The 112,924-nt window shown below is 71.1% G+C and carries 105 protein-coding genes (2 of these 105 cut by a window edge); 62 read left to right on the forward strand and 43 right to left on the reverse strand.

From position 1 onward, the window contains the following. Positions 1-311 carry the 3' portion of a TetR/AcrR family transcriptional regulator gene (locus ACERZO_RS18140; protein ID WP_372665847.1) on the forward strand. The gene continues 250 nt to the left of window position 1, outside the view, so the window shows 311 of its 561 coding nt (coding positions 251-561); its start codon lies beyond the left edge, outside the window; it ends in the stop codon at positions 309-311. A 47-nt stretch (positions 312-358) separates the two neighbouring features. On the opposite strand, the gene ACERZO_RS18145 is transcribed toward ACERZO_RS18140, so the two are convergent. Next, positions 359-1,492, reverse strand: a complete 1,134-nt coding sequence (locus ACERZO_RS18145; protein ID WP_372665848.1) for a MalY/PatB family protein — start codon at positions 1,490-1,492, stop codon at positions 359-361. An 848-nt stretch (positions 1,493-2,340) separates the two neighbouring features. After that, a complete protein-coding gene (locus ACERZO_RS18150; protein WP_372665849.1) occupies positions 2,341-3,252 on the reverse strand; it encodes a LysR family transcriptional regulator in 912 nt (303 codons plus the stop codon). A gap of 214 nt (positions 3,253-3,466) precedes the next feature. On the opposite strand from ACERZO_RS18150, the gene ACERZO_RS18155 reads away from it, so the two are divergent. Next, positions 3,467-4,534, forward strand: a complete 1,068-nt coding sequence (locus ACERZO_RS18155) for an aldo/keto reductase (RefSeq protein ID WP_372666420.1) — start codon at positions 3,467-3,469, stop codon at positions 4,532-4,534. Positions 4,535-4,706: 172 nt separating this feature from the next. Here the strand turns inward: ACERZO_RS18155 and ACERZO_RS18160 are convergent, their stop codons facing one another. Next, the gene (locus ACERZO_RS18160) at positions 4,707-5,234 is read right to left on the reverse strand and encodes a TetR/AcrR family transcriptional regulator (RefSeq protein WP_372665850.1); all 528 of its coding nucleotides are present in this window, start codon (positions 5,232-5,234) and stop codon (positions 4,707-4,709) included. Positions 5,235-5,283: 49 nt separating this feature from the next. Continuing rightward, positions 5,284-5,880 (reverse strand): DedA family protein, encoded by a 597-nt coding sequence (locus ACERZO_RS18165; RefSeq protein ID WP_372665851.1) that lies wholly within the window; start codon positions 5,878-5,880, stop codon positions 5,284-5,286. 389 nt (positions 5,881-6,269) lie between these two features. Between ACERZO_RS18165 and ACERZO_RS18170 the strand changes: the two genes are divergently transcribed. The 3 genes from ACERZO_RS18170 (at position 6,270) to ACERZO_RS18180 (ending at position 9,064) form a co-directional block, all read left to right on the forward strand. Further along, on the forward strand, positions 6,270-7,292 hold the full coding sequence (locus tag ACERZO_RS18170; RefSeq protein ID WP_372665852.1) for an NAD-dependent epimerase/dehydratase family protein: 1,023 nt from the start codon (positions 6,270-6,272) through the stop codon (positions 7,290-7,292). After that, positions 7,289-8,296: an SDR family NAD(P)-dependent oxidoreductase gene (locus tag ACERZO_RS18175; protein ID WP_372665853.1), complete on the forward strand. Its 1,008-nt coding sequence runs from the start codon at positions 7,289-7,291 to the stop codon at positions 8,294-8,296. The genes ACERZO_RS18170 and ACERZO_RS18175 overlap by 4 nt, the downstream gene beginning before the upstream one ends. Positions 8,297-8,422: 126 nt before the next feature. Then, positions 8,423-9,064 carry an epimerase gene (locus ACERZO_RS18180; RefSeq protein ID WP_372665854.1) on the forward strand — a complete coding sequence of 214 codons (642 nt, stop codon included), beginning with the start codon at positions 8,423-8,425 and terminating at the stop codon, positions 9,062-9,064. Positions 9,065-9,262: 198 nt separating this feature from the next. Here the strand turns inward: ACERZO_RS18180 and ACERZO_RS18185 are convergent, their stop codons facing one another. Further along, positions 9,263-10,096, reverse strand: coding sequence for an SDR family NAD(P)-dependent oxidoreductase (locus tag ACERZO_RS18185; protein WP_372665855.1), 834 nt, complete (start codon positions 10,094-10,096; stop codon positions 9,263-9,265). 112 nt (positions 10,097-10,208) lie between these two features. Here ACERZO_RS18185 and ACERZO_RS18190 point away from each other — a divergent pair, with 112 nt between their 5' ends. From ACERZO_RS18190 to ACERZO_RS18200, 3 genes are all read left to right on the forward strand, one after another. Continuing rightward, positions 10,209-11,042 (forward strand): helix-turn-helix transcriptional regulator, encoded by an 834-nt coding sequence (locus ACERZO_RS18190; protein WP_372665856.1) that lies wholly within the window; start codon positions 10,209-10,211, stop codon positions 11,040-11,042. A gap of 412 nt (positions 11,043-11,454) precedes the next feature. After that, positions 11,455-11,727 (forward strand): hypothetical protein, encoded by a 273-nt coding sequence (locus ACERZO_RS18195; protein WP_372665857.1) that lies wholly within the window; start codon positions 11,455-11,457, stop codon positions 11,725-11,727. Next, positions 11,727-12,134 (forward strand): ABC transporter permease, encoded by a 408-nt coding sequence (locus ACERZO_RS18200; RefSeq protein ID WP_372665858.1) that lies wholly within the window; start codon positions 11,727-11,729, stop codon positions 12,132-12,134. Before ACERZO_RS18195 ends, ACERZO_RS18200 begins: the two co-directional genes overlap by 1 nt. A 40-nt stretch (positions 12,135-12,174) precedes the next feature. Here ACERZO_RS18200 and ACERZO_RS18205 read toward each other — a convergent pair whose 3' ends face one another. The 3 genes from ACERZO_RS18205 to ACERZO_RS18215 form a co-directional block, all read right to left on the reverse strand. Beyond that, a complete protein-coding gene (locus ACERZO_RS18205; RefSeq protein WP_372665859.1) occupies positions 12,175-13,182 on the reverse strand; it encodes a right-handed parallel beta-helix repeat-containing protein in 1,008 nt (335 codons plus the stop codon). 12 nt (positions 13,183-13,194) lie between these two features. Further along, positions 13,195-15,114: a hypothetical protein gene (locus ACERZO_RS18210; RefSeq protein WP_372665860.1), complete on the reverse strand. Its 1,920-nt coding sequence runs from the start codon at positions 15,112-15,114 to the stop codon at positions 13,195-13,197. A 787-nt stretch (positions 15,115-15,901) separates the two neighbouring features. Further along, positions 15,902-16,252: an Lrp/AsnC ligand binding domain-containing protein gene (locus tag ACERZO_RS18215; RefSeq protein ID WP_372665861.1), complete on the reverse strand. Its 351-nt coding sequence runs from the start codon at positions 16,250-16,252 to the stop codon at positions 15,902-15,904. Positions 16,253-16,293: 41 nt separating this feature from the next. Between ACERZO_RS18215 and ACERZO_RS18220 the strand changes: the two genes are divergently transcribed. Next, the gene (locus ACERZO_RS18220) at positions 16,294-16,698 is read left to right on the forward strand and encodes a hypothetical protein (protein ID WP_372665862.1); all 405 of its coding nucleotides are present in this window, start codon (positions 16,294-16,296) and stop codon (positions 16,696-16,698) included. Continuing rightward, positions 16,634-16,954, forward strand: coding sequence for an alpha/beta fold hydrolase (locus tag ACERZO_RS18225; RefSeq protein WP_372665863.1), 321 nt, complete (start codon positions 16,634-16,636; stop codon positions 16,952-16,954). The genes ACERZO_RS18220 and ACERZO_RS18225 overlap by 65 nt, the downstream gene beginning before the upstream one ends. 85 nt (positions 16,955-17,039) lie before the next feature. On the opposite strand, the gene ACERZO_RS18230 is transcribed toward ACERZO_RS18225, so the two are convergent. Beyond that, positions 17,040-18,476, reverse strand: a complete 1,437-nt coding sequence (locus ACERZO_RS18230; RefSeq protein WP_372665864.1) for an alpha/beta hydrolase — start codon at positions 18,474-18,476, stop codon at positions 17,040-17,042. A gap of 94 nt (positions 18,477-18,570) precedes the next feature. On the opposite strand from ACERZO_RS18230, the gene ACERZO_RS18235 reads away from it, so the two are divergent. The 3 genes from ACERZO_RS18235 (at position 18,571) to ACERZO_RS18245 (ending at position 20,905) form a co-directional block, all read left to right on the forward strand. Next, a complete protein-coding gene (locus tag ACERZO_RS18235; protein WP_372665865.1) occupies positions 18,571-19,713 on the forward strand; it encodes a sensor histidine kinase in 1,143 nt (380 codons plus the stop codon). Then, entirely contained in the window at positions 19,710-20,315 is a 606-nt protein-coding gene (locus tag ACERZO_RS18240) for a response regulator transcription factor (protein ID WP_372665866.1), read from the forward strand. The genes ACERZO_RS18235 and ACERZO_RS18240 overlap by 4 nt, the downstream gene beginning before the upstream one ends. Positions 20,316-20,659: 344 nt before the next feature. Beyond that, positions 20,660-20,905 carry a zinc-binding dehydrogenase gene (locus ACERZO_RS18245; protein WP_372666421.1) on the forward strand — a complete coding sequence of 82 codons (246 nt, stop codon included), beginning with the start codon at positions 20,660-20,662 and terminating at the stop codon, positions 20,903-20,905. On the opposite strand, the gene ACERZO_RS18250 is transcribed toward ACERZO_RS18245, so the two are convergent. From ACERZO_RS18250 to ACERZO_RS18260, 3 genes are all read right to left on the reverse strand, one after another. Next, a complete protein-coding gene (locus ACERZO_RS18250) occupies positions 20,892-22,175 on the reverse strand; it encodes a DUF2254 domain-containing protein (RefSeq protein WP_372665867.1) in 1,284 nt (427 codons plus the stop codon). The two genes, ACERZO_RS18245 and ACERZO_RS18250, sit on opposite strands and share 14 nt — an antisense overlap. Before the next feature lie 389 nt (positions 22,176-22,564). After that, on the reverse strand, positions 22,565-23,560 hold the full coding sequence (locus ACERZO_RS18255; protein ID WP_372665868.1) for an aldo/keto reductase: 996 nt from the start codon (positions 23,558-23,560) through the stop codon (positions 22,565-22,567). A 244-nt stretch (positions 23,561-23,804) separates the two neighbouring features. Continuing rightward, positions 23,805-24,485: a TetR family transcriptional regulator gene (locus ACERZO_RS18260; RefSeq protein WP_372665869.1), complete on the reverse strand. Its 681-nt coding sequence runs from the start codon at positions 24,483-24,485 to the stop codon at positions 23,805-23,807. Between the two features lie 76 nt (positions 24,486-24,561). Between ACERZO_RS18260 and ACERZO_RS18265 the strand changes: the two genes are divergently transcribed. From ACERZO_RS18265 to ACERZO_RS18275, 3 genes are all read left to right on the forward strand, one after another. Next, the gene (locus ACERZO_RS18265) at positions 24,562-25,047 is read left to right on the forward strand and encodes an SRPBCC family protein (protein WP_372665870.1); all 486 of its coding nucleotides are present in this window, start codon (positions 24,562-24,564) and stop codon (positions 25,045-25,047) included. After that, a complete protein-coding gene (locus ACERZO_RS18270) occupies positions 25,044-25,424 on the forward strand; it encodes a DUF1304 domain-containing protein (RefSeq protein ID WP_372665871.1) in 381 nt (126 codons plus the stop codon). Before ACERZO_RS18265 ends, ACERZO_RS18270 begins: the two co-directional genes overlap by 4 nt. Before the next feature lie 122 nt (positions 25,425-25,546). Next, positions 25,547-26,140 (forward strand): TetR family transcriptional regulator, encoded by a 594-nt coding sequence (locus tag ACERZO_RS18275; protein WP_372665872.1) that lies wholly within the window; start codon positions 25,547-25,549, stop codon positions 26,138-26,140. Between the two features lie 34 nt (positions 26,141-26,174). Here the strand turns inward: ACERZO_RS18275 and ACERZO_RS18280 are convergent, their stop codons facing one another. Further along, positions 26,175-27,161, reverse strand: a complete 987-nt coding sequence (locus tag ACERZO_RS18280) for a LysR family transcriptional regulator (RefSeq protein ID WP_372665873.1) — start codon at positions 27,159-27,161, stop codon at positions 26,175-26,177. Between the two features lie 305 nt (positions 27,162-27,466). On the opposite strand from ACERZO_RS18280, the gene ACERZO_RS18285 reads away from it, so the two are divergent. From ACERZO_RS18285 to ACERZO_RS18315, 7 genes are all read left to right on the forward strand, one after another. Then, positions 27,467-28,717, forward strand: a complete 1,251-nt coding sequence (locus ACERZO_RS18285) for an MFS transporter (protein ID WP_372665874.1) — start codon at positions 27,467-27,469, stop codon at positions 28,715-28,717. After that, positions 28,704-29,600 carry an MBL fold metallo-hydrolase gene (locus ACERZO_RS18290; protein ID WP_372665875.1) on the forward strand — a complete coding sequence of 299 codons (897 nt, stop codon included), beginning with the start codon at positions 28,704-28,706 and terminating at the stop codon, positions 29,598-29,600. Before ACERZO_RS18285 ends, ACERZO_RS18290 begins: the two co-directional genes overlap by 14 nt. Continuing rightward, positions 29,594-30,619, forward strand: coding sequence for an amidohydrolase family protein (locus tag ACERZO_RS18295; RefSeq protein WP_372665876.1), 1,026 nt, complete (start codon positions 29,594-29,596; stop codon positions 30,617-30,619). Before ACERZO_RS18290 ends, ACERZO_RS18295 begins: the two co-directional genes overlap by 7 nt. Then, positions 30,616-31,572 carry a fumarylacetoacetate hydrolase family protein gene (locus tag ACERZO_RS18300; protein WP_372665877.1) on the forward strand — a complete coding sequence of 319 codons (957 nt, stop codon included), beginning with the start codon at positions 30,616-30,618 and terminating at the stop codon, positions 31,570-31,572. Before ACERZO_RS18295 ends, ACERZO_RS18300 begins: the two co-directional genes overlap by 4 nt. Positions 31,573-31,670: 98 nt before the next feature. Continuing rightward, positions 31,671-33,146, forward strand: a complete 1,476-nt coding sequence (locus ACERZO_RS18305; RefSeq protein ID WP_372665878.1) for an aldehyde dehydrogenase family protein — start codon at positions 31,671-31,673, stop codon at positions 33,144-33,146. A gap of 146 nt (positions 33,147-33,292) precedes the next feature. After that, positions 33,293-34,258 carry a GlxA family transcriptional regulator gene (locus ACERZO_RS18310; RefSeq protein ID WP_372665879.1) on the forward strand — a complete coding sequence of 322 codons (966 nt, stop codon included), beginning with the start codon at positions 33,293-33,295 and terminating at the stop codon, positions 34,256-34,258. A gap of 78 nt (positions 34,259-34,336) precedes the next feature. Beyond that, positions 34,337-34,486 (forward strand): hypothetical protein, encoded by a 150-nt coding sequence (locus ACERZO_RS18315; RefSeq protein ID WP_372665880.1) that lies wholly within the window; start codon positions 34,337-34,339, stop codon positions 34,484-34,486. A 15-nt stretch (positions 34,487-34,501) separates the two neighbouring features. On the opposite strand, the gene ACERZO_RS18320 is transcribed toward ACERZO_RS18315, so the two are convergent. The 13 genes from ACERZO_RS18320 to ACERZO_RS18380 form a co-directional block, all read right to left on the reverse strand. Continuing rightward, entirely contained in the window at positions 34,502-34,894 is a 393-nt protein-coding gene (locus ACERZO_RS18320; RefSeq protein WP_372665881.1) for an STAS domain-containing protein, read from the reverse strand. A 71-nt stretch (positions 34,895-34,965) separates the two neighbouring features. After that, entirely contained in the window at positions 34,966-35,889 is a 924-nt protein-coding gene (locus ACERZO_RS18325) for a PrsW family intramembrane metalloprotease (RefSeq protein ID WP_372665882.1), read from the reverse strand. Continuing rightward, the gene (locus ACERZO_RS18330; protein ID WP_372665883.1) at positions 35,886-36,416 is read right to left on the reverse strand and encodes an STAS domain-containing protein; all 531 of its coding nucleotides are present in this window, start codon (positions 36,414-36,416) and stop codon (positions 35,886-35,888) included. Before ACERZO_RS18330 ends, ACERZO_RS18325 begins: the two co-directional genes overlap by 4 nt. Next, positions 36,413-38,083, reverse strand: a complete 1,671-nt coding sequence (locus ACERZO_RS18335; protein WP_372665884.1) for an FAD-dependent oxidoreductase — start codon at positions 38,081-38,083, stop codon at positions 36,413-36,415. The genes ACERZO_RS18330 and ACERZO_RS18335 overlap by 4 nt, the downstream gene beginning before the upstream one ends. Beyond that, the gene (locus ACERZO_RS18340; RefSeq protein ID WP_372665885.1) at positions 38,080-38,343 is read right to left on the reverse strand and encodes a ubiquitin carboxyl-terminal hydrolase 14; all 264 of its coding nucleotides are present in this window, start codon (positions 38,341-38,343) and stop codon (positions 38,080-38,082) included. The genes ACERZO_RS18335 and ACERZO_RS18340 overlap by 4 nt, the downstream gene beginning before the upstream one ends. Then, on the reverse strand, positions 38,340-38,786 hold the full coding sequence (trxA, locus tag ACERZO_RS18345; protein ID WP_372665886.1) for a thioredoxin: 447 nt from the start codon (positions 38,784-38,786) through the stop codon (positions 38,340-38,342). The genes ACERZO_RS18340 and trxA overlap by 4 nt, the downstream gene beginning before the upstream one ends. Beyond that, a complete protein-coding gene (gene clpB / locus ACERZO_RS18350) occupies positions 38,783-41,413 on the reverse strand; it encodes an ATP-dependent chaperone ClpB (RefSeq protein ID WP_372665887.1) in 2,631 nt (876 codons plus the stop codon). Before clpB ends, trxA begins: the two co-directional genes overlap by 4 nt. After that, a complete protein-coding gene (locus tag ACERZO_RS18355; protein ID WP_372665888.1) occupies positions 41,404-41,700 on the reverse strand; it encodes a chaperone modulator CbpM in 297 nt (98 codons plus the stop codon). The genes clpB and ACERZO_RS18355 overlap by 10 nt, the downstream gene beginning before the upstream one ends. Continuing rightward, the gene (locus tag ACERZO_RS18360; RefSeq protein ID WP_372665889.1) at positions 41,700-42,620 is read right to left on the reverse strand and encodes a DnaJ C-terminal domain-containing protein; all 921 of its coding nucleotides are present in this window, start codon (positions 42,618-42,620) and stop codon (positions 41,700-41,702) included. Before ACERZO_RS18360 ends, ACERZO_RS18355 begins: the two co-directional genes overlap by 1 nt. Before the next feature lie 6 nt (positions 42,621-42,626). Beyond that, on the reverse strand, positions 42,627-43,142 hold the full coding sequence (locus ACERZO_RS18365; RefSeq protein WP_444843223.1) for a nucleotide exchange factor GrpE: 516 nt from the start codon (positions 43,140-43,142) through the stop codon (positions 42,627-42,629). 49 nt (positions 43,143-43,191) lie between these two features. After that, a complete protein-coding gene (gene dnaK, locus ACERZO_RS18370) occupies positions 43,192-45,057 on the reverse strand; it encodes a molecular chaperone DnaK (RefSeq protein ID WP_372665891.1) in 1,866 nt (621 codons plus the stop codon). Continuing rightward, a complete protein-coding gene (locus ACERZO_RS18375; protein ID WP_372665892.1) occupies positions 45,057-45,566 on the reverse strand; it encodes a general stress protein in 510 nt (169 codons plus the stop codon). Before ACERZO_RS18375 ends, dnaK begins: the two co-directional genes overlap by 1 nt. 10 nt (positions 45,567-45,576) lie before the next feature. After that, entirely contained in the window at positions 45,577-45,879 is a 303-nt protein-coding gene (locus ACERZO_RS18380) for an Hsp20/alpha crystallin family protein (RefSeq protein ID WP_372665893.1), read from the reverse strand. Positions 45,880-46,148: 269 nt separating this feature from the next. Here ACERZO_RS18380 and ACERZO_RS18385 point away from each other — a divergent pair, with 269 nt between their 5' ends. The 3 genes from ACERZO_RS18385 (at position 46,149) to ACERZO_RS18395 (ending at position 50,504) form a co-directional block, all read left to right on the forward strand. Then, positions 46,149-47,840: a PucR family transcriptional regulator gene (locus tag ACERZO_RS18385; RefSeq protein ID WP_372665894.1), complete on the forward strand. Its 1,692-nt coding sequence runs from the start codon at positions 46,149-46,151 to the stop codon at positions 47,838-47,840. Positions 47,841-48,130: 290 nt separating this feature from the next. Continuing rightward, on the forward strand, positions 48,131-48,850 hold the full coding sequence (locus ACERZO_RS18390) for a 4a-hydroxytetrahydrobiopterin dehydratase (protein ID WP_372665895.1): 720 nt from the start codon (positions 48,131-48,133) through the stop codon (positions 48,848-48,850). A 28-nt stretch (positions 48,851-48,878) separates the two neighbouring features. Then, entirely contained in the window at positions 48,879-50,504 is a 1,626-nt protein-coding gene (locus ACERZO_RS18395; protein ID WP_372665896.1) for a glycoside hydrolase family 13 protein, read from the forward strand. Here the strand turns inward: ACERZO_RS18395 and ACERZO_RS18400 are convergent. Together ACERZO_RS18400 and ACERZO_RS18405 are read right to left on the reverse strand one after the other, a co-directional pair. Further along, on the reverse strand, positions 50,494-52,107 hold the full coding sequence (locus tag ACERZO_RS18400) for an alpha-amylase family protein (protein WP_372665897.1): 1,614 nt from the start codon (positions 52,105-52,107) through the stop codon (positions 50,494-50,496). The two genes, ACERZO_RS18395 and ACERZO_RS18400, sit on opposite strands and share 11 nt — an antisense overlap. Positions 52,108-52,143: 36 nt before the next feature. After that, the gene (locus tag ACERZO_RS18405) at positions 52,144-52,431 is read right to left on the reverse strand and encodes a hypothetical protein (RefSeq protein ID WP_372665898.1); all 288 of its coding nucleotides are present in this window, start codon (positions 52,429-52,431) and stop codon (positions 52,144-52,146) included. A gap of 109 nt (positions 52,432-52,540) precedes the next feature. On the opposite strand from ACERZO_RS18405, the gene ACERZO_RS18410 reads away from it, so the two are divergent. Continuing rightward, complete coding sequence (locus ACERZO_RS18410) at positions 52,541-53,659, forward strand: hypothetical protein (RefSeq protein WP_372665899.1); 1,119 nt, start codon at positions 52,541-52,543, stop codon at positions 53,657-53,659. A 53-nt stretch (positions 53,660-53,712) separates the two neighbouring features. On the opposite strand, the gene ACERZO_RS18415 is transcribed toward ACERZO_RS18410, so the two are convergent. Further along, positions 53,713-54,888 carry a zinc-dependent alcohol dehydrogenase gene (locus tag ACERZO_RS18415; RefSeq protein WP_372665900.1) on the reverse strand — a complete coding sequence of 392 codons (1,176 nt, stop codon included), beginning with the start codon at positions 54,886-54,888 and terminating at the stop codon, positions 53,713-53,715. Next, positions 54,885-55,835, reverse strand: a complete 951-nt coding sequence (locus ACERZO_RS18420) for an SRPBCC family protein (RefSeq protein WP_372665901.1) — start codon at positions 55,833-55,835, stop codon at positions 54,885-54,887. The genes ACERZO_RS18415 and ACERZO_RS18420 overlap by 4 nt, the downstream gene beginning before the upstream one ends. A 366-nt stretch (positions 55,836-56,201) precedes the next feature. Between ACERZO_RS18420 and ACERZO_RS18425 the strand changes: the two genes are divergently transcribed. Then, positions 56,202-56,429, forward strand: a complete 228-nt coding sequence (locus ACERZO_RS18425) for a hypothetical protein (RefSeq protein WP_372665902.1) — start codon at positions 56,202-56,204, stop codon at positions 56,427-56,429. A 116-nt stretch (positions 56,430-56,545) separates the two neighbouring features. Here ACERZO_RS18425 and dmpG read toward each other — a convergent pair whose 3' ends face one another. The 3 genes from dmpG to ACERZO_RS18440 are packed head-to-tail and all read right to left on the reverse strand — an operon-like array spanning position 56,546 to position 59,252. Further along, a complete protein-coding gene (gene dmpG / locus ACERZO_RS18430) occupies positions 56,546-57,547 on the reverse strand; it encodes a 4-hydroxy-2-oxovalerate aldolase (RefSeq protein ID WP_372665903.1) in 1,002 nt (333 codons plus the stop codon). Continuing rightward, positions 57,544-58,470: an acetaldehyde dehydrogenase (acetylating) gene (locus tag ACERZO_RS18435; RefSeq protein ID WP_372665904.1), complete on the reverse strand. Its 927-nt coding sequence runs from the start codon at positions 58,468-58,470 to the stop codon at positions 57,544-57,546. Before ACERZO_RS18435 ends, dmpG begins: the two co-directional genes overlap by 4 nt. Next, positions 58,467-59,252 carry a 2-keto-4-pentenoate hydratase gene (locus ACERZO_RS18440; RefSeq protein WP_372665905.1) on the reverse strand — a complete coding sequence of 262 codons (786 nt, stop codon included), beginning with the start codon at positions 59,250-59,252 and terminating at the stop codon, positions 58,467-58,469. The genes ACERZO_RS18435 and ACERZO_RS18440 overlap by 4 nt, the downstream gene beginning before the upstream one ends. 73 nt (positions 59,253-59,325) lie before the next feature. On the opposite strand from ACERZO_RS18440, the gene ACERZO_RS18445 reads away from it, so the two are divergent. From ACERZO_RS18445 to ACERZO_RS18520, 16 genes are all read left to right on the forward strand, one after another. Further along, entirely contained in the window at positions 59,326-60,084 is a 759-nt protein-coding gene (locus tag ACERZO_RS18445; RefSeq protein WP_372665906.1) for an IclR family transcriptional regulator, read from the forward strand. A 97-nt stretch (positions 60,085-60,181) separates the two neighbouring features. Beyond that, on the forward strand, positions 60,182-60,874 hold the full coding sequence (locus ACERZO_RS18450) for a response regulator transcription factor (protein WP_372665907.1): 693 nt from the start codon (positions 60,182-60,184) through the stop codon (positions 60,872-60,874). After that, positions 60,871-62,310, forward strand: a complete 1,440-nt coding sequence (locus ACERZO_RS18455; protein WP_372665908.1) for a HAMP domain-containing sensor histidine kinase — start codon at positions 60,871-60,873, stop codon at positions 62,308-62,310. The genes ACERZO_RS18450 and ACERZO_RS18455 overlap by 4 nt, the downstream gene beginning before the upstream one ends. Before the next feature lie 345 nt (positions 62,311-62,655). Next, complete coding sequence (locus ACERZO_RS18460) at positions 62,656-63,975, forward strand: MSMEG_0569 family flavin-dependent oxidoreductase (RefSeq protein WP_372665909.1); 1,320 nt, start codon at positions 62,656-62,658, stop codon at positions 63,973-63,975. Then, positions 63,975-64,811, forward strand: coding sequence for an amidohydrolase family protein (locus tag ACERZO_RS18465; protein ID WP_372665910.1), 837 nt, complete (start codon positions 63,975-63,977; stop codon positions 64,809-64,811). Before ACERZO_RS18460 ends, ACERZO_RS18465 begins: the two co-directional genes overlap by 1 nt. Positions 64,812-64,815: 4 nt before the next feature. Further along, positions 64,816-65,328: an MSMEG_0572/Sll0783 family nitrogen starvation response protein gene (locus tag ACERZO_RS18470; protein ID WP_003073383.1), complete on the forward strand. Its 513-nt coding sequence runs from the start codon at positions 64,816-64,818 to the stop codon at positions 65,326-65,328. 10 nt (positions 65,329-65,338) lie between these two features. Next, entirely contained in the window at positions 65,339-66,409 is a 1,071-nt protein-coding gene (locus ACERZO_RS18475) for an MSMEG_0568 family radical SAM protein (RefSeq protein WP_372665911.1), read from the forward strand. Position 66,410: 1 nt separating this feature from the next. Further along, on the forward strand, positions 66,411-67,781 hold the full coding sequence (locus ACERZO_RS18480; RefSeq protein WP_372665912.1) for an MSMEG_0567/sll0787 family protein: 1,371 nt from the start codon (positions 66,411-66,413) through the stop codon (positions 67,779-67,781). Continuing rightward, a complete protein-coding gene (locus ACERZO_RS18485; protein WP_372665913.1) occupies positions 67,778-68,608 on the forward strand; it encodes a carbon-nitrogen hydrolase family protein in 831 nt (276 codons plus the stop codon). The genes ACERZO_RS18480 and ACERZO_RS18485 overlap by 4 nt, the downstream gene beginning before the upstream one ends. Beyond that, complete coding sequence (locus ACERZO_RS18490; protein WP_372665914.1) at positions 68,609-69,439, forward strand: carbon-nitrogen hydrolase family protein; 831 nt, start codon at positions 68,609-68,611, stop codon at positions 69,437-69,439. Beyond that, positions 69,439-70,521, forward strand: a complete 1,083-nt coding sequence (locus ACERZO_RS18495; protein WP_372665915.1) for an MSMEG_0565 family glycosyltransferase — start codon at positions 69,439-69,441, stop codon at positions 70,519-70,521. Before ACERZO_RS18490 ends, ACERZO_RS18495 begins: the two co-directional genes overlap by 1 nt. A gap of 408 nt (positions 70,522-70,929) precedes the next feature. After that, on the forward strand, positions 70,930-71,703 hold the full coding sequence (locus tag ACERZO_RS18500) for a thioesterase II family protein (protein WP_372665916.1): 774 nt from the start codon (positions 70,930-70,932) through the stop codon (positions 71,701-71,703). Beyond that, on the forward strand, positions 71,696-73,438 hold the full coding sequence (locus tag ACERZO_RS18505; protein ID WP_372665917.1) for an amino acid adenylation domain-containing protein: 1,743 nt from the start codon (positions 71,696-71,698) through the stop codon (positions 73,436-73,438). The genes ACERZO_RS18500 and ACERZO_RS18505 overlap by 8 nt, the downstream gene beginning before the upstream one ends. Next, positions 73,438-74,790, forward strand: coding sequence for a tryptophan 7-halogenase (locus ACERZO_RS18510; protein WP_372665918.1), 1,353 nt, complete (start codon positions 73,438-73,440; stop codon positions 74,788-74,790). The genes ACERZO_RS18505 and ACERZO_RS18510 overlap by 1 nt, the downstream gene beginning before the upstream one ends. Positions 74,791-74,879: 89 nt before the next feature. Continuing rightward, positions 74,880-76,031 carry a cation:proton antiporter gene (locus ACERZO_RS18515; protein ID WP_372665919.1) on the forward strand — a complete coding sequence of 384 codons (1,152 nt, stop codon included), beginning with the start codon at positions 74,880-74,882 and terminating at the stop codon, positions 76,029-76,031. 1 nt (position 76,032) lies between these two features. Further along, the gene (locus ACERZO_RS18520; RefSeq protein ID WP_372665920.1) at positions 76,033-77,457 is read left to right on the forward strand and encodes a tryptophanase; all 1,425 of its coding nucleotides are present in this window, start codon (positions 76,033-76,035) and stop codon (positions 77,455-77,457) included. Between the two features lie 411 nt (positions 77,458-77,868). Here the strand turns inward: ACERZO_RS18520 and ACERZO_RS18525 are convergent, their stop codons facing one another. After that, complete coding sequence (locus ACERZO_RS18525; RefSeq protein ID WP_372665921.1) at positions 77,869-78,105, reverse strand: hypothetical protein; 237 nt, start codon at positions 78,103-78,105, stop codon at positions 77,869-77,871. Between ACERZO_RS18525 and ACERZO_RS18530 the strand changes: the two genes are divergently transcribed. Next, positions 78,073-79,926 carry an esterase/lipase family protein gene (locus tag ACERZO_RS18530; RefSeq protein WP_372665922.1) on the forward strand — a complete coding sequence of 618 codons (1,854 nt, stop codon included), beginning with the start codon at positions 78,073-78,075 and terminating at the stop codon, positions 79,924-79,926. The two genes, ACERZO_RS18525 and ACERZO_RS18530, sit on opposite strands and share 33 nt — an antisense overlap. Before the next feature lie 143 nt (positions 79,927-80,069). Here ACERZO_RS18530 and ACERZO_RS18535 read toward each other — a convergent pair whose 3' ends face one another. Further along, entirely contained in the window at positions 80,070-80,288 is a 219-nt protein-coding gene (locus ACERZO_RS18535; RefSeq protein ID WP_372665923.1) for a substrate-binding domain-containing protein, read from the reverse strand. A 53-nt stretch (positions 80,289-80,341) separates the two neighbouring features. Here ACERZO_RS18535 and ACERZO_RS18540 point away from each other — a divergent pair, with 53 nt between their 5' ends. Continuing rightward, a complete protein-coding gene (locus ACERZO_RS18540; protein ID WP_372665924.1) occupies positions 80,342-81,058 on the forward strand; it encodes a hypothetical protein in 717 nt (238 codons plus the stop codon). A 46-nt stretch (positions 81,059-81,104) separates the two neighbouring features. Here ACERZO_RS18540 and ACERZO_RS18545 read toward each other — a convergent pair whose 3' ends face one another. Further along, positions 81,105-82,034 (reverse strand): NaeI family type II restriction endonuclease, encoded by a 930-nt coding sequence (locus ACERZO_RS18545; protein WP_372665925.1) that lies wholly within the window; start codon positions 82,032-82,034, stop codon positions 81,105-81,107. Between the two features lie 432 nt (positions 82,035-82,466). Here ACERZO_RS18545 and ACERZO_RS18550 point away from each other — a divergent pair, with 432 nt between their 5' ends. The 11 genes from ACERZO_RS18550 to ACERZO_RS18600 are packed head-to-tail and all read left to right on the forward strand — an operon-like array spanning position 82,467 to position 98,493. Continuing rightward, positions 82,467-86,924 (forward strand): N-acetylmuramoyl-L-alanine amidase, encoded by a 4,458-nt coding sequence (locus ACERZO_RS18550; protein ID WP_372665926.1) that lies wholly within the window; start codon positions 82,467-82,469, stop codon positions 86,922-86,924. 17 nt (positions 86,925-86,941) lie between these two features. After that, the gene (locus tag ACERZO_RS18555; protein WP_372665927.1) at positions 86,942-87,991 is read left to right on the forward strand and encodes a hypothetical protein; all 1,050 of its coding nucleotides are present in this window, start codon (positions 86,942-86,944) and stop codon (positions 87,989-87,991) included. Next, positions 87,988-88,266 carry a hypothetical protein gene (locus ACERZO_RS18560; protein WP_372665928.1) on the forward strand — a complete coding sequence of 93 codons (279 nt, stop codon included), beginning with the start codon at positions 87,988-87,990 and terminating at the stop codon, positions 88,264-88,266. The genes ACERZO_RS18555 and ACERZO_RS18560 overlap by 4 nt, the downstream gene beginning before the upstream one ends. Next, complete coding sequence (locus ACERZO_RS18565) at positions 88,256-89,077, forward strand: hypothetical protein (protein ID WP_372665929.1); 822 nt, start codon at positions 88,256-88,258, stop codon at positions 89,075-89,077. Before ACERZO_RS18560 ends, ACERZO_RS18565 begins: the two co-directional genes overlap by 11 nt. Then, complete coding sequence (locus tag ACERZO_RS18570; protein WP_372665930.1) at positions 89,074-90,522, forward strand: S8 family peptidase; 1,449 nt, start codon at positions 89,074-89,076, stop codon at positions 90,520-90,522. The genes ACERZO_RS18565 and ACERZO_RS18570 overlap by 4 nt, the downstream gene beginning before the upstream one ends. 55 nt (positions 90,523-90,577) lie before the next feature. Continuing rightward, positions 90,578-92,419, forward strand: coding sequence for a hypothetical protein (locus ACERZO_RS18575; protein ID WP_372665931.1), 1,842 nt, complete (start codon positions 90,578-90,580; stop codon positions 92,417-92,419). A gap of 40 nt (positions 92,420-92,459) precedes the next feature. Next, entirely contained in the window at positions 92,460-93,500 is a 1,041-nt protein-coding gene (locus tag ACERZO_RS18580) for a hypothetical protein (protein ID WP_372665932.1), read from the forward strand. Between the two features lie 33 nt (positions 93,501-93,533). Then, a complete protein-coding gene (locus ACERZO_RS18585) occupies positions 93,534-94,862 on the forward strand; it encodes a hypothetical protein (RefSeq protein WP_372665933.1) in 1,329 nt (442 codons plus the stop codon). Positions 94,863-94,874: 12 nt separating this feature from the next. Then, positions 94,875-96,134 carry a hypothetical protein gene (locus ACERZO_RS18590; protein WP_372665934.1) on the forward strand — a complete coding sequence of 420 codons (1,260 nt, stop codon included), beginning with the start codon at positions 94,875-94,877 and terminating at the stop codon, positions 96,132-96,134. 3 nt (positions 96,135-96,137) lie between these two features. Beyond that, complete coding sequence (locus ACERZO_RS18595) at positions 96,138-97,079, forward strand: hypothetical protein (RefSeq protein WP_372665935.1); 942 nt, start codon at positions 96,138-96,140, stop codon at positions 97,077-97,079. 1 nt (position 97,080) lies between these two features. After that, positions 97,081-98,493 carry a hypothetical protein gene (locus ACERZO_RS18600; RefSeq protein WP_372665936.1) on the forward strand — a complete coding sequence of 471 codons (1,413 nt, stop codon included), beginning with the start codon at positions 97,081-97,083 and terminating at the stop codon, positions 98,491-98,493. A 274-nt stretch (positions 98,494-98,767) separates the two neighbouring features. Here the strand turns inward: ACERZO_RS18600 and ACERZO_RS18605 are convergent, their stop codons facing one another. Beyond that, entirely contained in the window at positions 98,768-99,571 is an 804-nt protein-coding gene (locus ACERZO_RS18605; protein WP_372665937.1) for an AfsR/SARP family transcriptional regulator, read from the reverse strand. Between the two features lie 966 nt (positions 99,572-100,537). Beyond that, positions 100,538-101,137 (reverse strand): TetR/AcrR family transcriptional regulator, encoded by a 600-nt coding sequence (locus ACERZO_RS18610; protein ID WP_372665938.1) that lies wholly within the window; start codon positions 101,135-101,137, stop codon positions 100,538-100,540. Positions 101,138-101,188: 51 nt separating this feature from the next. Between ACERZO_RS18610 and ACERZO_RS18615 the strand changes: the two genes are divergently transcribed. Then, a complete protein-coding gene (locus ACERZO_RS18615) occupies positions 101,189-101,578 on the forward strand; it encodes a DUF1330 domain-containing protein (protein ID WP_372665939.1) in 390 nt (129 codons plus the stop codon). After that, positions 101,578-102,321, forward strand: a complete 744-nt coding sequence (locus ACERZO_RS18620; RefSeq protein WP_372665940.1) for an alpha/beta fold hydrolase — start codon at positions 101,578-101,580, stop codon at positions 102,319-102,321. The genes ACERZO_RS18615 and ACERZO_RS18620 overlap by 1 nt, the downstream gene beginning before the upstream one ends. A gap of 3 nt (positions 102,322-102,324) precedes the next feature. Here the strand turns inward: ACERZO_RS18620 and ACERZO_RS18625 are convergent, their stop codons facing one another. Continuing rightward, entirely contained in the window at positions 102,325-103,692 is a 1,368-nt protein-coding gene (locus tag ACERZO_RS18625; protein ID WP_372665941.1) for a carboxylesterase/lipase family protein, read from the reverse strand. Positions 103,693-103,703: 11 nt separating this feature from the next. Then, positions 103,704-104,450, reverse strand: a complete 747-nt coding sequence (locus tag ACERZO_RS18630) for an MBL fold metallo-hydrolase (protein WP_372665942.1) — start codon at positions 104,448-104,450, stop codon at positions 103,704-103,706. Here ACERZO_RS18630 and ACERZO_RS18635 point away from each other — a divergent pair. Next, a complete protein-coding gene (locus ACERZO_RS18635; protein WP_372665943.1) occupies positions 104,449-104,997 on the forward strand; it encodes an MmyB family transcriptional regulator in 549 nt (182 codons plus the stop codon). The two genes, ACERZO_RS18630 and ACERZO_RS18635, sit on opposite strands and share 2 nt — an antisense overlap. Here the strand turns inward: ACERZO_RS18635 and ACERZO_RS18640 are convergent. Next, the gene (locus ACERZO_RS18640) at positions 104,879-108,013 is read right to left on the reverse strand and encodes a PA14 domain-containing protein (protein WP_372665944.1); all 3,135 of its coding nucleotides are present in this window, start codon (positions 108,011-108,013) and stop codon (positions 104,879-104,881) included. The genes ACERZO_RS18635 and ACERZO_RS18640 overlap by 119 nt on opposite strands. A 247-nt stretch (positions 108,014-108,260) precedes the next feature. Here ACERZO_RS18640 and ACERZO_RS18645 point away from each other — a divergent pair, with 247 nt between their 5' ends. Further along, complete coding sequence (locus ACERZO_RS18645; RefSeq protein ID WP_372665945.1) at positions 108,261-109,610, forward strand: caspase, EACC1-associated type; 1,350 nt, start codon at positions 108,261-108,263, stop codon at positions 109,608-109,610. A gap of 27 nt (positions 109,611-109,637) precedes the next feature. Here the strand turns inward: ACERZO_RS18645 and ACERZO_RS18650 are convergent, their stop codons facing one another. Continuing rightward, the gene (locus ACERZO_RS18650) at positions 109,638-110,390 is read right to left on the reverse strand and encodes an SDR family oxidoreductase (RefSeq protein WP_372665946.1); all 753 of its coding nucleotides are present in this window, start codon (positions 110,388-110,390) and stop codon (positions 109,638-109,640) included. A 116-nt stretch (positions 110,391-110,506) separates the two neighbouring features. Here ACERZO_RS18650 and ACERZO_RS18655 point away from each other — a divergent pair, with 116 nt between their 5' ends. Next, a complete protein-coding gene (locus ACERZO_RS18655) occupies positions 110,507-111,955 on the forward strand; it encodes an amino acid adenylation domain-containing protein (RefSeq protein ID WP_372665947.1) in 1,449 nt (482 codons plus the stop codon). Between the two features lie 16 nt (positions 111,956-111,971). On the opposite strand, the gene ACERZO_RS18660 is transcribed toward ACERZO_RS18655, so the two are convergent. After that, a protein-coding gene (locus ACERZO_RS18660) for a ricin-type beta-trefoil lectin domain protein (RefSeq protein ID WP_372665948.1) crosses the window boundary here: on the reverse strand, positions 111,972-112,924 show its 3' portion. The gene runs 130 nt beyond the window's last position; only the last 953 of its 1,083 coding nucleotides appear in the window; its start codon lies off the right edge, out of view — the gene reads right to left on this strand; it ends in the stop codon at positions 111,972-111,974.

A 112,924-nucleotide genomic window follows, 5' to 3' on the forward strand; every position in this document is an offset into this window, starting at 1 on the left:
ATGCGCTTGCGGCGTTTCGACTCTGGTTCGCCGACCTGGCCCGCTACGTCCGGGTCAAGCACGGCTTGGGGGAAGCGCTGCACACCGCCGCCGTGCAGGATGTCATCAATGAGACGTACGCGCCGGTGACCGCCGCGGTCGGCAAGCTGCTGGCGGCATGCGAGGAAGCCGGAGAGGTCCGGCCGGGCCTGGATCCAGCGGACGTTCTGCTGCTGATGGGTTTCCTGTGGCGGGTGGGCCCCGGCGACGACGGCGAGCGGCAGGCCGACCGGCTGGTCGACCTCGTCATCGAGGGCATGCGTCCCCGCTGAACTCCCGCTTGCCGGCGCAATTCTGCTGCTGCCCCCAGTGCCCTCCGTCATCCCAGAGAATCCAGTCCCGTTCGGATGCCTTGCACGATCCGGTCGAGCAGGAGACGGCTGGTGGCGAAGTTGACGCGGATGTGCCCGGCTCCGCCGGCTCCGAAGTTTTCGCCCGCCTCGACGGCGACCCGGCCGTGCGTGAGGACGGCATCGGCGAGTTCGGTGCCGGTGGCGGCCGGCCCGCTGGACAGCCAGCCCAAATAGGTCGCGGCGGGTGGTACGAAGGTGAGTTCGGGCAGCCGTTCACGCACAAGCCCGGTCACGTAATCGCGACGGTCGTCGAGGGTGTGCAACAGCCGGCTCCGCCACGGCTCGCCGTGGCGGAAGGCCGCAGTGGCGGCGACGACGCCGAGCCAGCCGACTCGCCATCGGCTGTCTGGTGGGAGCCGTCGCAGCAGCGGTGCCGTCGCCGGTCCACCGCTGACGATCAGCGCGCATTTGAGGCCGGCCAGGTTCCAGGCTTTGCTGGCCGACGCCAGTACGACCGCGACATCCTCCGCGCCGGGAACGGCCAGCAAGGGCGTGTACCGCGCTCCGGGCAGTGCCAGGGGAGCGTGGATCTCGTCGGAGATGATCACGACGCCGTGGCGCTGCGCGGCGGCAACCACCGCGGCCAGCTCCGTGGCGGTGTGAACCGTCCCGGTCGGGTTCTGGGGGTTGCACAGCAGGTAGGCTCCTCCGCCGCGGAAGGCTCGTTCGAGAGCTTCGGGATCGAGGCGGCCCTCGCGCAGCGGAACGTCGATGAGGCGCGCACCTGCCTCCGGCACCCAGTCCAGAAACGGGGGATACACCGGCGTGCTGATGACGGCCCGGCGTGCGCCGACCGCGCGAAGCAGCTCGACAGCGCCTACGCCGACGTCAGTGACCGGCGCCACCAAAGCGGGATCCGGGCGCCAGTGCCACGCCCCCTCGGCGAAGTCGGCGTAAGCGATGGCCAGGTCGGCGAAACCATCGGCATAGCCGAGGTCGCCTCGCTCGACTGCGGCGTGCAGTGCCTGTCGTACCGGTTCGGCGAGATCGAAGTCCATCTCGGCGATCGAGGACGGCAGGACATCCGCCGGGTGCATGCGCCATTTCGCGCTGCCCCGCCGACGGAGGACTTCGATCGGTGCTACGGCTAACTGATCCACAGTGGTCCTTGGTCGCGACGATAGGAGTTCGAGGTGCCGTCGGGCTCGTCGGCTCGGCGAGCTCGTTCAGTCATGCGTTCGCGCGCACTGGAAGACCCGATGTTTCAGCGTTCCCGGCATGAGCCCTCCTTGGTCGGACGAGACGTCACCAGGGACATACCCGGAGAGCTCTCGGTTTTAACGGAGATCTCTCCGAATGTGAGGGTGCTGGCTGGCCATTGCCTGCCGGATAGTTCTCCGGCTCGCTGGGGAGGTGGTGGGGATCGACCGCGGACTCATAAACATCGGCTCGCGCGCGGACCTTCCGACGGCTCGCCGCACGATCGACATCACCACCATCGGTGCGCGTATTGGCCGGCCAGGCGGATCGAGATCTACTTCTGGCAGGTCGACGGTCGTCTTTACCTCAGCAGCGAGCCCGGGCCACGGTCATGGTGGACTTGGCAGCCCGGGCCGAGGTGATCACCGGCTCCGGAATCCGGCGGCGAGTGCTCCCGGAGATCATGCGCCAGTCACGCTCTTACGCCGACGCCGACCCGGAGCCGTGGATCGCCCGAAGCCCGCTTGTCGAGTTTCGCCTGTGGTCCGCGCACAGCTGACGATTCGCTCCCTGAGGCTAACCGGCGATGCGAGTCACCGTCCTTAAGGGACGGAGGCCGGTTATCGTCCGTCGGAGGCCGAAGCGAGGTGCGAAGACCACGACGACATCGCCGTTACCTCGGCATCCTCGGCGCCCGGGTCCTCGGCCACACCCTCGTCGTATGTGGCTGGTTCAGGACATGTCTGTTCGGGTCGCGACGATCCGCCTCTCCGTCCCCTCAGGACGGTCCGGCGGGCTCGAAAGGTGTTCACCACGCAGCGCCGGGAATGAGGGCCGCGAAACTCTCCACCGCGGCTGGTGTCGCGGGCGCCGGCCCGCGTACGACGGCGGCGAGCCAGGCGGGGGTGTCGTCATCGGTGATCGACAGGCGCACGAGCCCCTCCGCTTCCGGTTTGCGCGCTACGGACGCGGGTAGCACGGTCACGGCGAGGTTGCGTTGCACCAGGCCGAGTAAGGCGTGCACGTCGTTGACCGAGAACACGCTGTGCCGGCGGAGCCCTCGGTCGCCGAACACCTCGTCGAGAATTCGTCGGATCGCCCAGGTCCCGTGCAGGTCGGCGAAGGCGTCCTTCGCCAGATCCGTCCACTCGACCTCGGTCCGGTGGGCCAGCCGGTGCTCGGGGTGGCACACGGCGACCAGTTGCTCTCGGCCGATCTCGGCGTGGGCGAGCCGCCCGGGCCGCAGCGCAGTGGCCGATCCTGGACGGGAGCCGCCTGCCACCAGCCCGACGTCGAGCTGTCCGGCATGCAGCCGTTCCCACAGCAGGTCGGAACCGTGCTGCTCGAACTGGACTTCCACACCGGGATGCCGGCGGTGGAACGCGGCGAGCAAGTCCGGGAGGTCCAGCAGGTCCCCGAGGCACTGCTCGCTGCCCACCCGCAGCGTTCCGGTGAGGACGGTCGCAGTGTGGGCAACGGCGGATCGGCCCGCTCCCGCCGAGGCCAGCATGGCTTGGGCGTGGGGCAGGAACGCGGCCCCGGCGTCGGTCAGGCCGACCGACCGAGTGGTGCGGGAGAAGAGCTTCGCGTGCAGTTCGCTCTCGAGCCGGCGGATCGAAGCGGACAACCCGGACTGTGTCACGTGGGCCAGTTCGGCGGCTCGGGTGAAGCTTCCCTCTCCGGCCACCGTGACGAAGTGCTCGAGCTGTCTCAGGTCCATCTTCCCGGTTCCTTTCCCTTGGCTGCCCGGCCCCGCCGTTGATTTTCGCTCGGTCCGTTCTCTCCCGCATCCCGTGGAGCCGCAGGTGGCAGCACATTGCCCACGAGCAGTTGTCGGTCCCAGTAGCAAAGGTTGTTGGACCTCACCTCGTCTTCCGGTGCATCGTCGAAGACAGGACGCCGGATACGGCACGACACCACGGAAGGGAATCTCGATGAAGTACCGTCAGCTCGGCAATTCCGGCCTTCGCGTGTCCGAGCTCGTTCTGGGCACGTTGAACGTCGGGCACCACGAGGACTTCGCCCCGCTGGGCGGGCTGGGCGAGGACACCGTGCGACGGCTGGTCGACATCGCGCTCGACGCCGGTGTCAACATGATCGACACGGCGGACCTGTACTCCCACGGCGAGGCGGAGGAGATTGTCGGCGCCGCTTTGAAGGGCCGCCGCGACGACGTGCTCGTCGCGACGAAAGCCCGTTTCGCCACCGGTGACGGACCGAACGACGCCGGCTCTTCCCGGTTCCACCTTCTCCGAGCGGTCGAGAACTCGTTGCGCCGCCTGGGCACAGACCACGTCGACCTGCTGTACTTGCACCAGTGGGACGGCCAGACGCCGGTCGAAGAGACACTGCAGGCACTCGACCAGCTCGTCCGGGACGGCAAGGTCCGCTACACCGGCTTGTCGAACTTTTCCGGCTGGCAAGTGACCAAAACGCTCGCGGTTGCCCGCGAGCACCGCTTCGTCCCGCCCATCGCACAGCAGATCTACTACACCCCCGAGGCGAGGGGGGCCGAGTACGAGATTCTCCCCGCGGCCGCGAACGCCGGCCTGGGCACCCTCATCTGGAGCCCGCTCGGGCAGAGCCTGCTCACCGGTAAGGTCCGGCGCGGCCGCCCGGTCCCATCGGACACGCGACAGGGAACGGACTGGCCGGAGCCGTTCGTCACCGACCGGGAGCGCGCGTACGACGTCATCGAGGTCCTCGTCGAAATCGCCGAAGGTCGCGGGATTTCGGTCGCTCAGGTGGTCTTGGCTTGGCTGCTGGCAAGGCCCGGCATTGCCGGCGCGGTGTTCGGGGCCCGCGACGAGATCCAGCTGCGCGACGACCTCGCGGCGGTCGACGTCGAACTGACGACCGAGGAAACCGCCCGCATCGAGCAGGTCGGGCGACCTGCCGCGCAGTACCCGTTCTGGCACCGGGCGTCGCTGGCAACCGACCGGCCCGACCCCGGTGAGGCCCCTTATCTGCCCGGATACGAGGCCGCATTGCTGTCCGACTGATCTTCGGCGTTCACCAGGTTCGGCAGGGTAGGACCGCGACGTGCTGCCGGGTGTGGGGGTCGGGCTCTTTGCGGGCCGCGGTGTTGATCGTCGTGCTGATCGACGGAGGAGGCGCCGCGGCCCGCTGAGCTGGCGGAGAGCGTCGTACCCGACGCCGCGACGCCGTCGAAGATCACCTCGGCCGGGGCGCCAGATCAGCGACGACCCGGCGGCACAGTCGGACGAGTGTGGCGCGGAGGTCGTCGTCGGAGAGGTGGGTCAGGCGACGGTTCACCACTCCGAGGTCGCTGATCAGCCAGTACGCCGCCTGCTCGTCGAGCGTGGGCTCCGGTCCGAACATCAGGCGCAGACCGCGTTCGCTCAGTTCGGTGAGGTCGCGGCTGATCTGCTCGTGGCGGCGCACGATCGGGTCAGCCCGGCTCATCGGCGCGAGGGTGCGGTACGCGATCACGACCTGCTCGACCCAAGTGGTGATCAGGTAATCGACGCGTTCGGCGTGGTCGGTGATGCGCTCGGCCGCGTCGAGCCGCTGGGTGAGCGCTTCGACCGTCGGGGCCAGGAGGGCTTCGAGAATCGCGATCTTGGTCTTGAAATAGTAGTAGACGTTGGCTTTCGTGACGCCCATGGTATCGGCGATGTGCTGCAGCGAGGTGGCGTCGAAGCCGTGTTCCAGGAACAGCTTCCGCGCGGTGTCGAGCACTGCTTGCCTGGTCCGCTCGGCTTGCGCCGCCCTGGTCACTGCCATGCCGTCATCGTAGACACGAACGCCTCCGGAACCACGACGGCAGCGACGCGAGGGCCAGCACGGCCACCATCGCGAGCCCGGCCCAGGAGAGGCCTTCGATCCACGCCTCAGCGGCCTGGCCGAGGTAGTAGATCCCGAGCGTGGTCCCGATCGACCAGAGCAGTGCGCTTGCCGTCATGGCTGTGGCGAACCGCCGGGTCGGGACCGCCAGGGTTCCCGACAGCGGCGCGGCGATCATTCGCAGGACCGCCGAGAAGCAGCTGACCACGAGCACCCACGTCCCCCGGCGTTCGAAGAGCTGTTCCGTTGCGGCGACGCGGTTCTCCGACAATGCCCGGGGAAACCGGCCGGTGATCCGTTCCAGTAAGGGGCGACCGCCGCGGCGGCCCAGCCGATACCCGGCGGCGCTGCCCGCCAGCACCCCGGCGGTCGCAGCGGCGCAAACCGCCCACGGCTCGGCCGAACCCTGGACCGCGAGGAGGCCCGCGGCGGTCACTACGACGCCGCCGGGCAGGGGCAGGCACATGAACTGCCCGCCGACGACGAGGAACACGACCAGGTACACGATTGCCGCCGGTACCGCGGACAGCCAAGGCTGCATTCGCTTCCTCCTTCTCGGATGGTGGCCAGATGCAAGCGCCACCGGGTCAGGACGGCCTGGAGTTCGTCGCCGGGCGGGCCGGTGAGCCGCCGGGTGACCGTGCCGAGGTCGGGCAGGAGCCCGTGTGCCGCCCGCTGATCGGCTGTCGGCTGAGGCCCGAAGAGCAAGTGCAGGCTGCGCTCGGCGAGGTGATCGGAGGTTCGGCGGCACTCTGGGTGGCGTCGGAGCCTGCCTCGTGACCGTCATCGGACCAAGCTACATGTTCATTAGCCGAATGGCTAATGAACATGAACTGCCGCACAGTGTGGTGACGCTGCTCGTTCGCGACCGGGCATGGTGCTAGCCTGAATTTCGTTAGCCGTACGGCTAACGAAACGGAGGAGGCGATCATGTCCGAGACGGTGCTGGTGACCGGCGGAACCGGCTATGTGGCCGGCTGGTGTATCGCGGAGCTGCTCGGACGTGGCTACGACGTTCGCGCGACCGTGCGCGAACGAAGCCGCGGCGAGCGGGTCCGGCGTGCGGTCGCGACGGTGACGGACCGAGCGGACCACCTGGAATTCGCGGTCGCCGACCTGACCACCGACGACGGCTGGAAGGCTGCCATGGACGGCTGCGACTACGTCCTGCACGTGGCGTCGCCGCTGGGTGCTGACCCGGACGTCGAGGACGAAGGGCAGGCGCTGATGGTCCCTGCCCGCGACGGCACCTTGCGCGTGCTGCGCGCCGCCGCGGACGCGGGCGTTCGCCGGGTGGTGATGACCTCGGCCGCCAACGCCGCCAGCCCGACGTCCTATGAAACCGATGGCGTCACCGACGAGACACTGTGGACGGACCTCTCCGCCCCGGAGCTGATCCCGTACCGGCGGTCCAAGACCGCGGCCGAGCTGGCAGCGTGGGACTTCATGGACTCCTACGAAGGTCCGATGACGCTGGCCACTGTCCTGCCCGGCGCGGTGTTCGGGCCGCTGCTTTCCCCGGACACGCTCGGCTCGGTGCAGATCATCGGGCGCATGCTCACCGGCGCGATGCCCGGCGTGCCTCGCATCGGCCTGGAGGTCGTCGACGTGCGTGACCTCGCCGATGTCCACATCCGAGCCCTGACCGCGCCGGAAGCCGCCGGGCAGCGGTTCCTCGCGACCGGGGAGTTCCTCTGGATGCGCGACATCGCCGTTATCCTTCACGAGGCTTACGGCGAGAAGGTCTCGACGCAGGAGATCCCGGACGACGTCGTGCGCGCCGCGGCCGAAACCGACGAGTCCTTGCGCGGAATACTGCCCGGCCTGGGTCGCCGCAGCGCGCACAGCACGGCGAAGGCGGAACGGCTCCTCGGCTGGTCGCGCCGCCCGGCCAAGGCCAGCGTCCTCGACTGCGCGAGCAGCCTCGTCGACCACGGTGTCGTGACCGCATGAGCCCGCAGAAACCTCTGCCGGACAACGAATTCGACGCTGCCTCGACCGCCGACCAAGTCGCCGAAGGGGTCGACCTCACCGGCAAGGTCGCGATCGTCACCGGCGGGCACTCGGGCATCGGGTGGGAGACCACGCGGGTGCTGCGCGCCCACGGTGCCCAGGTCGTCGTCCCGGTTCGCGACCCCGCGAAGGCCGAAGGCATGCTCGCGGGCATCGACGGCGTCGAGATCGACCGGCTCGACCTCATCGACCCGGCGTCGGTGGACGCGTTCGCGCAGCGGTTCCTCGCGAGCGGGCGGCCGCTGGACATCCTGGTCGCGAGCGCAGGCATCATGGGCATCCCGCTGACGCGTGACACGCGCGGTCACGAAGCCCACTTCGCGACCAACCACCTCGGGCACTTCCAGTTGACTGCCCGGCTGTGGCCGGCTTTGGCGAAGGCCGGTGCGGCCCGGGTCGTCTCGGTGTCCGCGGCGGCGCATCGGCTCTCGCCGGTCGTGTTCGACGATCCGGACTTCGAGCGCCGCGAGTACCAGCCGATGCTCGGCTACGGTCAGTCCAAGACCGCGAACATCCTGTTCGCCCTTGAACTCGACCGCCGCGCGGCGGAGCACGGCGTGCGCGCGTTCTCCCTTCACCCGGGCGCCATCGTCGGCACCAACCTCAGTGGCTGGGCGACTCCGGAAGCGTTGCGTGCGATGAAACTCGTCGACGACGACGGCCGCCCGATCATCGACCCCTACGCCGGGAAGAAGACGGTTGAGCAGGGAGCGTCCACCAGCGTGTGGTGCGCCGTCAGCCCGCGGCTCGAGGGTCTGGGCGGCGTGTACTGCGTGGACACCGACATCGCGGCGGTGGCCGAGGACGCCGAGTACGACGCGAGCGCTCACGGCACGGCCGAGATCCCGCCGGCGGGCGTGTCTCCGCACGCGATCGACCCCGTCGCGGCCGCCCGCCTGTGGGACCTGAGTGAACAGCTCACCGGCGTGGCTTTCCTTTCCTAGCAAGCTCTCGAGGATGGCAGCTGTCGTCAGCCGGACGCGCCCGATCGGCTCATGGCCGTCCTGTGGGGGCGGGCTGACCGGCACCTTCGGCCACGAGCCGTTCTTGATCCCGATGGGAGAATACCGATGAAGATCGTCCTGTTCGGCGCGACCGGCACGGTCGGCCAAGGCGTGCTGGCCCACTGTCTCGCCCAGCCCGACGTCGAGGAGGTCCTCGTCGTCACCCGGCGCGGCATCGGCGTGGAGCACCCGAAGCTGCGGGAGCTTCGCCACGAGAACTTCGCCGACTACTCGGCGATCGCGGGCGAATTCGCCGGCTACGACGCGTGTTTCTGGTGCCTCGGCCGCACCGCGAGCACGCTGTCCGGGCCGGAGTACCTTCGTGTCACCCGCGATTTCACGCTCGCGGCAGCGCGCATGCTGGCCGAGGTGAACCCGAAGCTGTGCTTCTGCTTCATCTCCGCCGTCGGCGCCTCTCCGAGGGCCCGGCTGAAGGCCGCGCGGGTGAAGGGAGAGACGGAGCAGGAGCTGTGGCGGATTTTCCCGGACACGGCGTACACCGTGCGTCCTGCGCATGTCCAGCCGATGCGGCTGGAGGGGCTCGAGCGCTACAGCCTGGGCTATCGCGTAGCGACACGCCTGTTCCCGGTGCTGGACCGATTGCTGCCGAAGTACATGACCACTGCGGAACGTCTCGGCCGTGTCATGGTTGACGTGGCCCGGCACGGTGCGCCCACACAGGTACTGGAAGGGTTCGACTTGCACTGACGGCTACGCGTGCGGTGCTCTCTTGCGGTCGAGTTGCCAGGCATGCTCGCCGTCCAGCGTGCGAGGTCGCCGCGGCGGCGTCGTACCTGGCGCTGTCGGGCGGCTCGCGGGTAACGGGGGTTCGACGGGGTCACGCCCGCGGCCAGTTGAATCCGGACGCGATGGACCACCGGGCCCGCCGCCCCGGCGGCATGGCGGTCATTTCCCGGCCGGGGTGCCCTGGGCGAGGCGGGAGAGGTGATCCCACTCCTGCAGCCCGGCGAGCCGGCCGGCGAACTCCGCGCGCAACGCGTCGAGGCCGCCGGTGCCGAACAGCACCCGCAGCGGCGGGTTCGGGGCCTCGGCCAGCGCCAGCAACGCTGCCGACGTCGCGGCCGGATCACCCGGGACGAACCCGCCTGCCCCGGCGAAAAGGGCTTCCCGGGCGTGGGTATAGGCGGGATCCGGGCGCGACTGCGGGGATGCCTGGGCCAGGCCGGTGGGGAACATGATCGGCTCGATCAGCGTGACGTGGATGCCGTAAGCCTGGACCTCGGCGGCCAGGGACTGGCTCATCGCTTCCAGGGCCCACTTGGAGGCCTGGTAGATGCCCAGCGCGGGATAGGCGACGAGCCCGCCGATCGAGGAGACCTGCAGGATGCGGCCGGAGCGGCGCTCGCGCATCCCGGGCAGTACGGCCCGGGTGGTCCACAGCGCTCCGAAGTAGTTGACGTCCATCTGTGCCCTGGCCTGTTCGGCGGTGACCTCTTCGACCGCGCCGGTGAGCATGTGCCCGGCGTTGTTGACCAGGACGTCGATGCCACCGAACTGCTGCTCGGCGGTCTTGACCGCGGTGTCGACGGCGGCTTGGTCGGTGACGTCGAGGGGCAGGGGCAGCAGCCGGTCGCCGTAGCGGCCGGCGAGCGGCTCGAGTGCCGCGGTGTCGCGGGCGGTGGCGGCGACCCGGTCGCCGTGCTCGAGGATCGCTTCGGTCCAGAGCGCCCCGAGCCCTCGGGAAGCGCCGGTGATGAACCACGTGCGGGCACCAGACATGTGTTTTCTCCGTAGCTGAGTCGTGTGAACCTCAGCGTCGGCGTATGCGTTCGCGGTAGGCAGAGTGAAGTTGTCCCTGCCTGTCGCGATACCGGCGGCGCAGACTGTCGGTGTGGACGCCCAGCAGCTCGCCCAGTTCCTCCGCCTCCGGCGCGAGGCGCTCAACCCTGCCGACGTCGGACTGGCTGCGGCGGGTCGGCGGCGCACCCCGGGGCTGCGCCGGGAGGAGGTCGCCGGGCTCGCCGGGATCTCGACCGACTATTACACCCGCCTCGAACAGGACCGGGCCACCGCGACACCGTCGGAGTCGGTGCTGCGGGCCCTGACCCGCGCGCTGCGGCTGAGCCGGGACGAACGCGACCACCTCTACCGGCTGGCCGGCCTGGCCGCGCCGGACCGCAGGCGGGGCGACCCGCATGTCACCCCGGCCCTGCTGGCTGTCCTCGATCGCCTCTACGACGTCCCCGCCCAGGTGATGACCGACCTCGGGGACACGCTGGCCCAGAACCACCTCGCGCGTGCCGTGTTCGGTGACCTCACCGGTCGCACCGGCCCGGAGGCGAGCGTCATCCACCGCTGGTTCACCGACCCCGGCGAGCGCCGCGGATATCCGGTCGAGGACCACACCAGGGAGTCCCGGGCCTTGGTCGCCGACCTGCGGGCCGCCGTCGCCCGCCGGGACGACGTCGCCGCCCGCACCCTGGTCGAGCGGCTGCACCAGGACAGTCCCGAGTTCGCCGCGCTGTGGGACCTGCACGAAGTCGCTGTGCTGCGGAGCCGCCGCAAACGGATCCTGCACCCCGAGGTCGGTCTGCTCGAACTGAACTGCCAATCCTTGGTCGACGACGACAGCGCCCAGGTCTTGGCCCTGTTCACCCCGGTCGCCGGCACCCCCGCCGGCGAGCGCCTCACCTTGCTGGGCCTCGCTGGCCAGCCGCACCGCTGAACGCGTGCTTTCCGAGAATCACCACCTCCGGCGTGGTCGGCCTGTCCGACGACCTTGAGGGTGCGTTGGTGTTCGGCCCTGAGTGAACAGGTCTTGTTCGGTGACGTCGGTGGCGATGCCGGTGACGTCGATAACGGCGATCCCGCTGATGATCATCATCGGAGCCGGCCAATGACCACGTTGCGGATCGACCAGAAGAAGCCGTTCACCGACCCGCGGGCCCGATCGGCGGTGGTGCACGCGATCAACATGGCGGAGATCGTGAAGACCTTCTTCGGCGACACAGGTGAGCTCGCGTCGAACCCGATGCCTCGACGGTGCCGCACTTCGCGACGGACATCAGGCCGTTCGAGTACGACCCGCAACGGCCACGAGCCTGCTCCAGCGGGCCGGGCCGGGCGGCGGGATCCAGGTGAACCTCTGGTACTTCCCGATTCCCCGGCCGTACCTGCCGAACGGCAAGGAGGTGGCCCAGGCGATGGCGAAGGACCTGGCCAAGCGAGTTCATGGACATCCCGCTGAACAGCGCGTCCGCCACCCCCGCCAGCTCACCCACCAGGCCGTCTTCGGCCGGGACTACCCGGTGATCCAGGCGGTGGTGCGCTACGGCGCGGCGCTGACGGTGGCCGTCAACCTCGTCGTGGACCTGCTGTACGCCGTACACGACCCCGGGGTGAGGTACTGATGACGATCCGGACGCGCGGTGGCGCACGGGACTTCGTGCGCGCGTTCACCCGCAACCGGCTCGCGACCGCCGGCGTGGTGGTGCTGGTCCTGTTCGTTCTGGTCGCACTGCTCGCGCCGGTGATCGCGCCCGCCGACCCGTACGCCCAGGAACTGCCGGCGAGGTTCGCCGGGCCGAACGCGGCGCACCTGCTGGGGCAGGACGAACTCGGCCGCGACGTCCTCTCGCGGATCATCCACGGCGCCCGCGTCTCCCTGTCCGCGGGACTCGCCGCCGTACTCTTCGCCACCGTGGCGGGCACGCTTGTCGGCTTGGCCGCCGGCTACTTCGGCCGATGGGTGGACTCGCTGCTGATGCGCCTGATGGACATCCTGCCCGCGTTCCGCAGCGACGACGTCGTCTCCTGAACGACCTCGCCGCCCTCCTCGGAGGGCGGCGAGGCGTTGGTCAGCTGCCCGGGGTCACCGGCGTTTTCGACACTCCCTTGCCGCCGGTGGCGGTGTTGGACGCGCCGATCACGTTCGGGGTCTTCTGGGAGACGCAGCTGCTCTGGTTCGTGGAGTTGATGCCGTAGCCCTGGGAGTTGGTCAGGGTGAAGGTGTTGCCGGTGAAGGTGTTGCCGCAGCCGGTGCTACCCCAGACGTTGTGTGTTTGGAAGCCGTCGAGGTACGGGTGGGTCACCTTGTTGCCGGTGATCCGGTAGCCGTCACCCTTGACGTCGATGGTGGAATCGCCGGAGTTCTGGTTCTTCTCGCCTGTGCCGTCGAGGGTGTTGCCCGAGATGACGCCGTCGTGGGTGCCTTCCTTGATGTCGATGCCCTCGGCCGCGACGCCGGGGCCGATCTTGTTGTCCAGCACCTGGACGTAGTTGCTCGCGTCGGGCCCGGTGCCGCCGCCGGTGCCGTAGCATTCCCAGTTGCTGTTGGCCGAGCCGAGGTAGACGCCTTCGCCGTAGCCGGGCTGCTCTTTGCCGGTGTCGGAGACCGTCGAGTTCTTGATGACGCCGTAGGCGCTGCTTTTGCGGAAGTGCACGCCTTCGTAGCCGATGTCGTGCACGGTGACGCTGTCGATGGTGACGTGCGAGGCGCCGTCCAGGACGATGCCCTTCTTGGAGTCCTGGACGGTGAAGCCCTTGAGGTTCCAGTAGCTCGCGCCCTGCAGCCAGAGACCGTAGCCGGTCTGCCCGGAGGGGCAGTCGGTGTCACCGGGGTTGAACAGCGGGTCGTGCAGCACGGCCTTCGCGCTGCCGGTGAGGGTGATCGGCGCCGAGGCCGTGCCGGGCTTGCTCGCCACGAAGACGCCGCTGTAGTCGCCGTCGGCCAGCACGATCGTGTCGCCCGCCTTCGCCGCGGACAGCGCCGAGGTCAGCTGCGCCGCCGTCGAGACGGTGATCGTGGTGGCCGCGGGGTGCACGAGCGGCCCGGCCAGGGCCAGCGCCGTGAGAAGCTTGATCATCGGTGGGTCCTTTCAGCCGATGTTCTTCAGGAACAGGGACTTCGCCGTGCTGGTCTTCGTGTCGTCGACGCCGTGGCCGTGGGTGTAGTCGCGTTGTTCGTTGTGGGCCCAGTCCGTGATCGGCTTGCCACCGGCGTCGAGGTGGTGGAACGCGGCGCCGTCCCAGCCGAACTGGTAGATCTTCGTGTGGTCGGCGTAGTACGGCGTGTAGGCGGCGCCCGCGGTGATCTGCTTGGTCATGGTGTTGTTGAAGAAGACGTTGCGGGGCCCGGAAGAGCCGGACCACTTGACCGCCTTCTGCCCGGTCGACCAGTAGATCGGGAACCAGCTCGAGTCGTCCGGGGCGTCGCCGCCTTCGTCGCCGCAGTGGGACGTGCAGTTGCCCGAGCGGTGGGCGTAGGACACCTTGTTCGTGTTGTTCTCGAACAGGTTGTTGCGTTCGTAGCCGCCGTGGATGTTGAAGTCGGAGTCGATGTCGTTGCCGATCACGACGTTGCCCGACGCCGACCACTGGAACGTGAAGTGCCGCAGGTCGCGGGTGGTGTTGCCGGCGTACAGCGAATCCCAGACGCGGGAGCCGCGGAAGTAGCCGTTGCCGCCCTTGCCCTTGTTCCACGAGCCGTCCAGCTCGTTGTTCACGATCTGGAGGTTCTTGGCTTCCTCGGTGACGATCGGGTGTGAGCCGGTCATGCTTGCGTGCGTGCCGCGGACCCAGGAGTTCGCCGCCCACTTGAACACGATGCCCTGCATGGCCTGCGACGGCGCCAGGTTTCCGTAGTTGTCTTTGGCCTGCGCCTCGGTGATGCCCGGCGGGGCCACCTGGCCGAACGTGAAGTCCTCGAAGCCGACCCCGACGACCGGATCGACGATCGGCGACGCCTTCGACGCGTAGACGCTGCCGTCGATGGCGGGCGAACCGTCCGAAGTGGAATCGACCGGGACGTCGTACTCGAGCGGCTTATCGATCGACACCGTGTGGTTCGTGGTGTCGAGCGCGGTGATGGTGAACCATTGCTGGCGCATGTGCAGGTTCTCCAGCGGCCACGTCGTCGGGTAGGCGCTCATCGACTTGTAGAAGTTGATCGAGTTCGCCGCCCGGATGTTGATGAAGCCGCCGACCTTCATGTTCGTTGTTTTCGCGCTGGTGGCCAGGTAGACGGTCTTGTCACCGGTCCGCGCCGCGAAGCCCTTGTCACCGGGCTTCTCGCGCAGCTTCGCGCCGGCCTTCCAGTGCACGTTGATCGTGCCCTCGAAGATGTCCTTCCGGTTGGCCGGGGCGGACTTGTAGTCACTGGCGTAGCTCGGGTCGACGCCGCGCGACTGCACGCGGAAGAGGCCACGGCCCGGCCACAGCCAGCCGCCGGACGCGTCCCCGTAGTTCATGTTCTTCTGGTCCCACTGGTCGCCGTCCGGCGTGAGCACGTCGTACTCGGTGTTCTTGTCCGGGGCGTAGACGAACTTCGTCTTGTCCATGCCCGCGCCGCGCAGGATCAGGTAGTTCGCGTCGACGTGGATTTCGCGGCTGACGTTCAGCGTGCCGGCCGGAAAGGTGATCAGGCTCAGCTTGGTGTAGCTCGCCGAGGGCGAGCACGACGAGTGGATCTTGTCGATGGCGGCCTGGATGCCGGCCGTGTCGTCGACGCCGTCGTCCGGTTTGACCTGGTAGGAGGTGGCCAGCTGGGCGGCGGTGATCCGGCAGCTCGCGCTCGGGTTCACCGCGTCGGCACCGGGCAGGTCCTGCCCGCCGCGGAAACCGGCTTTGCTCCAGTCGTAGAGCCCCGGCACCGGCGCCGCGCGGTTGCTCGCCGAGGTGTCGAGGGTGGTCAGCGCCCCCGGACCGGGCGTGGCGGCGGCGGACCACGACGGCCCGGTGACGCCGATGGTGGCGCACAGGAGAACCGCGACGGATGCGGCTGTTTTTCGGCGTGACAAAGAGACCTCCGGAAGAGTGGGGGAACGCGGGCCACCGCACGGGTGGCCAGTGCTGCCCGGGTCGTGGGCGACGAGCGGGCTTGACGTCAGCGGCTGAGGGATTTCCCGACCGCGGCGAGTGCGAGGGCGAAGGCCGGTCTGCTCAAGGCTCCTCCATGGCTTGCTGGTTTTCACCAGGACTGCGTGAAGGCGGCGGTGAGGGAAACGCTACAGGCTGTCTCTGCGTTAGTAAAGTTACTTTCCAAACTAAGGGGGTAAGAGGGTCGTGGCCGTGCCGCCGGGATCGCGGTGCTCCGCGAGGAGCTGATGGACAGCCACCGGCAGCCGTTCGTGCTTCGCGCGCCGGAAGGGCGCCCGCGGCGGGGTCGCTGCCGGCGGCCTCACCGGTGTCGACGCCGGCCGGTGCTGTCCGGGCTGGTGGCCGCGGGGGGCTCGGGCTGGGCGTGGTCTTTCGGCCGCGGGCGTCGCACCGGCGCGCTCGGGCGTCGCGCCGGCCACGGTGAACACCGCTCAGCAGGTCGGCGGATCCGTGGGGATCGCCGTGCTGTCCGGCCTGTCGCTGTCGGCCACAAAGGACAGTGGCGAGTTCGCGGGCTACTACGCGGCTTTCGGCGGCGCTTCCTCGTCACGATCAGCGACGCACTGGATACAACCGTCCGCCGTCGCACTTGATCACGCGACTCCGGCTCGTCTCACGCGAGCGATGAGCGGAATCAGCCGGGCCAACGGAGTCGGGTGCGTGGGGTCAGCGTGGCGTTCGGGTGGGACACGAAGGCCTGCGGAGGCGTCACAGCTGGTCCAGCACCAAGCGGCCGTTGCGCATGAGGGTGCCGGACTGCTTGAGCTGGTGCAGCACGGGCACGATCTCGACTTGGTGCACGGCCGGCAGCGCGCCGATCTTGCCGGTGACGTACGAGTACAGGTCCTCGGTGGTGCGGCAGGTGACGGTGACCAGGAGGTTGGCCGCGCCGGTGACGGCGGCGGAGAACGTGGTCTCCGGGTGCAGGGACAGGGCCTGGCCGGTGGACGGCGATGTGCAGGGCGCCGGAGGAGAGCAGCTCGTCGAGGCGGGTGGACACGCGGGACTGGGGCCGGCCGGTGGCTTTGGCCAGCGCGACGACGCCGAGCCGGCCGTCACGGTTGAGTTCGGCGAGCAGCGGCGCGTCATCGGGGCGCGGGGTGGGGTCGGTCGTCGGGCCCGGTGCCGGCTGGGGCGATCCGCTGATCCTGGGCACGCTCGCGGCCGGCGTGATGGTGCTGACCATGGCGTCGTTCTTCGGCGTCATCTACCTGGCCGCGCTGTTCCTCCAGGACTGCCTCGGCGTCAGTCCGCTGGTCAGCGGCCTGTCCACGTTCCCGGAAGCGCTGGGAATCATGGTCGGCTCGACCTTCGCCGGCCGGTTCGTCCACCCGCGGCTCGGGCCGCGCTGGACGAGCGTGTGCGCGCTGGTGCTGGCGGAAGTTTCCGGGCAGTCTGCTGTCTCCGGAAAATCTGGTCGTCCGCGAATACCCCGGTGGCGTGGAGGTCTACCTGCGACCGGACAAGTTCGGCGAGGTCTATGCCGGCGACGCGAGTGCGCGTGACCAGAAGGTTCTCGCCGCGGCGCAGAAGCCGTTCGATCCGGTGACCCTGGAGGGCGGATTCGCGGACGCAGCCACCTGGCACACCGTGCCGTCGTGGGCGGTGGTGTCCACACGGGACAACTCCATTCCCGCCGAGGCTCAGCGGTGGATGGCCGAGCGAGCCGGCTCCACCGTCGTCGAGGTCGATTCTTCGCACGCGGTACCGCTGGTGCACCCCGAGGTGGTGGCCGGGACCATCGTCAGCGCGGCGGGCTGAAGCGCGGAGCCGGCGAGACGAGCGAAAGGGCGGGCCGTCCCTCGGTGCGCCGAAGTCGGCCCGCTCCTCGTCGCGCGCGGCTCGCTCAGGCCCGGCAGAAAACGTCGTGGGCCGGCCGGCTTCCCGTCGCGAGGTAGTCGCTCACCGCGTCGTTGCCGCACTGGTTCGTCCCGTTGAGGTAGGCCACGTGACCGCCCTGATCGGCCGTCACCATCCGGGCGCGGTCGCCGAATGCCGCGCGCAGGCGGAGTGCTCCCGGCATCGGTGTGGCCGGGTCGCGGAGGTTCTGCAGCATCAGCACGTTCTCCGGGCCGGCACCGGTGATGCGCACCCGCGGCTCGGCCGGAGCCGGCCAGAACGCGCACGGCCGGATGTTCGCCGCGTACGGGCCGTACATCGGGTAGCGGACGCGGTCGACCGCGACGTTGCGCCGATAGGTGTCCACCGCTTCGGGCCACCGGGAATCGCCGCAGACCACGGCGAGGTAGCTCGCCGCGAAATTGTCGGAGCCCGGCCCGGCACCGGTGGGCAGGGACACCGGCTCGTTCACGTCGAGCTCGTGCCACAGCTTCGCCAGCAGCGGCAGGGCGGCGTCCGCGCGGAGCAGGGCCGCGGTGGTCGTGCGGAACGTCGTGCCGTCGTAGCCCTGTGCCGGTTCCCGGTCCAGGCGCTCGGCCAGTTCGAAGTACTTCGCGCGCACTGCCGCGGGAGTGGCGCCCAGGCCGTACTGCGCCGGGTCGGCCGCGGCGAGCTTCGCGAAGTCGGGGAACCGGGTTTCGAAGCCCAGGCCCTGGCTTCGCAGCGCTTCGGCGTCGTAGCCCTCCGGGCCGAGGCTGCTGTCGAGGACGATGCGGTCGCTGCGGTCCGGGTACAGCGTCGTGTACACCGCGCCGAGGTAGGTCCCGTAGGAATCGCCGTAGTACGACAGCTTCGGCTCGCCCAGCGCGGCCCGGATGCCGTCCATGTCCCGCGCGGTGTTCGCCGTGGTGATGAACGGCAGCGTCGACGCCGTCCTCGACGTCAGGCACTGGTGCGCGACGGTCTTCGCGGCCCCGGCCGCCTTCGTCACGTCCGCCGCGCGGTACGGGAAGGGCGGGCTCACGCTCTCCGCGGTCTGCTCCGGCGTCATGTCGCAGGTCACCGGGCTGCTGCGGCCGACCCCGCGCGGGTCGAACCCGATCACGTCGTAGGTGTCGCGCACCCGCCTCGGCAGTCCCGCGTCCACCAGCGACATCGGGAAGTCCAGGCCGGTCAGGCCGGGACCGCCCTGGTTGACCAGCAGGACGCCACGGCGGTGCGCCGGGTTCGTGCTCGGCAGCCGGGACAGCGCGACCGTGATCTTCCGCCCGTCCGGGTGGCGGTAGTCCAGCGGCACGTCGAGGGTCGAACACTGCAGGCCGGGCCTGGCTACGTCGGCCGGGCACGGACCCCAGGCCACCGGCGCCCCGCCGGCCGCGCCCGCCCCCGACACCCCCGACACCACCGCGGCCGCGGCGAGCGCCGCCGGCAAGAGCTTCTTCATCGGTTCCATGACTCCACCGGACCACCGCCCGGCGGGAGCGTCCTGTGCCATCTGTCATGGGGCGGCCCGCGTACCCGGTGCTTAGGCTGGGCGGGTGAGCGAGCGTGATCCCGGCCGGTTCTCGGTCCGGCAGTGGCCGGACTGGAGCTTCTGGACCGACCGGCGGCGCCGGGTGGCGCCCGTGATCGTCAACGGGCTCGCGGTGCTGGTCCTGCTGCCCCGGGTCGCCGTGATCGCCCACGGCGGGCGCGGTCCGGCGCGCACAGCCCTCGCACTCGCCGCCATCGGCCTCTACGCCGCCGCTTACCTCTTCGCGTTGTGGTTCGCGCCGTCGGCGCCTCGGCGGCAGCGGGCGGTCGTCGTGGCGGCGTTGTTCGCCCTCGGCGCCACACCCGCCCTGCTCTTCGGCTCGCCGGACTACCTGACCGACCTGACCTTCGCCATCGCGATCGGCTTGATGCTGCTGCCGCTGCGGTACTCCCTGCCCCTCGGGTTCGCCACGGCGGCCGCTCAGCTCGCGTGGATGCTCACGACGTCCGGGCGGGTGAGCTGGGCGCAGGTGGTCACGCTCGGCGGGGTCACCGCGGCGGTGGGGACCGTTTTCGCGCTGACGTTCACGACCGGGCACCTGAAGGCCGCCCGCGAGCAGATCCGGCGGATGGCCGTGGCGTCCGAACGCGAACGGGTCGCCCGCGAGCTGCACGACATCCTCGGCCACAACCTGTCCACGATGGCCGTCAAGCTCGGGCTCGCCCGGCGCGTCCTCGAGTCGGCCGCGGACACCGGCCTCGCGCTCGCCGAGGTTCGCGACCTCGAAACCCTGTGCCACCAATCCCTCGCCGACGTCCGCGCCACCGTGTCGGGGTACCGGGAGGTGTCGCTGGTCACCGAGCTTTCGGGGGCCCGGCTGGCGTTGCGCGCCGCGGGGGTGCAGGCCGAGCTGCCGGCTTCGGTGGACGAGGTCGAGCCGGAGCTTCGCGGAGTCTTCGGTTACGTCGTAAGGGAAGCGGTGACCAACGTGCTCCGGCACTCCGACGCGGGACAGTGCCGGATCCGCGTCGGTCCCGGCTGGGTCGAGGTGACCGACGACGGGACGGTCGCCTCCGACCCGGCGGCCGGGCACGGGCTCACCGGCCTGGCCGAACGCCTCGCCGAGGTCCGCGGCCGGCTCGAGCACGGGCGCGGCCCGCGCGGCGGCTACCGCGTGTTCGCGCGCGCCGAGGCGGTGCCGGCGTGATCCGCGTCCTGCTGGCCGACGACCAGGCTCTCGTGCGCGGGGCGCTGGCGTCGATGCTGCGCCTGGAACCCGACATCGACGTCGTGGCCGAGGTCGGTTCGGGCCTCGACGTCGGTCCGGCGGCCCGGCGGACGACTCCCGACGTCGCGCTCCTCGACGTGCAGATGCCCGGCCGCGACGGCCTCGCGGTCACCGCCGAGCTGCGGCACGCGATGCCGACCTGCCGCGTGCTGATCTGCACGACGTTCAGCCGCCCCGGCTACCTCGCCCGCGCGATGTCCGCGGGCGCGGCCGGGTTCGTGGTCAAGGACTCCCGGCCCGAGCAGCTGCTCAACGCGATCCGCCGGGTCCACGCGGGCCTGCGGTTCATCGACCCGGCCCTGGCGGCCGAGTCCCTCGCCACCGGCACCAGCCCGCTGACCGACCGCGAAGCCGACGTACTCCGCGCGACCGCCGAAGGCGGCACGGTCGCCGACATCGCGCGGGCGCTCGACCTCACCCCGGGAACGGTCCGCAACCACTTGTCTTCGGCCATCGGCAAGACCGAAGCCCGCACGCGCGCCGAAGCCGCCCGCCTCGCCGAAACCAACGGGTGGCTCTGAGCCTTCACCGCGGCTTCTTCGGTGCGGACCGCCGGTACTCCTGGTTCAGCCGGGCGAACCGCAGCACGTCGACCGCGGCCGGGCCGGTCGGCCACCGCCGCGCCACCGGAAGTCCGGCGGACATCGGCGCCCAGCCCCAACGTTGAGTCTGCGCCCGGCGCGCGTACGGCTTCGGTGACTCTGCGCTACTATTCGGACACACACGTCACCCGCACGGGGAGAGGCAGTCACAGTGACTGCCTCTTTTTTGTTGTCGTAGACCACCTCTAGGCCCAGGTCGCGGTAGACCTGCGTGAGCCGGAACGATTTCCCAATCGATCACCGCCCTCGCCCAAGGCGGCCGGATCTCGCTCGTCGGCAACCTCGCAACCGGCGACGGCATGGACCTGACGCAGTTCCTCGACCGCGGCGCGTCGCTGCGCACCGTCACCGTCGGCAGCCGCAGTGATTTCGAGCGGATGAACCGGGTCGTCAGCCAACACCGGCTCCGGCCGGTCATCGACCGCATCTTTCCGTTCGACGAAGCACCTGACGCCTTCACCTACTTCGCGCAGGGCGCGCACTTCGGCAAGGTCGTCATCCGGCACTGACCGGTGGCTGGATCCCGCTGTCGAGGTCGGCTCCGGATCCGACCCCCTGCAGGTCGGGCACGAGTACGGCGTGTCGATCGGGCCCGTCGTCGTACTGACGCTCGACCGCGGCGGTGAGGAGGGCCAGTTGCCGGTCCAGCGGGGGATGCCGTTCCGGTGGCGCGACCGTCTTGAGGTCGTGCAGCGCGGCGAGGATCCGGCGTGGAACCTGCGGCGAGGCGGCGCCGGCGAGCCGGAGCTCGTCGAAGGCGAGCCGCACGTAGCCGTCCCAGCCGAGAACGCGCTCGGTGAGCCGCACGTCGCCGTTGCCGTCGTGGTGCCGGCCGGTCGGGAAGCGCCGGGTGGCGAGCTGGCGGAGGCCGTCGTGCAGGCGGTGGATGACCATGACGGCCGTGGTGGGGTCGGTGAAAGGCTGGGCGATCCCGCGTTCGGCGATGTCGACGAGCTTGCGGAAGCCGTAGGCGGGGTCGTCGCCGTGAGTGCGTTCGGCGGCCAGGACGACATACCCGGCGAGCCGTGCGCGGTCCACCTGGGCAGCGTTCCCGTGGATCCGGAACAGGGGCGCACCGGCGGGCACGAAGTCACCCATCATGGGAACCAGTTCGAGCACACAGCCGGCGTCGTGAGCGGCGGCGACCAGGGCCGGGCGGTCCAGGTCGACCACGATCCCGGATTCGGGGCAGGCGACGACATCGCGTGGGGTGGGTGCGGGGTCGTCGTCGGTGTAGAGCCGGTCGATCTGTTCGTGGAGGTGGTCGCCGACCAGGTCGATCAACCCGGCGGCGCGCAACGAGTTCCCGGAGTGGTGCATGTAGACGAACAAGGTGACGATGCTGGCCAGCATGAGCAGGTAGGCCACCAGGACCGTCAGCCCGGGCACGGTGCCGCCGCCCCCGACGTCCAGCTCGCGCAGCGCCAGGATGGCGAAGGTGAAGGTCGAGGCGAACAGCCCGTAGGCGAATTGGCTGGCCCGGTCCTGCAGGAGGGCTCGCACGATCCGTGGCGAGAACTGGCCCATGGCGAGCTGCACGGCCACCGTGGTGATGGTCAGCACGAGCGTGGTCAGGGTGACCATGGCCGACGCGATCGTGCTGAGGATGGTCGACACCGCGTCCGGTTTCCCGTTGATGCCGGTCGGGATGAGGTTGTCGCCGAACGCCCGATCGATCGCCACGGTGATCAGGGACAGCGCGATCGCGGCGAGCACGCAGAGCAGCGGCACGATCCAGAGTTCGCCTCGCAGGCGGTGACGGGCGCGCAGCGACAGCATGGTCGGCTTCCTTTCAGTAAGCGGACTGGATGTCCTGGTCACCAGGCGCAGGCCGGCATCTCTTGCGACCGACTCGAACCGTGATCCCTCCTTCGGTCGGAACGCGCTTCAACCGGATGACCTACCCGTGCCCGGGCGAGATAAACGACGACCGGGTCGGCACCGTGCGAGCCGGAGGGCAGAAAGTCGCCTCCGCACATCGACCCGTTACGCGGACGCCGGCGGGCGCAGGCCTCCTGCGGCGAGCTCCCGGGTCTCTGGCAGCGCGATCCTGGCCATGGAGGAGTACGGGGCACCGCCGGCCCGACTCGGGTTGGTCGTGACCGGCGAGGTCGCCGGTGGCGCGAGGTCGACGGCGGCCTGGATATTGTCGACGTCGCGCGTACCGGTCAGCTCCGGGCGACCTCGGCGGTGTGCGCGGGGAGGTAGCGCTCGCCCGTCACCTCGTCGCTCAGCGGGTCCAGCGCGGCCAGCGCCTCGGCGTCCAAGACGACCTCCAGCGCGGCCGCGTTCTGCTCCAGCCGAGCCGGGTTGCGGGTCCCCGGAATCGCCGCCACCGCCACCCCGAGCCGTTCGGCCTGGGCGTACACCCAGGCCAGTGCCACCTGGGCCGGAGTGGCGCCCAGCCGGCCGGCCACCGCGCGCACGGTCCGCGCGATCTTCTCGTTGGCCTCGCCCGCCTCGCCGGCGAAACGGGGGTTGGTGCGCCGGAAGTCCTTCTCTCCCAGCGTGGAGCGGTCCAGGGTGCCGGTCAGGAACCCCCGTCCCAGCGGCGAGTACGGCACCAGCCCGACCCCCAGTTCGGCCAGCACCGGGGTGACCGCCTCGACGTCGCGGGTCCACAGCGAGTACTCGCTCTGCACCGCGGCGATCGGGTGCACCGCGTGCGCCCGGCGGAGCAGTTCTCCGTCCACTTCGGACAGTCCCAGGTGACGGACCTTGCCCGCCTCGACCAGCTCGGCCATCGCCCCGACGGTCTCCTCGATCGCCACGTCCTGGGGCGGGCGGTGGGCGTAGTACAGGTCGATCACGTCGACGCCCAGCCGCAGCAACGAGGCGTCGCAGGAGCGCAGCACGAAATCCCGCGCGCCGCGGATGCGGCGGGCCCGGTCGCCGGCGCTGCGGTCGATGCCGAACTTGGTGGCCAGCTGCACCTGGTCGGGGAGACTGGAGCGGATGGCGCGGCCCACCAGGACCGCGTTGTGCCCGGTGCCGTAGGCGTCGGCGGTGTCCAGGAACGTGACGCCCAGTTCCAGGGCCCGGTCGATGGTGGCCAGGCCGCCGTCCCAGTCGGCGGCGCCGTAGCTTTCGCTCATCCCCATGCACCCCAGGCCCATCGCGCTGACGGTGAGACCGGGCGAGCCGAGCGTCGTTCGGGTGATCATGCGCGGACACTCCTCCTGCCCGGTGCGACCGGGCGGTACTTCGAAAGCCGGCGAACGCCGCCGACGCTAGGACCTGGAGCGCGCTCCACGTCAAGCCGGCGGATCTGCCCCCGCCGGCCGGGGCGGGCGCGGCAGGTGAGGGTGAAACGGTCTGCCGGTAATGGGCCGCAAAGTGCCCGTGACAGGCCTGGCGCGCAGCGAGGGAACACCGGCGCAAGGCGCGGTCCTCGAGGCCGTTGGCAGGTCAGTCGTGGTTCGTGGGTGCCGGGAAGGTGGCCAGTCCTGCTTCGGCCAGGCGGGCGGCGCGGCGGACCTCCCGGCTCACGGCCTCGATCGCGTCCGGCAGGGGGTGGCCGGGGCGCACGTGGGTCCGGAGGGCGCGGAACTGGACCCGCCACAGGCCGAGCAGCGTCGCCGCGGCGATCTGGGGTTCGGGGTCGCCGGGGTGCAGTCCGGTCCGGGTGGCGAGTGCTTCGGCGGCGATGTCGACGAACCGGTCGGCGACGTCGCTCTGGTAGGCCCGCAGGGACGGGGTGTCGCGGATCAGATCGCCGAACTTCCGGTACTGCGCCAGCCCGCGGTCGGTGTCGGCGGCGAGAGCCGTGGCGAGGCCGTCCCGTTCGTCGTCGAGGATGGTCAGCATCGCCTCGACCGGGGTCCGCGCCGGGTCCGGCAGGTGGGTGCGCAACGCGTCGGCCGTGGTCTCGAGCCGGTCCAGGAGCAGCGCTTCCTTGCTCGGGAAGTAGTTGAAGACGGTCTTCTCCGACACTCCGCACGCTTCGCCGACGTCGGCGACCCGGACGGCGTCGAAGCCGCGTTCGAGGAACATCCGCGCGGCGGTGTCGGACAGCTGCCGGCGCATCGCCCGTTTCTTGCGTTCCCGCAACCCTTCGACGGCCGGGCGGCCGGTCCCCGTTGTCGTCACGCCGTCATCCTACTTCAGCCACCAGAAAAGTTCTGCTACAGTAATTTTATAGCCACTGAAGTTAAGGAGTCCGCTCATGTCCCAGATCCACATCGTCCGCGACTACCCGCACTCGCCCCGGAAGGTCTGGCGGGCCATGACCGACCCGGAGCTGATCCCGTACTGGACCTCGACCGGGCAAGGCGCCCGCGCCGAGGGGTTCGAGCCGGTGGCCGGGAACAAGTTCCGGTTCGTCGCCAAACCGATGCCCGGCTGGCGGGGCATCGTCGACTGCGAGGTGCTGGAGGTCCGCGAGCGGGAACTGCTGCACTACACCTGGGTCGGCGCGGAGGGGGAGGCACCCAGCCACGTCCGCTACCTGCTCGAGCCCACCGCCGAGGGAACCCGTTTCACCTACCACCACACCGGGTTCACCGGGATCGGCGGGTTCGCGATGGCCAAGCTGCTCGGCGCCGTCCGGACCAAGATGCTCACCGTCGGCGTGCCCGCTCTGCTGGCCGAACTGGACGAGACCGGCGCGCTGCTCCCGGATGCGCCCCTGCGGCTGGCTCGGCCCCGGTGAACGTCCCCGCGCAACTGCTCGCCCTGGCCGCGGCGCTGATGCACCTGTGGATCTTCACGATGGAAAGCGTCCGCTTCAGCCGTCCCGAGGTGCACGCCATGTTCGAGGTGCGCGCGGCGGACCTCGCCGCGGTCCGCCCCTGGGCGTTCCACCAGGGCTGCTACAACGCACTCCTGGCCCTGCAGGTGCTGGCCGGGCTGGCCGCGGTCCGCTCGGGCTCGGTCGTGGCCGGCCACGCCCTCGTGCTGGCCGCCAGTGTGTCCATGCTCGCGGCGAGCGTGGCGCTGATCGCCTTCGACCCCCGCCGGGGACGGATCAAGGGCCTGATCGGCCAAGGTGGACCCGCCCTGGCCACCCTCATCGCCCTGATCGCGTGAGTCGCCTCCCGGGGGACGCATTCGTCGCTCTGGCAAGCTTCCGCTGATGTGGTGCGGAGCAGGCGCAGCCAGGAAGTGCGGATGCCGAATTGGCAACACTCGTGTTGGAGTATGGTTGCGCCATGGCCTGGGACGTCGAAGGTACGAAGCGCAGGATCCAGGAAGCTGCGCTCGCCGAGTTTTCGGAGTTCGGCGCGGCCGGGACGACCATCGACAGGATCGCCAAGCGTGCCGGGGTGAACCGTGAACGGGTCTACAAGTACTACGGCGACAAGCCGGCGCTGTTCTCGAACGTCGTCCGGTTCGAGCTGGACAAGCTCGCCGCGGACGTGCCCCTCCGCCAGGTTGCCGGCCCGGACGACTTGGCGGACTTCGCCGGGCTCTCGTTCGACTACCTGCGGGAACACCCGGATGTCGCCCGGCTCGTCCTGTGGGAGGGCCTCGCCGATGCGGGCGCCGTCCAGGACGAGGCCGAACGAACCGGGCTGTACGCGGGCAAGGCCCGTGCGGTGGCCGAGGCCCAGCGGGCGGGGCTGATCGACTCGTCGATCGCCCCCGCTCATCTCGTCTTCCTGCTCATCGCCCTGGCCGTCCAGTGGTGGGCGACACCGCAGATGGCTCGCATGCTCGCGGCCGGGCAAGACGACGACTCGCCGGCGCGGCGCCGGGAGGCCGTCGTGCGGGCGGCCCGGCGGATCGCGGCCGTCGGCGGTTGATGTGCGGTAGCGCGACCACCACGGCCCGGTCGGCCTAATCTCCGTCCGCGGGCGCTTCCTCCGTGGCCGGCGCGAGTTCGAAGCCCGAGGCGTCGGCGGCGACCAGCCCGGCGGCTGACCTCGTCAACGACCTGAACCACCGGTGGGCGTGGTCGTCGGTGTGCCGCGGGTGCCACCAGAACGCCAGCGTGAGTGCGTCGAACGCCATCGGAAGCGGCAGCGAGCGCAGGCCCAGGGTCAGTTCCGCGCGCAGTGCGAGGGACTTGTGGACGACCGCGACCCGATCGGTGCCCCGGACGAAGGACGGCACGGCGGAAAACGTCCCGGCCGTGACCTCGACGCGGGGGTCGAGCCCGGCCAGTACCAGCTGGCGCATGATCGTGGAGGTGACGAGCGCCGCGGTCGCCGTGGACCGGTCGGCGTAGAGCACCCACGGGAGTGCTGCGAGCGTGTCCCGGTCGAGGACCGCTCCGACCCGGTCGTTGCGGGCGTCGACCAGCGCCCGCCATTCGGTGGTCAGCAGATCCACGTGCGGTGCCTCCGGGATGGCTCCGTGCGGCAGCAGGATCCCGTCGAGGGTGCGCAAGCTCTCCAGGGCATCGTCGAGGTCGGCGATGCGCAGCAGGTCGAACCGGACGGATGACGCCGGTGCGGCCTCGCTGAGGAGCCGGCTGACGGACGGGCCGACGGCCTCGAGCCAGAAATCACTCGTCAGGATGACGAACTGGCGACGGGTGCGCGCCGGGTCGAACCCCGCGCGGCCGAGGAAGACCCGCTCGCTGCTGGTGACCGCGTCGGTGACGAGGGGTTGCAGGGCCGCGGCCAGCGGGGTGAGCACGTATCTGCTTCCCTGGCGCGCCAGCAGCTCGTCCTCGAAGTGCCGGCGGAGCCTGGCCAGCGCGGACGACACCGTCGGCTGGCTCAACCCGAGCTGCTGGGCCGCGCCGGAGACGCTGCGCTGGGCGAGGAGCGCGTCCAGGTGCACGAGCAGGTTCAGGTTGAGGTTCTTCAGCTCCTTCACGGGTGGCGTGCGGTCGTCGGTTCGTTCACAGCGCCATGACTACACACCCGGCCCGGCGACAGCAAGCGGGAACCGGGGATAGAGCGGGTCGATACCACCCATCGGCAGATCGGGCTTCCGCGGTCCGCGCCGTGCGGCGCATGGTGTTCCCGGTCCCGATCGCGACTGTCCACATCCGACCCGGTTTCCCTCGACGAAGCGAGAAACAGATGTCGTCTCCTCCTGCCGATCACGGTATCGCCAGACCCGTCCCGGCTCCGCCGGCGAGCGCGCCGACCCGTCGCCGCGCCGTTCGGGCCTCTCTGGTGGGCACGGTCGTCGAGTACTACGAGTTCACCGTCTACGGTTTCCTGGCCGTGGTCTTCGGGCCGCTGTTCTTCCCCGTCTCTTCGCCGGTGGCCGCGACGCTGTCGGCCCTCACGGTGTACGGCGCCGGGTACCTCGCCCGGCCGTTGGGCGGCGTGGTGTTCGGCGCGCTGGGCGATCGTCTCGGGCGCCGTCCGGTCCTCATGGCCACCCTTCTGATGATGGGGGTGTCGTCCGCCCTCATCGGGATGCTGCCCACCTACGCGTCCATCGGGCCGGCGGCGCCGGTCCTGTTGCTGGTTCTGCGGCTGCTCCAGGGGTTTTCCGCGGGCGGTGAATGGGCGGGAGCGTTGACCTACGTCTCCGAGATGGCACCGCCGCGCAAGCGCGCGCTGTACGGATCGATCCCGGCGATGGGTGTCGGCATCGGGTTCACTGCCGCCGCGCTGGTGGTGGCGCTCGTCGCGAGTACGGGTGTCGGCATGAGCACGTGGGGCTGGCGGATTCCCTTCCTGGTCTGCGTTCCGCTCACCGCGGTCTGCGTGGCGCTGCGCTTCCGCCTCGAAGATTCCCCGGAGTTCAAGGCCATCGCCCGCACCGCGGGCGGGGTCAGCCGGACGCCGGTCCGGGAAACGCTGCGCCGGCACCCGTGGGAGGTGCTGCGCGTGGCGGCGCTGACGATCGGAGTCCTCGGCCCGTCGATCCTCGGCAAGCTCTACCTCTCCGTCCACTTGGTGCAGGTGAAGAAGTTTCCCCCGGTGGAAGTCTATTTCCTGCTCGGCTTGGCGTTCGTGGCGACGGTCTGGATCTTCCCCGTGATGGGGGTGAAGTCGGATGCCCGGGGCCGCCGCCCGATCGCCTGGATCGGCTTGAGCGCCGCCGCGGTGCTGCCGGTACCCCTGTTCCTCTACGTCGATGCGGCGAGCAGCGCGCCGGCCGTGGTGCCGGCTTTGCTGATCTACCTGGTCGTCGAGCCGTTCGTCTCGGCGGCCGTTTTCACCGGCTTCCCGGAGCTTTTCCCGACCCGCACCCGCTTCACGGGTGTGTCCATCGGTCTCAACCTCGGCACCATCGTCGCCGGGGGCTTCGGTCCCGCCATCGCCGCCTCGCTCGGCGCTTCGACGGGATGGGCCGGAGCGCCGGGCCTGTGGGGCTCCGCCTGTGCGCTCGTCGGCCTGAGCGCGCTGGCCGTGACCCGCGAGAAGAACTCGTTCGAGAACAGGGAGGTTCTCCACGATGGAAAACGGTGAAGGGCGGCCCCGGCCCCTCGGGCAGCTCACCCCGAACGTGTACGTGGAAACCGGCACCCGCGGGTGCGATCCCGGCTTCGTCGTGACGTCGGACGGGGTGGTCGTCATCGACACCCCCCAGCTGCCGACGCACGCACTCGCCATGCGGCAGCAGGCGGAAAGCCACGGCCCCATTCGGTACGTCGTCAACACCGAGCACCACGTCGACCACATCTTCGGCAACTACTTCTTCGCCGGCGCCGGTCTGGTGGTCCACCACCAAGGCGTGTTCGACAACTTCATGACCGTCCACGACCTGGACCCGTTCGCCTTCGCGGTCAAAGCCGCCGAGGACGACGATCCCGAGGGAGCGAAGCTGATTCCCGGACGCGGCGAGTACTACGACGACCCCAACAAGGGCGACATCGTGTTCACCGGCGACGTGACGCTCAGGCTGGGGGAGCACACCTTCGAGCTGATCCACACCCCCGGGCACACGCCGGGCCAGATCGCCGTGCACGTTCCCGAGGAACGGACGGTCTTCACCGGTGACACCATCTTCTCCGGGTGCCAGACCTGGCTGATGACGTCCGACGTCGACCAGTGGCTGCGCTCGCTCGACCGGATCGCCCAGCTCGACGTCGACCACGTCGTGCCCGGCCACGGTGCGATCACCACCCTCGACGCCGTCCGGGAGCAGCGGGCCGTGCTGCTGGGCTGGCAGAGCGCCGTCGCCGACGCCGTGGCCAAGGGGTGGTCCCGCGAAGAGACGATCCAGCGCGTCGACTTCGCCGAAGCGTGCCGGACCGACGTCGGCCTGGACCACCTGATGGACTACATCCAGGCGGCGAACGCGGGGGCGCTGTACGACAGCGCCATCGGTTCGGGGCGCGGGGCATGCTGACGGTCCCGCTGGTGGTGGACATCCACGCCCACGCCCACGCGCCGGTCGACGAACTGGTGGCCGGCCGGGAACACCACGTCCAGGAGCAGCGCGCCCAGCTCTCGGTCTTCGGGCCGGAATCCGTTGCGATCAACCGAACCCTGTTCCGGGACGAGTGGTACCCGGCACTCACCGAGCCGGCCACCCGCCTGCACGCGATGGACCGAGCGGGCGTGGACGTGCAGGCCGTCAGCGTCGCGCCCACGCAGTACCACTCGTGGGCGGACGAAGTGCTCGCCGACGAACTGACGTACCTGGTGAACGAGCACCTGGCCGACCTGGCGGCGAAGTCGCCCGACCGGCTGACCGCCATGGCGCACGTCGCTTTCCAGCACCCCGGCCGGGCGGCCGGTCACCTCCGTGACGCGGTGGAGCGGTACGGGATGAAATCCGTGCAGATCCCGACCCGCTCCGGTGAACGCGAGTTCGACGACCCCGCGCTGGACGTTTTCTGGGCCACCGCGGAGGAGCTCGGGGTGCTCGTCTTCGTCCACCCGTGGGGGTGCACTGTGGAGCGCCGGTTGTCGTCGTACTACCTGGGCAACATCATCGGTCAGCCGCTGGAGACCACGATCGCCTTGTGCCGGCTGGTCTTCGCCGGGGTGCTCGACCGGTTTCCCCGGTTGCGGATCTGCGGCGCGCACGGCGGTGGCTTTCTGCCGGTCCACCTCGGCCGGGCCGACCACGCCTACGAGGTGCGCCCGGAGAGCCGCTCGATGGCCAAGCGGCCCAGTGAGTACCTGTCCCAGCTCTATTTCGACAGTCTCGTCTACCGGGCGCCGGAGCTGGCGGCGCTGACGCGGGCGGTGGGAGCCGACCGGGTTCTGCTGGGGACCGACTACCCGTTCGACATGGGGGTGAGCGACCCGCTCGCCCGGCTCGAGCAGACCGGTCTGCCGACGGCCGAGTTGCGGCGCATCGCCGGGCTCAATGCCGCTGGACTGCTCGGTCTCACGCAACGAAAGGAGAAACGAACATGAAGTGGGCCACTTACCGCTCACCGGCGGACGGCAACGAGCACGCAGCCCTGTTCGACGGCGAAACCCTTCACGGCCTGCGCGGCGATCGGCAGCTGGTCGACCTCATCGGGTCTCCCGCGGCCCTGGCGGAGGCCGCCCGCGAAGCCGGAGACGACCCTTTCGAGGTCGTCCCCGCCGGTGACGTGCAGCTGCTGGCACCGATACCGCGCCCGCCGTCGGTCCGGGACTTCATGGCGTTCGAGAACCACTACGTCACTTCGATGACCGCGATGGGGCTTTCCACGAACCCGGTTTATTACCAGCAGCCGGTTTTCTACTTCCAGAACCCGGCCGCGCTCCGCGGGCCGCACGAGACGGTGCCGATCGCCCCCGGGAGCCGGCAGTTCGACTACGAGCTCGAGGTGGCGGCGATCGTCGGTGCCCCGGCCACCAACGTCAGCCCGGCCGAAGCCCCCGCCCACATCGCCGGATACACGATCTTCTGCGACTGGAGCGCCCGGGACCTCCAGGCGGCGGAGATGACCATGGCGATCGGCCCCGGCAAAGCCAAGGACACGGCCACCAGCCTCGGGCCCTTCCTGGTCACCCCCGACGAGATCGAGGGGAAGCGCAGCGGCGAGGGCTTCGACCTGGAGATGACCGCGTCGGTGAACGGCGTCGTCTACAGCGAAGGGAACTGGGCCGACCAGTTCTGGTCCTTCGCCGACCTGCTCTCCTACGCCTCCCGGGGGACGACTCTGCAGACCGGGGACGTCATCGGCTCCGGCACCGTCGGTACCGGTTGCATCCTGGAACTCGCCAAAGTCCACAGTGAAGCGGAATATCCCTGGCTGGTCGCGGGCGACGAGGTCACCTTGAGCGTCGAGAACCTCGGTGAGATCCGCGCTGCGATCACGCGAGGGGCTCCGCTGCATCCCCTTGCGCGGCGGCGCAGCTCGTCCGCCCGGCAGTGATCGCGGTCAACTCCAACACCTGTGTTGCAGTTCGCGGGTGACAGGCGTAGGTTCGAAGCAGAAGCCAACACTACTGTTGGAATTTTTGAAGGAGCATGATGGATCTCGAAACCGTCGTCAAAGGCCGTTGGTCCTCGCAACGCGAGGAAGACCGATTCGTCGTCGACGACCCCGCCACCGGACACCGCCTGGCCACGGTCCAGGGCGGGGGTGTGGCGGAGGTCGACGCGGCGGTCCGCGCCGCCCACCAAGGGTTTCTCGCCTGGAGCCGCCGGCCCCCGGTGGAGCGCGGCCGGTTGCTGCTGGAGGTCGCCCGCCGGATCCGTCTGCACGCCGACGAACTGGCCGAACTGGAATCCCGGGAGAACGGCAAGCCCCGGAGCCAGGCGCGGGCGTTCGACCTCGAATCCTGCATCGCCGTGTTCGAGCTTTTCGGCAGTCTCACGCACGAGATGCCCGGGGCGGTCCGGGACACCGGCTATTCGCTGGACGTCACGACCCTTCAGCCCTTCGGCGTGATCGGCGCCATCATCCCGTTCAACTGGCCGCCGATCCACACCGCCGGGAAGACCGCGCCCGCGCTCGCGGCGGGGAACGCCGTCGTGCTGAAGCCCCCGGAGCAGGCGCCGCTCACCATCTTGCGGCTGGCCGAGATCATCCAGTCGGTGCTGCCCGACGACGTCGTCCACGTCGTCGCGGGCGGCGGATCCGCGGGAGCGGCGCTCGCGGGGCACCCGCTGGTCCGGAAGCTGTCGTTCACCGGCGCTCCCACGACGGGGGTCGCGGTCTCGAAGACGGCCGCGGACAACCTCACCCCCACCTTGATGGAACTCGGCGGCAAGAACCCGCTCGTCGTCTTCGAAGACGCCGTCCTCGACGACGCCGTGGCCGCTGCCCTCGAAGGCGGGTACTTCAACCAGGGCGAAGCTTGCACCGCGGCCTCCCGGTTGCTGGTGCACCGCTCGGTGCACGACGAGGTGGTCGAACGGCTGGGCCGTGCCGTGGCCGGGCTGCGGGTCGGGCGTGGCCTCGACGACACCACGCACGTCGGCCCGCTCGTCACGGCGGCCCAGCAGCGGCGGGTGCTCGACTACATCGACATCGGCGTCCAGGAAGGCGCCGTCATCGCCGCGCAGGCGAAGTTGCCGGAGGATCCCGAGCTGGCCAAGGGGTTCTACGTCGCGCCGACGCTGTTCACGGCAGTGACCCCGGACATGCGCGTGGCCAGGGAGGAGATCTTCGGCCCCGTCGTGTGCGTGCTCCCCTTCGACGACGAAGCCGAGGCCGTGGCCATTGCCAACAACACCGATTTCGGTTTGGTGGCCGGGGTGTACACCGCGGACCACGCTCGCGCGCTGCGGGTCGGTCGCGGGATCGAAGCGGGCATCGTGTTCGTGAACAACTACAACCGCGCGGTCATCGGCACACCGTTCGGCGGAACCAAGCACAGTGGCTACGGTCGCGAACACGCCGCCGAGACGCTGCGCGAATTCGGCTACAGCAAGACGATGCGGCTTCCGTCCGGGATGAACCCGGTACCGCGCTGGGCGGTCGTCGGCGAACTGCTCGGCTGACGGACCACCACGGCAGGCGCGGCGGGCACGGCCGGCTTGTCCAGCACCACGGCGGGGCCTGGCGGTCCCGCAGGCGAACATCCCGGTCGGCGGAAAGGTCCACGACGAGCCGTCCTGATCGGGCCGGTGGTGGGATACTCGGACCCATGAGTTCGTCACCGCCCGACCCGCACCGCGTCGTCGCGCTGGTGCTGCCCGGGGTGATCGCCTTCGACCTCGCCATCGCCGCGCAGGCCTTCGGGCACCAGGAGCAGTCGGATCTCTACCGCTTCGATGTCTGCACCCCGCACCCGGGACGTGTGGCGACGCAGTCGCCGTTCGCGATCGATGTCGCAAGTGGACTGGAGGCGCTGGAGCGGGCGGACACGATCGTCGTGCCGGGGTTCCGGCCGCTGGTGGATCCGTCGCCGGAGGTGCTGGAGGCGCTGCGGGCCGCGTACGCGCGCGGCGCGCGGATCGCCTCGGTGTGCATCGGGGCGTTCGCCTTGGCCGCCACGGGGTTGCTCGACGGCCACGTGGCGACGACGCACTGGCGGGAGGCCGCGGAGTTCCGGCGCCGGTTCCCCGCGGTCCGGCTCAACCCCGGTGTGCTTTACGTCGACAACGGCCGGCTGCTGACGAGCGCCGGCCTGTCGGCGGGGATCGACCTGTGCCTGCACATGATCCGGCAGGACCACGGTGCGGCGGCCGCTTCCCGGGTGGCCCGGTACATGGTGGTCGCGGCGCACCGGCCGGGCGGGCAGGCGCAGTTCGCGAGTCAGGTCAGCGAGGATGACGGCCTGTCGGCGACGTTCGGGTGGATGGTCGGCGAGATGCACCGGCCGTTGACCGTCGCCCAGATGGCCCGGCACGCGGGGATGCCGGAGCGCAGTTTCGCGCGCAAGTTCCGGGCCCGGACGGACATGACCCCGATGCGCTGGCTGGCCACGCAGCGGCTGCTGGAAGCGCAGCGGTTGCTGGAGTCGACGCCGTTGCCGGTGGAGGACATCGCGGAACGCACCGGACTGGGCACGGCGGCCAACTTGCGCTTGCACATGGCGCGCGAGCTGGGCACGACACCGACCGCTTATCGGAAGTCGCGCGCGGCGGGGGAGCCGCTGCGCGCGTCGTAGTGGCCGAAGCCTTTCGCGAAGTGGCTGGAACTGCTGGACAACAACGCCCGTTTCGCCGAAACCGCCGCCAAGGACAAGGTGCCGGCCATCCCGTTCATCCCGAACAAGCAGGTTTACGTCCTGACCTGCATCGACCCCCGGGTGGACCCGGCGGCCACGATGGGCCTCGAGCTGGGGGACGCCATCGTCGCCCGCACGATCGGCGCTTCCCTCCGGCCCGAGTGGTAACAGGGGCGTTTCTGCTCAACGGTCCGGCGTCGGTTTGCCGGAGAGCCAGGTGCGGGCGCCGGCGACGGTGGGCTTGATCGTCAAGTTGCGGTCCAGTCCCGTCAGCTGTAGGTGTCGGAGCACCGTGCGTTGGGCACTGACGAGGCAGAACGCGACGCCGGCGGAGTTCGCTGCGTGGGCGAAGATCTGTAGTGCCGCGAGCCCGGAGGACGAGAGGAAGGTGACTTCGTCGAGATCGGCGATCACCGCGCTCGGCGCGCCGGCGAGGGTCGATTCGAGGTGCCGGGCGAAAGCGTGTGCCGTGGCGAGGTCGATCTCACCGGACACAGTCGCCAGTACCACGCCGGCCTTGCTGGTGGTGGACAGACCGAGTCTGTCTCGTCCGTCGTTCCCGCCGAAACGGCGCACCGCACCATCGTGGCAGCAATCCTGCATTTCCGTGCTCCTTCCCCTTTTCCGAGCGGCCCCTGGGCCACCGGTCAGTACTGTCCGGCCGCCGGCGTGCGCGTGGCCGGGATCCGGTACGTCCAGCGGGGTTCCCGACGTGACCGGCGGACCAGTACCAGCAGCCACAGCACTCCGATCGACGCGATCACGCCCAGCCCCACCCACGTCGTCACGGTGTACACCGTCGTCACGTCCTCGGGCGGTACGACCAGGCCGCGCGGGTCGAACTGCGCCACCTGCCCGGTCAGCACCAGGGTGATCACCAGGGCGATGGCCGACATCGAGTCCCACAGCGCGTGCAGCAGCGCGACGCCGAGGAACGCCAGCGCCAGGCGAAGGCTCAGCACGAAGTGTTCGCGCGTGCTCCACGCGAACAGCAGCCCGCCCAGGATGGCGGTCCACAGCCCGTGCCCGACCGGCGCGAGCAGCCCGCGCAGCAGCTCGGTCGTGACCAGGTCGGTCAGTGACAGACCCCGGGCGGTGAACAACGACGTGAGCGCGTAGCCCGCGGATTCGAAGGCGGAGAAGCCAAAACCCACCGTCGCACCGAGAATGATCCCGTCCCGCATGGACTTCACGGCCAGGCCGCGCGTCAGCAGGGCGAGCGCGACCAGCTTGACCGCCTCCTCGATGAGCCCGACCCACAGGTACAGCCACGTCGACGGGTACAGCAGGTAGGTCTCCAGCACCGAAGCGCCGAGAACGCCGAGCACCCCGCCGACGAGGAAGGTCCGGAACACCAGTTCGGCGGTGATTTCCCCGGAGTCGCGGCGTTCGAATGCCCACGCCACGAACGTCACCGGCACCAGGAAGCTGCCGAGCAGCACGAGCGTCGGCAGCAGGTTCGGATTGCCGGTCGCGTACGTCACGACGACCGACAGCACCCACAGGAGCAGGCCGATCGCGAAGATCTGCAACCACGCCCGCCGGTGGGGGCGGCGGCTCACGGTGGTCATCGGCGCCTCCCGAACCGCTCGCCGCGGCCGGTGGCCGCGGTGTCGACGAACGCGCGGAACCGGGCGGGGGAGCCGGGTTCGGCGACGCCGTCGAACCCCTGCGGGCAGCGCAGCGCCGCCCACCGCGGCCGTCCGCCTTCGGCGTCGACGCGGTACAGCGCGAAGATCTCGGCGAGTGGCTCGTCGTCCAGCTCGTACAGCACGGGTGGGGTCAGCCCGATCAGCTCCAGCTCGCCGCCCGCCGCCGCCAGCCGCTCGCCGAAGCGGCGCAGCAGGCCGAGCAGGTCGTCGCCGGGCTGCTCGACCCCGGACAGGTCGACGACGAAGTTCCAGGAGCCCGCGTGGACCAGCCCGGCCAGGTACCCGGCGAGGGTCCGCAACGCCGGTGCGTCCGCCCGCCCGGCGATCGCGACGACGGTGTAGCTCCCGGGGTGCAGGGTGGAGCTGATGGTGAGTTCGTGCGGTGGCGTCACGTGGCTGATCAGCGCGTCCAGTTCCGTGAGCGCGAGGGAAAGCCTGGTGGTCATGGGAGTCCTCCCGGTTCGGCGAGTTCTTGTGCGAGGCGCTCGTGCACCAGCCGGACGGCCATCGCCCCTTCGCCCGCCGCCGAGGCCACGCGCTTCACCGAGCCGTGCCGGACGTCGCCGACGGCGAACACGCCGGGGCTGCTCGTTTCGAGCGGCAACGGCGTGTGGGAGCCTCCCGCGTCCGCGCCCGTGAGCACGAACCCGTCCTCGTCGAGCGCGACGTGGCCGGACAGCCAGCGCGTGTGGGGCGCCGCGCCGATGAAGACGAACAACGCGCGGGCGGCGAGCCGGCGCCGCTCGCCGGTGCGGTTGTCCTCGACCTCGACGCCCGACATCGTCTTGCCGTCCTCGTCGACGTCGCGGACTTCGGTGTGCAGGTGGACCTGGATCCGCGGGTGCCGCTCGACCTGGTCGACCAGGTACCGCGACATGTCCGCGCCGAGGTCGCCGCCGCGCACCAGCAGGTGCACCACGGGCGAGGTCTGCGCCAGGAACACCGCGGCCTGCCCCGCGGAGTTGCCGCCGCCGACCACCGCGACCGGGTCGGCCTGGCACTGCCGGGCCTCCTGCGGGGTCGCGGCGTAGTACAGGCAGGTGCCTTCCAGGTGTTCGAGCCGGGGGAGGGGCAGCCGCCGGTACCGGGCGCCGGTCGCGATGATCACCGTCCGCGTGACGATCTCGGTGCCGTCGTCGAAGCCCACCGCGTACAGCCCGCCCTGCGGGGTGAGCGTGCGGGCCTCACCCGGAACCACGACCCGGACGCCGAACTTGTCCGCCTGGATCACCGACCGCTCGGCCAGTTCCGCCCCCGAAATCCCGGACGGGAAGCCGAGGTAGTTCTCGATCCGGGACGTCGTGCCCGCCTGCCCGCCCGCAGCGACGGCGTCGAACGCCGACGTGGCCAATCCTTCGGAGGCCGCGTAGACGACGGCCGCGAGCCCGCCGGGCCCGGCGCCGACCACGAGCACGTCGCGCACGCCGACCGGGAGCTCCTCGTGCCGCAGCCCCATCGCGGACGCCAGTTCGGTGTTGCCGGGGTTGCGCAGCACCCCGGCGCCGGGCAGCACCACCACCGGGGTCTCGTCGACCGTGACGCCGAGCCGGCGCAGCAGCTCCTCGGCTCCGCGGTCCTTGTCGAGGTCGTCCAGCCGGTACGGGAGGCGGTTGCGGGCCACGAACTCCAGCAGCCGCCGGGTGTCCGGCGAGTAGCACGAGCCGACGATCCGCAGCCCGTCGCCGGAGCCGATGATGACCGCGCGGCGGGCGAAGTAGGCGTGCAGGATCAGATCGCCGAGGACCGGGTCGCCGAGGACCAGCTGCCTCAGCTTGCCGGCTCCGATGGCGAGTACCTCGCCGGGTTCCGCGGCGACGGCGGAGAAGAACGACGGCTGCCCTTCGAGCAGGCCCAGCTCGCCGAGGAACCGTCCCGGCCCGTGCACCCGCACGGTTCTGGTTTCGTCGCCTTCGCGGTGCTGGATGGCGACCTTGCCGCTCAGGACGACGTAGAAGTCCGTGTCCCGTTCCCCTTGGGCGTAGAGCACGTCCCCCGGCCGCACCGGACGGCGCTCGCCCGCGGCGGAGAGCGTCTCGAGCTGCTCGCCGGTCAGCCGGGGGAACGCGCCGTGCGGGTCCGGCGTCTCGACGAGGTCCTGCGCCGCGAGCGTCATACGAACGCCTCGTGCACGTAGCACCAGCGCCAGTTTTCCCCGGGCTCGAACGAGCGCACGATGGGGTGGCCGATGGCGTGGGCGTGCCGGCGCGCGTGCTTCATCGGCGAAGAGTCGCAACAGCCGACGTGCCCGCAGGTCAGGCACAGCCGCAGGTGCACCCACGAGGTTCCGGTGGACAGACACTCCTGGCAGCCTTGGGGTGTCCGGGGCACCACGTCTCGGACGAGTGCCAGGTGCGGGTCGGTGACGGTGGTCATGCCTTCGCCTCCTCCGGCGAGTTCAGTGCTTGGTCGAGCCAGTCGCGCAGGACGTTCTCCGGTGCCGCGCCGGCCTGCCGCCGGACGACCTCGCCGCCGCGGAGCACCAGGAGGGTCGGCACGGCCATGACGTCGAACCGGCGCGCCACTCCCGGCGCCAGGTCGATGTCGACCTTGACGAGCTTCACCTTCCCGGCCCGGGCGCGGGCGAGCCGGTCGAGCGCCGGGCTCACCGATCGGCAGGGGCCGCACCACTCGGCCCAGAGGTCGACGAGCACCGGGAGGCCGGCCCGCTCGGCGATCGGCGCGAAGTCGGCGTCGCCCGCGTCGACCACCCACGGCAGCGGCCGGTGGCAGTTCCCGCACTTCGGCGTTCCGTCGGCGGCGACGGGAATCCGGTTGCTCTTCCCGCAGTGCTCGCAGGCGACGGTGACGGTCCTCATGCTGCTGCCTCCTGCCCGGCGGCGCGGAAGTCGACGGTCAGGTCACCGTCGGCCGCGTCGACCACGATCACCAGCCCCTCGGTCAGCTCGCCGCGCAGCAGCGCGCGCCCGATCCGGGTCTCGACCTCGTGGGAGATGTAGCGGCGCAACGGCCGGGCGCCGTACACCGGGTCGAACCCGCGCTCGGCGATGAACCGCCGCGCGTTTCCGGTCAGCTCGACCGTGACGCCCTGCTCGGCCAGCCGGCGGCGCAGCTGGTCGAACTGCAGGTCCACGATCCGCTCGATCTGCTGCAGCCCCAACGGGGTGAACAGCACGATGTCGTCGAGGCGGTTGAGGAACTCGGGCCGGAAGTGGTGGCGCAGTTCGGCCAGCACCGCGTCCCGGGCTTCCGGCTTGATCTCGCCGGAGGAGGTGACGCCGTCGAGCAGGTGCTGCGAGCCGATGTTGGACGTCATGATGATCACCGTGTTGCGGAAGTCGACGAGCCTGCCCTGCGCGTCGGTGATCCGCCCGTCGTCGAGCACCTGCAGCAGGGTGTTGAACACGTCCGGGTGCGCCTTCTCGATCTCGTCGAACAGCACCACCGAGTACGGCTTGCGCCGCACCGCTTCGGTGAGCTGGCCGCCCTCGTCGTAGCCGACGTAGCCGGGAGGCGCACCGAGCAGCCGCGAGACCGTGTGCCGCTCCTGGTACTCGCTCATGTCGAGCCGGACCATGTTGTCCTCGCTGTCGAACAGTGCCGCCGCAAGGGTTTTCGCCAGCTCCGTCTTCCCGACCCCGGTCGGGCCGAGGAAGAGGAACGACCCGATCGGCTTGCGCGGGTCGCGGATCCCCGACCGGGCGCGGATGATCGCGTCGGCGACCAGCCGGACCGCCTCGTCCTGCCCGATGACCCGCTCGTGCAGGATCTCGTCGAGCCGCAGCAGCTTCTCGCGCTCGCCCTCCTGCAGCCTCGAAACCGGGATGCCGGTCCACTGCGAGACGATCTCGGCGATCTCGTCCTCGGTGACGACCTCGCGCAGCAGCCGCTTCTCGCCCTGCTTCCGCGCCAGCCGTTCCTCCTCGCCTTCGAGCTGGCGCTCCAGCTCGCGGATCTCGCCGTAGCGCAGCTCGGCGGCGCGGTTGAGGTCGTAGTTCCGTTCCGCCTCTTCGGCTTCGTGACGCACCCGCTCCAGTTCGGACCGCAGCTCCTGCACGCGCCGGATCGCCTGGCGCTCGGCGTCCCACTGCGCCTTCTTGGCGTCGGTTTCGGCCCGCAGGTCCGCCAGTTCCTTGCGAAGCTCCTCCAGCCGCACCTTGCTCGCTTTGTCGGTTTCCTTGGCCAGCGCGGCTTCCTCGATCTCCAGCCGCGTCAGCCGCCGGGTGAGTTCGTCGAGCTCGGCCGGCATCGAGTCGATTTCCGTGCGCAACCGCGCGCACGCCTCGTCGACGAGGTCGATCGCCTTGTCCGGCAGGAACCGGTCGCTGATGTAGCGGTGCGACAGCACGGCGGCGGCGACGAGCGAGCTGTCCTGGATCTTGACGCCGTGGAACACCTCGAGCCGTTCGCGCAGCCCGCGCAGGATGGAGATGGTGTCTTCGACGGCCGGTTCGGGCACGACGACCGGCTGGAACCGCCGTTCCAGGGCGGCGTCCTTCTCGATGTGCTTGCGGTACTCGTCCAGGGTGGTCGCGCCGATCATGTGCAGCTCACCGCGGGCCAGCATCGGCTTGAGCATGTTCCCGGCGTCCATGGCACCTTCGGTGGCGCCCGCGCCGACGATCGTGTGCAGCTCGTCGACGAACAGGATGATCCGGCCTTCGGCGGCCTTGACCTCACCGAGCACGGCCTTGAGCCGCTCTTCGAACTCACCGCGGTATTTGGCTCCCGCCACCAGCGCGCTCATGTCGAGTGAGAAGATCGTCCGGTCCCGCAGGCCCTCCGGCACGTCGCCGCGCACGATCCGCTGCGCCAGTCCTTCCACGATCGCGGTCTTCCCGACCCCGGGATCGCCGACCAGCACGGGGTTGTTCTTCGTCTTGCGCGAGAGGATCTGGACGACGCGGCGGATCTCGGTGTCGCGCCCGATCACCGGGTCGAGCTTGCCGGCGCGCCCGTCGGCGACCAGGTCGCGGCCGTACTTCTCCAGCGCCTCGTAGGCACCCTCGGGCGTCGCCGACGTGACGCGCTGGTTGCCGCGGACCTTCGTCAGCGCGGTCAGGAAGGAATCGCGGGTCACGCCGTGGTCGCGCAGGATCCGCCCGGCCGCCGACGCCGTCCCCTCCTCGGCCAGGGCCAGGACCAGGTGCTCGACGGAGACGTACTCGTCCTTGAGCCGCCGGGCTTCCCGCTCCGCCGCGTCGAGCAGCCCGGCCAGCCGCCGGGTGACGTAGACCTGCCCCGGCGTGGCGCCGGGCCCGGTCACCTTCGGCCGGCGGGCGAGCTCCGCCTCGACCGCGGTGCGCACCGCGTCGACGTCCGCGCCGGTTTGCGCGAGCAGCCGCGGCACGAGGCCCTCGGGCTGGTCGATCAGCGCGAGCAGCAGGTGCTCGCCGTCGGTTTCGGTCTGGCCGAGGCTCCCGGCGACGCTCTGGGCCTCCTGCAGCGCTTCCTGTGACTTCTGGGTCAGCTTGTTCATGTCCATCGCCGACGGCTCCTGACTTGTCCTTCGAGGACGTCGATGCGGTCGAGCAGGTCGAGCACCAGCCCGAGTGCCGCGTAGTTGAGGGACAACGTGGCGCGCAACCGCTGGATCCGGGCCAGTCTGGCCACTGTGGACGGTGGGAAGCACGGGCGCCCGTTCGCGTCCGGGGTCGACTCCACCAGGCCGAGGGCCGCGAACCGGCGGACCAGCTCGGGGTGCAGCCCGGTGCGCGCGGCCACGGTCTCGAGGTCGAGCCGGGCCGGGCGGACGAGCACGTACCGCGCCATCAGGTCCTCCTGGGATCGAAGTCGGACACCGCGGCGAGCTCTTCGAACAGCTCCCGTTCGCGTTTGCTCGGGCGCTTCGGCACCATGATCCGGACCTCGGCGTAGAGATCACCGGGCTTGCCCTTCGGGTTCGGCATGCCCTCGCCGCGCAGCCGCAGCCGCCGCCCGCTGGACGACCCGGCCACGACGCGCGCCTTCACCTCGCCGCCGGGGGTGGTGATCGGGACCGTGGCCCCGAGCGCGGCCTCCGACGGCGTCACCGGGAGCGTCACGTGGATGTCGCGCCCCTCCAGCCGGTACCGGCGGTCCGGGCGGATGCGGACGACGAGGTACAGGTCCCCGGCGGCGGCGTTGCCCGTGCCACGCCCGCCCTGCCCGGCCAGCCGGATGCGCTGCCCGTCGAGCACGCCCGGCGGGATCTTCACGTCGTATTCCCGGTCGCCGCCGATGTTCAGGTGCCGCTGCCCGCCGCGGTAGGCCTCCTCGACGGTCAGTTCGAGCTCGGCTTCCTGGTCCGCGCCCGCGACCGGGCCACCGCGCCCCCGGCCGGCGAAGAAGCCGCCGAGGAGATCCTCGATGTCGACGCCCTCGAACCCCTCGAACCCACTCCCGTCGAATCCACTGCCGGAGGTGCTGTAGCGGACCCGGCCGCCGCGAGGTCCGGTACCGGACCCGACGCGCTGCTCCCAGTCGTCGGGGACCTGCCGGAAGTCCTCGCCGAACCGGTCGTACTTGCGCCGCTGCTCCGGGTCGGACAGCACCTGGTAAGCCTCGCTGACCTCCTTGAACCGTTCTTCGGCCGTCGGGTCCTTGTTGACGTCCGGGTGGTTCTCGCGGGCGAGTTTCCGGTACGCCCGCTGGATTTCGTCGGTGCCGGCGTCCCGGCCGACCCCGAGCGCGGAGTAGAAGTCGCGTGCCACGCGTGCTCACCCCCGCGGCTTGGCCACGGCGACCGCGGTCGGCCGCAGCTGCCCGCCACCGGTCCCGTACCCCGGCCGGACCACCCGGGTCACCGTGTTCGGTTCGGTGCCCGGTTCGTCGACGACGGCGACCACCTCGTGCCGGGCCGGGTCGAACGGGACATCGCTCTCGTCGTCACGCTCGTACCCGAGCCCGGCCAGCAGCTGCACGGCCTGGTCGCGGATCGCCAGCACCCCCTGCACGACGGCGGTGGGATCGGCTCCGGCGTGCGCGAGCGCCAGCTCCAGGTTGTCGATGACCGGGAGGAAGGCCGCGGCGACCCGGGCCCGTTCGGCCGCGCGCTCGGCGCGCAGTTCCGCCGCGTGCCGCTTGCGGAGGTTGTCGGCGTCGGCCATCGCGCGGCGCCAGCGGTCGTCGCATTCGGCCGCTTTCGCCTCGAGCTCGGAGATCCGGTCCGGCCCCACCGCCGGGACGGGCGCGTCCTGGGGGCCGGACTCGGCGCCCGTCCCGGCGGCGTCCACGGAGGGTGTCCCCGGCTCCGTGGATTTCCCTGTGGTGGCCATGGTTTCCTCACGCCCGATCGAAGTCGGCGTCGATCACGTCGTCGTCCTCGGCCGGTTCTCGCTGCGGCGGCGGACCGCCGTCCCCACCCGGCCGGGCCGCGGTGAGCCCGGCCAGCACCTGCTGCAGTTCCGAGGTCAGCTCACGCACCCGGTCCAGCGGCGCGTTCGACTGGACGGCTTCGCGTGCGTCGGCGACCAGCATCTCCGCACGCGCCTTCTCGTGCGCCGGCGTCTGCTCGGTGATCGCCTTCTCGGCCTGGTAGGCGACGGTGTCCAGCAGGTTGCGCGCCTCGACCTCCTCGCGCAGGCGTTCGTCGTCGGCGCGGTTGCGCTCGGCCTCGCTGACCATCCGCTCGATCTCGGACTGGTCGAGGTTCGAGCTCTCGGTGATCGTGATGCCCTGCTCGGCGCCGGTGTCCTTGTCGCGCGCGGTGACGTTGACGATGCCGTTCGCGTCGACGTCGAACGTCACTTCGATCTGCGGCTCACCGCGGGGTGCCGGCCGGATGTCCTTGAGCTGGAACCGCCCGAGCACCCGGTTGTCGGCCGCGCGCTCGCGCTCGCCCTGCAGCACCACGACGTCGACCGCGGGCTGGTTGTCCTCCGCGGTGGAGAACACCTCCGTGCGTCGCGCCGGAATCGTCGTGTTCCGCTCGATGATCTTGGTCATCACGCCGCCGCGGGTTTCCACGCCCAGGGACAGCGGGGTGACGTCGAGCAGCAGGACGTCCTTGACCTCGCCCTTGAGCACCCCGGCCTGCACGGCGGCGCCGAGCGCGACGACCTCGTCCGGGTTGACGCTCATGTTCGGGTCCTTGCCGCCGGTGAGCCGGCGGACCAGGCTCTGCACGGCGGGGATCCGGGTCGAGCCGCCGACGAGGATGACCTCGTCGATGTCGTTCGCGCTCACCTTGGCGTCGGACATCGCCTGCTGCACCGGGCCGAGGCAGCGCTCGACCAGGTCGGCGGTGATCTGCTCGAACTCCGACCGCCGGACGGTGGCGGTGAGGTGCTTCGGCCCGCTCGCGTCGGCGGTGATGAACGGGAGGTTGACACTCGTCTGGGCGACCGAGGACAGCTCGACCTTGGCCTTCTCCGCCGCCTCGAACAGCCGCTGCAGCGCCTGCGCGTCCTGCCGCAGGTCGATGCCGTTGTCCGCGGCGAACTTGTCGGCGAGGAAGTCCACGAGCCGGCGGTCGAAGTCGTCGCCGCCGAGGTGGCTGTCGCCCGCGGTGGCCCGCACTTCGACGACGCCGTCGCCGACGTCGAGCAGGCTCACGTCGAAGGTGCCGCCGCCGAGGTCGAAGACCAGCACCGTCTCGTGGCCCTTCGAGTCGAGCCCGTAGGCCAGCGCGGCCGCGGTCGGCTCGTTGATGATCCGCAGGACGGTCAGCCCGGCGATCTTCCCGGCGTCCTTGGTCGCCTGCCGCTGCGCGTCGTTGAAGTACGCGGGCACGGTGATCACGGCTTCGGTCACCCGCTCGCCGAGGTGCTTGCCCGCGTCGTCGGCCAGCTTGCGCAGCACCTGCGCGCTGATCTCCTCCGGCGAGTGGAGCTTGCCGTGGATGTCGAAGCGGACGACGCCGCCCTCGCCCTCGACGACGTCGAACCCGACCGCCTTGGCCTCGTCGGACACCTCGTCGAACTTGCGGCCGATGAACCGCTTCGCCGAGTAGATGGTGCCCTTCGGGTTGAGGATCGCCTGGCGGCGGGCGAGCTGCCCGACCAGCCGTTCACCGCTTTCGGTGAACCCGACGACCGACGGGGTCGTCCGGGCACCCTCGGTGTTGGGGATGACCCGCGGTTCACCCCCTTCCCAGACGGCGATCACCGAGTTGGTCGTGCCGAGGTCGATCCCGACCGCTTTCGCCATCACGCACCCCCGGATTCGGCGGGCAGCTTCGCCAGCAGCGCCCGGGCTTCATCGGCGACTTCGGCGTCGGCGACGACCTCGTAGCGGGTGGGCGCCATCGCGCGGACCGACGCGAAGTCCCGGCGGCCGCCCTGCAGCGCGTGCGCGACCAGCCCGAAGATCGCCCCGGCGACCGCGCCGAAGACGAGCCCGTAGAGCGCGAGCGTCAGCGTGGCCAGGACGGGGGTGAACCAGTTGAACAAGGCGAACAACCAGCCGATCAGGAGCCCGGTCAGCGCACCGGAGCCGGCGCCGCGCAGGGCGGCGCCGCCGAGGCCGAGCCGGCCGATGACCTGCTCGACCAGCTGCACGTCACGGCCGATGATGGCGGTCCGCTGCACCGGAAACCCTTGGTCGGACAGGTGGTCGACGGCACGCTCCGCATCGCGGTAGTCGTCGTACGAAGCGATCGGGACGCGTTCGGGGGCGTGGCGGGGAGAAGGCGCGGTCGCGCCCGGCTGTGCGGTCATGGTTCGCCTCCTAGGCGGTCGTGTGTGCGTCGGCTCGAGCTCGTGCTGGGGCGTCAGCGACCTGTCGCCGTTCGTCTCGGCTCCCGATTTCGACGCGGCGAGGTTTGCTCGATTCGGCGACGGGGATCCGGAGCGTGAGAACGCCGCGCTCGAAGTCGGCCGAAAGCCGGGAGGTGTCCAGGTTGTCCCCGAGGAACAACTGGCGGCCGCGGGCCGGCCGGCGGGTCGCCCGCACCGTGACGACATTGCGTTCGACGGACACGTCGCTCACCCGTTCCCGGTCACGGAACGGATCGAAGCGCAGCAAAGTCATGATCTTGTCCCAATCCGGGACGGATCGTCCTACCGGGAGTGTCCGATCCGAACCGATCTCGCGTTGGTTTGTCCGGCGAACAGGCTCTCCCTCGCGCCACGCCCGGCGTGCGGCGACGGGGGAACTGTGCGATGCGTTCCACGGTGGCAAAGGCGCTTGCCCACCGCGTGCGCCCGGCAGGCCGAATTTCCGGGGCCGTTGTCGGCCCGGCAGAACAGATGCCGACGGCGTAGGGTGCGAAACACCAGGTCGGCGTCGGGGAGGCCGGAATGACGCCCGAGGACAATGAGGTCTCACGAGGCCAGGAAGCCAAAACCGACAGTTGGTGGCGGACCCAGCTGTCGAATCTCTACGGTCTCTTCGCGATTTCGATGATGATGTTCGACGGCCGCGAAGCGGCGGACATAATGCGGCTCGCCGTAACCTCGGTTCCGTCGCTGAGCGGTTGCACGACCGATGCGGTGTACCTCGTCGACGAGGACGGCACGCTCACCCCGCAGCACGGTGCGGAGGAGGCTCATCCCGATCTCGGCACGGAGGTCGGCAAGCTCGACGGGCAGAGCGGGCGGATCGAGCTCGCCGACGGCCTCTGGCGCTGGTGCTACGCACTGAGGGGACTCGGCGGCCTGACGGGCCACCTCGTGGTCCGGGCCGAGCGGCCCCCCTCACGTGACGAATTCTTCCTGCTCAACTCGCTCGGCCAGCAGACCGCCGCGGCGCTGTCCAACTCCGCGCTGCTCAAGCGGGAGCGACGGCAGTCGGTGGCGCTGCGGGAGCTCAACGACCGGCTGTCCACGTCGGTGGAGCGGCTCAAGCAACAGACGCAGGTGCACGACGTGCTGTCCACCATCTCGGCCTCCGGGGCCGGCGAGCCGGGCATCGCGCACGCGCTGCACCAGCTGACCGCGCTGCCGGTAGCGATCGAGGATCGGTTCGGCAACCTGCGCGCCTGGGGCGGCCCCGGCCGGCCGGACCCGTACCCGAAGGTCGGCGCGCAGCGGCGCGAGGAGCTGCTCCGGCACGCCGCGACGCTGTCCGAGCCGGTCCGCGTGAAGGACCGGCTCATCTCCCTGGTGCGGCCTCGGCACGAGGTGCTCGGCGTGCTCGCCCTGATCGATCCCGCGCGGACCGCCGGCGCGGACGAGGTGTTCGCGCTCGAGTACGGCTCGACCGTGCTGGCACTGGAACTCTCGCACCAGCGCAGCTTGGCCGAGGTCGAGCTGCGCCTGCGCCGCGACCTCGTCGACGACCTCATCACCGGAACCGGTGACGGGAGCGCGTACGCCCGCGCCGAGGCGATCGGGCACGATCTGCGCCGCCCGCACCACGTGGTCGTGCTGCGGTGGTCCGGCGATCTCGCCGATGACGTGGTCGCCGAGGCCACGGGACGCGCTGTGACGACGCTCGGGCTCGCCTCGCTCGTGTCGCGCCACTCGGGCGCGGTGGTGCTGCTGGTCGCCGGGCGGCTGGACGGTGCGGCGCTGTACGCCTCGCTGTCGGAAAGCCTGGGTGCCGAGGGGGCGATCGGCATCGGCGGCCGCTGCGACACCTTGGAGCGGTTGCCCAAGTCGTACGCGGAGGCGATGCGGGCGGTCCAGATCCGGCGCGGCTCGCAGAGCGCGAACGGGGTCACCACGTTCGAGCAACTGGGGATCTACCGCCTCCTCGACACCGGGCAGAACCACGGTGACGTCGTCGAGTTCGTCCGCGACTGGCTCGGGAAACTGCTCGACTACGACACCCGGCGCAACGCCGAGCTGGTCGCGACGCTCGCGCAGTACCTCGAGTGCGGCGGCAGCTACGGCGACACCGCCGCCGCGCTGATGATCCACCGGAGCACGCTGCGCTACCGGCTCGGCCGGATCCGGGAGATCACGGAGCTCGACCTCAACGACGTGGACAGCAGGCTGAACCTGCACCTCGCCACCCGGATGTGGCAAGTGCTGCGCGGATCGCCGTGACCGGAGGTGACGATGGACCGGACCGGTCGCCGGCACCCCCGGCGTCGTCATCGAGCCGGGCCGGCACATCTGCGCGGTGCACGTGGGCGAGGAAGAGAGGACGAGGTCGCCGCTTTTCTCGACCGGCTCGGCGCGGAGGCGCGCTGGTGGCACCCGCAGTGCGGAGTGCTGGAGAACCCCTGCTACTCGCCGCCGTCGACCCTCGTGTAGTCCGCCCTCCGTTCTTCCTGGTGTGAAAGGCGAATCGGCGGGTACGCGGCTCCGAGAGCACACGTGGGAAGGAGCCTGCCGTGGTACAGCACGAAAAGTGGCTGACCGCCGTCGAAGACGTCGCCGAGCTGGCCGGCCCGGCCGAAGCGAGGGCCGTGCTCGGCGCGGTCGTCGCCGCCCTCGCCCGGTGCCTGCCGGACGCCGGCCGCGAGTGGCTGGCCGACCGGCTGCCCAGCCCCGAGGCCGGGCCGGCGCGCGATCCCGGGCCGGCGAACCTGAAGTCGGGCACCGACGTCGAAGCCGCGGTGGCCCGGCGGCTGCGGACCACCCCCGAGCGGGGCCGCTACCTGACCCAGGCGGTCCTGACCGCGCTCACCCGGACCGATCCCGGACTCGCCGGGGAGCTGCGCGGGCGGCTTCCCCGAGCCGTCGTCGAGACACTCGCCCCCGCGGGCGAGCCGCCCCGCGACGCGGCGAGCCATCGGCCGGAGGTCCCGACGCGGCTGTCGGACGAAGAGGTGGCCCGCGGCCTGCGTCACCTGACCGGGTGGTCCGGGGATCGCCATGGGATCGAGCGCACGGTGCAGCTGCCGGCCGAGCGGATCACGCCGCTGGTCGAGCGCGTCCAGCGGGAGGCGCGGGCGATGAACGACCACGCCCACGTCGAGCGGGTCGACGGCGGGGTGACGTTCCGGCTGCACACGGGCCGCGAGGGGGTCGTCACCGAACCGGATCTTCGGCTGGCCGAGCGGATCGACGAAGCCGTCGCGGCCGTGGGGTCCGGGGGACGGCCCGGTTGAGCGTGGCCGCAGCGGTTACCCGGGTGCCATGGACGACTCCGAGAACTGGTGGCGGAACGCCGTCGTTTACGAGGTCTACCCGCGCAGCTTCGCCGACGCGAACGGGGACGGCACCGGAGATCTGGCGGGTCTACGCGCGCGGCTCGGCTACCTGGCCGACCTGGGCGTGGACGCCGTGTGGACCACGCCGTTCTACCGCTCGCCGATGGTCGACGGGGGTTACGACATCGAAGACCACCGGGCCGTCGACCCGCTGTTCGGGACCGACGCGGACGCGGTCGAGCTGATCGCCGAGGTGCACCGGGCCGGGCTGCGGCTGCTGATCGACGTCGTGCCGAACCACACCTCCGATCGCCACCGGTGGTTCCGGGCCGCGCTGGCCGCCGGGCCCGGTTCGCCCGAACGGGCGCGGTACCACTTCCGGCCGGGGCGTGGCGACAGCGGCGAGCTGCCGCCCACCGACTGGCGCAGCGTCTTCGGCGGTCCCGCGTGGCGGCGGGTGCCGGACGGCGAGTGGTACCTGCACCTCTTCGCTCCCGAACAACCGGACCTGAACTGGGACCACCCGGAAGTGCGCGCCGAATTCGAGGACCTGCTGCGGTTCTGGTTCTCCCGTGGCGTCGACGGCGTCCGCATCGACGTCGCCCACGGCCTGGTGAAGGATCCGGCGTTCCCCGACCTCGGGTCCGGCCACGAAGAGCTGGTGCAGCCGCCGGACCGCAGCCGGCACCCGCACTGGGACCTCGAGGGCGTGCACGAGATCTACCGGTCATGGCGCAAGGTCGCCGACGAGTTCGGCCCGGACCGGGTGTTCGTCGCCGAAGCCTGGGTCGCGAAGCCGGAACGGCTGGCGTGCTACGTCCGCCCGGACGAGCTGCACACCGCGTTCAACTTCGACTTCCTGCGCTGCTCGTGGGACGCCGGGGCGCTGCGTTCGGTGATCGACTGCACGGTGCGGGCCCTGCACGCGGTGGGGGCGCCCGCGACGTGGGTGCTGTCCAACCACGACGTCGTCCGGCACGTGACGCGGTTCGGCCGCGCGAACACCCGGGTCGAGGACCACCCCGGCCCGCCGGAGCCGGCCGATCTGCCGCTGGGCAGGCGGCGGGCCCGGGCGGCGCTGCTGCTGATGCTGGCGTTGCCCGGCGGCGCCTACCTTTACCAAGGCGAGGAACTGGGGCTGGAAGAGGTCGAGGACCTGCCCGAAGACGTGCTCACCGACCCGACGTGGGAACGCTCCGGCCACACCCAGCGGGGCCGGGACGGCTGCCGGGTCCCGCTGCCGTGGTCGGGAACCGCACCACCGTTCGGTTTCACCGGCACCGACATGCCGACGTGGCTGCCGCAGCCGGCCCGGTGGCGGGAGCTGACCGCGCAGGCGCAGCGCGACGACCCGCGGTCGATGCTCTGCCTGTACCGCGCCGCCCTCGCCGCGCGGCGCGAGCACCCGGCGCTGGGGGACGGGACGATGACGTGGCTGCCCGCGCCGGAGGGAGTGCTGTCCTTCGCGCGTGAGCCGGGGTTCGAGTGCGTCGTGAACCTGTCCGCCGAGCCGTTCGAGCTGCCGGAGGGCGGACGGCTGCTGCTGGCCAGCGTGCCGCCGGACGGAGGCCGGGTGCCGCCGGACGGCGCCGCGTGGCTGGTCAGGACGTGACGAGCCGGATCCAGCGGTAGCCGTGGCCGGCGACGGCCACGTCCGCGGGGTCGATCCGGTCGTCGTAGCCACTGTCCTCGAACACCGCCAGCGCGAGGTCGTCCGGCTCGGCCGGGATGCGGACGCGGCAGGCGGACGGGCCCAGGTTGTGCACGAACACCATCCGGCCCTTGGCCGTTTCGGCCCGGTGCACCAGGACCTCCGGCGGGCCGCCGTCGACGGGCTCGTGCGCGCCGACGGCGATCTCCGGACACTCCTTACGGGTGTGCAACACCCGCTCGAACCAGGTGAGCAGGCTGTTCGCGTCCCGGCGCTGGGCGAGGACGTTGACCCGTTCGAAGCCGAACGGTCCGTCCTGGACGAGCGGGGCGACCAGCTGCTCGGCCGAAGCGCGGGAGAACCCGCCGTTGGGCCCGTCGGACCACTGCATCGGGGTGCGGATCGCCGTGCGCTCGGGCAGGGCCAGGTCCTCGCCCATGCCGATCTCGTCGCCGTACCGCAGTACGGGGCTGCCCGGCATGGTCAGCAGCAGGCTGTAGGCCAGTTCCAGGCGCCGCCGGTCGCCGTCCAGCATGCAGGCCAGCCGGCGCCGGATGCCGCGATCGTAGAGCTGCATGTGGGGCTCGGGCCCGAACCGGTCGAGCACGTCGCCGCGTTCTTCCGGGGACAGGCCGCCGAGGTCGACCTCGTCGTGGTTGCGCAAGAAAGTGGCCCACTGGGCCTGGCCCGGCAGCCGGGGCGAGCACCGCAGCCGCACCCGGACGGGCTCGGCGTCGTCGCGGGCCAGCGCGAGCATCAAGGCCTGGTTGAGCCGGAAGTCGAAGAGCATTGTCGCGCGGCTGGCCTCGTCGTCCGCGGTGCCGAAGTACTCCAGCAGCTCGTCCTCGGGCACGTTCGCCTCGGCGAGCAGCGCGGCGTCCCCGCGTTGCCACGAAGCGGTTTCCCGCAGCCGCCGCAGGAGCCCGAAGTCCTGCCGGCCGCGGGACTCGATCAGGAACGGGGCCGCGTCGATCCGGAACCCCGCGACGCCGAGCCGCAGCCAGAAGGTGACGATCTTGGCCAGCTCGGCCCGCACCGCCGGGTGTTCGACGTCGAGCTCGGGTTGAAAGCGGTAGAACCGGTGCCGGTACCAGCGGCCGACGGCCTCGGCGTAGGTCCACGTCTCCTCTTCGGCCCCGGGGAACACGCCGCCGTCCCACCGGTCGGCCGGTTCGTGGTCGGCCCACACGTACCAGTCGTGGTGCGGCGCCTCCCGGCCGGAGAGGGCCGACCGGAACCACGGGTGCTCGTCGCTGGTGTGGTTGACGACCAGGTCCAGCACGATCCGGATGCCGACCTCGTCGGCCTGGCTCAGGAGTTCGGCGAAGTCGCCGAGCGTGCCGAAGCGCGGGTCGATGCCGTAGTAGTCGGTGATGTCGTAGCCGCCGTCGCGACGCGGCGAGGGGTGGCACGGGTTGAGCCAGATCGTGTCCACCCCGAGCCGGGCGAGGTAGTCCAGCCGGCCGGTGAGGCCGCACAGGTCACCGACCCCGTCGTCATCCGAGTCCTGAAAGGTCTCGATGTCGAGGGAATAGATGACCCCGTTGCGATACCACCGATCCACGATGCGGCGGCTACCCGCGGGCCCCTGGGACAAACTTCAGTCATGAGCTCGCGCCAAGTGCTGGCCGCGAAGGATGGCGTAGAGGTGGTCCGGGTCGTGGGGGAAGGGGAATCCCATGGCGCAGGCCCGTTCGGCGTCCTGCCGGATGCCGCGCAACGCACCGGGTGACAGCTCCGGGACGCCCGGGCCTTCGGTGCGCAGCCAGTCGAGCAGGTCGTCCCACCCCGCCCAGCCGCCTGCTGCCAGCACCGTTCCCACCGCGGCGCGGTCGAACTCTTCGGCGCGAAGATCTTCGTCGGTCGTCGTTGCGTCCTTTTCGGTCATGTCACGGGCGGTACCCGGTGACCCGGCCGGCAAACGCCCGGCCGTTTGCCGGTGCCCGGGCCGGGAACCCGGAGATCTTCACTTCGGAGATCCGAGGAAAGGCAGGAGCATGACCGCCCAGAGTGCGCCGGAGGCCCTGGTGGTGGGCCTGCTGACCGATGACGGGTTGCCCGGGCAGCTCGCCGGGAGAATCGCGGACGGCCTGCCCGCCCGGCTGGCCCGTGACCTCGGCGAAGAGACGACTTGGCGCGTCGAGCACGAGTCGCAATCTCTTCCGCTGAACGAGGACGGCGATATCCCCATGCTGACCCTGGCGCAGGAGCGCCAGGCCGAACGTGGGTGGGACCTGCTGGTGCTGATCACCGACCTCCCGCGGCGGGCCGGCACGGTTCCGATCGCGTCGGACTACAACGCCGACCACGGTGTCGCGATGGTGTCCTTGCCCGCCCTCGGGGCCCTGCGGTTGCGCGGGCGGGTGTCCCGGCTGGTCGTCCACCTGGTCCGGCACCTGGTGGCGCGCCGTTCGGCGAAGGAGGCCGATCCGCCGCGGGGGATCGGCGACCGGCTGCGGGAGCTGGTGGCGCCGACGCGGCACATCCGCGGCCGCGGCGCCGCCGACGAGCATCTCGCTTTGGTGGGTGTGCGGGGCCGGCTGCGGTTGCTCGCGGGGATGATCCGGGACAACCGCCCGTGGCGGCTGGTGCCCAACCTGGCCGGAGCCACCGCGGCCGCGGCGGCCACCGCCGCCTACGGCATCATCACGACCTCGTTCTGGAAGCTCGCGGAAGCGCTGCCCGCGCTGCGGCTGGCGGGGATCACGGTGCTGGCGATCGTGGTCATGGCGGGCTGGCTGATGGTGCACAACCATTTGTGGGATTCGCCGTCCGGGCACCTCGATCGGCGGAAAGCCCTGCTGTACAACGCCTCGACCGCGCTGACGCTGTCGATCGGTGTCGCCTGCATGTACGCCATCCTGTTCGTGCTGGCGCTGGTGGCGTCGATCGTCCTCGTCGAAGGCACTTACTTCGGGCAGGTCCTCGGCCATCCGGCGGGGCCGGCTTCGTACCTCAAGCTCGTGTGGCTCGCGACCTCGGTGGGGATCGTCGCGGGGGCGATGGGGTCGAGCCTCGAAGACGAGGAACGCGTGCGCCGGGCGACCTACAGCAGGCGGGAGCGTGAGCGGCAGGAGCGCAACCGGGAGCGCGCCGGGGAATCCGACAGCGACTGAGCGAGGGCCTCGCCGGGTCCGGCCACCGCGCGGTGGCCGGACCCGGCTGCCGGTCAGGCCTTGAGGACGACCTTTTCGCAGTTGTCCTGCTTGTTCTTGAACAGCTCGAAGCCGCGTTCGGCCTCCTCCAGCGGCAGCGTGTGGGTGATGATCCGGGTCGGGTCGAGCTCCCCGCGTTCGATGCGCCGCAGCAGTGGCTCCATGTAGCGCTGCACGTGGCACTGCCCGGTCCGCAGGGTCAGCGACCGGTTCATCCACGCACCGGCGGGAAACTTGTCGAGCAGGCCGCCGTACACGCCGATCACCGAAACCACGCCGCCGCTGCGGCAGGAAAGGATCGCCTGGCGCAGGGCGTGCGGCCGGTCGGTCTCCGAGCGCACGGCCTGCTTGACCCGGTCGTAGGCGGCGATGTGCGCGCTGCCGTGGGTGGCTTCCAGCCCGACGGCGTCGATGCACTTGTCGGGTCCGCGGCCACCGGTCAGCTCCAGCAGCCGGGACCGGACGTCGACCTCCTCGAAGTTCACCGGGACGTGGCCCGCCCGTTCCGCCAGCTCCAGCCGGTACGGCTCCTTGTCGATGGCGATGACCTTCGCCGCGCCCAGAAGCCGGGCGCTGTCCATGGCGAACTGGCCGACCGGGCCGGCGCCCCAGACCGCGACCACGTCGCTGGACCGGATGTCGCACATCTCGGCACCCATGTAGCCGGTCGGCAGGATGTCGGAGAGGAACAGCACCTGTTCGTCGGTCAGGTCCGACTCGATCTTGATCGGGCCGACGTCGGCGAACGGCACGCGCGCGTACTGCGCCTGGCCACCCGCGAAACCGCCGGTCAGGTGCGAGTAGCCGAAGATCCCGGCGACCGGGTGACCGAACATCTTCTCCGCGATCCCCGCGTTGGGATTGGAGTTCTCGCAGCAGGAGTACAGGTCCGCGGCGCAGGCGGCACACGCGCCGCAGGCGATCGGGAACGGGACGACGACCCGATCCCCGACGCGCAGCCGGCCCGCGTCGACGCCCGACCCGACCTCGACCACTTCGCCCATGAACTCGTGGCCCAGGACGTCGCCGTCCTGCATGGTCGGGACGTACCCGTCGACCAGGTGCAGGTCCGAGCCGCAGATCGCGGTGGACGTGATCCGGACGATCGCGTCCCGGTGGTTGAGGATCTTCGGGTCCGGGACATCACGGACCTCGACCTTGTTGCGGCCCGCCCAGGTGTTCGCCCTCATGCGTCCGGTCCCTTCTCGAGTTCGGCGTCCGACAGCGGTTGTGCCGGACGCTGCGGGAATTCCTTGCGGGCCCGTTTGCCCCACGGGGCGCCGTCGGACCGGACGACTTCGCCGGTTTCCAGGACCTGCTTGAGCCGGCGCAGGTCGTCGTCGAGCTGCTGGTGCGGTTCCTCGCCGAAGTACTTGGCAACGGCCTTGCCGACCGCACCGCCGGGGATTTCGTAGGCCAGGACGACGTTGACCTCGGTGCTCTCTCCGTCGGGGGCGGGGGTGAACCAGACGGTGCCGGCGTTGGGCACGGTGGCTTTCCCGGTCGAGCGCCACGCGATCCGCTCGCCCGGCGTTTCCTCGGTGATTTCGGCGTCCCACTCGACGTCCTTGCCGAACGGGGCACTGGCGGACCAGTGGCTCGTCCGGTCACCGGTGGTGCGGACCTGCTCGAGGTGCGCCATGAACGCCGGCAGGTTCTCGAGGTCGCGCCAGAACGCGAAAACGTCCGGCGCGGGTTTGCGAATGGTGGTCGCTGCTGTCAAATCCACGGAATCTCCTTTGCCTGCGCTCCGCGCCACCCGCGCGGAGCTGGGGTGGTCCGCGCGAGTGGCCCGCACGGCGGTCAGCAGGTCCAGCGCGGTGATCCCGGCGATGGCGCCGGTGACCCCGGCGAGCCGTCGCCGGCGGGGCCCGCCGCGGTGGGCGAGGGCGATGCCGAGCGCGGTCAGGTCCATCGCGTCGCCCGCGACCCGGGTCCACGCCCAGACGCCTTTCCGCCGGCCGCCGAGGAGCCCGGCCGCGTGGACCAGCTCCCGCACGCCGACGAACGGCACCACCGCGCGCGACGTCGCCGAGTCGTCGACGCCGCTGATCCGGCGCACGGCGTGCGGGGCGGCCAGCTGTGCCACGCCCAAGCCCAAGCTCAACCAGCCCAGCCGCCGGCCTTGCCGTCGCACCTCCTCCTGCTTTGTTCGTTCTGTTGTCGGGCTCACCGAGCGCGTCATGGTCAGCCTCCGTATCCGATTGCGCCCTGTCGGCCGGCCCGGCGTGCCGAAGCCCGGGGCGGGTCCGATCGGGTCGGCTACCCCTCGGCGATCCGGCTAACCCATCGACCCGCTCGAATGGTGGTGATTTATCGGTGGGATCACGCTGGACGGATGCCGGCGCGCTCCGGGCCGTTCATCCGTCGGACGCGGATCGCGGGTTTGATGCCGGCTGCACAGCGCGGCGCTGTCGTACCGAAGGACGATCGCGATGGCGACAGCGGGCCTCTCGATCGACCGGCAAGGACAATCGGATGCCCCCTCGACGACGAGTGCGTGGTGCTGCCGCCGCAGGTGGCCGCGAGGCGGCAGGTGGCGGCCGGCGGGTCCGTGCCGATCACCGTGCCGGCGTTCTGCCGCGTCACGGACTCCCTGCCGCTCGACGCCCGGGAACTGGAGCCGGTGTGCCTGAGCATCGCCGCCAACGGCGGAGCGGCGTTCCTCGCATCGGCGGGGGTGCAGGTGCGCGTGCCCGACCGGCTGCCGCGGCCGCGTCCGGATTTGTAAGTTCTTTGTGGACGACGAAACCGCCGAGCTGTTCGCCCGGCGGTTCCGCTTGTACGGCACGGCCGGCGAAAATCGCGGCGCGGCTGACCGAGCCGGGTCCTACTTTTGCCGCGGTGCTAACCGGCCAGGTCGAGCGCGATGTCGGTGATCATGTCCTCCTGGCCACCCACCATGCCGCGCCGGCCGACCTCGACGAGGATCGCGCGGGTGTCCAGGCCGTAGCGCACCGCGGCCGCTTCGGCGTGGCGCAGGAAGCTCGAGTAGACGCCCGCGTAGCCGAGGCTCAGCGTCTCGCGGTCGACCCGGACTTCCCGATCCTGCAACGGGCGCACCAGATCATCCGCCGCGTCCATCAGCGGGAACAGCTCGCACCCGTGGTCCCAGCCCATCAGGTCGGCCACCGCGACGAACGCTTCGAGCGGGCAGTTGCCCGCCCCGGCGCCCTGCCCGGCGAGGGAGGCGTCGACCCGGACCACGCCGTTTTCGACCGCGACGACGCTGTTGGCGACGCCGAGGGCAAGGTTGTGGTGGGCGTGGATGCCGATCTGCGTCGCCGGTTCGAGGACGTCCCGGTACGCGCGCACCCGGTCGCGGACGCCGTCCATGGTGAGCCGGCCGCCGGAGTCGGTGACGTAGACGCAGGCGGCGCCGTAGGACTCCATGAGCTTGGCCTGATTCGCCAGCTCGGCGGGCTCGGCCATGTGGGACATCATCAGGAACCCGGCGACGTCCATCCCGAGTTCGCGGGCGGCGCCGATGTGCTGGGCGGAGATGTCGGCTTCGGTGCAGTGGGTGGCGACGCGGACCGAACGGACGCCGAGCCGGTGGGCCTCCCGCAGGTCGTGCAGCGTGCCGATGCCGGGCAAGAGCAGCGTGGTGGGGATGGCGTTTCGGGTGACGTCGCAGACCGCTTCGATCCACTCCCAGTCGGTGTGCGCGCCGACGCCGTAGTTGATGCTGGAGCCGGAAAGCCCGTCGCCGTGGGCGATTTCGATGGCGGCGACGCCGGCGGCGTCGAGGGCGCCGGCGATCGCGCGGGCCTGTTCCACGGTGTAGCGGTGCCGGATGGCGTGCATCCCGTCCCGCAGGGTGACGTCCTGGATGTACAGGTCGCTCATCGGGCTGCCTCCTGGTGGGTGGCCATGCGTTCGGCGGTCCGCAGCGCGGCCGAGGTCATGATGTCGAGGTTCCCGGCGTAGGCGGGCAGGTAGTGCGCGGCGCCCTCGACTTCGAGGAACACCGAAACCTTGACGGCGTCGCCCGCCGGGACCAGGCGGTGCAGGGGGTCGTCGGTGGTGACGGTTTCGAACTGGACCTTCTGCTTGAGCCGGTAGCCCGGCACGTACGCCTGCACCCGGCCCACCATCTCTTCGACCGACGCCGTGATGGCCTCCGTGTCCACTTCGGACACCAAGCAGTGGACGGTGTCGCGCATGATCAGCGGCGGTTCGGCCGGGTTGAGCACGATGATGGCCTTGCCGCGGGCAGCACCGCCGACCTTTTCGATGGCGGCCGCCGTGGTTTCGGTGAATTCGTCGATGTTGGCCCGCGTGCCCGGGCCCGCCGAGCGCGAGGAGATGGACGCGATGATCTCGCCGTAGTGCACCGGCGTCACCGCGCCGACCGCGGCGACGATCGGGATGGTGGCCTGGCCCCCGCAGGTCACCATGTTGACGTTCGGCGCGTCGAGGTGTTCGCCGAGGTTGACCGGCGGGACGACGTAGGGCCCGAGCGCGGCGGGGGTGAGGTCGATGACCGTGCGTCCTTCGCCGCGCAGCACCTCGTCGTGGCGCCGGTGCGCCCCCGCGGACGTGGCGTCGAAGACGTACTGGACGTCGGCGAACTCGTCGAGCCGGACGAGCCCGTCGACGCCCTCGTGCGTGGTGGCGACCTTGAGCCGGCGGGCGCGGGCGAGCCCGTCGGAGTCCGGATCGATGCCCGCCATGGCCGCGATTTCGAGGTGCTCGGACAGGCGCAGGACCTTGATCATGAGGTCGGTGCCGATGTTGCCCGACCCGATGATGGCGACTTTCGCACTCATGCCGCGGCCCCTTCGAAGCCGATGGTGACCTCACCGAGGCCGGAGATCCGCGCGGTGAAGACGTCGCCGGGGGCGGCGGGGACCATCGGGCCCAGTGCGCCGGTGAGGACGACGTCGCCGGCGCGCAGGGGGTCACCGCGCCGGGCGAGGGTGGTGGCGAGCCAGGCGGCCGCGTTGAGCGGGTCGCCCAGGCAGTCCCGGCCGGTGCCCTGCGAGACGAGTTCGCCGCCGCGGCGCAGCTGCATCTCCACGTCGGCGGGCTCGACGTCATCGATCGCCTCGCGGGTGTCGCCGAGGACGAACAGGCCGGAGGAAGCGTTGTCGGCGACGGTGTCGACGATCGTGATGTCCCAGCCGGCGATCCGGCTGTCCACGATCTCCAGCGCGGGGGCGAGGAACGCGGTGGCCGCGCGGACGTCGGCGACCGAGCACTCCGGGCCGGGCAGGTCGGCGCCCAGGATCAGCGCGATCTCCGCTTCCACCTTGGGCTGCAGCAACCGGCCGGCCGGGACGGTCCCGCCGTGGTCGAGGGCCATGTCGGAGAACAGCGCGCCGAAGTCGGGCCGGTCGACGCCCAGCTGGCGTTGCACCGCCGGCGAGGTCAGGCCGATCTTGCGCCCGACCAGGCGGTGCCCGGCCGCGAGCGCCCGCTCGGTGTTGATTCTTTGCACCGCGTAGGCCAGGTCGAGGTCGCCGTCGGCGAAGAGGTCGCGGATCGGCGGACACGGCGTGGCGGTGGCGGCCGCGGCGGCGAGCACTTCCGCGGCCTGGGTGACGTTCATCGGGACCTCCGGAGCAGGGATCGTGACCCGCCAGGTATAGGCGGCGAGCCGGCGGTGTGCCAAAGTTCGTTCCGTGACACGGAACGGCGAGAGCGGCAACATGCTCGACAAGGCGGCCGCTGTCCTCGATGTCTACCGCCCGAGTGGCGGCTCGTTCCGTCTGACGGAACTCGCCGCCCGGGCAGGACTGACCAAGACCACGACGTTCCGCCTGGCCGGCGACCTCGTCCGGCTCGGGTTCCTGGAGCGCGTGGGGGAGAAGTACCGGCTGGGCGGCACCCTCTTCGAGCTGGGCTCGCTGGTGCCTCGCCGTCAGGACCTCCGTGAAGCCGCTTTGCCGTTCCTGCAGGACCTGTTCGAGAGCACCCGCCAGACCGTCCACTTCGGCGTCCGCGAGGATCGCGAGGTCGTCTACGTCGAACGCATCCACGGCCACGACGCGGTGCCGCTGCCGTCTCGGATCGGCGGTCGCCTCCCGCTCACCTGCACGGCGATCGGCAAAGCACTGCTCGCGTTTTCCGAGCCCGGGCTGACGGACGCGATCCTGGCGGACCCGCTGCCGCAGCTGACGTCCTTTTCGATCGTCGACCCGCTGCGGCTGCGTACCGCGCTGGAGCAGACCCAGGTGTCCGGCCTCGCTTACGAGGAACAGGAGGCGGCTTCGGGGGTGAGCTGCATCGCGGCCCCGGTGTTCAGCGGCGCGACGGTCGTGGCGGCGCTGTCGGTGGCGGTCCCGCGCGAACAGTTCCGGCCGGCGAACCTGGCCCCAGCGGTCCGGACGGCGGCACTGGGCTTGTCACGGACACTGCGCCTGTCCGCCGGGCCGAATTGACCGAGCACGGGCACCACCGCGGCGACGCTCTAATCCTGGCTTCAGGTTGACCGGCGAGGATGAGCGGCAAAGCATCGACGGGAAGGGGCGGGCCGGCGTGCGGATCATGATCGCGGACGACGAGGCGGCCATCCGTGAGTCGCTGGAGCGGGTGCTCCAGGTCGAGGGGTACGACACCAGCACCGTCGCCAACGGTCTCGCCGTGCTCAGCGCGGTCGGCGGGGTCGGTGGTGACGCGCCGGATCTGCTGATCCTCGACGTGATGATGCCCCGCCTCAGCGGGTTGGAGACCTGCCGGCGGTTGCGAGCGGCGGGCCGGGATCTGCCGGTGCTGATGCTGACCGCCCGGGACCAGGTCGTCGACCGGGTCGCGGGGTTGGACGCCGGCGCCGACGACTACCTGCCCAAGCCGTTCGCCACCGAGGAGCTGCTGGCCCGGGTGCGGGCCCTGCTGCGCCGGTGCGCGCCGGGCGATGACGAGTCGCAGATCCTGTCGTTCGCCGACGTCCGGGTCGATCCCGACCGGTTCGAGGCGTGGCGGGGCGGGCGGCCGCTCCGCCTGACCCGGACCGAGTTCTCCCTGCTGCAGGTCCTCGTGCGCAACGCGACCCGGGTGTTGACCCGCGCCGCGCTGTTCGAGGCGATCTGGGGCTTCGACATGAGCGCCACCGCCAACAACCTCCAGGTGTACGTGAGCTACCTGCGCCGCAAGATGGAGGCCGAGGGCGAGCCGCGCTTGATCTACACGCTGCGCGGCTTGGGGTACACGTTGCGGGAGACTCCTCCGTGAGCAGGCGCTCGCGCCGGCTGAGCCGGTGGTGGCGCCGGCGGTCCCTGCGGACCCGGATGACGGTGATCGCGGCGACGGCCATCGCGGTCAGTGTGTTCGTGGCCTTCCAGGTGGCCATCGAGCTGATGGCCGGGGAGCTGCAGGGCGCCGCGAAGGATCAGCTGCGCGCCGACTCCCGCGTCCTGGCGGCGAACGCGGAGCGCGCCGGTCTGGCGCAGGTCCAGCTACCGCCGGATCCCGGCTCCGGCCGGCTGGTGCGGGTCATCCTGCCCGACGGCTCGACCCGGACGCCGGCCGGCCAACCCGCGCTGCCCCCGGTCAGCGAGGACGCCGGGCGCGTGGCGCGGGGCGCGTCGGCCGACCTGATGGAGTCCGGCGACAGCGACGACGACGGCTACCTCGTCTACACGCTGCGGGCGGGCGACGGCGCGGTCCAGGTGGCCCGCGTCGCCGATGACAGCCCGATCAACGAGTTCGGGTTGGGCATGCTGCTGATCGGGCTGCTCTGCGTGGCCGGCGGCGCCCTGGTCGGCCGGGCCGTGGCGCGGACCGGGCTGGCCCCGATCGACCGGCTGACCGCCGCCGCGGTCCGGGTCGCGCACACCCGGGACCTCGACGCCGACATCCCGGACGAGGGTGGTGGGGAGATCCGGCGGCTGATCCGGTCGATCAACGACATGCTCGCCGCGCTCCGGGAATCCCGCCGGGCCCAGCGGCTGCTCGCCGAGGACGCCGCCCACGAGCTCAAGACCCCGCTCACCAGCCTGCGCCTCAACGTCGAGCTGCTGATCCGGCTGAATCGGCGCGGCACCCTGGACAGCGCACTGCCGCCGGAGAGCCGGACCCGGCTGCTCGACGACGTCGGCGCTCAGGTGGCCGAGTTGAGCACCCTGGCCGCCGAGCTGACCGACCTGGCGCGCGGTGACGTCAGCGACGAGAGCACCGAGGTGCTCGACCTCGCCGACGTGGTGGTGGCCGCCGTGACCCGGGCGCGGTCCCGGGTGCCCGACGTCGAGGTCGCGCTCGACGTGACCTCCGTGTGGGTGAGCGGGCGTCCCGCCGGTCTCCAACGGGCGGTGCTCAACCTCGTCGACAACGCCGGCAAGTGGTCTCCCGCGGGCCAGCCGGTCCAGGTCCGGCTCCGGGCCGAGGGCGCGTCGGCGGTGCTCGAGGTCGACGACGCCGGGCCGGGCATCGACGCCGCCGACGTGCCGCGGGTGTTCGACCGGTTCTACCGTGCCGACAGCGCCCGGGCGTTGCCGGGATCCGGTCTGGGGCTGTCGATCGTGCAGCGGGTCGTCGACGCCCACGGCGGCCGGGTCACCGTCGCCCGGTCCACCCGCGGCGGCGCGCTGCTCCGGGTCGGCCTTCCGGCCGCGGCCCCGCCCGCCCCGGTCGCGCGGCGCACCGCCGGGGAGGACACGGCGGTGCGTTGACCCGCACAGCTCGGCGTCGGGCAGGACACCTCGGCGTGCGGGCCCCGGCCGCACGGCCAGGACCAAAGGGCGGCGGCGGCCGGGCCGACGGCGCTGTCCGAGCAGTTCGCCCGGTCCGGCGCCGACACCGTCGTGGCCGCCAGTTCCGCCGCGTCCTGGACACAACCTCACCGGCGCGCTGCTCGGCATCCGCGCCACGGCCCCGTCGATGTACAAGGCGGGCGGCCCGGTTCGCCACCGTTGTTAAGCCGCGGCCGGGGAAGTTGTCACACGGCGCGCGGCTGGTAACGCGCCGGTGTTCCGGGCGAAACCGTCCGGAAATGGTTCGCCGGTGCACTGATCGGCATGAACTTCGAGCTCGACGGCCTGCACCGGCCGGTGATCGTGGTCGGCGGCGGCCAGGCGGGACTGTCGATGTCCCACTGCCTGACCGCTGCCGGGGTCGGGCACCTGGTGCTCGAACGCGAGCGCGCGGGGCACGAATGGCGGACCCGCCGCTGGGACAGTTTCTGCCTGGTCACGCCGAACTGGCAATGCCGGCTGCCCGGGTTCCCCTACGCGGGCGACGATCCGGACGGGTTCATGGTCCGCGACGAGATCGTCGCCTACCTCGAGAACTACGCCAAGGCGTTCGACGTCCCGCTGCACGAAGGCGTCGAAGCGACCCGGCTGCGGCAGCTGCCCGGGGGCGGCTTCCGGCTGACGACGTCGGCCGGTGAACTGACCGCCGACCACGTCGTGCTGGCCACCGGCCCCTACCAGGTGCCGCTGAAGCCGCGGCTGGCCGAGCGGCTGCCCGAACACCTCCTCCAGCTGCACTCCGCCGAGTACCGCAACCCCGCTCAGCTGCCCGACGGGGACGTCCTCGTCGTCGGCACCGGGCAGTCCGGCTGCCAGATCGCCGAGGACCTGCACCTGGCCGGGCGCCGCGTGCACCTCGCCGTCGGGTCGGCGCCGCGGGTGGCGCGGCGCTACCGGGGCCGGGACGTCGTCGCCTGGCTCGACGACATGGGTTACTACGGAAGGGGAATCGACGAGTTCGCCGACGCGGACGCGGTGCGGTTCCGCGCGAACCACTACGTCACCGGCCGGGACGGCGGGCACGACATCGACCTGCGCGCGTTCGCCGGCCAGGGCATGCAGCTCTACGGCCGGCTCGAGAACGTCCGAAGTGGACAGCTGCGGTTCGCCGGTGACCTGCGCCGCAACCTCGACGCCGCGGACGCGGTGTCCGAGGGCATCAAGGACTCGATCGACGCCTTCATCGCCCAGCGCGGGATCGCGGCACCCCGGGAGGAGCGGTACAAGCCGGTCTGGGAGCCGGCGGACGGGCCGCGCACCCTCGACGTGGAAGCGCTTTCGGCCGTTGTCTGGAGCACCGGGTTCGGCCGGGACCACCGGTGGATCGACGTCCCGGTGTTCGACGGCAAGGGCTACCCGACGCACCACCGCGGCGTCACCAGCTGTCCCGGTCTGTACTTCCTCGGCCTGCCGTGGCAGCACACCTGGGGCTCCGGCCGGTTCTGCGGCGTCGCGGCGGACGCGGAGTACCTGGCCCGGCGGATCACCGGCGGCGGCCGCGGGGACGTCCGGTGGCTCTCCGGCACGCCGGTGAGCACCTACCCGGCCGACGACGACTGGGTCGCCCCACGGACGGTGGCCTGATGAAGTGGACCAACGACGCCCACCGGCACCTGGGCGTGCTACCGGCGTACCCGTTCTACGGCGGACCGCCGGTCGCGCCCGCGATCGGCAGCCGCGCGACGATCGGCGAACTGCTGTCCGATCTGGACCGTGAAGGCACCGAACGCGCACTGGTGATCCCGAACTACGGCGTCCCGGATCCGGCGATCGCCTTCTCCTTCAACGAACTCTGCGTCGAAGCGGCGGGCAAGGACGACCGGATCAGCGCCGCGCTCTGGGTGTCCCCGCGCCCCGGCGACGCCGACCGGACCGAGCAAGCGCTGAAGCTGGCCGGTGAAACGGGCGTCCGCGCCTTGAAGCTCAGCTTCCTGCTGGGCGGCAAGGCTTCCGACCCCGCTTGCCGGCCGCAGCTGGACCGGATCTTCGCCACCGCGCAGGAGCACGACCTCGTCGTGCACGTCCACACCTCGCCGGGCGCGGCTTCGGACATCGACGAGGTCGGCAAGCTCGTCGACACCTACGCCGACGACGTCAAGCTGCACCTCGTCCACTTCGGCGGCGGGATGAGCGGGCACATCAAGCTCGTCGGCGGCCGCTTCTTCGACTGGATCGCCGCCGGCAAACAGGTCTACACCGACCTGTCCTGGGCGATCGGCTTCACCCCGCGCTGGCTCGTCGAAGAGATCTCGCGCCGGGGCCTCGGCCACGACCGCGTGCTGTTCGCCTCCGACCAGCCGTGGGGCGATCACGAGGGCGAACTCGCGAAACTGGCCGCCGCGGCCGGCGACGGCGAGCTCGCCGACCTGGTTTTCCGCGGCACGTTCGACGTGCTGTACGGACCGAAGAAAGGGAAATAGACCGATGGCAGAGCTGACCGAGACCGAGAAGACCAGCCTCGACGAGATCCCGCACCCGTCGCTGCCGCAGGGCTCCAACCTGTACGGCGGAACCAAGGTCTTCCCGGACTACCAGGCCGAACCCGGCCAGAGCTACTTCACGCTCGTGCACGGCATCGCGCACGAGTCGTCGGTGAGCTTCGTGGCGATCCTGCAGGCCACCCGCGCGCTGCGGAAGGGGTTCGAGGCCGCGATCTACTTCTACGGCCCGGGTTCGCTGAACTGCCTGGCCACCCGCGGCTTCCCGACCACCGGCAACGCCGCGTTCCCGGGCGAGCTGAACATCAACGACCAGCTCAAGACGTTCATCAGCGAAGGCGGCAAAGCCTACTGCTGCCGGTTCGGCCTGTCGCTGCACGGCGCCCGCGAAGAAGACCTCATCGAGGGCGTCATCCCGACACACCCCCTGGACGTGCAGGATGCGCTGATCCACTACGCGCGCAAGGGCGCGATCATCAACTCCACCTACATGTTCTAGGGAGCGGTCCGTGCGCGTTGGCATCGAAGAGGATTTGGACACCCGCGCCGACATCGCCGTCCGCGGGGTGCGGATGGACGCACCCGTGCAGCGCAGCAAAGGCGCCGGGCCGAGCGACGACGGCCACCTGGTCGTCGACGGTGCCAACGCCACGCTGCCGCTGAACCCCGACAGCCCCTACGAGGTCCGCGACGGCCGGATCCACCGGGGAACGGTCGATCTGGGCCTGAGCGTGACGCCGGTGGCGCGGCCCCGGTTCTACGATCTGTCCACTTCGGACGGGATCCCGTACCGGAAGATCGCGCTGCTGCACGGCAAGGACGTCCTCGCGACGACCGCCGTGCAGACCTGCATCCGGTACGCCGAGGACCAGCGGTGCCGGTTCTGCACCATCGAGGAGTCGCTGCGCGCCGGGTCCACTGTGGCCGCCAAGACACCGGCGCAGCTCGCCGAGGTCGCCGAAGCGGCCGTACGCCTCGACGGTGTCCGGCAGCTGGTCATGACCACCGGCACCACGGCCGGACCCGACCGCGGGGCCCGGCACCTCGTCCGGTGCGTCCGGGCGGTGCTCGACGCCGTGCCGGGCCTGCCCATCCAGGTGCAGATCGAGCCGCCGGGCGACCTGGCCGTGCTCACCGAGCTGCGCGACGCCGGAGCGACGTCGATCGGCATCCACGTCGAGTCCCTCGACGACGACGTCCGGCGGCGCTGGATGCCCGGCAAGTCGACGGTGCCCCTGGCGGAGTACGAGGCCGCGTGGGCGGAAGCGGTCCGGGTGTTCGGCCGGAACCGCGTCTCGACGTACCTGCTGATCGGCCTCGGCGAGGACCCGGACGACCTCGTCGAGGGCGCCGGGCGGCTGATCGACATGGGCGTCTACCCGTTCGCCGTGCCGATGCGGCCGATGGCCGGCACGCTGGCCCGGCGCGACGGGGCCACGGCGCCTTCGCCGTCGCTCGTCGCCGACGTCACGAACCGGATCGCGGCGTTGCTGCGGGCGGCCGGGATGGCCGGGGCGGACCAGGGCGCGGGCTGTGCCGCGTGCGGTGCCTGCGGCCTGCTCAGCGCGGCGGGGGGCTGACGTGGACCACGACATCCTCGCGCTGCTCGGTGACGTCCGCAGTGTCGCGGCCCGCCCCGCGTTCCACATCGAGCCCGCCGACCACAGTGGACTGACGGCCTACCGCGCGTTGCGGCACGAGGCTTTCGTGGCGCGGCAAGGCCTGTTCGCCGGGCACGACCTCGACGACCACGACACCGATCTGCGCACGCTCGTGCTCGTCGCGCGGAACACCGCGGGCGACGTGCTCGGCGGGGTCCGGCTCGGCCCGGCCACGGACGGCCCGGACCTCGGCTGGTGGCGGGGTGGCCGGTTGGTCGTCGCGCCGGGTTCGCCGGCCGGGATCGGCTCGGCGCTGGTCCGGGCGGCGTGCGCGCGGGCCGAAGCCGAAGGTGCGCTGCGGTTCGAAGCGACCGTGCAGGTCCGCACGGAAAAGCTGTTCACCCGGCTCGGGTGGCAGCGGGTGCGGCCGGTCACCGTCGCCGGGCACGACCACGTGCTGATGCGGTGGCCGATCGGCCGGATCGCGGCGCTGGCCCGGTCGACGAAGGCCGCGCTCGGCCCGCTGCTGCGCGGGCTGACCGGCGTACCGGGCTTCGTCGGCGACGACGGCGTGCCGCTGCCCGGTACCGACGTCGTCGCCGCCTGCGACGCGATCATCCCGGCCATGGTCGAACGCGACCCGGAATGGGCGGGCTGGTGCTCGGTGCTGGTCAACCTCAACGACCTGGCCGCGATGGGGGCCATGCCGACCGGGTTGCTCGACGCGCTGGGCGCCCGGGACGCGTCCTTCGCCGCCCGTGTCCTGAGTGGACTGCGAAAGGCGAGCGAAGCGTACGGCGTGCCGGTGCTCGGCGGGCACACGCAGTTCGGCGTGCCGGCCTCGCTGTCGGTCACGGCGCTGGGCCGCACCGCCGACCCGGTGCCCGGTGGTGGCGGAACGCCGGGCCGGCGCGTCTGGCTCACCGCCGACCTCGGCGGCGGCTGGAGGCCCGGCTACACCGGCCGCCAGTGGGACTCGACGAGCTTCCGGCGCACGCCCGAGCTGCGCGAGCTGCTCGGCTCGGTGGCGAAGGCGAGACCGGCCGCGGCCAAGGACGTCTCGATGGCCGGGATCGCGGGCACCCTCGGCATGCTCGCCGAGGCGTCCGGCTGCGGCGCGGTCCTGGACGTCGAGCGCGTCCCGCGGCCCCGCGAAGCGTCCACAGGGGACTGGCTGACCTGCTTTCCCGGCTTCGCGATGCTCACCGCCGGCGCGCCGGCGCCGGCCGGCCCGGCGGTCACCGCGGAGTGCGGCGAGCTGGTCGCGGGCACCGGCGTCACGCTGCGCTGGCCCGACGGCGAAACGACGCCCGCCATCGACGGCGGCGTCACCGGATTGGGGAACTCATGACCACACTCAGGATGGCCGCCGTGGCGGCGCCGTTCGACCGCGACCTCGAAGGCGACTTCGCTCGCATCGAGAAGCTGATCGGGCAGGCGAAGGCCGAGGGGGTGCGGCTGCTGGCGCTGCCGGAGGCGGCCCTCGGCGGTTACCTCGCCAACCTCGACGGCGGCGCCGAAGGACCGCCCGCGCTGGCCGTCGACGGCCCCGAGATCCGGCGGCTGGTCGCGCTGGCCGGCGACCTCGTCGTCACGGCCGGGTACTGCGAGATCACCGGCGGCCGCCGCTACAACTCCGCGGTGTGCGTTTCCGGCGACGGCGTCCTCGGCCACCACCGCAAGGTCCACCAGCCCCTCTCGGAAAACGCCAGCTACGGTGCCGGCCGCGGGTTCGCCGCGTTCGACACGCCGGTCGGCCGCCTGGGCATGCTGATCTGCTACGACAAGGCGTTCCCCGAATCCGCGCGGGCCCTGGCGCTGGACGGCGCCGAGATCGTCGTCTGCATGTCCGCCTGGCCCGGCAGCCGCACCCACGCGGCGCCCGATCTCGCCCAGGACCGCTGGAAGCGCCGCTTCGACCTGTTCGACCGGGTCCGCGCGCTGGAGAACCAGATCGTCTGGCTCTCGGCCAACCAGTCCGGCACCTTCGGCGACCTGCGGTTCGTCGCCGGCGCCAAGGTCGTCGACCCCGGCGGCGAGGTGCTCGCCGACACCGGCGTCGCCGAGGGCATGGCGATCGCCGAACTCGACGTCCGGCAGGCGCTGGCCACGGCCCGGCGGTCGATGGGGCACCTGGCGGACAGACGGCCAGACGCCTACCCGGTTAGTGTCCCGTGAATGGGGCAGATCCGCATCGCCGCCGTCGCCGCGCACTTCGGCCGCGACCTCGACTTCGACCTCCAGCGCATCGCGACGCTGATCGACCACGCGCGCTCGTCGGGCGTCGCGCTGCTGGTGCTGCCGGACGCGGCCCTCGGCGGGTACCTCGCCGACCTGCGCCACCCGGACCCCGACGCGCTGCCGCCCGCGCTCGACCCGGACTGCCCGCAGTTGAAGACCATCGCCTCGCTCGCCGCGGAAATGGTCGTCTGCGTGGGCTACTGCGAGGCCGACGGGCCGCGGCGCTACAACTCCGCGGTGTGCGTCACCGGCGACGGCGTGCTCGGCCGGCACCGCAAGGTCCACCAGCCGCCGGGTGAGCAGGTCGCCTACGCACCCGGTGCCGAGTTCGCCGCGTTCGACACCCCGGTCGGGCGGCTGGGCATGCTGATCGACTACGACAAGACGTTCCCGGAGTCGGCTCGCTCGCTCGCGGTCGACGGCGCCGACGTCGTCGCCTGCCTGAGCGCGTGGCCGACCAGCATCACCAACCGCGCGCCGCGGATGGCGCAGGACCGGCAGTCGCGGCTGTTCGACCTCTACGACCAGGCGCGGGCGGCGGAGAACCAGGTGGTGCTCGTCTCGTCCAACCAGACCGGCGCGATGGGCGGGATGCGGTTCCTCGGCCAGGCCAAGGTCGTCGGGCCGGGCGGGGAGATCCTGGCCAGGACGTGGTCGAAGGCCGGCATCGCGGTGGCCGAGCTCGACGTCGAGCAGGAGCTCGCCAACGCCCGCCGCGTGCTGCACCACCTGGGGGAACGGAAACCGTCGGTGTACCGGGAGGCTTGATGCGCGTCGCCCTGCTCAGCTACTCCACCAAACCCCGCGGCGGCGTGGTGCACACGCTCGCGCTGGCCGAGGCGCTGGCGGAACTCGGCGAGGACGTCACGGTGTGGACGCTGGGCAGGGGCGGTGACGCGGGGTTCTTCCGGCCGGTCGACCCGCGGGTGCGGCTTTCGATCGTGCCCTTCCCGGACGTCCCCGGCGAATCGGTCGGGGCCCGGATCCTGCGGTCGATCGCGGTGCTGCGCGCGGCGTTCACCCCGGACGCCTACGACATCGTGCACGCGCAGGACTGCATCAGCGCGAACGCCGTCGACCGCTGCGTGCGGACGATCCACCACCTCGACACCTTCACCACGCCGGAACTGGCGGCCTGCCACGAGCGCGCGATCACCCGGCCGTACGCGCACATCTGCGTGTCGGCGTCGGTGGCGGCGGAAGTCCGCGACGGCTGGGGCATCGAGGCGACGGTGATCCCCAACGGAGTGGACTACGACCGGTTCGCGGCGGCCGCCAGGGCGCCGGAGCGGGGCCGGTACGTCCTGGCGGTGGGCGGCATCGAGCCGCGCAAGGGATCGCTGGACCTGCTGGAGGCGTACGCGCTGCTGGTCCGGGACGAACCCGGTGTCCGCCTGGTGATCGCGGGTGGGGAAACGTTGTTCGACTACCGCGGCTACCGGGAGCGCTGGGAGAAGCGCGCCGCCGAGCTGGGCGTGGAACCGGAAGTCCTCGGGCCGGTGGCGCACGACGAGCTGCCGGCGCTGGTCGCGTCCGCCGCGGTCTTCGCCTTCCCGTCCACCAAAGAGGGTTTCGGGCTGGCCGCGATGGAGGCGTTGGCCGCCGGAGTCCCGGTGGTCACCCGGGATCTGCCGGTGCTGCGCGAGGTGTTCGGCGAAGTGGCGCGCTTCGCCACCACCCCGGCCGGCTTGGCCCACGAACTCCGCGCGGCCCTCGCCGGCACCGACCCGGCGCCCGGCCGATCCCTGGCGCGCCGGTACACCTGGACAGCCGCGGCGAAGCAGCACCAGACGTTCTACCGGTCTCGGGTGCGGGCGAATGGTGGTCGCCGAACGACTCGCGGCGGCTAAGGTGAACATTCTTCGAATAGTTTCATCCGGAGGATAACCGCCCCGAGTGCGCTCTCACCCCGGTGGGGGAGATTTTGCCATCTCCGGTCCGGCTGAGGTCAAATTCCGGCAACGCGATCAAACCGTTACGCGCTTTGCGTCGGCCGAGTCGTATCTTTTCCGTGCAGGTGATGATCGACATCGGTTGACGGAGGTAGCGGGGGCACGGCCCGGCTGGGCTTGAGGTCCGCGACGGCGGCGGGGGACCGGGCGCCACGAGCGCGCGGCCGCGGCCGCGGCTCGTGCCCGTGCTTCGGCGGCGAAACCGTATTCGCCTGTTCGGCTATCGGAAAAATTGTGCGTTGCTGCCGGTTGTCCATTCGGAGAGCCGGGTGGAAAAGCTTGAATCAATTCGCCAAAGGATTCGTCATGCCCGCTGCCATCAGGTCGTTGTCTCCGGGGGACCAGCCGGGGTGCCGGTATCTGCTCCTCCCGCCGGCCGGGGGCACCGTCGGCATGTTCCGGCACGTCGCGGCCGCCGGTCCGGAGGCCGAGGTGTGGGGCGCGCAGTACCCCGGCCGGGGCGACCGGCTGGACGCGCCGCCGGCCACATCGCTGGAACAGCTGGCCGAGCAGCTCACCGGCGAGCTCCTCCGCCGGGATTCCGCGTGGGTGCGGCGGACCGTCGTGGTCGGGTTCAGCATGGGGGCGTTCGTCGCGGTGGAGCTGACGCAGCGGCTGCGGACCCGCTGCGGGCCGGCGCCCGCCGCCGTCGTCGTCATCGGGGCACCCGCGCCGCAGCGGCGGGTCCGCGGGCGGTACGCGCGGATCGGCGAGGACAGCCTGCGCGAGGTACTGGAGGGTGAAGGGTTCGCCCCCGGGCTGGGGAACCGTGCCTCGTTCGAGCTGTGGGCCTACGCCACCGATCTGCTGCGCCACGACGTCGGCCTGACGTCGGCCTACCGCGGCCCGGCCGCGGTGCCCGTCGAGTCCCCGTTGGCCGCCCTGTGCGGCGACGACGACCCCGTCGCCACGGAAGACGCGACCGAGGCGTGGCGGACCTGGACGACCGGCGCCTTCCTGGCCGCGACGGTGCCGGGCGGCCACCTCGGGCTGCTCGCGCCGCGGCGCGGCACCGAGTTCTGGACGTGCATGCGGCGGATCGAACAGGAGGTCCTCGCCGCCGGGGCCTGCGATGCCTGACCGGCCGCCGTCCGTCGTCGGCGGTGGCCGGCGGTTCGTGCCCCAGATGGGCTGGCCCGAGCTGTTCGAGCTGCGGGCCCGGGTGTCCCGGGGGCAGACCGCGCTCGTGGCCGACGACGTCGCCTGGACCTTCGGTGACCTGCACCGGTGGAGCGGGCGGCTGGCGAACGTGCTGCGCGGGGCCGGGGCGGTGCCCGGATCGGTCGTCGCGTGCGCGATGACCAGGTCCGTGCGGGCGGTGCTGGCCCCGCTCGCGGTCGCGAAGGCCGGCGCGGTGTACCTGCCCCTGGACCCGGGGCTCCCGGCGGCCCGGCGGGCGCTGATCCTCGCCGAGGCACGCCCGGCGGCCCTGCTCACCGACGTCGCCGAGCTCGCCGCGGTCGCGGACGTCGTGCTGTCGCCGGAGAACTGGCGCGGCGAGCTCGCTCGCCGGCCCGAGCACGCGGCGACGGCGACCCGGCCGGCGGATCCGGCGTACGTCATTTACACCTCCGGTTCGACCGGGCGGCCCAAAGGGGTCGTGGTCGGGCACCGGAGCCTGGTCAACCTGTCCTTCGAGCTCGCCGCGCGGCTGTTCCCCACGGGCCGCGAGCCGCAACGGGTGGCACACGGCCTGCCCTTGGCCTTCGACGCGTCGTGGGACCCGCTGCTGTGGCTGGTCGGCGGGCACGAGGTGCACCTGGTGCCCGAGGACGTCCGCGCCGATCCCGAGCACTACGTCTCCTTCGCCCGCCGGCGGCGGCTCACCGTGCTGGAAGCCGTTCCGGCGCAGCTCGCGGCGCTCGTCGACGCGGGCCTGCTCGACGGGGACAGCCGTCCGCGGATGCTGCTCATGGGCGGGGAAGCGGTCTGGCCGTCGCTGTGGGCGCGGCTGCGCGCCACCCCGGGCCTGGTGGCGGTCAACCTGTACGGCCCGACCGAATGCACGGTGTTCACCACGTTCTGCCGGGTGGGGGAGCAGGACACACCCGCGATCGGGCGGCCGATCGCCAACACGAGCGTCCAGGTCGTGGACGACCACCTGCGGCCGGTGCCGGTCGGGGAGACCGGCGAGCTCCTCGTCGGCGGGGCTTCGCTCGCACTGGGCTACCTCGGCGACGCGGCGCTGACGGCCGGACGGTTCGGCACGTCGCCGCAGCGCTGGTACCGCACCGGCGACCGGTGCCGCTGCGAGCCCGACGGCACGCTGCGCTGGCTGGGCCGGCTCGACGACCAGGTCAAGATCCGCGGTCACCGGGTCGAACCGGCCGAAGCCGAACACGCCCTGCTCGCGCTGCCCGGCGTGCGCCAGGCCCTGGTCCGTGCGGAAGGCACCGGCGACCGCCTGCACCTGGCTGCTTACGTCGTCCTCGGCGCGGGCACGCCGGACAGCTTGCGCGACCGGCTCCTCGCCACGCTGCCCGAATACCTCGTGCCCGCGACAGTTGTCGAAGCCGACGCCCTGCCCGTCGGCCGCACCGGCAAGGTCGACCGCGCGGCCGTCCGGATCGCCCCGCGCCGGCTGACCCCGGCCGAGTCCGTGATCGCGGACGCGTTCCGCAGCCAGCTGGGAGCCGCCGCGGTGGCCGCGGACAGCGACTTCTTCGCCCTCGGCGGGCACAGCCTGTCCGCCGCGGCGCTGGCGGCGCGGCTGCGGGCCCGCGGGGTGCCGTGTTCGCTGCGGGACGTCCTGCGCCGCCGCACCGTCACCCGGCTCGCCGAGCTCGTCCCCGACACCGCGGAAGGCGGCGTGTGATGACCGGATTCGACGTCATCGTCGTGGGCGGCGGGCCCGGCGGGTCGACCGCCGCCGGGCTGATCGCCGCCGACGGCCACCGCGTCCTGCTGCTCGAGCAGGAGCACCTGCCGCGCTACCAGATCGGGGAGTCGCTGCTCCCGGCGACCGTGCACGGGATCTGCGCCCTGCTCGGGGTGCGGGACGAGATCGAGCGCGCCGGGTTCGTCCGCAAGCGCGGCGGCATGTTCCGGTGGGGCAGCAGCCCGGAACCGTGGACGTTCGCGTTCGCCGCGTCGGACCGGATGGCCGGGCCGACGTCGTACGCCTACCAGGTGGAGCGCACCCGGTTCGACACGATCCTGCTGCGCAACGCGGCCCGGCTCGGCGCCGACGTCCGCGAGGGCCACCGAGCGCTCGGCACCCTTCGCCACGACGGCCGGATCCGCGGCGTCCGCTACCTCGACCCGGACGGACAGGAACGGGAGGCGACGGCACGGTTCGTCGTCGACGCGTCCGGGCACACCAGCCGGCTGCACCACGACGTCGGCGGAACCCGCTCGTATTCCCCCGACTTCCGCAACCTGGCGCTGTTCGGTTATTTCCTCGACGGCGCGCGGCTGCCGGAACCGGACTCGGGCAACATCCTGTGCGCCGCGTTCGACGCCGGCTGGTTCTGGTACATCCCGCTTTCGGCTTCGCTGACCAGCGTCGGCGCGGTCGTCCGGCGGGAGTGCGCGGCCCGCGTGCAAGGCGACCAGGAGACGGCGTACCGCGGCCTGATCGAGGACTGCCCGCTGATCGGCGACCTGCTCCGGGACGCCCGGCGCGCGACCGAGCCGCCGTACGACCGGCTGCGGGTGCGCAAGGACTATTCGTACGACCGGACTTCGCTGCGCTGCCCGGGAATGGTGCTCGTGGGCGACGCCGCCTGCTTCATCGACCCGGTGTTCTCCTCCGGCGTCCACCTGGCCACCTACAGCGCGCTGCTGGCCGCCCGGTCGATCAACAGCACCCTGGCCGGCCTCGTGCCCGAGGACCGGTGCTTCGCCGAATTCGAGGCCCGATACCGCAAGGAATTCGGCCTGTTCCGGGATTTCCTGCGCGGTTTCTACCGGCTGCGGGCCGACCAGCGCGCGTACTACCGGCACGCCGGCCGGGTCACCGGCCGCGACGAGCGGACCGCGTTCCTCGACCTCGTCGGCGGAGTGAACTCAAGCGACTTCGACACTTTCGGCGACGTCCTCGCCGAAGGGGCCCAGCTGCAGCTGCGCGGCCTGCTCGGACCCGCCGCGGGGGAGGAGCCGCCGATGTTCCCCGGCGGGCTGGTGTCCACTCCGGACGGTCGCCGGTGGCAGGTGCCCGATGCGTGAGTTCGCCGGGCGGTTCGGGGCGGTCGGCTGTTCGGGTTGGCGTGGTTCGCCGGGGCGGTTGCGGCTCGGTCGCCGGTGGCAGGTGCCCGATGTCTGAACTCGCCGTCCTGCTGGCCGCGCTCGCCGTGCTGCTCGGGCTGGCCCGGTTCGCCGGCGCGATGGCGGCCCGGCTCGGTCAGCCCGCGGTGCTCGGCGAGATCCTCTGCGGTGTGGCGGTCGCCCCGCTCGCGCGGCTGCTGCCGGCCCGGGTCGACGCCACGCTCACCGCCATCGCCCAGCTCGGCCTGCTGCTGTTCCTGTTCGCCGCCGGTGCCCACCTGGCCCCGGCGCTGACCCGGCGCGGGCTGAAGTCCGTCGTGGTCCCGGCGCTCGGCGCCACGCTCGTCCCGCTCGGGCTGGGTGCGGTGCTGGCCCTCTGGCTGGCGCGGCGGCACGCACCGGCCGGGACCGGGCCGTTCGTGGTCTTCGTCGCGGCCGCGATCGCGGTCACGGCGTTGCCGGTGCTGGCCCGGATCCTCGCCGAACGCGGCCTGCTCGGCACCGCCGCCGGACGGCGGGCACTCAGCGCGGCCGCCGGTTCCGACGTCGCCGCGTGGACTTTGCTCGCACTCGCCGCGGCGTCGCTGCACGGCTGGTCCGCAGCCTCGCTGTGGCCGGTCGTTGTCCTGCCGGCGGTGCTGTGGCCGGCCCGGGGCCGGTTCGGCAAGTGGGTCGCCCGGCTGCCCCGGCCGTCGGCCACGGTGGTGCTGGTCGGGCTGGCCTGCGCGGCCGCCGCGGTGACGGAGGTGGCGGGCCTGCACCCGGCGATCGGGGCGTTCTTCGCCGGCGCCGTCCTCGGCCACGCCGTCCCGGCGCTCGACGCGGCCGAGCTCGTCGCCCCGGCCGGTTCGCTGCTCGCGCCGCTGTACTTCGTGCTCGTCGGGCGGGCCGTGGACCTCGGCCGGCTCGACGCCTCTCTGCTGGCGGACGTCGCCGCCGTCGTCGCGGTCGCCGTGGCCGGCAAGTGCGGCGGCGCCTACCTGGGCGCCCGCCTCGGCGGGATCGCCCCGCACCCGGCCGCGGTGTTCGCCGCCCTGATGAACACCCGCGGCGTCACCGAACTGGTCTTCGTCGGCATCGGGCTGGGCCTCGGCGTCATCGACAGCGCGCTCTACACCGCGATGGTCGTGATGGCGCTGGTGACCACGGCGATGACCGGCCCGCTGCTCACCCGGCTGACCCGCCGACACGAGGGAGTCTGACATGTCCGCCTACCCGCCGGAACCGTGGCGCATCAAGATGGTCGAGCCGCTGCGCGTCACCACCCGGGACGAGCGCGAAGAAGCGCTGCGCGCGGCCGGCTGGAACCCGTGCCTGCTGCGCTCGGAAGACGTCTACGTGGACCTGTTCACCGACTCCGGCACCAACGCGATGTCGGACCGGCAGTGGTCGGCGCTCATGCGCGGCGACGAGGCCTACGCCGGCGCGCGCAGTTTCTACGTCTTCGAGCAGGCCGTGCGCGCCTTCTACGGCTACGAGCACGTCATCCCGGTCCACCAGGGCCGCGGCGGCGAGAACATCCTGTCCCGCTGCCTGATCCGCCCCGGCACCCACGTGCCCGGCAACATGTACTTCCCCAGCACCCGGGCGCACCAGGAGCTCAACGGCGCGACGTTCCACGACGTCATCGTCGACGAAGCCCACGACCCGTCGTCGGACCACCCGTTCAAGGGCGACGTCGACCTCGGCAAGCTGCGGGCGGTGATCGCCGAGTTCGGAGCGGACGCGATCCCGTACGTGTCGCTGGCCGCGACGGTCAACATGGCCGGCGGGCAGCCGATCAGCGTCGCGAATCTCACCGAAACGTGCGCGCTGGCACACGCCCACGGGATCCCGGTGTTCCTCGACACCGCCCGCGCGGTCGAAAACGCCTGGCTGGTCAAGCAACGCGAACCCGGCTGGGCGTCTCGCTCGGTGTCGGAGATCTTGCCGGCGCTGTGCGCGCCGACCGACGGCGCGGTCATGTCCGCGAAGAAGGACGCGCTGGCCAACATCGGCGGCTGGCTAGCGCTGCGCGACCCGGTGCTCGCGGAGCGGGCCCGCGGCCTGGTCCTGCTGTACGAGGGCCTGCACACCTACGGCGGAATGGCCGGCCGCGACATGGAGGCCATCGCCGCGGGCATCGCGGAATCCGTGGACGAGAACCACATCCGCGCCCGCGTCGCCCAGGTCGAATACCTCGGCGCCCGGCTCAGCGCCGCGGAGGTGCCGATCGTCCGCCCGATCGGCGGGCACTGCGTGTGCATCGACGCGGCGGCGGCCCTCCCGGACGTCCCCCGGCCGGAGTTCCCGGGCCAGACGCTGGCGTGCGCGGTCTACCTGGAGGCGGGCATCCGCGGCGTCGAACGCGGCGCCGTCTCGGCCGGCCGCGACCCGGTGACGGGGGAGAACCGCTTGCCCAGCCTGGAACTGCTGCGCTTGGCGATCCCGCGCCGCGTCTACACCCAGGCCCACATCGACCTGGTGGCGGACAGCGTGATCGCGGTCCACCGGGCCCGCGACCGGATCACGTGCGGGCTCACGTTCGCCTACGAGCCGCCGCAGTTGAGGTTCTTCCAGGCCCGCTTCAAACCGACGTCCGGAACCTCTGTTTTCGGGGACGCGTCGACGACTTCGTGCACGGGGTGATCAGGCAGCAGCGTGATTCGACGCGCGCCGACGCGATCCTGCGCCGCCGGTGTCCAACCCGATCACACGCCGGCCACTGTCACTACCGGCGTCGGGTACGTGCCGTTGCCGGCCGTGGTGCCGTTGGCAAGGTGCTTGACCAGGGAGAATCGGTCATCCCGGCAACCGGGATTCACCGTCGCCTGCTGTCCCGTCCGTCGTGACAAGCAGCGAGCCGGCACGACGGGTTATGACCGGGAGCACAGTAAGCCCGCCTCGTAACAGGGCTGATGCCGCGGGCGACTCCCCGGTGCGCGAAGAGGAGGTCCCGGTGAATCGGAAGCTGGCGATCGCGATCGCGGCCGCGACTCTGGTCGTGCTCGGCGGAGCGGCGTACCTGTTGTGGTTTCGCGGCGGGGACGGCGAGCAGGCTCAGGCCGGGCAGGCGAGCGCGGCCCCGCCGTCCCCGGCGACGTCGACCGCGCCGGCGAACCAAGCCCACGACGTGGCCGCGGCGCTGCGCGGGCTCGCGACGGACCCCGGATCCCTGGTCGCGTCCTCGAGCCGGGAGCAGGTGGGTGACGACGCCTCGAAGGGCGTCCCGCCGGGTTCGACGGTCGTGCCCGATGAAGCGTCATGGGCTCCCGACGGCGCGGGGGGCGGTGTCATCGCGGTGAGCGTCCGACCGCCGGGTCTCCCCGAGTCGACCTTCGCCGCCGTCGTGGTTCTCAAGTCCGGTCACTGGAAGGTGGCTGCCACGATGCCGCTCCCGGACCAAGCATCGACGTCTGCGGGGCCGACGCGATGAAATTTTCCAGGCTCGTGCTCGTCGCGTTGGCAGTGCTCGTCCTCGTGTTGGCGCCCTGGCGTAGCGGGGCGTCCGCGGCGCCGCAGAACCCCGCGGAGATCCACTGCGACGAGGTCCAGCTCGCACCGGCACCGCTCGGTCGCCAACCCGACTTGAACCCGGACGGAACACCCGTCAAGATCACTCCGGACCGGAGAGGGAAGTTCGTGCCGGTCATCGTGGTGCACGGCTGGACCGGTTCGTCGATTCACGCGGACGACCGGAAAGGCAAGTTTTCGCATCCGATCGACCTCTCCGCGAACCAGCTGGCCCCGGTGCAGGCGAGCCGGTCGCTGATCGGTCAGCTGCAACGCATCGCCGGCACGGCGGTCTTCACCTTCGACTACCACGACTACTCCGCCAGATGGGTCGACGACTCCCACATCGGTCCCGCGCTGGGACACGCCATCGACTGCCTGTACCAGGCCACCGGCGAGAAAGTCATCGTGGTCGCGCACTCGATGGGCGGGCTGGCGACGCGCTACGCCCTGGCCCAGCCCGGTGAGAAGGGAGTGGACCGGGCGAAGGAGGTGAGCAACGTGATCACGTTCGGCACCCCGGAGACCGGATCGCTCGTCGCGTTGCTCGGCGAGACGGCGGCCGACTACGGTGCCGCCACCAACTCCGCGCTCGCGCTGATCCGGCTCCTCCTCTCGGTCTGCGGACATGCTGCGACCCGCTCGCTGGACACCGGTACGCCGTGCGACACCTTGGATCCGCGGGTGCGGGCCGCCGACTCCGAAGCGACGCACGCTCTGCAGCCGGGGTCGACGAAGCTCGCCGAGCTGAAGCCTTTTCCCGCCGGCGTAACGGTTCACGCTCTCTACGGCGACACAACCTTCATCGTCCAGCAGTACGGATGGTTCAACAAGCGCTGGGATGTCGCCAAGGTTCCGGTGGGGGACCTAGTCGTGATGCCCGGCTCGGCGACGCACGGCGTCAAGCTGACGCGCAAAGCGTCGTGCAGTTACCAGCTCAGCCCGATCCGCAACCCGGCCGACGCCATCGGGCTGGCCATTGGCACCGTCGCCAAGAACGACGTCGCGCAGCCGATCACCTCGGCGTTCGGCGCTTGCTTCCACGAAAACCTGACGCGGACCATCGAGCTCACGAACGAAGCGACCGGCATCGTCAACGACGACGTGAGCGGGCGCACCCCTCCGGCGGACGTGATCAGGTTCGACGGCATCGGTGTCTACGACCTCTCGATGACCGCTGCCGACCTGCGTGCACGCGGGTTCACCGACCGGGGAAACCTCTACACCGAAACGAATCCCGGCTGCGTCAGCTACGAGAACCCGAAGGATACCGTCTCGTTCAGCGTCGAACGCAAGACCGGACGGATCCTTGCCATCAAGAGTGGTGACCGGAAGATGATCACTCAGGTCGGCAAGGTACGCGCCGGGTTCACGTTGGCGCAGCTGCGGAACGCGTTTCGCGGGTACCGGATCGAAGAGCGGTTTGACCTCGACTTCGGGCAGGGCACGAACGGTGTCATCGTGACCGGCGGCGGGGGAGCGATCGGCTTCAGCCTCGACGACGCGCCGGCGGCGGACTACGCCTCCGGGCGGGTGAAGGTCACGTTCCTCCACGGCGTCGGAGTCCCGGGCCACGCGCCGAGCAACATGGAGATCGGGTGCTGATGCGCGACGGGACCGTCAAGCTTTGCTGATCACGCCGCAGCCGGTAATTCGCCTCGGTGACGTGAGCGCAGCCGGTGACCCGGCGCTGACGGCATGATCTCCCCGGCACCTGATGATCCTCTCCCAGCTCCGAGGTGCCGCCATCACCCCGACCTGGTGCTCGGTGGCCCGGTCGTCCCCCGCACCACCAGCTTGGGGTCGATGACGGTCTCCGTCGGCAAGGCTGAGTCGTCTTCCAGGCGGGCGATCGCTGCGCGGACCGCGTGTTCCGCCAGTCCCGCGGCATCCTGGCGGACCGTCGTCAGGTCGATGTGGGACAGGTGGCTGTCGTCGTAGCCGACCGCGGAAATGTCGCGGGGCACCTCTACCCCGGCCCCGGGTCGGCGCGGCCATCAGGCCGATCGCGCAGCGGTCGTTGCCCGCCAGCATCGCGGTCGGGGAGCTTGTGGCGGCGGACGGCCGCCCGGTACGCGCGGCGGCGGTCCGCCGGGCCCGGTTCCTTGCCGGCGTCGATGTGGACGATCTCACGGTGCCGCAGCTCCACCAGGTAGCCGATCGCCTGGCGGACGCTCTCGTGTCGGCCGCGTGGACGCTGTCCACGTTGGGGGGCACCAGGCAGCCGCCGTCCGACGATCGACACGACGGTGCGGCCGACGCCGTCGCGGTGGGCGAGCCGGCCGGGCCGTCGGCCTGGGACGGCTACGCCGTCACGGTGATCGGCGACGCGCTGGTCGAGGCCTTGCGGACGGGCCGGATCGTCGGCGTCACGATGAAGGACCGGCCCGCCCAGGCCCGCGTCAACGGGGCGCTGGACGACCGCTTCCCCCGGGTCACTCACGATCCGCTGTCACTGGACGGCCGCTACACGGCTGAACGCGTGGCCGCCGGCATCGAGCTGGGGCTGCGTCGCGGTCTGCCGCGGCCACGAAACCGGGTGGTGGACGGAGTTCCTGCGCGCGTCGCGCAAGGTCGACCCGGACATGGCGGTCAACATCGAGCACGAGGACCTCGAGCGGGGCACCTTGGAAGGCCTCCAGGTGGCGGCGGTAGCCCTGAACTGGCTGCGGCCACCGGTGGCGGCCGCGTTCACTCGGCCTGCAGGTCAGTGGCGAATTTCAGCATGGGGTTATAGATCAACGGTCCACAGTGTTGCTCACGGGTTGTGAGTCCGTATGGACTCAGTGTCTGAAGTCGTCTGGGCTGAGGCCTAGCTCCGCGATTTTTGCCCGTGGTACAGCGACCCAGGCCTCGTTCTTGAGGTCGTAGCCGAGCTTGGCTGCGGCGTTGAGGTCTGACTGCCAGGTCCCGACCAGCACGATCAGGTCATGGTCTTTGAGGACGTCTGGTTTGGCTTCACGTGCTCTCTTCAGCGGATCGCCCAAGCCGGCACCCACGGTCGTGATTGTCGTCCGGGGGATCACCTCCTCGCGCAGGTAACCGAACAATGCGATCAGGCGTTTGCGCATACCGTCCCGGCCGAACACTACTCGCAGCTGATCGGGTGTCAGCTTGCGCAGCGGCTCGGGCGGGAGGTCGGTCCAGGGTGCGATTTCGAGCGCGTATTGATTGACTGCGTCGGCGCGTGGCGAACGTTTCAGGTCCCGGTTTCCCTGCTTCCCGGTGAGCCATGCCCGGTGGGTGCGCATGAGAAGCGCGCGGAAGCGGTGCTGGCGGGCATCAATCTGGATCATCAGCGTGATCTCGCACTGCCCTTCGCGGGGGATCATCCAGGTTTGCCTGACCGTGCCTTTGATCTCGACCGGGAGGTCCATGATGATCGTGTCCAGCGGGGGCTCTTTCCGCAGGCCCAGGGACTCGATCACATGGTACTGCAGCTTGGTGCCCACCGATGAGCGTTCGTCGGAGTCGACTTCATCGCTCATGAGATCGAACCTCCAGGTCCGGGCGCCGTCCAGGACGTAGCGGACAGCGTTGTCGACCGCACCGCGGAGGAGGTGGGTGATCGGCCGGAACTTCAGCCACCCGTAGACCTGCTGCAGCTCTGCGTCGTCCGCAGGCGCAACGATGAGGTGCGCTGGCCGAATCCCGGCCTTGCGGGGGTCTGGCTGGCACAGGTCACCGGGGCCCGGTAACGGGGTCTTGTTCATGGTCCCTTCTTAGCCGGCTCCGCTCTGTTCGATAGCGATTTGGAGCCGGGCAGGCAGAAACCGCGGACAAGGCGTGCTCCGCGAAGTGCCCTGAATGGATGCCAGACCACGACTTGCCGCTCACACCGTGAGGACCGAGCTCGACGAGTGGGGCCGCGGTTCGAATGTGCTGCAACGTCGCCGAGTCCAAAGGTGCAGCGCGGACAACGCGTCCCGCTTAGTGACGAGCACGACTGGTTTCCGCCGCGTCCTCGTTCACGGCGCTAGTGCCTGTCCGGCCCTCAGCGGCCGGTGACGGGCGGGTGACACCGGCCGGATGAGACTTCGGCGCAGGAAAGGCACGCGCGACCGGCGCCGGGCGTCCGGGATCGGCGATCCCGGTGAAGGAGAGACAAGCTCATGGATGCTCAGATGCGTCCGCATCGGCTGAACGTGACCGATCGCTTCCCGATGCTCGGCTTCACCATTCGCACCGACGGCCCCGGAGTGGCCGAAGTGGTGGTCGCGACGGACCCCGCGTTGTTCGTGACGCCGGCGAGCCGCACGTCCTCCACCTTCTACTCGAGCCGCGAGCACGGTCTGCTGTCCCTGCCCGGCGGCGACGCCGTCTACACCGTGCGACCCGACGTGCTCGCACGGTTCATCCACGCGGAGCGGCTCTACTTCGGTCTCGCGACCGCTACGTCAGCGGCCGCGGGGGACTGGCGGGTGGTGCTGCTGCCCACCGCGCAGAGCCCCTACATCTCACTCGCCGGGCTGAGCGACCGCGCGCTGCGCCGGGTGCGGATGTACCCGGCGCGCAACGGCTCGGGCTACGGCGGGAACGGGTCCCGGTCCGTCATGGAGTGGGCGGGCGATCGTGCGCGGCCCGGGACGGTACCGGCGACGCCCGCCACGCCGCCGGTGGCTGCCGAGCCGGCCGCCCCGGCTCCGGGCCCGGAGGGGACGCCCGGACCGCCGCCTCCCTACGACGACGGGTTCGGTCCGCTGCCCCCGCTGCGGACGCCCGACGTGAGCACGGGCGCTACCTCCCCTCCGGTCCCGGTTCCGGCCGCGCAACAGGGAGCCGGCCGGCCTGGATCACGTACCTTCGAATTCGATCCCGAGACAGCCGGAATCGAGGACGCGGTGCTCGACGACGCACCGGCGCCGCAGGCGATGGCGCTCGGCGTCCCGCCGCTGGGCCTGACCGGGGGCGAGTATCCCGGTGTCACCAGGATCATGGCGTCGCCCGCGTTCAGCGAAGGGCGGCGGGGGCACGCGATCGACCGGATCGTCATCCACATCACTGGTGCGCCGCAGACCCCGTACATTGGCAGCTGGTTCGCGCGCGAGGACGCGGACACCAGCGCGCACTACATGGTCGACCAGAACGGCGACATCATCCAGTTCGTCCGCGAGCAGGACACCGCCTGGCACGCGCGGGGTGCCAACCGCCGGAGCATCGGCATCGAGCACGTCGCGATCCAGCAGGGCGGCGCCCGCTACCCGCGACCCGACGGCAGCGTGAAGACCTTCCCGTACACCCCGCCGACCGACGTCGAGTACCGGGCTTCGGCGGAACTAGCCGCGCACCTGTGCCGGAAGTACGCACTGACACCCGACCGGGCGACGATCGCCGGGCATCGCGAGGTAGACCGCGGCACCACCCACACGTCCTGCCCGGACGGCGCCTGGGACTGGGACCGCTACATGACTTTGGTCGGCGAGTTCTTCGCGGCTCAGCCGGTTGCGCAGGGCCTCGGCAGCTCCCTGCGCCTTCGAGACGATCCCGAGAACATGGCGATCGAGAGCAGTGCCTGCAGCGACGTCCCCGCGCCGGCGACCGCGACCGCGCTGGCTCTCAGCACGGGCGAGTACGAGCGCGTCGCGCGCGCCGTGCCCTCGCCGGCATTCACGGCCGGCCGGGCCGGTACGGCTGTCGACCGGATCGTCATCCACATCACGGACGCGCCGACGACGAGCAGCACGGTTAACCACTTCGCCCGGGCGGACGCGGACAGCAGCGCGCACTACCTGGTCGGCCAGGACGGCGAGGTCGTCCAGTTCGTGTCCGAGGCCGACACCGCCTGGCACGCCAAGGGTGCCAACCGCAGGAGCGTCGGCATCGAGCACGTCGCGGTGAAGGAGGGCGGGGTGACCTACGGCGGTACCACGTTCCCGTACCTGCCACCGACGGAGACCCAGTACGGCGAGTCGGCCGCCCTGGTCCTGCACCTGTGCCAGAAGTACGGTCTCACGCCGGACCGCGCGACGATCATCGGGCACAGCGAGGCCGACCCTGGCACCACCCACACGTCCTGCCCCGCCGGAGCTTGGGACTGGGACTACTTCATGCAGCTCGTCACCGCGGCCGCGTCGTCCGCACAGCCGGCCGCGCAGGCGCTGGGCCTCGTAGAACCCGCCCGTCGCCGGCTCACCGCTGTCTCGATGGAGGCGGAATCCATCAGCGTCTCCGCGGAGCGCCAGCGGATCACCCCACCGCTGGTCGAGACCGTGCCCGAGTTGCGGGCCCTCGCCATCCAGGCCTTGCTCGCCGCCAACCCGGCGTTGACGCCGCTCGTGCTCGTGGCCCGCGCGGCAGCCGAAGCGGCCGGTGTCTCGATCGGCATCGGACCCCAGGTCGGCGCCGGTCTCCTGGCCGGCATCGGGCTCGGCGCCGGGATCGTCTTCGCGCCGGGCAACGTGATGGGTGTCTACGGACAGGTGGAGATCGACGCCGGCTTTATCGCCTCGATCGGCGCCTCGGTGCAGCTGACCGTCGTCAGCGGCGGCCTCGATGCTTTCCGCGGCCTCGGCTACGCGGCTGGCATCTCGGGCGGCGAGGGCCTCACCGGCGGCGCGGCCGCCCTATTCGACGAGCAGCTCCACTTCCAGGGCGTGACGCTGCAAGTCGGCGTGGGCGCCGGGCTGTCGCCGATCGACATCTACACCAGCGTGCAGCACGCCGTCGCGGGCCAGCTCGGCCTCGCCGGACCCCGTCCCGCATCGGCGCTGGGCACAAGCGGGGAGACGGTGGAGATCAGATATCGCGTGTTCATCCCCGCACCGGTGATCAAGGGGCCGAACTCCGGCTACGACTTGGGGCCGATCGCGTCGGGCGAAGACTTCTCCGGTGACGGCCGTGACTTCGGCTACGACCAGGGCACCAGCCGGGCTGAGATCACTGCGACGCTCACACTCGGCATGGACAACAGCATGTCCGGTCCGACGACGGTGAGCCGGCTGTGGGGAGAGTCCAAGGCCTACGACTCGAGCTACACCCACCACGTCGGCGGAAAGCCCGGATGGTGGCTGGACAAGCAGGCCGGGCTGGAGCCTCTGCGGCGTGCCACGCTGCCGGTCAGCGACGACAACTTGAGCATCTCGCGGGGCGCATCCAGCCTGCAGCGCAGTGTCCTCGCCGTAACCAGCGGCAGCGCCGTCGTGTCGATCAAGGTCGCCGGGGCGCTGCCACTGATCACGTCACCCGACATCGACGCCGATATCTGCGTCTACCTGAAGCGCGGTTCCGACGGCGGGATCCAGGTGATGGTGGTCGGGGACCACGACGGCTTCCCCTGCCACGAGCTCTACGTCAACCGGCAGGAGATCTACACCTACGACCCGGTCGCCGCCGGCAGCGACCCGACCAACCTGCTCCCGCCCACCGATCGCGAAATCAGCACCGGCTGGGTTTCCGTCCCGCTGCTCGCCACGGCCGACGCGCAGGCGTATGCCGCCGCGCGGACGCTCGACATCGAGGACTGGTCGATCAACTGGGACGACGTGTTCCCGGTGGGCCAGCCGACCGGGAACAGCTGCTGGGCCACGGCGGCGGCGATCATCGACGGCTGGCGGCGGCAGCAGTCCGTGTCCGCCGACGACATCGCCCGATTCGACGGTCTCACGACCGAGAAGGGGCTACCGGCGGCAAGTCACGCACGCTTCGCCGAGGCGATCGGCTTCACGGTCCATCCCAACGCCTGCTACACACCTGAAGGTTTCCGCGACATCCTCGAGGCCAACGGTCCGGTCTGGGTGGCGGCCAAGGTGCCGTCGCAACACGCGATCGTGGTCACCGGCATGTACCGCCAGGACGGGCAGCACTACGTCCGGATCACCGATCCATGGGACCGCGTGGTGGGCGCTCCAGGCGCGCCCGGCGCCTACGCCGCCACCCCGGCCGCGGGCAGCCGGTACATCCTCACCTACGAGCAGTTCGCCGCCGAGTTCGAAGCAGCTGGGGGAACCGGCTTCGCGCAACTGCTGCATACGGGCGGCACGCACGGTCAGGTGATCAACCGCGGCAGCGCGTCTGGTGCCGGCTACGCGTTGTCGGCCGGGACCGGACAGGCGGCCGACGGTGCCGGCCCGCAGCCGAGCTCAGGCATCGTGTCAACCCGCAAGACGACCGAACAGGACGGGCGGTTCTACGACCTCGCTCAGCTGTCCGGCTTCTTCGAGCCGTCGAACCCGCCGGCGGGTGGCGCCGGGATGCCACCGCTGCCCGGCGAGCGGGTCGTGCTCGACGACTGGCCGTACATCGAGGGACCGAACGGTCGCACCCAGGCAGGCGTCGCGATCGACTGGCAGTACCGCAACGGTGGTGTGGGGGAGGTCGCCGTCACGCCGGTCAGCGGCCAGGTCCTGGAGGGCTGGACCGCCAAGGTCCGCGCCGACATCACGCCCGAAGGTTCGACCCGTGATCGCGTCACCCTCAAGGTGCGTGTGACGACGACCTTCTCGCGCGCCGGCGAGGAGGATGAGGTCGCCGTGACGGACGTCACTCTTTCAGGTGACGGACGCCGTTCGACGCTGCACGGCGTGGACCCGGCGCCGCAAGCGGCGTCGCCCGCCGGCAACCCCGCCACCCCGGTTCCGGTGCCGCCGCAGCCGGTCCCGGCCTGATCGGGCGGGAAGCCCCCATGGCCACGCACATCCCGCCCCCACCGACGGCTCGTCACAGCGCCGCTCCCGCATCGGCGCTCGCACGAGACGCGTTCGGCCGCGAGATCGCGGCTGCGGAGCCCGCGCCGGCAGAGGCGCCCCCGTTCGGCGGCGGGCAACAGCCCGCGCCGAAGGAGAAGGCGACGGATGCGCTCGGCCGCCGGGCGGGCGCGCTGTCCGACGAGATCGACTTCCCCGCGTTCGTGGCATCGCTGGTGCACGGAACCTTCGACGCGATCGTCGACAGCTCGATCAAGCAGGTGGAGAGCTTCGCCGATCTGGTATCGGCGGTCGCCAAGCCGCTCGACGAGTTCACGCGGGAGAACGTGACGCCCGGGCAGGCACGGGCCTGGCTCGTCGAGCAGTTCCCGCGGGACGTCACGCTGGCCGAAGAGGGCGGGGAGTACAAGCTCGCCCCCCTCGGGGCGGCGGCCGATGAGGAGCCGCCGTCGCCCGCCTGGCTCGCCGGCTTCGGCCAGGAGGGGCAGGAGCTGTCCGGCGAGCTGCTCGAGGAGACGTTGCTGCCCCTGGCGCGTGAGCGGGTCGCGCGGCAGCGGCTGTCGACCCTTTCGACGATGGTGCTGCTCGGTATGCAACGGGTCGTGGTCCGCGACGGCTCGGTGGGCGCGCGGCTGCGCTTCCGTGCCGCCGCGGCCGACCGCGCGGCGGTCCAGTACGCGACCTCCGACGATCCGCAGACCGGTGGCTCGATCTGGGCCGCGCGCGGCCAGTCCGCGGCGATCACCAAGGTCTCCACGGTCGGCGTCAACGCTCAGTCGGACAGCGAGCTCAAGGCCGAGCTGTTCGGCGATGTGAAGATCAACTTCGCCTCGGAGACCCTGCCTCTCGACCGCTTCGTCGACGAAGCGCAGCGCACCGTGCTCGAACGGCACAGCCGCCAGGCCGCGCACCGCGCCGCGGTGCCGCTTTCGCCCGCGGCACTCACGCCTGCGGCTCCGCCCGTGCCAGCTCCCCCGCCCGGTCCTATCACCCCCGCCGTTCCGGCGCCGCCCGGAGGCACGCCGTGAACGGCAGGCGTGCTCTCGCCGAGCTCCTGAGCGAGCTGGCCGAGAGTGCGGCCGCGTTCGCCGGCGTCGCCGGGGAGATGCCGGTCCGGCCGCGCTCGCTGTGGCTCAGCCTGCCGGTCGACCTGCGCCTGATCGTGACCGCCGGGGAACCGGAGGTCGTCGCCGACGTGCCGCTGTTCCGCACCCGGACCGACTTCGACCCCGACCCCGCGCGCCTCGAGGTCGAGTGGCGGGCCGTCCCGCGTCCGGCGGACGAGGTGCGCCATGAGCCGTGACGCCACCCTGCGCCTTGAGGACTTCATCCAGGCCGTGCAAAGCCAGCTCGACAACGCCCAGGCCGCGATGGCGATCAAGGCGCGCAACCTCAACCTCCCGCTCACCTTCGCGATCAAGGACATCAACCTCGACTTGCGGGCGCACGTCGAATTCACCGACAGCGAGATCCGGATCCGGCCTGCCGCGGCCGGCGAGAAGGAGGCGAGCGTCTTTCACCTCGTCTTCACCGCGATCACCCGGCCGGCGATCGAGGAGAACGCGATCACCTTCGCCGCGGACCCGGACGACCAGAGCCTGGACGAGCTCGGTGACGAGCTCACGACGGACGAGCGCAAGCGGCTCGAATGGGCGGGCGTGCGCACCGTCAAGCAGTTCCAGGACGCCGGTGAACGCGGTGCGGTGCATACGATCGGGCGCGTCACGAATCTCCCCGTCGCGCGGCTTCGCAAGGCCTTAGAGCGTGCCTCGGCACCGCTGGTCCAGCGGGTCGACCCGGTACTGCCCGCGGCCGGGACCGACGGCACCGAGCCGCCGCTGCTCCGCGTCACCGGCCGCAACCTGGTCCGCGCTGGCGCGTCCCCGCAGGTACGGATCGGGGACCGGCCGGTCTCGATCCTCAAGTCCGCGCCGGGGGAGCTGCTGCTCGCCCCGGACGACGAACAGTGGGCCGGCGAGCTTTCGGTGCGATCCGCGCCAGAGCTGGCGACCGCGATGAGCTTCGACCTCGGCGCCTTCCGCCCGGCTGCCGGGCGACCGGCGGCGGTGCGGGTGAACGGGATCGCAGCCGTGCCGAAGGAGGCCCGCCGATGACGATCCGCCGGTTGGGCGCACCCTGGGCCGCGCCCGGTGATCGGCAGTACAGCCTGCCGACCAGCCTGATGGTCAAGCTCGCGCTGGGCGAGGCGCCCGAGCACGTCCCGGCGGTGCGCGACGTCGTGCGCGGTGCGCGAACGGCCGCGAGCTCGATCGACGGCGGCGCCGTCGATCGGGTCATCGGCGAGCGAGCCGGGACCTTCCGCGCGGCGAGGTTGTTCAGCGCGGCCGGCGGCGCGCACCGCCCGGGTCGCGGCCATGTGGGCTACGACGCTGTCGAACAGGCGACGGGGGTGGCGCGCACGCTGATCCTCCGGGTGCCGTCTGGAACCCCGGTGGGGCAGCTCTGCGAAACCCTCGCGCAGATCCCCATCGTGGAGAGCGCCGGTCCCGACTACGTCTCGGTGACGCCGTTCCACGCCGCGGCGGCTGGCGCGCCGGATGGCGACGACGGCTGGGCGGCACGCCGGATGGTGCGCATGGCCGAGGCGCACGCGGTCGAGCCGGGCGATGACGGCGTTGTCGTCGGCCTCGTCGACAGCGGGATCAGCAGCCGGCACGCGGAGTTCCCCCGCACGTTCCGCGCCGGTTTCGACACGGTCCGGCTGGAGACCGCGGACGTCGCGGCAGGCGTGGAACTGCTCGGGGACCACCGCCGGGACGACGGTGATCCCGAGGACCGCTTTGTCGGTCACGGCATGGGCTGCGCCGGGATCATCGCGGCCGAGGGGCACGCGATGCCGCGCGGTCTGGGGGGCGCCTGCCGCATCATCCCGATGCGCGCGCTCGCCGCGGCGCGGTTGCCGGGCAAGACCGCGGCGATCGGGCTCGGCTCGCTCAGCGACCTCGACCTGGCGGTGAAGCTGGTGGTCGACCTCGGCGCGAAGGTCATCACGATGAGCTTCGGCACGGACGACACCGCGCTGGCGCCGAGCAGTCCCAAGCCGCACGCCGATGTCGTCCGGTACGCACTGGAGCGCGGCTGCGTCCTGGTCGCGGCCAGTGGCAACAACGGGCGCGAGACGCGCTACTGGCCCGCGGCGCACCCGGGCGTGATCGCGGTCGGCGCGGTGGCGGGGAACGGCCTGCCCGCGGCCTTCTCGACCCGGGGCGAACACGTCGCGCTTTGCGCGCCGGGCGAGCAGGTGCTCACGACGGCGCTCGGCAACGGCTACCAGTACGCGACAGGGACGAGCTTCGCCGCACCGTTCGCGGCGGGAGCCGCAGCACTGCTGGTGGCACACAGCCACCGCCGCGCGCGGCCGATTGACGCGGAGACCGTCCGCCGGATCCTCATGCGGACCGCACAGCCGTTCGCGGCCGGCGACCAGGCCGGCTGCGGAGCAGGAGTCCTGGACGCGGCGGCCGCGCTGGCCGCGCTCGACGAGGAGCTCGACAGCGCCCTGGGGAACCAGGAGGCCGGAGACGCCGATGACGGCTGATCACCCAAGCCCGCACTGAACCCCGGAAGCCGCAACGCATCGAGGAGATGAATCCATGCCCATCGATCCAGGTACCCGCTTCGTCGATCTCGCCGAGCGCGAGACACAGTCTCGAGACAGCCATGTGAACACTGTCGCGCGACTCACGGTGGTGGCGAAGAAGCGCACCCTCAGCAGCGGCGAACAGGCTGAGCTCGATCTCTCCAATGCTGTGCTCGCGGAACTCGCCGGCAGCGCCAGCGCAAAAGCTGAGGCGACCGAAGTTTGCGATCCTCTGTTCGTCGCGACCCGCACCCTGCTCAACGAACAGAAGCTCATGGCCCCGGAGCTGCGCACGCACGAGAACGGCGTGCTGGTCTTCGACCCGTTCGAGAGCTTTGCCGCGTTCCAGGCTGCTCTGTCGTCGCCGAACCCACCCAAGGGTGCCCTGCCGATCACACTGACCACGCTGACCCTCGGCCTGCTGATGGTCGACGGCGCGCAGCCGCCACCCGTGGCCATCGTGCCGCAACGCGGGGACAATACCGGCAGCAAGGGGCCAGTCAGTTCGAAAAAGAAGACCATTTACCCAAACTGGGACCACCCCGACGGGGGCACGTTCACCCGTGACTTCTTCCAGGCGGTGGGCGAGGCGCGCAGCTACGGCACGCTCGCCGACCAAGTGCTCGCGCTGCTGGCCATCGAAGGCGACCCCGACGGACCCGGCGGCGTCACCCCCACGGTGCGGTGCGAGGAGTTCGCCAGGGTGATGCGCGGGTTGGCCAAGGCCAAGGTCAGGCCGAACGAGCCACAGCTTCGCCGCAAAGTCAATGAGCAGCTGAACAAGATCCAGAACATCGGGTTCGAGGACGACATCGCGGACTCCGTCCTCGATCTCCCCGACCTGGACCAGATCTTCGACCAGAACATCGTCACCGACAACGTCCGGGCGATGGGAGCGATGATCGTTTCCGCCATGTTCGAGGAGCTGAAAGTCTTCCAGGTCGTCGACTCCATCGTGGAGCAGTTCCAGCACGGTGACCTGCCGATCGGCCCGGGCGAGGCCGGCCGGCGGCTCTACCGCTACTGGCGGGACGCGCCCAACCGGATGAGCGAGCAGGAGCGGCGCAACTTCGCGTCGATCACACTCGGCATCCCGGGCGGTGATCCCGGCGGCCAGGTGAACCGCGAGTTCAACGACCTGTGGCTCCGGTTCGTCTCATCCGTATCCTCCTTCGTCCGGCAGAGCGAAGTGGACTCGCTGCTGCGCTCGGGGATGCCCAGCCCGATCAGTCACCAGCAGGTTCGCAAAGCTGCGCGCGACCTCGCGTCCAACCTTTCGTTGCACGGCTACGGCATGGCTCACTACGCCGCGCGCGAAATCCAATTCCAGGTCAACGGGATCATCAAGCTGCTGGGCGACCCCGAGATCCTCGGCTGCTACGGCGCTAAAGACATGTGGCAGGTGGTCGACCAGGTCGCGACCTACTACCTGGGCGGCGCCCGTACCAGCTCTCGTTACCGCACGCTGGCGAGCTGCGGCACGATCATCACCGCCTGGCTGGCCGGGAACGTCACCCGCATCCACCAGACGTCCGGCCCGCTGATCGACATCGACGTGGTGCGCAACCCGCCGGTGGCGGGCGGCCACAAGGCCACCAGGGACCCGAACGACTACGACCTGGTCAACGCCTGCGAGCTCTGGCTGGCGGACACGGCGACCTCGGACAGCGAGATCGAGAGGCTGGCCCAGGAACCGCGGACCACGCCCACGATGACGTCCAAGCCGATCCCGATCCCCGCAATGGCCCGCGAGATGCTCGACGGTCTCGGCGACGTCGGCATCGGGCTCGGCCACGGCTATGCCCCACTGCGTGCGGACTTCGGCGCCGGCAACGGGCATGCCCGGACACAGTGAGGTCGCGGCGAACCCCGGTCCGCGCACGGGAGGAGAGACCATGCCATTCGATCCAGCCGGCGAGCCGGTGGTCGCGAAGGTCGAGCGGCGGCTCCGGTCGGCCGCCCGTTCACTGGGCACTGCTGATCCCTACACGCCGTCGCGTGACCTGCTCATGCGCACCTTCCGGTACCCGGCCGACGCTTACCGCCGCAACGCGCTGATGCCGATGGCCGCGCCGTTCGAGCCGAGCTTCTCGGAGTTCCAGCCGGGCAAGCTCCGGTTCACCATCGAACCGCTGTCGCCGGACGCGGGATCGGTGGACCGGCGGGACGAGTCCACCCGCGAGATGCGCCGCCTGCTCCGCGACTTCATAGGCCGGGATGCGCTCCATTGGTTCGACGGCGCCAGCGAACCGTTCCGGGGCTTCGCCACCGGTGGGAAGCTCGACTACGGGGCGTTTTTCGGCTCGAGCTACGACCGGGACGGGCTGTACGCCTCGAAGGTCTACTACGAGCTCCCGGGCGGCCGCGGGGCGATCGACGACCTGCCGTCTGGTCTGCAGCGGATCGTCCAGGCGGCGCTCCACCTCGTCCCCGGCCTGCACCCGCTGTTCACGACCCTGGCCGCGCAACGCGATCTGGGCGGCCAGCGGCTCACGTTCGCGAGCACGCAGCCGCTCCGGCTCGCCGATCTCCAGCCGGTGCTGGACGCCCTCGGCCTGGGCCACCGCCTGCCGGGGATCATGCAGCTGCTGGGACTGGTGCTCGGCGGGCGGTTCGAACTGCCTGCGCACAGTGCCCTGCTCGCCTTCGGCGAAGGGCCGGCGGGGCCGGACTTCGAGATCTACGTGCTGCTGTCGGCGATCCCCGACGTGCCGCCCAGCTTCCTCAGCCTGCTCACCATGGGGCTCGCCGAGCGGCCCCGCGGCCTAGCGGCACTGGAACGCTGGATGGGGGCCTTCACCCCCGAGGACGAGAACTGGCCGGGCCGCTTCTCGATCGTCAGCCTGCGCACCGACGCCCAGTCCCCGCCCCGCGTCGGTCTCTACCTGCGGCCGATCGAATTCGAGCTGCCGCAGGAGGCGTTGCAGGCCGTCTGAACCCCGCCCGTCCAGTTCGAGAGGTCCGTGATCATGTCCGGCACCCCCATCATCGCCCCGCGGCGGGAAGCACGGTCCGCCGTACCGACTCCCGATCCGGTCGTCCGGCACGGAGTGGCAGACCTCCTCACCCGGTCGCCGGCGTTCCGCGCCCTGCCCGCCGAGGACCGGAAAGCGATCGCGGGCAACACCGCACTGATCGCTGGCTACCTGTCCCGTCCGGAGGGTATCGAGGGCAGCCGGATCCCGGACGGCGTCGGTACCCCCGCCGCTCGCGCACTGGCCGGTGACGATAAGTCGGCCGCCGAGGCGAGCTGGAGCGAACGCAAGAAGGCGGTCGACGACATCGGGCAGGCGAAGTTCACGGCGTCCGCGGCGCAGCAGGGAGCGGCGGTCGCCGGCATGCTGCTCAACGAGGTCAAGTTCCCGCAGTTCGTCTCGGGTCTCATCGAGGGCGTGTTCAGCTCGATCGTCAAGAGCTCGATCGAGCAAATGCGCGCTTACCAGGAGATGATCGCGGCCGTCGCCCAATCGCTGCGCCAGTTCATGGACGACAACGTCGCACCGCTGCAGGGGCGGGAAAACCTCGTCGACCAGTTTCCCGACGTCTTCGAGCTCGGCACCGACGAATGGAGCGAGAGCGACGAGCCCCGGCTCAAGCTGCGGGAGGGCGTCGACGAGCAGGCGGCGCTCGCGCGGGTCAACAACAAACTGTCGTTCGGCAACGGTGCGCTCGAGAGCCTCGACCTCTCGGACGAGAACGCCGAACGCGCCCTGGTCGAGAGCAGCCGGATCCAGCTCGCGAAGCAGCGTCAGCAGCTGATGGCCAGTCTCGTCCTGATGGGGATCAACCGGATCGTCGTCGCCGATGGGCGCATTTCGGCGAAGATCATCTACGACGTGCGCGCCCAGGACCGGCAGAGTGCCCGGCGGAGCGCGAGCGCCGTGGACGTGGCCCGCGACAGGTACGGCAACGTCCAGACGACCCGCGTCCGCGGAGGCACTCCCGACGAGGACGGCAACGGCGGCTACGACGCAGACTACTTCGCCAAGGGTGGGTACAAGTACGAGAACAAGCCGATCATCACCGCGCAGACATCGGCCTCCGAGGTCAACGACGCCGCGTTGCAAACCAAGATCCAGCTCACCGGCGCGGTCGACGTGAACTTCAAGAGCGATTACCTGCCGCTGGACCGGATGGCGACCCCGCAGATGATCGCCGCCATCCAGGGCAACGCCTCGCCCGCGGACCCGAACGTCCTGCCCGGCCCGGTGGCCGCGCCCACCCCCGCTGCTGCCGACGGCAGCGGTGGGGTCGTGACCCCTCCCGCGGCGGCGCCGGCCGCCCGGACGGCAGGCTGAGAGGCGACAGCGATGGACACGAGTATCGCCGAACATCCGGCCGGCAGGAGCGTCGTGGCACCGCCACCGACGAGCGCGGCCGCCGTCAGCGCGGCACGGCCCGAGGTGTTCCAGCTGCTGATGCGCACGCCCGCCTTCCTCAGCTTGCCTGAGGACGAGCGGCGGCGGATCGCCGGCGACACGGTCCGGGTGCTCTCCTACATGACCGATCCCGGTGGCGTGCACAGCGAGGTCGCGGCCCGGGAGGCGAGCGGTGACCTTCCCCGCTCGGGCGCGCTCGCCGCCTCGCCGGTGGGTCGCGCCCAAGCAGAGGAGAACCCGGTCGAGGCGACCAAGCGGCAGCTCTCGCGAAGCCCCGGCTTCGCCGGCCGGGACTTCCAAGCCGGGGCCGCCCGCCAAGGCGTCGAACAGTTCGGCGAGCTGGTGCAGAAGGTCGATTTCCCGAAGTTCGTCGGCGGCCTGATCAAGAACGTTTTCCAGGCGATCGTCGAGAGCTCGATCGAGCAGATGCGTGCCTACGGCGAGCTTATCGCCAACGTCGCCAAGACGACCGGACAGTTCATGCGGGACAACATCGGCGAGGCCGCGGCCCGCGGCTACCTCTCTGAGGCCTACCCTGACGTGCTCTCGGTCAGCGACACCACGGCCGACGACGAGGACGCCGCGCAGCCGAAGTCTCGGCTGGAGGCTACGGGCGACGCAGGCGTGCGGCTGGCCGAGATCAGCCGGGACATGAATGTGAACCCGCCGATCACCGACCTTTCCGACGCCGACGCCGAGCTCCGCCTGGTGACAGCGGCCCGGCTGCAGATGGCGAAGTCACGCCAGCAGTTGCTGTCCTCGATGGTGATGCTGGGCATCAGCCGCATCGTCGTCACCGACGGCTCGATCAACGCCAAGGTGGTGTTCGACATGCGCGCCAGCGACACGGCCCAGCGCCACTACGCTGCCTCAATGCGCGACCGGGAGGCGCAGCGCCACAAGGAGAGCATCCAGACCAGCCACGGCAGCTGGTACACGCCCTTCTCGGCCGGCGCCGCCTTCGAAGGCGAACAGGAGCACGTCGCGACCGTGGGTTCCGCGGTCGACGAGACCAGCGAGGCACGGGCCGAGGTGAAGGCCAAGCTCTCGGGCGACGTCCGCGTGAACTTCAAGAGCGACTACCTACCGCTCGACAAGATGGCCACGCCGCAGATGATGTCGGTCATCCAGGGCAACAGCACGCCCTACAACCCCAACGAGCCGCCCACCCAGGGCGCCGGGAAGGGGTAGACCGTGATCGTGCCCGTCGCCGACGCGCTGCTGGCCTCCGCGCTGTCGGCGGGCGAGGGGCTGGCAGCCCGGTCCACCGCGCACGGTCTCGCTTTCACCCTCGGCCAGCTCGGCGACATCGACCTCCCCGAGCCGGCCGCGGCGCGGATCGGCGAGGCGCGGCTGCGCGCGCTGGCCACCCTCTACCTCTCGGCCGACCTGGAGTCCGCGGGCATCCTCCCGGCGGTCGAAGCCTTGGCGGGCCTCGCGTCGACCGGCGCGGCAGCGATCGATCTCGGCGGCGCGGAACCGTTGCTCGCCGACTGGTGGCGGCGGAGGCACGATCGGGTCAGCGCAGCGGAGCGCATCGCCTTCTTCTCCCGGCTGTTCGGCACCGCCCACGGCCCGGTGGCGGCCGACGCCCACCGCAACGTCGGGTTCGAGGACCGCATGCTCGAGCTGTGCGAGGCGCTCTACAAGCTCGACGAGATACCGACCGGCGACCCCTACGGCGGCACCGCCCAGCAGGCGCGCGTCCACCGGGCGGCGCGGGACCTGGCGGAGAACCTGGGCGAGGCCGGCGGCGGGATCACCGCCTTCATGGCGGGCGAGATCATCGCCTCGCTCCGGCAGGCCTTCGCCGTCATCGGCCATCCCGACCTGCGCAGGGCCTTCGCGGCGCGCGACACCTGGGGCGTGGTCGCCGGTATCGCCCGGATCGCGCGGGTGCGGTTCGAGCCGCCCGCGCCGTACGTCCGGCGCGGGCGGGCCGGGATGACCGTGCTCGCCTGGCTCGCCGACGTGTCGGACCGGCTCGGCGGCCCGGGCGCGCGGCTGGCCGCGATCGGCGATCCGGTGGTCGGCTCCGCGATCGACTGGATCGAGGCGACGCTGGACATCGGTGCGGCGACCCAGCCGGCCGCCTCCGTGCCCCCGGCCTCGCCGTGGTCGACGGTGGGGGCCTGAGATGGCCCTGCCGTCACGTGCTCCGGAGACGCCCGCGGTGCGGGCGGAAGGTGGCGTTCCCCGGCGCGACGCGCGCCAGGGCGTGCGGAGCTTGCTCTCGGCCCAGCACGGGTTCGCGAGGTTGGCCGGCGACACGAGGCGCGAGCTGGCCGGGGCACTGGCCCGGATCGGATCGGTCGCGCTCGACCAGGCCGAGGCGGCGGCCGGGTGCCCGCGTCCGGCACTGGCGCGGGCGCAGAACGCGGGTTCGGAGTTCTCCGGCGTCGCCACCGGCCGGCTTGCGCAGACGACCCGCGACACGCTCGGCGCGGTCTCCTTCCCGAGGTTTGTCAACGAGCTGATCACCGGCGTCTTCAAGGCGATGAACGACTCCAACCAGCAGCAGCTAACCGCGTTCGTCGAGCTGCTCCGCAACGTCGCGCAGACGACCGAAGGATTCGCCGAAAGCAATGTCGGCGTCTCCGGCGCACGCGAATGGCTGGCTGAACGCTTTCCCGGGAGCTTCGTCATCGAGGGCGAGGGCGAAGGCGAAGACGACGAGGACCTGACCGGCCTCGAGCCCGAAGAGCGGCGCGAGCGCCAGGCGGAACGGGACGCGGCCACCCGGCTCGTGCTGCGCCCCGGCGTGGCACCTCCCGCCGAGGCCGCGCTGCGTTCGGCCCTCGGCGTGCCCGAGGGCGAGGTCGTCCCCGCCGACGGCGATCCCGAGTCCCTGGTCCCCTTCGCCCGCCAGGCTTTGGCACGCGGGCGGCAGCAGCTGCTCGCCACCATGGTGCAGATGGGCATGCAGCGCATCGTGGTCGAAAGCGGCCGGCTCAACGCCTCGATGCGGTTCCACATCGACGCGAGCAGCGTCGCCGAGAACGACAAGGGATCGCAGTTCGACCTGCACAACACCAGCAGTGGCAAGATCGGCGCCAAGTTCGGGCCGTGGGGCGCCGAGGCCAAGGTGCAGAACACGATCGGTTACGTCACCACGGACCGGACCAGCACCACCGAGGAGCTCGACACCTCGGTCGACCTCGACAGCGGCGTCGAACTGATCTTCCGCACCGATTACGTCCCGCTCGATCGGCTGGTGACCGGTGCCGACGCCGCCCGCATCCGGGTGAACACGATCAACCCGCAGGCGGAGGCGGACCGGATCGCGCGCGAGCGGGAGACGCGGACGGCCGCGCGGACCACCGAGCGGAAAGACCGCGCGCAGCGGCTCGACACCGCGCTTCGGCCGCCGCCACCACCCCCGGCACCGTCGCCGAAGGCACCGGAGAAGACACCGCCGCAGCAGGCGAAGAAGGCGGCGCAGCCGGAGAATGCGGCGCCGCAGCCGGAGAAGAAGCCTGACCAGAGGCAGGCAGCGAGCTCCGCCGGCGGGGCGCCGGCTGCGGCCCGTACCCAGTCAATGCGTCGATGATCCGGGCCGTGATTTTCAGCCGAACGGTGCGGTGACGCGGCCAGTAAAGGATGCCGGCATGGGTCATTCCCCGCAGCGGACCGGAATCTGCCTCATCAGGATCGAGGCGCAAGGTGCTTCGTACCTCATCACCGTTCGCCGGAACCGGGACGTCGGCGGCCGTTCCGCGGATGCGATAACGTCATTCTCAGAGACGGAACGTGCGCTCGAGGCGGTCAGGACGTTCCTTCGGCAATTCACGGAGGTGCTGCCCGCGTCGTGATCGACGTGAGGGTCAGGACCGGGCACTGGCCGTCGTCGCGGGTACCCTGGGGGACTCCTCGGACGCCTGTCTCCGTCGAACCATCTGCCGCAGGACCCGGGCCATGGCCGGCGGTGGCTCCGTGCCGAGTTCGCGCAGCAGGAGGCTCCGGTAGGCCTCGAAATGCCGCCGAGCTTCGATCCAGTTGCCTTCGGCAAGGTGGGCCTGCAGCAACGTCCGCTGCGCGCTTTCCCGCAACGGCTCGCAGCCCACAGCGAGCATGGCGGCCTCGACTGCCTCCGCGCAGCGTCCGCAGCGCACCAGGGCCGCGCTCAGGGCTTCGAGCGCGTGCAGCAGGCGCTGGCGGACTCGTTCGCGTTCCATCAGCGCCCAGTCGTCGTACCAGCCGGGCAGCAAGTCCAGTACGTCGACACCCCACGGCCGGATCATGAGATCCGAACCGGAAGCGGAGCCGTCGATGAGCCTGCTCGCCCATTGACTCACGATCCGGAGGTCCACGACCACCTCGGTGCGGAGCGCGAGCGACGACTTGTCCGCGGTCAGCAGCGGGCAATCGCTTTGGTTGAGCCGCCAGAGCGCGGTCCGCAGGTTTCCCGCCGCGCGCAGATCATCCCCGATGGGCCAGAGCGTGCCCGCGGCGTACCGGCGCTGCACGCGATGGTGGTGAAGCGCGACGAATGCGACGAGGCGCTTGCTGCCATCGGGAATGGCCATCCGCCGGGACCCGATAGTGACAAACGGACCGCCGAAAAGGTGGAGAATGACCGCGGCCTCGTCGCTGGCGTCCCCTGCCAGCATTTTGATCCATTCCGTCACCGCTCTACCCTCCGTACCCGATAGTGAAACGAGACTAGTCACGGTGTCGTCACCGGCCCGTCACGTTCTGCCGATGTGATCAGACACGCGAGTAACGGTGCGGCCGCTGCTTTGATCTGCCGGTGCGCTTCCACGTTGGCATGACGGCTCAGCGCGTCGCCGGTTTCCCGGTCCGTACGGCCACTCCGAATGACATTGCCGTATTGCGAAGTCGCGTTTCTTGGCCTCGTTGTGCCGCTCTGGCGGCGACGTCACCCGTTCGCCATCCGAAATCACTCGACAAGCTGCGTCCGAATGCGACCAAAGCCGCCGCGGCTGCTCGTTGCGGCGTTGCTCCGACGGCCTGCCTTGGCCGCGGTTGTCTTGTGTCGCTGCTGTCGCACGGCCGGCGCCAATCGGATTCCCCCCCCCCGGGGGACACGAAAGATTCCATGCGAAGGGGGTCAAGTTCCTTTTGAACACGCAGACGTGGGAATCTACCGCGCTGCCGTCGGGTATTTGGGAAGCGATCAGCTGCAGTGCTGTCATTCGCGCGGCGTAATTAGTTAGTTGGCAACGATTCGCTCAAGTTGCAGGCCAGTCATTTATCAGGAGTGTCGCGTGCAGATGGAGCTGCCAGTAGGTCGACACTTTACGTTCGGTGTCGGCGTGGCCAGTAGTTTCCGGATGTCGCCGAGTCGTTCGGCAAGGTCGCGGATCTGGTCCTTGCTTAGCCGCTGCTGCTGGGGTCATGCGGCGATGTGTGCCTTCGCCTCGGCGCGGCGGTTTGGGTCTTGCCGATTCACTCGGCGACCAGATCGGCGGCGGCTTCGAGGGCTGCGCGGTGGCGCCGAACGTACCGATGCTGCGTGCGAGTGCGTTCCCGGGCCTGCGGGCGTCCTATGCCACGGCGATCTCCTGAGTGCGCTGGAAGGTGTCGACCTGCCGTTCCTCCAATTGGTGGGCGCTCCGCGTCGGACGTCGAGGCTATGGGGCCAAAGCGCGGCGCCACTGGTTGGTGACGCTTCGGCGCAACGCCTCGGTGTCGACGCTCTCCGGATCCAGCAGCCGCTGCAGTGCGATTCCGCGCAGCTGCCCGACGACCGCGGTCGCGACCTCGTTCGCGGCCACCTCCGCGTCGATCGTGCCCTCTGCGATGCCGGCCTCGATGTCCTCGCGTAGGTCTGCGCGGAAGGCCTTGTCGCGCTCGCGGAACGTGGGGGCCAGGTCTGGCTGGGTGGCCGCTTCCGCCCACAGCAGCAGGAATGCCTGGTTGAACACGCCGATCCGGCCGAGTTCGCCCAGGTAGCCGTCGATCAGGCGCAACAGCCGGTCGAGGCCGGGGGGTGCGTCCTCCAAACCTGGGACGAATCCCGCCTGCGTGGCCCGCGCCAGCCGCTCGATCAGGGCCTGCTTTCCGCCGAAGTGGTGGGTCACGATGCCGCGGCTGTAGCCCGCGCGTTCTCCGACGCGGGCGAGCGTCAGCGAACGCACTCCCTGCTCGACCACCAGTTCGGCGGCGGCGGTCAGGAGCGCGGCTTCGGCCTGCTCTCGGCGTTCCTGCTGGGTGCGGCGGGCGGGAGGCATGGGCGGAGCCTAGCAAATCAACTTGCGTGTTAGTCAACAAGTATGTGTAAGGTGGTGGCCAAGGAGGCCCTGATGATCGAAATCGAAGACCGCGCCCTCGACGCCCTGCTCGCCGATGACCCCGGTGGCCCGGTCGTGATGCTCAACCTGCTGCGGTTCCGTCCGGACGGCGGCCGCGAAAGCTATCAGCGCTACGCCGAAGCCCTGCGCCTCGAGCTCAACGCCCGCTACGGCCTGAAGGTCGAGTACCTCGGTACCGGCGGGCCGGCGCTCGTCGCCGAGGATGGGCAAGCCTGGGACATGGTGGTGCTCGTGCGCTATCCGGACCGGCGGGCCTTCGCGGCCATGGTGCGCGATCCCGAATACCAGGCCATCACCCACCTGCGCACCGAAGCGCTGGTGGAATCGGTCCTGCAGCCGACGACGCCGGTGGCGGTCTGATGCCCGCGGTGTTCGTCCACGGCAACCCGGAGACGGCCGCGGTCTGGGACCTGCTGGTGGCGGAGCTCGCGCCGTCGCGTTCGGATCTGGTCTGCCTGTCGCCGCCCGGCTTCGGTGCGCCGCTGCCCGGCGGGTTCGGGGCCACTCGCGCCGACTACCGCGACTGGCTGATCGGCGAACTGGAAGCTTTGGGCGAGCCGGTGGACCTGGTGGGTCACGATCTCGGTGGTGGACATGTCGTCAACGTCGTGCTGAGCCGGCCGGACCTCGTGCGCAGCTGGGTCAGCGACGCGCTGGGCATGTACGACCCGGGCTACGAGTGGCACGAACTCGCCCGGCGCTGGCGGACGCCCGGAGTCGGTGAGGCCGACGTCGCCGCGCGGTTCGGTGGTACGGCCGAAGCGCGGACGGCCGTGCTGGTGCAGCGGGGGATGGGCCCGGCTGTCGCGGCCCGCGTTGCGGCGGGGCAGGACGAGGTGATGGGGCGCGCGGTGCTCACCGTGTACCGGTCCGCCGGTGAGCCCGGCCTGGGTTTGCCGCTGGAACGGGCGGCGGCCCGGCCGGGGCTCGCCATCCTGGCCACGGCCGACCACGTCGGCGGAACCGAAGCGCAACGCCGTCGGGCGGCCGCCCGGGCCGGGGCCCGGGTCGCCGTTCTCGACGGCCTCGGTCACTGGTGGATGACCCACGAGCCGGCCCGTGCCGCCGCGATGCTGACCGGGTTCTGGGTCGGCCTCGGCTGATGCTCAGTGGGTGGCAGGCCGGGCCCGGGACACACGACCATCTTGTGCGTTGAACCGATGCGTCACCGGGGCGGACGTCGTGTGCGCCGGCCAGCCCGGGTTCCCCGTCGTCGCGAATTCGGTCCACGCGCCGTGCATGCGCCTCGCGAGAGCTTCGGGTGCCGGGGTGGGGCCGAGCAAGCCGGTTTCGCCGTGCAGCCACGGCTCGTCGGCCACGTCGAAGACGAACGGCAGCTCGACCGTGTGCGCGGCGCCGAGGCGACCGTCGAAGGCAGTGGAACGGTGGCCGAACGAGTAGACGTACGTGCAGCCCGGGGCGACGCGCGCGTGCGCGTCCGCCATACGCGCCGTCCCCTTCCCGAACAGCACGTCGCCGAGCGGCACGTCGGTGTCCGGCTTTCCCTGCGGGACCAGGTAGAGGTTCCCTTCCTCCGTGTTGGTGCCGATCAGCAGGTCGACGTCACCCGCCGGGCCTGACGTGAGCGCGTCGGCGGCCTGCGCGGGCAGTACCAGGCTGAACGGGCTCAAGCCGACGAGGGGATCCGTCGCGGTGTCCGTGCGGAGGTCCAACCCGGACAGTGCGGGTTGGACCTCCAGGAAACGCTCGTCCGGGAGGCCGGCGAAGCCTTCGACCGTCGGTGGGGTGCCGAGCGCCGCTGCCGTCGCGGTCGTGACCCGGTGGGCCTGCTCGGGGGTGAACGCGCCGGTGCCGCTGCCGCTCTGCATGATCGCTCGCCGGAACAGGCCCTTTGCCTGGGGCGTGGCGAGGAGACTGCCGACGAGCGTGGCGCCGGCGGACTGGCCGAACACCGTGACGTTGCCGGGGTCGCCGCCGAACGAGGTGATGGCTTCCCGGACCCACTGCAGCGCCAGGAGCACGTCGAGCAGGCCCCGGTTGTCCGGGGTGCCTTCGAGCGACAGAAATCCGGGGACGCCGAGCCGGTATTGGACGGTCACGAGGACGACGCCGTCGCGGGCGAACGCCCGGCCGTCGTAGAGCGCGGCGCGGGCGGATCCGGTGACGAATCCGCCGCCGTGCACGAAGACCAGCACCGGGCGCTGCCCGCGGCCGGCCGCGGGCGTGCGGACGTCGACGGTGAGGTAGTCCGCGCCGCGAACCCAGCCGGGCCCGAAGTACGGGGTCATGTCGAGGCGGCCGAAGTCCCGGGCCGGCTGGGGCGCGGTCGGCCCGGGCGCGGTCCCGTCGCGGACGCCGGGCCACCCCGGGTGCGGCGACGGCTCGCCGAAGCGGCCCGCGCCGGTGGGCGCCAGGGCGTACGGGATGGCGCGGTAGCGCTCTCCGAAGGCGTCACGGACGCCGCGGACGGCACCGGCCGGCGTCCGCACGACGGGATTTTCCTGGGCTGGCACGGCGATTCCTTTCAGGCGCTGCGGGGGAAGCCGGCCCAGTCCGCGATCGCGAACCGGGTCCCGTCGCGTTTCACCTGGGCGGCGCCGTGGCCGCCGAAGTGGGCGGGGAAGACGAGCGCGCCGGTTTCGGCGGCCTGGCCGAGCAGGTCGCGTCGGGTGGCTCGCGCGGCGGCGGGGTCTTCGCAGAAGCAGGAATTGGTTTCCGGCTCGGCGATCTGCAGGGCGGTGTGCACGAGGTCGCCGACGAACAGCGCGCGGTCCCCGCCGGACTCCAGGTGCAGCACCGACGATCCCGGCGTGTGGCCGGGCGCGAGTTCCAGGCGCAGGTCGGCGTCGATGCGGTGCGAGCCGTCCCACAACTGCGTCAACCCGGCTTCGTGCACGGGGGCGACGCTGTCTTCGAAGACGTTCTGGTTGCCGCGGCCGAGGCGGGGCCGGTGCTCGTTGGCGGGGTTCCAGAAGTCGAAGTCGCGGCGGGGCATCAGGTAGGTCGCGTTGGGGAAGGTCGGCACCCAGGCGCGCCCGTCCAGGCGGGTGTTCCACCCGACGTGGTCGACGTGCAGGTGCGTGTTGACGACGAGGTCGACGTCTTCGGGCTGCACGCCGGCGGCGGCGAGAGCACCGAGGAAGCCGGTGTCGAGGTGGCTCCAGACGGGGGAGTAGGGCCGCTCCTTGTGGTTGCCGACGCCGGTGTCGACGAGGATCGTGCGGCCGCCGCTGCGCAGCACGCCCGCCCGGCCCGCCGACCGGCCCAACATGGCGCGGCTGGTCTTCCTCGACGCGCACACCCGCGACCTCTATCCACAGTGGACCGCGAAGGCGAAGGCGGTCGTCGGCAACCTGCGCCTGACCGCCGGCCGCCACGGCGACGACCAGCTGCTCAACGCGCTGATCGGGGAACTCGTCACGAAGAGCCCCGAATTCGCCGCGTGGTGGGCCGATCACCGCGTCCAGGCCTGCGCGGCGACCGAATACGCGATGCGGCATCCCCTGGTCGGCGACGTCGTGGTCCACCAGCAGGCCATGACCCCCGCGCACGCGGCCGAGCAGACGCTCGTCGTCGCCACCAGCGAACCCGGGTCACCGTCCCAGGCGGCACTCGACCTGCTCGCCCGCGCCACTTCCTGGTCGGCGCGCCGTGCGGTGCGGGACCGCTCGGCAGCCCCACACCGCACCGGCTCCGGCCTCAGGAGCGCTGGGCGACCTCCGCGTCCGTCAACGCCTTGCCGACCACGTCGACGTCGTCGACCGCGCCGCTCCAGAAGTCGACGTTGCGGCCGTCGTACTTGGCGCGCCCGACCGTGAACGCGCCGGTGCCGACGAGCGCCGGTCCGGCCGGGGCGGTCGCGACCTTCACGCCGTCCACGTAGAGCCGGATTTCGTTGCCCGCGCGCACACCCGTGAGTTGGTACCAGCGGCCGATTTCCGGCACGACCTCGTACCGGGCCCGGTTGCCGCCGGGCGTGCTGAACGCGAACGCGCCCTGCCCGTACTGCAGGTAGAACGGGCTCTCCCGCTCCCGGCCGTCCTGGCTCACCGCCGTCGCGTAGTTGCCGGGCAGCTGGTCGAGCCGCACCTTCGCGGACACGGTGTAGTCACCGGTCGTGTCGACGACCGGGCCGTAGGTGTCGGCGGAGCCGCCGGTGAACTGCAGCGCGCCGTCCTTGAAGGCCGCCCCGGCCGGGGTGAGCGTCAGCGGGTTGTTGCCGCCGCTCGAGTCCTTCGCGGTCGTCCCTCCGCGCTCGTCGAGGTTCCACGAGCCCTTGCCCGCGTACGGGTAGGGCTTGCCCGCGTTCGCCCCGGCTTCGATCACGCGCCGGTTGATCTCGCGGACCGGACCCGGGTCGACCTTGATGCGCTTGCGGTCGTAGGTCCAGAGCCCGTTGAGCTCGCCTTCGAGGTCGGTGACCTGCGTGTAGACCGACGCCGACAGCTCGGCCCGCGCCTGCCCGAGGTAGAACGTCCGGGTGTTGTCGACGTACTTCGCCGTCAGCGCCGCCTTGTCCTGCACGCCGCTGTAGATCGCGATCGGCGCACCCGGCCACTGGTGCCCCGGCGTGCGCAGCGTGAAGCCGCCGTGCTCGCCGTCCATCGCGACGCGCTTGCCGTCCGGACGCGCCGGGTCGGTGTTGTTGTAGTCGTGGTGGTCGATGACGTCGCCCGCGCCCGAGTCGCCCTTGGAGGCGCAGCAGTTCACCCCGCTGTGGGCGTTGACGATCCGGCTCGGGTCGGCGGCCTTGACCTGGTCGGTGATCCGGCCGGTCGCGGCCTTGTCCCACTCGCCCCAGCCCTCGTTGAACACGATCCAGGCGTAGACGGACGGGTAGTTCTGCAGCTGGTGCATCTCTTCCAGCCCCTGGCTGAGCCACGCCTGCTGCGCCCCGGCGTTGTTGCCGTCGTCGAGCGACACGAAGTCCTGCCACACCAGCAGTCCCAGCTGGTCCGCGTGGTAGTACCAGCGGGCCGGCTCGACCTTGATGTGCTTGCGGACGGCGTTGAAGCCGAGGTCCTTCTGCGCCTTCAGGTCGAAGACGAGGGCGTCGTCGCTCGGCGCGGTGTTCAGGCCGTCCGGGTAGAAGCCCTGGTCCAGCTGCATCAGGGAGAAGAACGGCTTGCCGTTGAGCGTCAGCTTGGGGACGCCGTTGACGTTCGTGATGCCGGTGGACCGCATGCCGAAGTAGCTCTTGACCTTGTCACCGCCCAGCTTGATCTCCAGCTGGTAGAGGTACGGGTCGTCCGGCGTCCACAGGTGCGGGTTCGGCACCGGCAGCTTCAGGTTCGCGTTGGCGGGCCCGCTGACCGTGCCGACCTGCCGGCCGCGCGCGTCCTTGGCGACCGCCGTGACGGTGGCGCCGCCCGCGGACTTGACGTTCAGCGCCAGCGAGTTCGTCGTGAGGTCGGGCGTCGTCTTGATCTCGTCGATGCCCTTGTCCGCCACCGGCTCCAGCCACACGGTCTGCCAGATGCCGGACGACGGCGTGTAGAAGATCCCGCCGGGGTTGGGGGACTGCTTGCCCTTGGGCTGGTACGGGCCGGTCGTGTCGGTGACGGCGACGACGATCTCCTGCTCGTCACCGCGCTTGAGCGCGTCGGTGATGTCGGCGCTGAACGCCGTGTAGCCGCCGGTGTGCTCTGCGACGAGCTTGCCGTTCACCCACACCTTGGCCTGGTAGTCGACCGCGCCGAAGTTGAGCTTGAGGCGCTGCCCGCCGCCGATCTTCCAGTCGCGCGGGACGGTGACCGTGCGGCGGTAGAACATGTGGTCCTCGTGCCGTTCGAGGCCGGAGAGCTGCGACTCGATCGGATAGGGCACGACCACCTTCTCGGGCAGCCGCTTGCCGAACGTCGGCTGCTGGCCTTCCGTGGCGGCGGAGAACTCCCACGGGCCGTTGAGGTTGACCCACTTTTCGCGCTCGAGCTGCGGCCGCGGGTACTCCGGCAGCGGGTGGCGCGTGTCGACGTTCTCGCCCCACGGCGTCCGGAGGCGCTCGGTCGAGGCGTTCGCGACGATGCGCCCGGCCTTGCCGACCTTCGCGCCGTTCACCGCGAGGGCGCCCGCGCCGTCGTAGTAGAGGGTGACCCGTTGACCCTTCAGGACTTCTTCGGCCAGCCGGATCGTGGCCCGCGTGCGGGACGTAGTGATGGACGCGATCGGCATCGGCGTCGCGTCGACCTCGATGCGCAGGTGGTCCTGCAGGTCGTTCGTTCCCGAGACCCGGCCGCCGAAGTCGGCGGCGAGGGTGCGCCCGTCCGGGGAGATGTCCGCCGTGCGCGGCACGACGGCGAAGTCGGCCGGCGGCGTGAACGCCGAGAGCGGCACGATCTGCTTCGCGATGGCCGGGCTCGACCAGCGCAGGAACATGTTGGCGCCGCCGGTGTCCTGGAACATCTCCAGCTTGAAGTCGTACTGCTTGCCGGCGGTCAGCGTGACCGGCGCGCTGGTCTGTTCCTTGTCCCAGTCGCCGACCCAGTGGTCGATCACCGGCGCGCCGTCGAGGAACAGCCGGAACCCGTTGTCACCGATGGCGTAGAACGTGTAGTCGCCGGTCTGCGGCACGGCGAGCTGTCCGCTCCACCGGGCGGTCGTGTGCTCCGTGCGCCCGGCGACCAGCCCGAAGACCGAGGTCAGGTCCGGATGGTCGACCTCCCCGTCGAGCGCGGTGCCGGCCAGGTTCGCGAAGTCGTGCGCGTCTGGTGCCGACGGCGTGAAGTACTCGGCCTTCAAGCCGTGGACGGGCTCGGCGGCGCCTGCGGGCGGCGTGCCGGATGCCACGCCCAGCGCCACCAGCGCGGCGACGAGGACGGAAGCGGCTCTTCTCATCGGCGGGTCCTTTTCACTTTTACAACGTTGTAAAACGCTCCGGGGCGATCCAATCAGACAAGTTGGACTCCGAGATACCGCCGAATGTCGGTATCTCGGCGGCCGACTGCCGCGGTCGGCCGGGGCCGCCTCGCGTCCGGCGTCCCAACCCGGTCCCCGCTCGCGCCCGAGTTGGGCATCATGACGGTATGAGTCTGTCTCCGGCGGATGAGCCGAAGCGGCCGGCGCTCGGACCGGATCAGCCGGAGTGAGCCGGTTCCCCGACCGTGCGCGCTCGCACGCGGTACTGCTGGGAGCCGGCCGGTTCCGGGACCCGGGGCTGACCGGCTTGCCGGCCGTGCACGAAAACCTCCTGGCGCTGCGCAGCCGCTTGACCGATCCCGGCACCGGTGTGTTCGCCGCCGGCAACTGCGTGACGGTCCCCGATGACGCTTCGGTGGCCGAAGCCGGCCGGCTGCTGAACCGGCACGCGGAGCAGGCCCGGGACCTGCTGCTCGTGTACTACGCCGGTCACGGCCTCATCGACGACCGCGGCCGGCTGCACCTGGCGCTGCACCACACCGAGACCTCGTCGCTGAAGTACAGCGCCCTCGCGGTGGACCTGCTGCGGGAGGACGTCGGCGCCAGCCCCGCCGAGGCACGAGTGCTGATCCTCGACTGCTGTTTCGCGGGCCGCGCCATCGACGTGATGGCCGCCGACGCATCCCTGATCGGTGCTCAGCTCGAGGCGGCAGGGACCTACACGCTCGCCTCGACGACCGCGAACGCGCCCGCCTACGCACCACACGGACAGCGGTTCACCGCGTTCACCGGCGCGCTGCTCGACGCGCTGGGCAACGACACCCCGTTGACGATGGACGAGATCTACCTGCGGGTGGACCGGGAACTGGCTGCCCGCAGCCTGCCGCGGCCGCAACGGCGGGCCACCAACACCGCCGGCAGCCTGTGCCTTTCGCGGGGGCCGGGAGAACCGGCGCCACAAGGCGAATCGTCGCCCCGCCAGGTCACATTCCGGCGTGCTCCGGCGGAACTCCGCCGCCGGCAGCGGCAGGTGGCGGTCCGCATGGCCGCCGGGACCAGCGCCCTCACCGCGGCCATGGGCGGGTTGTTCGCCGTGCTGAACCACGACCCGGACTGGCTGTGGGCGATCCTGGTCTTCGGCGGGTCATCCGCACTGTTCGTCCTGCTGATCACGCTGCTGATGACCACGATCACCCCGAAACAGGCCGAACTGGTCATCGACTCGACCGGGATCACCGTCGCGACCGAGCGGCAGCGCTCGACCGTGCGCTGGGCGGACGTCTCCGACGTGGGCCTGCTCCCGTCGCGCGGGGTGAATCCCGCGCTGAAGAAGGTCTATGCCGCCAACCACCTGCTGGTCGTGCGCTACCGGCCGGAGGTGCCGGTTCCCGGGACCCCCGGTCTGTCCCGGCAGCTGCACGATCTGGGCTACGTCACCTTGGGCCCGATCGGTGCTTTCGACGCCGACCAGGAGAACCTGCTCGCCGCGCTCGGCCGCTTCGGCGGCCCTCGGCTGTTCCGGACGGAACGGGAGCTGCTCAGCCGCGATCCCCGGCTGCGGCCGGACCTGATCTGACCCCGGGCCGCACCCGTCCGGAGCGGGTCAGCCGCCGGTGGCCAGGGCGGCGGCCTCGGGACTGTCGAGCCACTCCGCGTAGCTCGGCCCGAGGATGGTCGCGCCCGGGTGGGGGAGGAGGCCGTTCTCGGCGATGCCCGTCACCGTCCGGTCGTCGGTTCGCAGCTTCAGCCTCAGGTCGAAGCGGTCGACGAAGGCGCGGGCGAGGTCGAGCACCTCGGCCGGCTCAGGGCCGGCGATGTCCGGTGTGCGGCCCTGCGCGGGTCCTTCGGCGACCTCGACGAGCGCCGCGGCCACCGTCGTCGCGGCCACGGTCTGCACGCGCAGGTCGAACACCGTCGCGTGGTCGCCGTCGCGGGTCCGGCCGACCAGCTGCCCGGGGAACTCGTGGAAGTGGGTCGCGCGCACGATCGTGGCGGGGACCGGACCCGAACCCGCCGAGCGCTCGTGGTCCACCTTCGCGCGGAAATAGCCGAAACCGGTGTCGTCGATCCCCACGACCGACAGCGTCACGATGTGCCGCACCCCGCGCTCGGCGCCGGCGCGCTGCAGGTTGGCCGCGGCGCCGGTGAAGAACCGCCGGGCCGGCTCCTCGTCCAGGGACGCGGAATTGCTGACGTCGACCACGGCGTCGACGCCGTCCAGGGCGGCGCTCAACCCGGCTTGGTCCAAGAGGTCGACGCTGGTCGGGAGCGCCGCCACCGAGTGGCCGCGCCGGCGAGCCGCGTCGACGACGTGGGGTCCGGCCAGCTCGTCCGCTCCGGCCACGGCGATGCGCACACTCTCTCCTCCCACCACCGCGCGGAGTGCGCGGCCCCTCCAGCGTGCGGGAGCGCGGCCGGTCGCGCACGATGGGGAGCAGGACCGTCCGGGGGGGGGGGGGGGGGGGGGGACTGATGGAACGCTTGCTCGACCACTTCGCGGCCCGGGTCGCCGAGACCCCGGACGCCACGGCTCTCGTGTACGCGGGCGAGCGCATGTCCTTCGCGCAGCTCGACCGCGAGGCCAACCGGGTCGCCCACTACGTCGCCGGGCGGGGCCTGCGAGCCGAAGACCTGGTGGGACTGCGGATGGACCGCGGGTTCGAGATGGCGGTCGGCGCGCTCGGCGTCCTCAAGTCCGGGGCGGCCTGCCTGCCGCTCGATCCGGTGTACCCGGCCGACCTCGTGGCCTGGATGGGCGCGGACGCGGGCGTTTCGCTCGTGCTCACCAACACCACGGAGGTCGCGGACGACGTGCGGCTCCGCGACGCCGTGGCCGGGCAGCCCGATCACGCCCCGGACGTCGAGCTCCGGCCCGAGAACCTCGCCTACGTCATGTACACCTCGGGCTCGTCGGGCAAGCCCAAGCCGGTGGGCGTCGAGCACCGCCACCTCGAGCACGTCTTCGCGGCGTGGGACGAGCTGTTCCGGCTGCGCGAGGAACCGCTGACCTTCGTCTCCGTCATCGGGATCGGCGTCGACCTCTTCTTCGCCGACCTGCTGCGCTCGGTGTTCGCCGGCGGGACGATGGTCATCGCGACCCGCGAGGCGGTGGCCGATCCGGTCGAGCTGCTCGCCGAGTTCCGCCGCCACGGCGGCGACGCGACCGAACTGGTGCCCGCCCAGGCGAAAGCCCTCGGCCGCGCGGGTGAGCTGCCCGCCATGCGGCTGCTGTCGGTCGGCTCGGAGGGGTGGCCCGCGGCCGACTTCCGCGAGCTCGCCGGGCGGCTGCACCCGGACTCGGTGGTGCTCAACGCCTACGGCCTCACCGAGACCACTGTGGACTCCCTCCTGCTGCGTCCGGACGTCGACGTGCTCGGCGACACCGCGATCGTGCCGCTCGGCACGCCGATACCCCGCGTCCACGCGTACGTCCTCGACGATTCGCTCCGGCCGGTCGAGCCGGGCGGGATCGGCGAGCTCTACATCGGCGGCGCGGGCGTGGCCCGCGGGTACCGCGAGCGACCCGCGTTGACCGCGTCGCTGTTCGTCGCGGACCCGTTCGTCGCGGGGGCGCGGATGTACCGCACGGGCGACGTCGTGCGGGCCCGCGCCGACGGCAACCACGACTACCTCGGCCGCAGCACCGACCAGATCGAGCAGCGGGGGCAACGGGTGGAGCTCGGCGCGATCGAGGACGCGCTGCTACGGGAGCCGGGGGTGGTCCGCGCCGCCGCCGCGCTGCGCGACGGGCGGGTGATCGGCTACGTCGTGGGCCCCGCCGACGCCGGGCACCTGCGGTCCGCGCTCGCCGGCCGGTTGCCCGCGCACCTGGTCCCGCATCGGGTGCTCGTCCTCGACCGGATGCCGTTGCTGCCCAACGGGAAGCTGAACCGTCGCGAGCTGCCTGCGCCCGACGCGTGATGTCGTCCGGCAAGGGCTAGCGCAGCGCCCACTGCTGGTTCGCCTGCCCGCTGCACGTCCAGAGAACCAGCTGGGTGCCGTTGGCCGTTCCCTGGCCGTACGCGTCGAGGCACAGTCCTGATTGGACTCCGGTGATCGTGCCGTTCGCCGAAACCGTCCACTGCTGGTTCGTCTGGCCGTGGCAGTCCCAGACGATCACCGGGGTTCCGTTGGCCGTTCCGTGGCCCGATGCGTCCAGGCACTTCGTCCCGCCGACCGTCAGCTGCTGGCCCGTACGGGTCCATGCCTGGCCGGCCTGGCCGCCGCAGTCCTGCAGCCGCACCTGGGTTCCGTGGGCCGCGCTCGCGGCGTCGACGCAGCGGCCCGACTGCGTGCCGACGATCTGCTGTGCCGGGGAGGTCCCCGGGGTGCCGATGCTCCCCGGTACCGACTGCAGCGCGCGGAACCACGTGGCGGCCATCTTGTCGTAGCCGGTGGCCGTGGGGTGGACGCCGTCGATCAGGTCGGCCGTGGTCAGCGCCGAGTGCATGTCCACCAGGTGCACGCGCTTTCCCGCGTTCTGGTTGCTCTGCACGATGCCGGGGATGGCGGAGTTGAACGTCCGGGCCGCGGACTCCTGGCCGGAGTTGGCGAGCGGGATGATCGTCGCGACGAAGACCTCGGCGTCCGGTGCGGTCGCGGTGATGTGGTCGATCAGCCCGGACAGCCGGGCCGGCGCGCGGCCGACGTCGTAGTTCTGCAGGACGTCGTTCGTGCCGATGTGCAGCAGGACCGTGTGCGATCCGGTGTTCCGCAGCCAGGTCACGATGTTCGCGTCGATCTGGTCGATGCGCCAGCCCGGGTGGCCCTCGTGGTCGTGGTCGCCGAGGGCGGCCGGCCCGTTGTACTGCGAGCCGGTGAAGTCGACGCGGTAGCCGCCCGCGCTCAGGCGTTGCCACAGCCCGATCCGGTACCCGCCGGGCACTTGCG

Source organism: Amycolatopsis kentuckyensis, from assembly GCF_041679295.1.
Classification (GTDB): domain Bacteria; phylum Actinomycetota; class Actinomycetes; order Mycobacteriales; family Pseudonocardiaceae; genus Amycolatopsis; species Amycolatopsis kentuckyensis_A.

Excerpts from the sequence above, each read along its gene's own strand:
- ACERZO_RS18375 (WP_372665892.1), bottom strand. The coding sequence starts at position 45,566 with ATGACCGCACAGCCGGGCGCGACCGCGCCTTCTCCCCGCCACGCCCCC.
- ACERZO_RS18440 (WP_372665905.1), bottom strand. The coding sequence starts at position 59,252 with ATGAACGTCACCCAGGCCGCGGAAGTGCTCGCCGCCGCGGCCGCCACC.
- ACERZO_RS18655 (WP_372665947.1), top strand. The coding sequence starts at position 110,507 with ATGGAACGCTTGCTCGACCACTTCGCGGCCCGGGTCGCCGAGACCCCG.
- ACERZO_RS18545 (WP_372665925.1), bottom strand. The coding sequence starts at position 82,034 with ATGAACAAGACCCCGTTACCGGGCCCCGGTGACCTGTGCCAGCCAGAC.
- ACERZO_RS18405 (WP_372665898.1), bottom strand. The coding sequence starts at position 52,431 with ATGACCGAAAAGGACGCAACGACGACCGACGAAGATCTTCGCGCCGAA.
- ACERZO_RS18575 (WP_372665931.1), top strand. The coding sequence starts at position 90,578 with ATGCCCATCGATCCAGGTACCCGCTTCGTCGATCTCGCCGAGCGCGAG.
- ACERZO_RS18515 (WP_372665919.1), top strand. The coding sequence starts at position 74,880 with ATGTCTGAACTCGCCGTCCTGCTGGCCGCGCTCGCCGTGCTGCTCGGG.
- ACERZO_RS18250 (WP_372665867.1), bottom strand. The coding sequence starts at position 22,175 with ATGCTGTCGCTGCGCGCCCGTCACCGCCTGCGAGGCGAACTCTGGATC.
- ACERZO_RS18610 (WP_372665938.1), bottom strand. The coding sequence starts at position 101,137 with ATGCCTCCCGCCCGCCGCACCCAGCAGGAACGCCGAGAGCAGGCCGAA.
- ACERZO_RS18585 (WP_372665933.1), top strand. The coding sequence starts at position 93,534 with ATGTCCGGCACCCCCATCATCGCCCCGCGGCGGGAAGCACGGTCCGCC.
- ACERZO_RS18555 (WP_372665927.1), top strand. The coding sequence starts at position 86,942 with ATGGCCACGCACATCCCGCCCCCACCGACGGCTCGTCACAGCGCCGCT.
- ACERZO_RS18460 (WP_372665909.1), top strand. The coding sequence starts at position 62,656 with ATGAACTTCGAGCTCGACGGCCTGCACCGGCCGGTGATCGTGGTCGGC.
- ACERZO_RS18255 (WP_372665868.1), bottom strand. The coding sequence starts at position 23,560 with ATGATCACCCGAACGACGCTCGGCTCGCCCGGTCTCACCGTCAGCGCG.
- ACERZO_RS18570 (WP_372665930.1), top strand. The coding sequence starts at position 89,074 with ATGACGATCCGCCGGTTGGGCGCACCCTGGGCCGCGCCCGGTGATCGG.
- ACERZO_RS18175 (WP_372665853.1), top strand. The coding sequence starts at position 7,289 with ATGAGCCCGCAGAAACCTCTGCCGGACAACGAATTCGACGCTGCCTCG.
- ACERZO_RS18410 (WP_372665899.1), top strand. The coding sequence starts at position 52,541 with ATGACCGCCCAGAGTGCGCCGGAGGCCCTGGTGGTGGGCCTGCTGACC.
- ACERZO_RS18580 (WP_372665932.1), top strand. The coding sequence starts at position 92,460 with ATGCCATTCGATCCAGCCGGCGAGCCGGTGGTCGCGAAGGTCGAGCGG.
- ACERZO_RS18415 (WP_372665900.1), bottom strand. The coding sequence starts at position 54,888 with ATGAGGGCGAACACCTGGGCGGGCCGCAACAAGGTCGAGGTCCGTGAT.
- ACERZO_RS18265 (WP_372665870.1), top strand. The coding sequence starts at position 24,562 with ATGTCCCAGATCCACATCGTCCGCGACTACCCGCACTCGCCCCGGAAG.
- ACERZO_RS18380 (WP_372665893.1), bottom strand. The coding sequence starts at position 45,879 with ATGACTTTGCTGCGCTTCGATCCGTTCCGTGACCGGGAACGGGTGAGC.
- ACERZO_RS18640 (WP_372665944.1), bottom strand. The coding sequence starts at position 108,013 with ATGAGAAGAGCCGCTTCCGTCCTCGTCGCCGCGCTGGTGGCGCTGGGC.
- ACERZO_RS18525 (WP_372665921.1), bottom strand. The coding sequence starts at position 78,105 with ATGACACCGCCCCCCGCGCCGTCGGGAGCCCATGACGCTTCATCGGGC.
- ACERZO_RS18300 (WP_372665877.1), top strand. The coding sequence starts at position 30,616 with ATGAAGTGGGCCACTTACCGCTCACCGGCGGACGGCAACGAGCACGCA.
- ACERZO_RS18155 (WP_372666420.1), top strand. The coding sequence starts at position 3,467 with ATGAAGTACCGTCAGCTCGGCAATTCCGGCCTTCGCGTGTCCGAGCTC.
- ACERZO_RS18185 (WP_372665855.1), bottom strand. The coding sequence starts at position 10,096 with ATGTCTGGTGCCCGCACGTGGTTCATCACCGGCGCTTCCCGAGGGCTC.
- ACERZO_RS18330 (WP_372665883.1), bottom strand. The coding sequence starts at position 36,416 with ATGACCACCAGGCTTTCCCTCGCGCTCACGGAACTGGACGCGCTGATC.
- ACERZO_RS18520 (WP_372665920.1), top strand. The coding sequence starts at position 76,033 with ATGTCCGCCTACCCGCCGGAACCGTGGCGCATCAAGATGGTCGAGCCG.
- dmpG (WP_372665903.1), bottom strand. The coding sequence starts at position 57,547 with ATGAGCGACCTGTACATCCAGGACGTCACCCTGCGGGACGGGATGCAC.
- dnaK (WP_372665891.1), bottom strand. The coding sequence starts at position 45,057 with ATGGCGAAAGCGGTCGGGATCGACCTCGGCACGACCAACTCGGTGATC.
- ACERZO_RS18590 (WP_372665934.1), top strand. The coding sequence starts at position 94,875 with ATGGACACGAGTATCGCCGAACATCCGGCCGGCAGGAGCGTCGTGGCA.
- ACERZO_RS18500 (WP_372665916.1), top strand. The coding sequence starts at position 70,930 with ATGCCCGCTGCCATCAGGTCGTTGTCTCCGGGGGACCAGCCGGGGTGC.
- ACERZO_RS18510 (WP_372665918.1), top strand. The coding sequence starts at position 73,438 with ATGACCGGATTCGACGTCATCGTCGTGGGCGGCGGGCCCGGCGGGTCG.
- ACERZO_RS18355 (WP_372665888.1), bottom strand. The coding sequence starts at position 41,700 with ATGGCGCGGTACGTGCTCGTCCGCCCGGCCCGGCTCGACCTCGAGACC.
- ACERZO_RS18600 (WP_372665936.1), top strand. The coding sequence starts at position 97,081 with ATGGCCCTGCCGTCACGTGCTCCGGAGACGCCCGCGGTGCGGGCGGAA.
- ACERZO_RS18435 (WP_372665904.1), bottom strand. The coding sequence starts at position 58,470 with ATGAGTGCGAAAGTCGCCATCATCGGGTCGGGCAACATCGGCACCGAC.
- ACERZO_RS18310 (WP_372665879.1), top strand. The coding sequence starts at position 33,293 with ATGAGTTCGTCACCGCCCGACCCGCACCGCGTCGTCGCGCTGGTGCTG.
- ACERZO_RS18165 (WP_372665851.1), bottom strand. The coding sequence starts at position 5,880 with ATGCAGCCTTGGCTGTCCGCGGTACCGGCGGCAATCGTGTACCTGGTC.
- ACERZO_RS18325 (WP_372665882.1), bottom strand. The coding sequence starts at position 35,889 with ATGACCACCGTGAGCCGCCGCCCCCACCGGCGGGCGTGGTTGCAGATC.
- ACERZO_RS18295 (WP_372665876.1), top strand. The coding sequence starts at position 29,594 with ATGCTGACGGTCCCGCTGGTGGTGGACATCCACGCCCACGCCCACGCG.
- ACERZO_RS18200 (WP_372665858.1), top strand. The coding sequence starts at position 11,727 with ATGACGATCCGGACGCGCGGTGGCGCACGGGACTTCGTGCGCGCGTTC.
- ACERZO_RS18465 (WP_372665910.1), top strand. The coding sequence starts at position 63,975 with ATGAAGTGGACCAACGACGCCCACCGGCACCTGGGCGTGCTACCGGCG.
- ACERZO_RS18565 (WP_372665929.1), top strand. The coding sequence starts at position 88,256 with ATGAGCCGTGACGCCACCCTGCGCCTTGAGGACTTCATCCAGGCCGTG.
- trxA (WP_372665886.1), bottom strand. The coding sequence starts at position 38,786 with ATGAGGACCGTCACCGTCGCCTGCGAGCACTGCGGGAAGAGCAACCGG.
- ACERZO_RS18170 (WP_372665852.1), top strand. The coding sequence starts at position 6,270 with ATGTCCGAGACGGTGCTGGTGACCGGCGGAACCGGCTATGTGGCCGGC.
- ACERZO_RS18635 (WP_372665943.1), top strand. The coding sequence starts at position 104,449 with ATGGCGCGGCTGGTCTTCCTCGACGCGCACACCCGCGACCTCTATCCA.
- ACERZO_RS18150 (WP_372665849.1), bottom strand. The coding sequence starts at position 3,252 with ATGGACCTGAGACAGCTCGAGCACTTCGTCACGGTGGCCGGAGAGGGA.
- ACERZO_RS18340 (WP_372665885.1), bottom strand. The coding sequence starts at position 38,343 with ATGACCACCGTCACCGACCCGCACCTGGCACTCGTCCGAGACGTGGTG.
- ACERZO_RS18620 (WP_372665940.1), top strand. The coding sequence starts at position 101,578 with ATGCCCGCGGTGTTCGTCCACGGCAACCCGGAGACGGCCGCGGTCTGG.
- ACERZO_RS18385 (WP_372665894.1), top strand. The coding sequence starts at position 46,149 with ATGACGCCCGAGGACAATGAGGTCTCACGAGGCCAGGAAGCCAAAACC.
- ACERZO_RS18470 (WP_003073383.1), top strand. The coding sequence starts at position 64,816 with ATGGCAGAGCTGACCGAGACCGAGAAGACCAGCCTCGACGAGATCCCG.
- clpB (WP_372665887.1), bottom strand. The coding sequence starts at position 41,413 with ATGGACATGAACAAGCTGACCCAGAAGTCACAGGAAGCGCTGCAGGAG.
- ACERZO_RS18290 (WP_372665875.1), top strand. The coding sequence starts at position 28,704 with ATGGAAAACGGTGAAGGGCGGCCCCGGCCCCTCGGGCAGCTCACCCCG.
- ACERZO_RS18395 (WP_372665896.1), top strand. The coding sequence starts at position 48,879 with ATGGACGACTCCGAGAACTGGTGGCGGAACGCCGTCGTTTACGAGGTC.
- ACERZO_RS18230 (WP_372665864.1), bottom strand. The coding sequence starts at position 18,476 with ATGAAGAAGCTCTTGCCGGCGGCGCTCGCCGCGGCCGCGGTGGTGTCG.
- ACERZO_RS18275 (WP_372665872.1), top strand. The coding sequence starts at position 25,547 with ATGGCCTGGGACGTCGAAGGTACGAAGCGCAGGATCCAGGAAGCTGCG.
- ACERZO_RS18490 (WP_372665914.1), top strand. The coding sequence starts at position 68,609 with ATGGGGCAGATCCGCATCGCCGCCGTCGCCGCGCACTTCGGCCGCGAC.
- ACERZO_RS18205 (WP_372665859.1), bottom strand. The coding sequence starts at position 13,182 with ATGATCAAGCTTCTCACGGCGCTGGCCCTGGCCGGGCCGCTCGTGCAC.
- ACERZO_RS18505 (WP_372665917.1), top strand. The coding sequence starts at position 71,696 with ATGCCTGACCGGCCGCCGTCCGTCGTCGGCGGTGGCCGGCGGTTCGTG.
- ACERZO_RS18305 (WP_372665878.1), top strand. The coding sequence starts at position 31,671 with ATGGATCTCGAAACCGTCGTCAAAGGCCGTTGGTCCTCGCAACGCGAG.
- ACERZO_RS18495 (WP_372665915.1), top strand. The coding sequence starts at position 69,439 with ATGCGCGTCGCCCTGCTCAGCTACTCCACCAAACCCCGCGGCGGCGTG.
- ACERZO_RS18335 (WP_372665884.1), bottom strand. The coding sequence starts at position 38,083 with ATGACGCTCGCGGCGCAGGACCTCGTCGAGACGCCGGACCCGCACGGC.
- ACERZO_RS18530 (WP_372665922.1), top strand. The coding sequence starts at position 78,073 with ATGGGCTCCCGACGGCGCGGGGGGCGGTGTCATCGCGGTGAGCGTCCG.
- ACERZO_RS18630 (WP_372665942.1), bottom strand. The coding sequence starts at position 104,450 with ATGTTGGGCCGGTCGGCGGGCCGGGCGGGCGTGCTGCGCAGCGGCGGC.
- ACERZO_RS18180 (WP_372665854.1), top strand. The coding sequence starts at position 8,423 with ATGAAGATCGTCCTGTTCGGCGCGACCGGCACGGTCGGCCAAGGCGTG.
- ACERZO_RS18485 (WP_372665913.1), top strand. The coding sequence starts at position 67,778 with ATGACCACACTCAGGATGGCCGCCGTGGCGGCGCCGTTCGACCGCGAC.